Annotated in this window: 97 protein-coding genes, 1 rRNA gene and 2 riboswitches (1 of these 100 running past the window's edge); of the genes, 57 read left to right on the plus strand and 41 right to left on the minus strand. The window is 57.4% G+C overall.

Features of this window, described 5'->3' with window-relative positions:
- The 4 genes from G538_RS0111425 to G538_RS0111440 all read left to right on the plus strand — a co-directional run.
- On the plus strand, positions 1–543 hold the 3' portion of the coding sequence (locus G538_RS0111425; RefSeq protein ID WP_157544462.1) for a hypothetical protein. Its footprint begins 222 nt before the window's first position; the window shows 543 of its 765 coding nt (coding positions 223–765); its start codon lies off the left edge, out of view; it ends in the stop codon at positions 541–543.
- Between the two features lie 26 nt (positions 544–569).
- Complete coding sequence (locus G538_RS0111430) at positions 570–1,124, plus strand: hypothetical protein (RefSeq protein WP_029069419.1); 555 nt, start codon at positions 570–572, stop codon at positions 1,122–1,124.
- 118 nt (positions 1,125–1,242) lie between these two features.
- The gene (locus tag G538_RS0111435; RefSeq protein WP_029069420.1) at positions 1,243–1,716 is read left to right on the plus strand and encodes a phage holin family protein; all 474 of its coding nucleotides are present in this window, start codon (positions 1,243–1,245) and stop codon (positions 1,714–1,716) included.
- The gene (locus tag G538_RS0111440; protein WP_029069421.1) at positions 1,713–1,982 is read left to right on the plus strand and encodes a DUF3618 domain-containing protein; all 270 of its coding nucleotides are present in this window, start codon (positions 1,713–1,715) and stop codon (positions 1,980–1,982) included. The genes G538_RS0111435 and G538_RS0111440 overlap by 4 nt, the downstream gene beginning before the upstream one ends.
- Positions 1,983–2,215: 233 nt before the next feature.
- On the opposite strand, the gene G538_RS16475 is transcribed toward G538_RS0111440, so the two are convergent.
- On the minus strand, positions 2,216–2,821 hold the full coding sequence (locus tag G538_RS16475; RefSeq protein ID WP_035834247.1) for a TetR family transcriptional regulator: 606 nt from the start codon (positions 2,819–2,821) through the stop codon (positions 2,216–2,218).
- A 104-nt stretch (positions 2,822–2,925) separates the two neighbouring features.
- Between G538_RS16475 and G538_RS0111450 the strand changes: the two genes are divergently transcribed.
- From G538_RS0111450 to G538_RS17495, 6 genes are all read left to right on the plus strand, one after another.
- Positions 2,926–3,744, plus strand: coding sequence for an SDR family NAD(P)-dependent oxidoreductase (locus G538_RS0111450; RefSeq protein WP_029069422.1), 819 nt, complete (start codon positions 2,926–2,928; stop codon positions 3,742–3,744).
- 4 nt (positions 3,745–3,748) lie between these two features.
- On the plus strand, positions 3,749–4,591 hold the full coding sequence (locus G538_RS0111455; RefSeq protein ID WP_029069423.1) for an SDR family NAD(P)-dependent oxidoreductase: 843 nt from the start codon (positions 3,749–3,751) through the stop codon (positions 4,589–4,591).
- A gap of 2 nt (positions 4,592–4,593) precedes the next feature.
- Positions 4,594–4,950, plus strand: coding sequence for a DoxX family protein (locus G538_RS16480; protein ID WP_035834248.1), 357 nt, complete (start codon positions 4,594–4,596; stop codon positions 4,948–4,950).
- A 353-nt stretch (positions 4,951–5,303) separates the two neighbouring features.
- Positions 5,304–5,810, plus strand: a complete 507-nt coding sequence (locus G538_RS0111465; RefSeq protein WP_245566857.1) for an NfeD family protein — start codon at positions 5,304–5,306, stop codon at positions 5,808–5,810.
- 104 nt (positions 5,811–5,914) lie between these two features.
- Positions 5,915–7,363 carry a flotillin family protein gene (locus tag G538_RS16485; protein ID WP_035834249.1) on the plus strand — a complete coding sequence of 483 codons (1,449 nt, stop codon included), beginning with the start codon at positions 5,915–5,917 and terminating at the stop codon, positions 7,361–7,363.
- A gap of 214 nt (positions 7,364–7,577) precedes the next feature.
- Positions 7,578–7,790: a hypothetical protein gene (locus G538_RS17495; protein ID WP_157544464.1), complete on the plus strand. Its 213-nt coding sequence runs from the start codon at positions 7,578–7,580 to the stop codon at positions 7,788–7,790.
- A gap of 426 nt (positions 7,791–8,216) precedes the next feature.
- Here the strand turns inward: G538_RS17495 and G538_RS16495 are convergent, their stop codons facing one another.
- On the minus strand, positions 8,217–9,545 hold the full coding sequence (locus G538_RS16495; RefSeq protein ID WP_157544466.1) for a phosphotransferase: 1,329 nt from the start codon (positions 9,543–9,545) through the stop codon (positions 8,217–8,219).
- A 114-nt stretch (positions 9,546–9,659) separates the two neighbouring features.
- Positions 9,660–9,896 carry a BldC family transcriptional regulator gene (locus G538_RS0111490; RefSeq protein WP_029069426.1) on the minus strand — a complete coding sequence of 79 codons (237 nt, stop codon included), beginning with the start codon at positions 9,894–9,896 and terminating at the stop codon, positions 9,660–9,662.
- Positions 9,897–10,215: 319 nt separating this feature from the next.
- On the opposite strand from G538_RS0111490, the gene G538_RS0111495 reads away from it, so the two are divergent.
- Positions 10,216–10,413 carry a DUF3073 domain-containing protein gene (locus G538_RS0111495; RefSeq protein ID WP_029069427.1) on the plus strand — a complete coding sequence of 66 codons (198 nt, stop codon included), beginning with the start codon at positions 10,216–10,218 and terminating at the stop codon, positions 10,411–10,413.
- Between the two features lie 230 nt (positions 10,414–10,643).
- On the opposite strand, the gene purM is transcribed toward G538_RS0111495, so the two are convergent.
- The 3 genes from purM to G538_RS17500 all read right to left on the minus strand — a co-directional run bounded on the left by purM (position 10,644) and on the right by G538_RS17500 (position 13,841).
- Complete coding sequence (purM, locus tag G538_RS0111500) at positions 10,644–11,756, minus strand: phosphoribosylformylglycinamidine cyclo-ligase (RefSeq protein ID WP_029069428.1); 1,113 nt, start codon at positions 11,754–11,756, stop codon at positions 10,644–10,646.
- Between the two features lie 17 nt (positions 11,757–11,773).
- A complete protein-coding gene (gene purF / locus G538_RS0111505) occupies positions 11,774–13,315 on the minus strand; it encodes an amidophosphoribosyltransferase (RefSeq protein WP_029069429.1) in 1,542 nt (513 codons plus the stop codon).
- A 73-nt stretch (positions 13,316–13,388) separates the two neighbouring features.
- Complete coding sequence (locus G538_RS17500; protein WP_029069430.1) at positions 13,389–13,841, minus strand: hypothetical protein; 453 nt, start codon at positions 13,839–13,841, stop codon at positions 13,389–13,391.
- A gap of 210 nt (positions 13,842–14,051) precedes the next feature.
- Between G538_RS17500 and G538_RS0111515 the strand changes: the two genes are divergently transcribed.
- From G538_RS0111515 to G538_RS0111535, 5 genes are read left to right on the plus strand one after another with little or no spacing between them, the layout of a single operon-like run.
- Positions 14,052–15,080 carry a sulfate ABC transporter substrate-binding protein gene (locus tag G538_RS0111515; protein WP_029069431.1) on the plus strand — a complete coding sequence of 343 codons (1,029 nt, stop codon included), beginning with the start codon at positions 14,052–14,054 and terminating at the stop codon, positions 15,078–15,080.
- The gene (gene cysT / locus G538_RS0111520; RefSeq protein ID WP_245566858.1) at positions 15,080–15,982 is read left to right on the plus strand and encodes a sulfate ABC transporter permease subunit CysT; all 903 of its coding nucleotides are present in this window, start codon (positions 15,080–15,082) and stop codon (positions 15,980–15,982) included. Before G538_RS0111515 ends, cysT begins: the two co-directional genes overlap by 1 nt.
- Positions 15,975–16,805: a sulfate ABC transporter permease subunit gene (locus tag G538_RS0111525; RefSeq protein ID WP_029069433.1), complete on the plus strand. Its 831-nt coding sequence runs from the start codon at positions 15,975–15,977 to the stop codon at positions 16,803–16,805. The genes cysT and G538_RS0111525 overlap by 8 nt, the downstream gene beginning before the upstream one ends.
- Entirely contained in the window at positions 16,802–17,836 is a 1,035-nt protein-coding gene (locus tag G538_RS16505) for a sulfate/molybdate ABC transporter ATP-binding protein (RefSeq protein ID WP_035834251.1), read from the plus strand. Before G538_RS0111525 ends, G538_RS16505 begins: the two co-directional genes overlap by 4 nt.
- 46 nt (positions 17,837–17,882) lie before the next feature.
- Positions 17,883–18,347, plus strand: a complete 465-nt coding sequence (locus tag G538_RS0111535; RefSeq protein ID WP_029069434.1) for a hypothetical protein — start codon at positions 17,883–17,885, stop codon at positions 18,345–18,347.
- On the opposite strand, the gene G538_RS0111540 is transcribed toward G538_RS0111535, so the two are convergent.
- The 6 genes from G538_RS0111540 to G538_RS0111565 form a co-directional block, all read right to left on the minus strand.
- Positions 18,333–18,854, minus strand: a complete 522-nt coding sequence (locus G538_RS0111540) for a hypothetical protein (protein ID WP_029069435.1) — start codon at positions 18,852–18,854, stop codon at positions 18,333–18,335. The genes G538_RS0111535 and G538_RS0111540 overlap by 15 nt on opposite strands.
- 86 nt (positions 18,855–18,940) lie before the next feature.
- Positions 18,941–19,312, minus strand: coding sequence for a sterol carrier family protein (locus tag G538_RS0111545; protein WP_029069436.1), 372 nt, complete (start codon positions 19,310–19,312; stop codon positions 18,941–18,943).
- A gap of 146 nt (positions 19,313–19,458) precedes the next feature.
- Complete coding sequence (gene gdhA / locus G538_RS0111550; protein WP_029069437.1) at positions 19,459–20,793, minus strand: NADP-specific glutamate dehydrogenase; 1,335 nt, start codon at positions 20,791–20,793, stop codon at positions 19,459–19,461.
- A gap of 350 nt (positions 20,794–21,143) precedes the next feature.
- A complete protein-coding gene (locus G538_RS16510) occupies positions 21,144–22,715 on the minus strand; it encodes an FAD-dependent oxidoreductase (RefSeq protein ID WP_051197053.1) in 1,572 nt (523 codons plus the stop codon).
- Entirely contained in the window at positions 22,712–24,925 is a 2,214-nt protein-coding gene (locus tag G538_RS16515; protein WP_084618358.1) for a molybdopterin oxidoreductase family protein, read from the minus strand. The genes G538_RS16510 and G538_RS16515 overlap by 4 nt, the downstream gene beginning before the upstream one ends.
- Before the next feature lie 6 nt (positions 24,926–24,931).
- On the minus strand, positions 24,932–26,323 hold the full coding sequence (locus G538_RS0111565) for an MFS transporter (RefSeq protein ID WP_029069438.1): 1,392 nt from the start codon (positions 26,321–26,323) through the stop codon (positions 24,932–24,934).
- On the opposite strand from G538_RS0111565, the gene G538_RS18450 reads away from it, so the two are divergent.
- The gene (locus G538_RS18450; protein ID WP_281170267.1) at positions 26,322–26,450 is read left to right on the plus strand and encodes a hypothetical protein; all 129 of its coding nucleotides are present in this window, start codon (positions 26,322–26,324) and stop codon (positions 26,448–26,450) included. The two genes, G538_RS0111565 and G538_RS18450, sit on opposite strands and share 2 nt — an antisense overlap.
- 210 nt (positions 26,451–26,660) lie before the next feature.
- Here G538_RS18450 and G538_RS0111575 read toward each other — a convergent pair whose 3' ends face one another.
- Both G538_RS0111575 and G538_RS0111580 read right to left on the minus strand, forming a co-directional pair.
- The gene (locus tag G538_RS0111575) at positions 26,661–27,770 is read right to left on the minus strand and encodes a DUF262 domain-containing protein (RefSeq protein ID WP_029069439.1); all 1,110 of its coding nucleotides are present in this window, start codon (positions 27,768–27,770) and stop codon (positions 26,661–26,663) included.
- Position 27,771: 1 nt separating this feature from the next.
- Positions 27,772–28,389, minus strand: coding sequence for a hypothetical protein (locus tag G538_RS0111580; RefSeq protein ID WP_029069440.1), 618 nt, complete (start codon positions 28,387–28,389; stop codon positions 27,772–27,774).
- A 407-nt stretch (positions 28,390–28,796) separates the two neighbouring features.
- Here G538_RS0111580 and G538_RS16520 point away from each other — a divergent pair, with 407 nt between their 5' ends.
- Positions 28,797–29,522, plus strand: a complete 726-nt coding sequence (locus G538_RS16520) for a class I SAM-dependent methyltransferase (RefSeq protein ID WP_084618374.1) — start codon at positions 28,797–28,799, stop codon at positions 29,520–29,522.
- 9 nt (positions 29,523–29,531) lie between these two features.
- On the opposite strand, the gene G538_RS0111590 is transcribed toward G538_RS16520, so the two are convergent.
- Together G538_RS0111590 and purL are read right to left on the minus strand one after the other, a co-directional pair.
- Positions 29,532–30,710 (minus strand): FAD-dependent oxidoreductase, encoded by a 1,179-nt coding sequence (locus tag G538_RS0111590; RefSeq protein WP_029069441.1) that lies wholly within the window; start codon positions 30,708–30,710, stop codon positions 29,532–29,534.
- A gap of 7 nt (positions 30,711–30,717) precedes the next feature.
- Positions 30,718–33,042, minus strand: coding sequence for a phosphoribosylformylglycinamidine synthase subunit PurL (gene purL / locus G538_RS0111595; protein ID WP_029069442.1), 2,325 nt, complete (start codon positions 33,040–33,042; stop codon positions 30,718–30,720).
- A 146-nt stretch (positions 33,043–33,188) separates the two neighbouring features.
- Between purL and G538_RS18370 the strand changes: the two genes are divergently transcribed.
- From G538_RS18370 to G538_RS0111620, 5 genes are all read left to right on the plus strand, one after another.
- Positions 33,189–34,055 carry a DUF2599 domain-containing protein gene (locus tag G538_RS18370; protein WP_051197055.1) on the plus strand — a complete coding sequence of 289 codons (867 nt, stop codon included), beginning with the start codon at positions 33,189–33,191 and terminating at the stop codon, positions 34,053–34,055.
- A gap of 240 nt (positions 34,056–34,295) precedes the next feature.
- Positions 34,296–35,246 (plus strand): siderophore ABC transporter substrate-binding protein, encoded by a 951-nt coding sequence (locus G538_RS0111605; RefSeq protein WP_029069443.1) that lies wholly within the window; start codon positions 34,296–34,298, stop codon positions 35,244–35,246.
- Between the two features lie 25 nt (positions 35,247–35,271).
- Positions 35,272–36,315: an ABC transporter permease gene (locus G538_RS0111610; protein WP_084618360.1), complete on the plus strand. Its 1,044-nt coding sequence runs from the start codon at positions 35,272–35,274 to the stop codon at positions 36,313–36,315.
- 117 nt (positions 36,316–36,432) lie between these two features.
- On the plus strand, positions 36,433–37,437 hold the full coding sequence (locus G538_RS0111615) for an iron chelate uptake ABC transporter family permease subunit (protein WP_051197057.1): 1,005 nt from the start codon (positions 36,433–36,435) through the stop codon (positions 37,435–37,437).
- Complete coding sequence (locus G538_RS0111620) at positions 37,434–38,192, plus strand: iron ABC transporter ATP-binding protein (protein ID WP_029069446.1); 759 nt, start codon at positions 37,434–37,436, stop codon at positions 38,190–38,192. The genes G538_RS0111615 and G538_RS0111620 overlap by 4 nt, the downstream gene beginning before the upstream one ends.
- A gap of 69 nt (positions 38,193–38,261) precedes the next feature.
- Here G538_RS0111620 and G538_RS0111625 read toward each other — a convergent pair whose 3' ends face one another.
- Both G538_RS0111625 and G538_RS0111630 read right to left on the minus strand, forming a co-directional pair.
- A complete protein-coding gene (locus G538_RS0111625) occupies positions 38,262–39,329 on the minus strand; it encodes a hemolysin family protein (RefSeq protein ID WP_029069447.1) in 1,068 nt (355 codons plus the stop codon).
- Positions 39,326–40,810: a hemolysin family protein gene (locus tag G538_RS0111630; protein ID WP_029069448.1), complete on the minus strand. Its 1,485-nt coding sequence runs from the start codon at positions 40,808–40,810 to the stop codon at positions 39,326–39,328. The genes G538_RS0111625 and G538_RS0111630 overlap by 4 nt, the downstream gene beginning before the upstream one ends.
- Positions 40,811–41,117: 307 nt before the next feature.
- On the opposite strand from G538_RS0111630, the gene G538_RS0111635 reads away from it, so the two are divergent.
- The 4 genes from G538_RS0111635 to G538_RS0111650 all read left to right on the plus strand — a co-directional run bounded on the left by G538_RS0111635 (position 41,118) and on the right by G538_RS0111650 (position 45,036).
- On the plus strand, positions 41,118–41,996 hold the full coding sequence (locus tag G538_RS0111635; protein ID WP_029069449.1) for a hypothetical protein: 879 nt from the start codon (positions 41,118–41,120) through the stop codon (positions 41,994–41,996).
- 74 nt (positions 41,997–42,070) lie between these two features.
- On the plus strand, positions 42,071–43,006 hold the full coding sequence (locus G538_RS0111640) for a hypothetical protein (protein ID WP_029069450.1): 936 nt from the start codon (positions 42,071–42,073) through the stop codon (positions 43,004–43,006).
- Positions 43,003–43,968, plus strand: a complete 966-nt coding sequence (locus tag G538_RS0111645; RefSeq protein ID WP_157544468.1) for a hypothetical protein — start codon at positions 43,003–43,005, stop codon at positions 43,966–43,968. The genes G538_RS0111640 and G538_RS0111645 overlap by 4 nt, the downstream gene beginning before the upstream one ends.
- 189 nt (positions 43,969–44,157) lie before the next feature.
- Positions 44,158–45,036, plus strand: coding sequence for a hypothetical protein (locus G538_RS0111650; RefSeq protein WP_029069452.1), 879 nt, complete (start codon positions 44,158–44,160; stop codon positions 45,034–45,036).
- 65 nt (positions 45,037–45,101) lie between these two features.
- On the opposite strand, the gene G538_RS0111655 is transcribed toward G538_RS0111650, so the two are convergent.
- On the minus strand, positions 45,102–45,530 hold the full coding sequence (locus G538_RS0111655) for a DoxX family protein (protein ID WP_029069453.1): 429 nt from the start codon (positions 45,528–45,530) through the stop codon (positions 45,102–45,104).
- Positions 45,531–45,724: 194 nt separating this feature from the next.
- Between G538_RS0111655 and G538_RS0111660 the strand changes: the two genes are divergently transcribed.
- On the plus strand, positions 45,725–46,456 hold the full coding sequence (locus tag G538_RS0111660; RefSeq protein WP_157544470.1) for a hypothetical protein: 732 nt from the start codon (positions 45,725–45,727) through the stop codon (positions 46,454–46,456).
- A 17-nt stretch (positions 46,457–46,473) separates the two neighbouring features.
- On the opposite strand, the gene G538_RS0111665 is transcribed toward G538_RS0111660, so the two are convergent.
- Together G538_RS0111665 and G538_RS0111670 are read right to left on the minus strand one after the other, a co-directional pair.
- Positions 46,474–48,546 (minus strand): acyl-CoA dehydrogenase family protein, encoded by a 2,073-nt coding sequence (locus G538_RS0111665; protein WP_029069455.1) that lies wholly within the window; start codon positions 48,544–48,546, stop codon positions 46,474–46,476.
- 100 nt (positions 48,547–48,646) lie between these two features.
- Positions 48,647–49,273, minus strand: a complete 627-nt coding sequence (locus G538_RS0111670; RefSeq protein ID WP_035834252.1) for a TetR/AcrR family transcriptional regulator — start codon at positions 49,271–49,273, stop codon at positions 48,647–48,649.
- A 68-nt stretch (positions 49,274–49,341) separates the two neighbouring features.
- Between G538_RS0111670 and G538_RS0111675 the strand changes: the two genes are divergently transcribed.
- From G538_RS0111675 to G538_RS0111685, 3 genes are all read left to right on the plus strand, one after another.
- Positions 49,342–50,664 (plus strand): acetyl-CoA C-acetyltransferase, encoded by a 1,323-nt coding sequence (locus G538_RS0111675; protein WP_029069457.1) that lies wholly within the window; start codon positions 49,342–49,344, stop codon positions 50,662–50,664.
- A 64-nt stretch (positions 50,665–50,728) separates the two neighbouring features.
- Complete coding sequence (locus G538_RS0111680) at positions 50,729–52,135, plus strand: 3-oxoacyl-ACP reductase (protein WP_035834253.1); 1,407 nt, start codon at positions 50,729–50,731, stop codon at positions 52,133–52,135.
- Complete coding sequence (locus G538_RS0111685) at positions 52,135–53,091, plus strand: MaoC family dehydratase (RefSeq protein ID WP_035834254.1); 957 nt, start codon at positions 52,135–52,137, stop codon at positions 53,089–53,091. Before G538_RS0111680 ends, G538_RS0111685 begins: the two co-directional genes overlap by 1 nt.
- A 468-nt stretch (positions 53,092–53,559) precedes the next feature.
- On the opposite strand, the gene G538_RS18060 is transcribed toward G538_RS0111685, so the two are convergent.
- Positions 53,560–53,715 (minus strand): hypothetical protein, encoded by a 156-nt coding sequence (locus G538_RS18060; RefSeq protein ID WP_157544472.1) that lies wholly within the window; start codon positions 53,713–53,715, stop codon positions 53,560–53,562.
- A gap of 357 nt (positions 53,716–54,072) precedes the next feature.
- Between G538_RS18060 and G538_RS0111695 the strand changes: the two genes are divergently transcribed.
- On the plus strand, positions 54,073–54,639 hold the full coding sequence (locus tag G538_RS0111695) for a YbaK/EbsC family protein (protein WP_029069460.1): 567 nt from the start codon (positions 54,073–54,075) through the stop codon (positions 54,637–54,639).
- Positions 54,640–54,649: 10 nt separating this feature from the next.
- On the opposite strand, the gene G538_RS0111700 is transcribed toward G538_RS0111695, so the two are convergent.
- The 3 genes from G538_RS0111700 to G538_RS16535 all read right to left on the minus strand — a co-directional run bounded on the left by G538_RS0111700 (position 54,650) and on the right by G538_RS16535 (position 57,327).
- Positions 54,650–55,783 carry an FAD-dependent oxidoreductase gene (locus G538_RS0111700; RefSeq protein WP_035834255.1) on the minus strand — a complete coding sequence of 378 codons (1,134 nt, stop codon included), beginning with the start codon at positions 55,781–55,783 and terminating at the stop codon, positions 54,650–54,652.
- Positions 55,784–56,003: 220 nt separating this feature from the next.
- The gene (locus G538_RS0111705; RefSeq protein ID WP_029069462.1) at positions 56,004–56,495 is read right to left on the minus strand and encodes a VanZ family protein; all 492 of its coding nucleotides are present in this window, start codon (positions 56,493–56,495) and stop codon (positions 56,004–56,006) included.
- Positions 56,496–56,715: 220 nt separating this feature from the next.
- Positions 56,716–57,327, minus strand: coding sequence for a GNAT family N-acetyltransferase (locus tag G538_RS16535; protein ID WP_051197059.1), 612 nt, complete (start codon positions 57,325–57,327; stop codon positions 56,716–56,718).
- A gap of 269 nt (positions 57,328–57,596) precedes the next feature.
- On the opposite strand from G538_RS16535, the gene G538_RS16540 reads away from it, so the two are divergent.
- Positions 57,597–58,196, plus strand: coding sequence for a pentapeptide repeat-containing protein (locus G538_RS16540; RefSeq protein ID WP_051197061.1), 600 nt, complete (start codon positions 57,597–57,599; stop codon positions 58,194–58,196).
- An 8-nt stretch (positions 58,197–58,204) separates the two neighbouring features.
- Here the strand turns inward: G538_RS16540 and G538_RS0111725 are convergent, their stop codons facing one another.
- Positions 58,205–60,328: an acyltransferase family protein gene (locus G538_RS0111725; protein ID WP_029069464.1), complete on the minus strand. Its 2,124-nt coding sequence runs from the start codon at positions 60,326–60,328 to the stop codon at positions 58,205–58,207.
- Between the two features lie 190 nt (positions 60,329–60,518).
- On the opposite strand from G538_RS0111725, the gene G538_RS0111730 reads away from it, so the two are divergent.
- A complete protein-coding gene (locus G538_RS0111730; protein ID WP_029069465.1) occupies positions 60,519–60,986 on the plus strand; it encodes a hypothetical protein in 468 nt (155 codons plus the stop codon).
- Here G538_RS0111730 and rlmC read toward each other — a convergent pair.
- Positions 60,970–62,112 carry a 23S rRNA (uracil(747)-C(5))-methyltransferase RlmC gene (gene rlmC / locus G538_RS0111735; protein ID WP_029069466.1) on the minus strand — a complete coding sequence of 381 codons (1,143 nt, stop codon included), beginning with the start codon at positions 62,110–62,112 and terminating at the stop codon, positions 60,970–60,972. The two genes, G538_RS0111730 and rlmC, sit on opposite strands and share 17 nt — an antisense overlap.
- 105 nt (positions 62,113–62,217) lie before the next feature.
- On the opposite strand from rlmC, the gene G538_RS0111745 reads away from it, so the two are divergent.
- Positions 62,218–62,964, plus strand: coding sequence for a DUF4232 domain-containing protein (locus G538_RS0111745; RefSeq protein ID WP_157544476.1), 747 nt, complete (start codon positions 62,218–62,220; stop codon positions 62,962–62,964).
- A gap of 97 nt (positions 62,965–63,061) precedes the next feature.
- On the opposite strand, the gene G538_RS0111750 is transcribed toward G538_RS0111745, so the two are convergent.
- From G538_RS0111750 to G538_RS0111760, 3 genes are all read right to left on the minus strand, one after another.
- A complete protein-coding gene (locus G538_RS0111750; RefSeq protein ID WP_029069468.1) occupies positions 63,062–66,160 on the minus strand; it encodes a zinc ribbon domain-containing protein in 3,099 nt (1,032 codons plus the stop codon).
- Between the two features lie 406 nt (positions 66,161–66,566).
- On the minus strand, positions 66,567–69,509 hold the full coding sequence (locus G538_RS18230; RefSeq protein ID WP_029069469.1) for a hypothetical protein: 2,943 nt from the start codon (positions 69,507–69,509) through the stop codon (positions 66,567–66,569).
- A gap of 106 nt (positions 69,510–69,615) precedes the next feature.
- Complete coding sequence (locus G538_RS0111760; RefSeq protein ID WP_051197063.1) at positions 69,616–70,239, minus strand: TetR family transcriptional regulator; 624 nt, start codon at positions 70,237–70,239, stop codon at positions 69,616–69,618.
- Positions 70,240–70,456: 217 nt separating this feature from the next.
- On the opposite strand from G538_RS0111760, the gene G538_RS0111765 reads away from it, so the two are divergent.
- On the plus strand, positions 70,457–71,080 hold the full coding sequence (locus G538_RS0111765; RefSeq protein ID WP_035834257.1) for a GNAT family N-acetyltransferase: 624 nt from the start codon (positions 70,457–70,459) through the stop codon (positions 71,078–71,080).
- 69 nt (positions 71,081–71,149) lie between these two features.
- On the opposite strand, the gene G538_RS0111770 is transcribed toward G538_RS0111765, so the two are convergent.
- Positions 71,150–74,575: a bifunctional proline dehydrogenase/L-glutamate gamma-semialdehyde dehydrogenase gene (locus G538_RS0111770; protein WP_245566859.1), complete on the minus strand. Its 3,426-nt coding sequence runs from the start codon at positions 74,573–74,575 to the stop codon at positions 71,150–71,152.
- A gap of 119 nt (positions 74,576–74,694) precedes the next feature.
- On the opposite strand from G538_RS0111770, the gene G538_RS0111775 reads away from it, so the two are divergent.
- From G538_RS0111775 to G538_RS16545, 5 genes are all read left to right on the plus strand, one after another.
- Positions 74,695–75,603 (plus strand): LysR family transcriptional regulator, encoded by a 909-nt coding sequence (locus G538_RS0111775; protein WP_029069473.1) that lies wholly within the window; start codon positions 74,695–74,697, stop codon positions 75,601–75,603.
- A gap of 445 nt (positions 75,604–76,048) precedes the next feature.
- Positions 76,049–76,492, plus strand: coding sequence for a hypothetical protein (locus G538_RS0111780; RefSeq protein ID WP_051197065.1), 444 nt, complete (start codon positions 76,049–76,051; stop codon positions 76,490–76,492).
- Positions 76,493–76,543: 51 nt separating this feature from the next.
- Positions 76,544–77,470, plus strand: a complete 927-nt coding sequence (locus G538_RS0111785; RefSeq protein WP_157544478.1) for a hypothetical protein — start codon at positions 76,544–76,546, stop codon at positions 77,468–77,470.
- A 50-nt stretch (positions 77,471–77,520) separates the two neighbouring features.
- On the plus strand, positions 77,521–78,741 hold the full coding sequence (locus G538_RS0111790; protein WP_157544480.1) for a hypothetical protein: 1,221 nt from the start codon (positions 77,521–77,523) through the stop codon (positions 78,739–78,741).
- A 14-nt stretch (positions 78,742–78,755) separates the two neighbouring features.
- A complete protein-coding gene (locus tag G538_RS16545; RefSeq protein ID WP_051197067.1) occupies positions 78,756–79,442 on the plus strand; it encodes an ABC transporter ATP-binding protein in 687 nt (228 codons plus the stop codon).
- 192 nt (positions 79,443–79,634) lie between these two features.
- Here G538_RS16545 and G538_RS0111800 read toward each other — a convergent pair whose 3' ends face one another.
- Entirely contained in the window at positions 79,635–81,071 is a 1,437-nt protein-coding gene (locus tag G538_RS0111800) for an aminotransferase class V-fold PLP-dependent enzyme (RefSeq protein WP_029069477.1), read from the minus strand.
- A 120-nt stretch (positions 81,072–81,191) separates the two neighbouring features.
- A riboswitch (SAM riboswitch) is annotated at positions 81,192–81,309 on the minus strand.
- Between the two features lie 111 nt (positions 81,310–81,420).
- Positions 81,421–81,513: riboswitch (SAM riboswitch) on the plus strand.
- A 5-nt stretch (positions 81,514–81,518) separates the two neighbouring features.
- Here G538_RS0111800 and G538_RS0111805 point away from each other — a divergent pair.
- From G538_RS0111805 to G538_RS0111815, 3 genes are all read left to right on the plus strand, one after another.
- Positions 81,519–81,944 (plus strand): rhodanese-like domain-containing protein, encoded by a 426-nt coding sequence (locus tag G538_RS0111805; protein WP_029069478.1) that lies wholly within the window; start codon positions 81,519–81,521, stop codon positions 81,942–81,944.
- A 3-nt stretch (positions 81,945–81,947) separates the two neighbouring features.
- Positions 81,948–83,165, plus strand: a complete 1,218-nt coding sequence (locus G538_RS16550) for an O-succinylhomoserine sulfhydrylase (RefSeq protein ID WP_035834258.1) — start codon at positions 81,948–81,950, stop codon at positions 83,163–83,165.
- A gap of 94 nt (positions 83,166–83,259) precedes the next feature.
- Positions 83,260–85,320 (plus strand): alpha-glucuronidase, encoded by a 2,061-nt coding sequence (locus G538_RS0111815; RefSeq protein ID WP_029069479.1) that lies wholly within the window; start codon positions 83,260–83,262, stop codon positions 85,318–85,320.
- A gap of 81 nt (positions 85,321–85,401) precedes the next feature.
- Here G538_RS0111815 and G538_RS16555 read toward each other — a convergent pair whose 3' ends face one another.
- From G538_RS16555 to G538_RS0111845, 6 genes are all read right to left on the minus strand, one after another.
- Entirely contained in the window at positions 85,402–86,076 is a 675-nt protein-coding gene (locus G538_RS16555; RefSeq protein ID WP_051197069.1) for a hypothetical protein, read from the minus strand.
- Positions 86,073–88,148: a beta-galactosidase gene (locus G538_RS0111825; RefSeq protein ID WP_029069480.1), complete on the minus strand. Its 2,076-nt coding sequence runs from the start codon at positions 88,146–88,148 to the stop codon at positions 86,073–86,075. Before G538_RS0111825 ends, G538_RS16555 begins: the two co-directional genes overlap by 4 nt.
- A 53-nt stretch (positions 88,149–88,201) precedes the next feature.
- Entirely contained in the window at positions 88,202–89,761 is a 1,560-nt protein-coding gene (locus G538_RS0111830; RefSeq protein ID WP_029069481.1) for a GH39 family glycosyl hydrolase, read from the minus strand.
- 83 nt (positions 89,762–89,844) lie between these two features.
- Positions 89,845–91,506 (minus strand): ABC transporter substrate-binding protein, encoded by a 1,662-nt coding sequence (locus G538_RS0111835; RefSeq protein ID WP_029069482.1) that lies wholly within the window; start codon positions 91,504–91,506, stop codon positions 89,845–89,847.
- 78 nt (positions 91,507–91,584) lie between these two features.
- Complete coding sequence (locus tag G538_RS0111840; RefSeq protein WP_245566860.1) at positions 91,585–92,526, minus strand: carbohydrate ABC transporter permease; 942 nt, start codon at positions 92,524–92,526, stop codon at positions 91,585–91,587.
- On the minus strand, positions 92,520–93,539 hold the full coding sequence (locus G538_RS0111845; RefSeq protein ID WP_029069484.1) for an ABC transporter permease: 1,020 nt from the start codon (positions 93,537–93,539) through the stop codon (positions 92,520–92,522). The genes G538_RS0111840 and G538_RS0111845 overlap by 7 nt, the downstream gene beginning before the upstream one ends.
- 309 nt (positions 93,540–93,848) lie before the next feature.
- On the opposite strand from G538_RS0111845, the gene G538_RS0111850 reads away from it, so the two are divergent.
- From G538_RS0111850 to G538_RS0111880, 8 genes are all read left to right on the plus strand, one after another.
- Entirely contained in the window at positions 93,849–94,889 is a 1,041-nt protein-coding gene (locus G538_RS0111850; RefSeq protein WP_157544482.1) for a LacI family DNA-binding transcriptional regulator, read from the plus strand.
- A gap of 81 nt (positions 94,890–94,970) precedes the next feature.
- Positions 94,971–95,900 (plus strand): acetylxylan esterase, encoded by a 930-nt coding sequence (locus G538_RS16560; protein WP_051197071.1) that lies wholly within the window; start codon positions 94,971–94,973, stop codon positions 95,898–95,900.
- 39 nt (positions 95,901–95,939) lie between these two features.
- Positions 95,940–96,956, plus strand: a complete 1,017-nt coding sequence (locus tag G538_RS0111860; protein WP_029069486.1) for a LacI family DNA-binding transcriptional regulator — start codon at positions 95,940–95,942, stop codon at positions 96,954–96,956.
- Between the two features lie 93 nt (positions 96,957–97,049).
- Positions 97,050–98,456, plus strand: coding sequence for a glucuronate isomerase (gene uxaC, locus G538_RS0111865; RefSeq protein WP_029069487.1), 1,407 nt, complete (start codon positions 97,050–97,052; stop codon positions 98,454–98,456).
- Positions 98,453–99,304, plus strand: a complete 852-nt coding sequence (locus G538_RS18530; RefSeq protein ID WP_051197073.1) for a mannitol dehydrogenase family protein — start codon at positions 98,453–98,455, stop codon at positions 99,302–99,304. The genes uxaC and G538_RS18530 overlap by 4 nt, the downstream gene beginning before the upstream one ends.
- A 30-nt stretch (positions 99,305–99,334) precedes the next feature.
- Positions 99,335–99,901: a mannitol dehydrogenase family protein gene (locus tag G538_RS18535; RefSeq protein ID WP_051197075.1), complete on the plus strand. Its 567-nt coding sequence runs from the start codon at positions 99,335–99,337 to the stop codon at positions 99,899–99,901.
- Positions 99,902–99,987: 86 nt separating this feature from the next.
- Complete coding sequence (gene manD / locus G538_RS0111875; protein WP_029069488.1) at positions 99,988–101,217, plus strand: D-mannonate dehydratase ManD; 1,230 nt, start codon at positions 99,988–99,990, stop codon at positions 101,215–101,217.
- A 23-nt stretch (positions 101,218–101,240) separates the two neighbouring features.
- The gene (locus G538_RS0111880) at positions 101,241–101,771 is read left to right on the plus strand and encodes a gluconokinase (RefSeq protein ID WP_051197077.1); all 531 of its coding nucleotides are present in this window, start codon (positions 101,241–101,243) and stop codon (positions 101,769–101,771) included.
- Positions 101,772–101,823: 52 nt separating this feature from the next.
- Here G538_RS0111880 and G538_RS18080 read toward each other — a convergent pair whose 3' ends face one another.
- Positions 101,824–102,006, minus strand: a complete 183-nt coding sequence (locus tag G538_RS18080) for a hypothetical protein (protein ID WP_169514121.1) — start codon at positions 102,004–102,006, stop codon at positions 101,824–101,826.
- Positions 102,007–102,125: 119 nt separating this feature from the next.
- On the opposite strand from G538_RS18080, the gene G538_RS0111890 reads away from it, so the two are divergent.
- Positions 102,126–102,902, plus strand: coding sequence for an alpha/beta hydrolase (locus G538_RS0111890; protein WP_029069490.1), 777 nt, complete (start codon positions 102,126–102,128; stop codon positions 102,900–102,902).
- A 16-nt stretch (positions 102,903–102,918) separates the two neighbouring features.
- Here the strand turns inward: G538_RS0111890 and G538_RS18235 are convergent, their stop codons facing one another.
- Entirely contained in the window at positions 102,919–103,635 is a 717-nt protein-coding gene (locus G538_RS18235; RefSeq protein WP_029069491.1) for a helix-turn-helix transcriptional regulator, read from the minus strand.
- Positions 103,636–105,093: 1,458 nt separating this feature from the next.
- On the opposite strand from G538_RS18235, the gene G538_RS0111900 reads away from it, so the two are divergent.
- Genes G538_RS0111900 through G538_RS0111915 form a run of 4 tightly spaced genes read left to right on the plus strand, consistent with a single transcriptional unit; the run spans position 105,094 to position 109,087 of the window.
- The gene (locus G538_RS0111900; protein WP_029069492.1) at positions 105,094–105,810 is read left to right on the plus strand and encodes a hypothetical protein; all 717 of its coding nucleotides are present in this window, start codon (positions 105,094–105,096) and stop codon (positions 105,808–105,810) included.
- Positions 105,811–105,846: 36 nt separating this feature from the next.
- Positions 105,847–106,380, plus strand: a complete 534-nt coding sequence (locus tag G538_RS16575) for a signal peptidase I (RefSeq protein ID WP_084618370.1) — start codon at positions 105,847–105,849, stop codon at positions 106,378–106,380.
- The gene (locus G538_RS0111910; RefSeq protein WP_029069493.1) at positions 106,377–107,267 is read left to right on the plus strand and encodes a hypothetical protein; all 891 of its coding nucleotides are present in this window, start codon (positions 106,377–106,379) and stop codon (positions 107,265–107,267) included. Before G538_RS16575 ends, G538_RS0111910 begins: the two co-directional genes overlap by 4 nt.
- On the plus strand, positions 107,264–109,087 hold the full coding sequence (locus tag G538_RS0111915) for a choice-of-anchor G family protein (protein ID WP_029069494.1): 1,824 nt from the start codon (positions 107,264–107,266) through the stop codon (positions 109,085–109,087). Before G538_RS0111910 ends, G538_RS0111915 begins: the two co-directional genes overlap by 4 nt.
- 157 nt (positions 109,088–109,244) lie before the next feature.
- Here G538_RS0111915 and rrf read toward each other — a convergent pair.
- Positions 109,245–109,361: ribosomal RNA gene (gene rrf / locus G538_RS0111920) — 5S ribosomal RNA — on the minus strand.
- Positions 109,362–109,495 lie beyond the last annotated feature (134 nt).

Consider the following 109,495-nt stretch of genomic DNA (forward strand, 5'->3'; position numbering starts at 1 on the left):
TTCGAACCCGAAGAAGAGGAGTCTTTTTCCACGCTCGCCATTGGACGAGGCTCCGTTTCAGGGAAAGTGGTCGTTACTAGGAGTGCGAGTAACGGGTTGTATGAGAAAGCAAACGTTTCTGGTAATTACAAGTCAATCGCCAGTGTGGCTTTGGGGTTCGTCAAAGGAATTACCGCTACGACAGTAGGCACAGTTTTATCCGTCGTGGGAATCACCGCCTCCGCCACGACCACGGTCAGAGCCAAAACATTCGTGTCATACCGCTATATCTACCGTGACGGGAAAGGTCGATGGTCATCTGACCCCAACAAAGCAGGTTATTGGCACCTCGGCTACAGAACAGGCCAACTTGAGACCTTTAAGCACATTTGGGGCGCTAAACAGAATAAGACGACCAAAAAATGGACGACGAAATCGTATGACTACAAAAATGCATCGAAAGTTGAAAGATCGCCAAATTACAAAAAATCCGATGCTTGGCTAATCAAGAAGGCCGTTAGCAACGTCACAGCCAAAACCTCGTACAACGAGACATCTTGGTAGCCGAAAATAGCACTATGTTACATTCTATGGCAACCAAGGGAATTGCAGCGCTTCTTGTAAGCGTGTTCATACTCAGCAGCTGCGCGAAAAACGAAGAGGTGCAACCTCAACCCTCCTCAGGCTACAATTCCGGCACAGATCTTGCTGTGAGTGAGGTCTTCACAATCACCACCTACCCTGCTGTAGTTGAACAAGATGGTGGTGACCTCCGACTTGTCTATAGGGTTGATGTTGGAAATGCAACAAAGGATGCAATTCCTAATCTCAACGCACAGATAAGCCCCTCTGCGGCTCTCGACCAGTATTTAGCTGCTGGCATACACCCCTCACCAGAAACTGATTTCGATATCGCACCAGACAGCAAGGCGGATGGCGATCTGGGACCTGAGGAGGGGCGGGGAATCGAGATCAATGACTACCGTTTGCTCAGCGATCCTCAGTTCATAGACGATGCCGGATTGGACTACAAGAACATCTTGAATCTGGGCTCTGAACTGACTCTCACGCTAAAGTGGGATGATAAGGAGGAGGAGCACATAGTAGACATTGAAGTCACGGATCCTGATAATTTGCTTCCTTAAAAGTTGTAGGTGGGATACACAAACGTGCGCATCCCACCTACAACTCTCCTGACCAGTTGCGCCGCGGGCGCGTTAACGGTTGAGTTAGACCAGTACCCTCAGACCCCCAGGAGTGAACATGACGGACTGGACATCAGACCGCAGTGACAAGGCAAGCACCGGTAACACCGGTCACGACGCAAGCACCCCCGGGACAGGTCGCGCTAGTTCACGCAAACCATCCATTGGTGCGCTACTTAACCAAATCACGGAACAGTTCTCGCGCCTCGTCCGGGCTGAACTGGAGTCCTTTAAAAAGGAACTCACCACCAAACTGACGCGCTCAGGAATCGGCATTGGGTTGTTCGCCGCAGCCGGAGTGCTCGCACTCTACGGCCTTGGATTCCTGCTGTACTCGATCACCGCCGCCATTAGCCTCGCCCTTCCAATGTGGGCATCGGCGCTGATCGTTGCAGGTAGCTTGTTCCTGATCTGTGGCATTCTGGCATTCGTTGGGAAAAAACAACTGGAGCAAGGCACCCCACCTGCACCAACCGAAACCATCGCCAGCGTCAAGCAAGACATCAAAGCCGTGAAAGAAGGACTCTCATGAGCCGCAACCCCTCAGACGACGCAGCCGAAGCACGCGAAGAACTCGCCTCCCTGGTTGACGAACTCATGACCCGCCTCTCCCCCAGTTCCCTGGCCGCACAAGCCGGTGACACAGCGCGGCAAACCGGTGAAGACATCAAAGAATTCGTCACGACCCGCGACATCTCAGGCGACACCGACGGTTCTCGGGCACGCAACGTCAAGATCGCACTTGGCGCAGGGGCCGCAGCAGTTGGTCTAATCGCACTGAAAATCATTCGAAAGTAGCTTGGGGAGTCTCGCCGCACTCTCGTTTTCATTTCACTAGTGTGATGATTCACCCCTCACGAGGGGCCGCCCCTGAGGTCATTGGCATCACACCCATTGGCGTTTCAACTAGTTTCCACCGCAAGGCTGCCTTAAGACATCGGCCAGCCAGCGGATAGCACGATCATTGGATCCTAACGAGCCCGCAATACAGCCAAAAGTTACATCTGTACCAGCACTGACAGGGGTGCAATCTAAACAACAATGAAGGTCTCCATGGCTTTGTCGAGACATTCAGCGAAGGGTTGCTGTTGGTCGGACTCGAGCCACGCAAGCCGAGCAGCCTGCATACAGGCAAAAGCTGCGCCGACAATGGCTGCGGGCCGTGGATCGATTGGGGACGCTCCGACACTGGGGAGTCTGCTTGCAACACGCCCAACGAGTAGTTCCTGCACACGCTGCATCTTCTCTAAATAACGCGCATTCAACTGGGCGCTGCCACGCACGATAAGTTCCATTGCATCATTGCGCGCCCTCGTGTAGTCATCTTCCACATAATCCACGGTGATATCGAATACTCGCCGCAATGATTCCCATACTGGCTCATCTGCTGGACGTGCATCAAGGGCTTCGGCAAGCCGATCGCCGAAGAGGTCATACTTACCGATAACCAGGTCATCTTTCGAGGAGAAGTAACGAAAGAAGGTGCGCTTAGACATCCCAGCGGCGGCGGCAATCTCATCGACAGTGGTCTTCTCATAACCGCGCTCTAAAAATAAGTCTTGCGCAACAGTGGTGAGCTCAGTCTGTGCAAGACGGCGTGTTCGCTCGCGAATGGACTGCGGAATCTTTTCAGTCATGTCACCATCATACTCCCGACGACACTATTGACACCCGGTGTCATGAATGACATATAGTTACTTCAGTGGCGTCGACTGACACCACCCGACCGAGGAGCAGCACAATGAGCAAAGTTTGGTTCGTCACCGGTTCATCTAAGGGATTCGGCCGAGAGTTCGTCCTGGCCGCACTGGAACGCGGCGACAAGGTCGCAGCGACTGCACGCAACACCGACACGCTTTCAGACCTGGTCGCGAAGTACGGTGATGCTGTACTTCCGATCAGCCTCGATGTGACCAACCGCGACCAAGTGATCGCCGCTGTGAAGTCCGCCCATGAGACCTTCGGGCGTATAGACATCGTGATCAACAACGCGGGCTATGGACTCTTCGGCGCGGTGGAGGAGATCACCGACCAGCAACTGCGCGACCAGCTCGAGGTTAATCTGTTCGGGGTGTTGCATGTCACCCAGGCCGTCCTGCCGATCCTACGCAAGCAAGGCTCTGGCCATATCATTCAGATCTCTTCCATCGGTGGACTCGTCGCATTCCCCAACCTTGGCGGCTACCACGCCTCCAAGTGGGCACTCGAAGCGCTCTCTGATTCCCTCGCCCAGGAAGTCGCCGGGTTCGGCGTCAAGGTCACTCTCGTTGAACCCGGCGGGTTCGACACCGACTGGTCCACAGCGTCCGCCGTTGTCGCTGACGCACAGCCGCAGTATGCCCCGTTACACGAAGGAATGGCCGCTCAGCGGGCAAACACCGTCCAGCCCAAGCCCGTTGGCTTCGGTGCCGCGATTCTCAAGGTTGTCGACGCTGAAACCGCGCCACGTCGCGTATTCTTCGGTGAAATGGCCACTCAGATCGTCCCACACATCCTCAACGAGCGCCTCGCCGAGTTGGCTGAGTGGGCTCCCGTGTCCCTGCTCGCAGAAGGCAAATAGCATCATGGCAACCATTAAGACAGTCCTCATTACAGGCGCATCCGACGGACTCGGCGCCGCATCCGCCCGTCAACTAGCGGCTCGCGGGCACCGTTTACTCATCACCGGACGTTCAAAAGAGAAACTTGACGCGGTCGCACGCGAAACCGGCGCGCGGCCGTTCATCGCCGACTACACCCGGCTCAACGATGTCAGGCGTCTTGCCGACGAGATACAAGCTGAGCTCAACGGCACCGGGCTAGACGTGCTGGCAAACAACGCCGGTGGCCTGTTCGGCGACACGACCAAAACCGTCGATGGTCACGAAAAAACCTTCCAGGTCAACCACCTCGCCCCATTCCTGCTAACCGAACTCCTCCACGACGAACTTAGGAGCAATGGCGGAGGCAGCGTGATCAATACCTCCAGCGTGGGCAACCGGCTGTTCGGGAATATTGACCTCGACGACCTGAACAATGACAAGAAATTCAACGCAAATAAGGCATACGGAGATGCAAAGCTCGCCAACATCCTCCATGCGCGCGGAATCCAAGCCCGCTACCACAACCAAGGCATCTCAGCCGTAGCGTTCCATCCGGGCAACGTCGCGACAAACTTCGCCTCGGACACCACGAGTTTCATGCGTTTCATCTACCAGACGCCACTGAAACGGCTCAACCTCATCAGTGCCGACAAGGGCGGGGCGAACCTGACCTGGTTCATAGAAGGCACCTCCGGAGTTACCTGGGAGCCAGGCGCCTACTACAACCAAAGGAAACCCACAACAAAGGTCAACCCGCAAGCACTCGACGACACCCTCGTTAACGGCCTCTGGCAACGTAGCACCACCCTCGCAGGAATCGCATAGCGATGGAAATAACCCAAACCATTATCACGGTCATCTTAGCGCTACTGCTACTGTCGACCGGATCCGGCAAACTCGCTGGCCTCGCATCATCGCACCAGATCCGTGACGCCCTGCACGTCTCGGCGCCCGTGTGGAAGATGATTGGGGCCTTCGAAATCGTCGTCGTAGTCGGCCTTGTGGCTGGCGCATGGCTACCGCAGGTCGGCCTGTTCGCTGCCGTAGGGGTCATCCTGGTCATGATCGGTGCGATCACGACCAGGATGCGAGCAGGCGGTAGCCAGCGCAATGCTGGGGTCGCCGTCGATATTGTGATCCTTGCTCTCGGAATTACTCTCATGCTCATCGGAATCAACCAGTAATCACACGCACCACAGCCCCCTCACCAGCGGTCAATGAACACGCAGAGATGCACATAAACCTCCGCACAGCAGCTACCTTCCCCATTCCAGGCATGTCAGGCGCCTAGGTAAGGTTTTCAAAGATGACAGGTTGCTGCTGTGCAGAGGTTCGGTCGACCGAAGAATGGGTGACAGGCAGGTTCTCACCCCAAAATCTGTAGCTGCAACTCGATACTCTTGTCTTGGTGGTCTACAGTGTGGTGCGCGAGGCACCACATGCCCGCTGTGTAGTCTGAGGACTTCAACACCGCGGTTTCAAACTTTCCATGTGGAAAAGACCTACGGTTTATCAGCAAGCGTGAGCTAGATTGTTAATGTCACGCTTGTTGAAAGGCTTAACAGTGCTCACGTTCGTTATTGTCGGGACCATCGGTCTCGCACTTCTTATTTTGTCGATGCTCCTCGGAGAGCTCATCGACTTCGCTGATGGTCTCCTGTCAGGGACCACCCTGGGTGCCGGCTTCACTGTCTTTGGTGCCGTTGGTGTCATCTCCACTTCCTTAGGTCACGGTTTAGGGACCACACTCGCTTTTTCAAGCATCGCCGGTATCGCTTTCCTGTTCATCGTTAACCTCTTTGTGAAGCGCCTCCGCGACACAGAAGATGGTGTCCGCACCACAGTGGTGGGAATGCAAGGACTCAGCACCACAGAAATCACCACCGCCCGTGGTGAGGTTGCCCTCGATGACCCCTTGGAACTTGAACGCCGCCTCGCGTGGTCGCTGGAACCTATTCCCGCTGATACGCGCATCGTTGTGGTGGAGCAAAGTGGGTCACGTGTTCGCGTTGAACCTGCCGTATACCCCCAGCCTGACGCGTAAAGCCCCCAGCCTGCACATAGGTTTCCCCACCCCCACATCTAACGTTCATCACTGAACATCACCGCCACCCATCAGAAAGGGCCGCCCTCACAAAGGGCTATCTCATGGACGAAACGTCATCCATGCCGGTCATTATCGCGATCCTCGCGCTAGTAATCGTCTTGTTCTCCCTCGTTGGTTTTATCGCGAAGCGTCTGCGTCGCGTCCCACCAAACGAAGCGCTCATCATCGTGGGGCGTGGCGCTGGCCGCACCGCTTCCGCTGACTCCACCCAGCGCGTCGTTATCGGTGGGCGTGTCTTTGTGTGGCCTGTTCTGCAACAGGGCTTCGCTATGTCGCTGGAACAGCGCCAAATTGGTATCACCGTTGAAGGTGTGGACAAAAACCGCATCAAGATTGCCATCAAGGCGTCCATCAACTTCAAGGTTCGTGGAGACGAAGAGGGCGTGCGACGTGCCGCTCAACGCTTCTTGTCCCAGCAGGAACTCCTCACCGAGATCATCAAAGAGTCACTCGAAGGGTCACTGCGTTCCATCGTTGGTGACATGAACATCGAGCAGATCATCTCTGACCGTAAGGGTCTATCCGACCGCGTGGTGGATTCCACCAAACTTGACCTTGCTGAGCAGGGTTTGCAGGTTGACCTTCTCAACATCTCTGACATCTCCACCCCAGGTTCGGACTACCTGACCAACCTTGGGCGTGCAGAATCAGCACGTGCCCGCCAGGTCGCTGAGGTTTCTGAAGCGGAAGCCAAGCGCGCATCCGAGTTCGCTGTCATTGAGGCCGCTGAGCAGATCGCTGAACGTCAAAAGGCACTTGACCTGCGTAAAGCCTCCATCAAGGCTGAAACTGACCGGGCTAACGCTGAAGCTGAAGCATCTGGTCAACTAGCTCGCGCTGAGCAGGACCGTCTCGTGGCAACACAGCAACGTGAAGCTCTTTCCGAGCAAGCGAAGGTTACAGAAGAAGAGCTCGACATTTCGGTGCGTAAGCCAGCTGAAGCTGACGCTTACGCCAAGGTGCAAGCAGCAAACGCTAGCCGTGACGCAGCAAACGCCAACACAGAAGCTGAGGCATTCAAGCGCACCACTATCGCTGAAGCGAATAAGACTGCTGCGATCCAAGACGCTGAGGCTGCCGCTGAATCAGTGCGTCGCCAAGGTGAAGCTGAGCGTGACCGTCAGGTTGCTCTTGCTGTAGGTATTAAAGCTGAGGGTGAAGCACGCGCGTTCGCGATCGAAGCGGAAGGTCGCGCTGAGGCTATCGCAACCGACGCTAAGGCTGAGGCACTGCAAAAGTACGGCGAAGCTGCACTGGTCCAGGAACTCATCGAGCGTTTGCCGGAGATTGTCCGCGCCGCTGCCGAGCCAGTTGGCAACATCCAGGGCATGACGGTCATCTCCACCGACGGCGCAACAGCCGTGACCAAGAACGTGACCAGCGTGTTGGCCGAGGGTCAGCAGGTCATCAAGCAACTCACCGGTGTTGACATCGCTGATTTGCTCTCAAAGGCTGCGCACCGCACTGACGAGGTCACCCCTGGGAAGTAAAGCTCCCTGGGTGCCTTAGGAGCTTCATTGCTCTCAGTGCTTTCAACGGGTGAGGGCTTCACTGCTTTGATGCAGTGAAGCCCTCACCCGTTTGTGCGTTGTTCACGCTGAAAAACAGCCAGATGCCGTACTCACGCACGCATCGGCGTCACATTGCGCAGTAAGGCTATTTAGGCTGCGCTGGAGGCTGAGGGGGCACTCTGTGGTGACACTGGTGAAACTGCCGTCACCGCGGATGCAGGTGATGGTGGCGACGCAGGTGATGCAGGTGATGGAGGTGATGCTGGCGACGGTGCTGACTGAGGTGATGCTGGCGACGGGGCTGACTGAGGTGATGCTGGCGACGGGGCTGACTGAGGTGATGCTGGCGACGGGGCTGACTGAGGTGATGGAGGTGACACTGGCGATGGCGCTGACACCGGTGTAGGCGTTGACGTCGCACTCGCGGTCGACGGAGCTGTTGCGGTGCTCACCGTTGACTGTGTGCTTTGCACGGTGACTGTTGTGATGGTTGAAGCAGGGGCCGTGAGCGCAGGTGAGACGCTGCCGTTTGCAGTGGTAGCGATAGCAGTTGGCGTGGAACGAGCCGATTCCTCAATGGAATCCTGAACAGTGGTTTCCTCAGGCTGGAGGGAGAGCCCACCGCTTGCCATCGCCACGCTGCCGGTTACCGTAGCCACACCCAATGCGCCGGTCAATGAGTACAGGGTACGTGCCTTCATGATTACCACCTCTGTTTCGTTGAGCATGCCTTACTTAGTAGATCGTCTGAATGGCAACGTTTCTTAAGGCATCGAGGAGAGGAACATGCGGGTCTACTCACTTACTCACGCATCGGGTCGCGGCGAGAGACTTATTGGGCTAATAGCGACCTTTTGATGGGTTGAGTTCCACCGATGAGGCCCTCAGCAACGGCGAGACGCTGCCGTGCCGCGAACTTCCAGTGTGGGTCCTCTTCATCCCTAGCGCCTGCAATTAACGACAGCACAACGGATGCTGAGCGCGCATACAGCCCTTGCGGGTCGATGGAACGGGCTGCGAGTTCGGAGGAGAATTCTGTCAGGTAGTAGCGCACAAACTCTGGAACGTGGGAGTACCGTTGGTCCAGGGTTGGCAGCACTGCTAGGTGGCCGATGAAACAGGCGAGGTCGTCGATCAGGTAGCCCGGACCGGCTGAGTCGATGTCGATGATTCCGGTGATTTTGCCGTCGCGGACAAAAATGTTCGCTTCATAGAAGTCGCCATGGTTGGCCACAAGCGGGCCGCGGTGAGCAGTTTCGAGCACGGCGTTAATTTTTGCCATGAGCCCTTGGATGCGCCCTGTTTCTTCTGGCAGAGCGGTCTCAGCTGCGTGGGCATACCATTCGAGGCGGTCTGTCCACGCTGGGCGGGCTGGCGCTTCCATGAGTTCGGTGGGGAACCCGGAGAGCACTGCGACAATGTCCGCGCCTGTGACAGGCGGGGTGCGTCCGTCCATGATGGCCTGAGCCATGGGCATTCCAGCTACTCGCTTAATGGCAAGGACGTCGCGAACGGGGTCGCCAATGAGTTCTGGAACAGGTGTTCCTGCTTCTGCGAGCACTTTATGTTTTTGGGCGAGGAGGTCCGCGTCTTTGCGGAGTACCTTGAGGAACACCTCGCCAAGTGGGTCATCAAAGGTTGCTTTGAGGACGGCTCGTCGCAGTGGCCGGTAAGCCAGTGTTTCAAGGTTCAGTAGGTCATAACGGCCACCCCAGGTGGCTTGGACGGACTCTGGGACCGATGCGAGGGGCAGGCCGGGCAGGCCTGGGTCGTTGGGGTGTTCCCAGAGGTGGAGTACACCGATGGGGCTCTCTGTGCGTAGAACCCGGGGAGTTCCGGGGTCAACACTTTCGGTGGTGCAAATGAGGTATGCAGGTTTTGTGACCGTGATGATTTCAAAAAGACCTGATACCCCAGCTCCTGGCCGGTGGTGGAGTTCGATCAGTGATGCCTGACCGATGTAGCCTGCTTCGGCAGCCACGGAAGCAACAAGCTCGGCGATCTGCAAGGACGAGAAGTACGCGACTTGGTCTCGTTCACTTGCTTGGGCGGTTGACGGATCCATGGTTCCCTTTTCTCTGTGGAGTTCCATTCCAGCGAAGATCTTCATCACACGCAACGCGAAGCGCCCGCCGTGACCGGATAGTGATGCGGCGCTCACCACATTTAGGTCTGCATGGGAGGTTTCACTTCGGTTGTTCACAAGAAAAGTGGGGCCGCCGATTAATCGGCGGCCCCACTTTTTCGACGAAGTTCTACACAGTAGCTGTGTAAATTACTCCGACTCACCCTTGTAGAACGGAAGGTCCTCTTCGGGGATCATCATTCCTGAGTTTTCGAGCAACTTCTCAACTTCGGACTGCTTGTAGCGGCGGTGTCCTCCGAGTGTGCGGATGGAGGAAAGCTTTCCGCCCTTTGCCCACCGGGTAACCGTCTTTGGGTCTACACGGAACATGCTGGCAACTTCAGCCGGGGTGAGGAGCGCTTCTGGTTCGCCTCTGTTTACTGTCATGGTTGTACCTTTCCACGCATTGATCCGGCTCTGTCGATTTAGAGCTGCGCGATCAGACCAGTGCGATTTTTCCATTATTCCAGCGCCTTGCGCGCAAGGTTCTGCCAAGAGGGGTGAAATATCTCACACACCGCTACTGATCCTATCAAATCTGGACACATAGAACAGGGTTTGGGGTTCAGCCGGCAGAAAAACCCAAGAATCAAAGTGGTAAGTTGAGGCCGTTTCCATGTACCGTTATCACACGAACAGATTTATTTGACTCACGGGGCCGCACCTCTGGCTGCCGCCCCGATTCTACGTTGAGGGGGTCGGAGCCATGGGCCGCGGCCGTCAGAAGGCTAAGCAAACTAAGGTTGCCCGGCAACTGAAGTACTTCAGCCCTGATACCAACTACAGGGCACTGGAGCAAGAGCTCCGGGGTGAAGTCGCCACAGAGCCACGGATAATCAGCAACGACGACTACTCAGAAGAGTATGACGACGATCCGTACGTTGGCTGGAAAGACGAACGCTAACCACAGCCAATAGTGGTCCTCCCCCGCGGGGTCCTCTCTTGGTGTGCGAGAGTCACCCGTAGTATTGAGTGAGAGTTGGACGAGGTCTCTCGATGGCATGCCATCGAGAGACCTCGTCCTGTAATAAGGGTGTCAACGTTGCGGCGTTGATTCGTGAACCGACATAGTTAAAAGGGGCTGGTGACCACTCAGACGAGTGGTCACCAGCCCCTTTTGCGTTGCGTGGTTTCTTAGCTCTGGTACTCACCGTTGAGCGCCACTCGCCCACCGGTGACACCCTTTGCACCTGAGAGCACCGTAGCGGCGCTTGGAATGGCCACTGCGTCATCGTGAGCCACGGTTCCTAGTATCCACCCGGCGGTGCCTGCTTCAGCGAGCAGTGCCAGGGTTTTGTCCACGGCATCGGCGGAGACGATCGCAACCATACCCACACCAAGGTTCAAGGTGTTCTCCAGGTCACCCCAGGGCACAGATCCCAAGGACTGCATCACCTGAAACACGGGGGGCACGGTCCAGCTGGAACGGTCCACAGTTGCGGTTAACCCAGCAGGAATGACGCGCGCCAGGTTTTGGCCGAGCCCACCACCAGTGACGTGCGAGAACGCTTTAATGTCCGCGCCCAATGCGTCTGCGATCTCGAGGCACTGGCGGGTGTATAGACGAGTTGGTTCGAGTAGCTCTTCACCCAAGGTCCGCCCAAAGTCATCTACGTGTCGGGACAGTTCCCACCCTGCGTGGCGGACAACTGCACGCACGAGGGAGTACCCGTTGGAGTGCAACCCCGATGAGGCCATACCAATGACAACATCGCCACTCGCTACCCGGTCAGGGCCAAGTAGCCGAGAAGCCTCAACGACACCTACGGCAGCACCGGCGACATCGTATTCATTTTCTGCAAGCAGCCCTGGGTGTTCAGCGGTTTCGCCGCCAACCAGTGCGGTTCCGGTTTCCTCACAGGCCAATGCGATTCCGCGCACAATGTCCGCGATGCGTTCAGGAACTACCTTGCCCGTCGCGATGTAGTCAGTCATGACGAGTGGACGTGCACCACACACCACAATGTCATCAACAACCATGCCCACCAGGTCAAACCCGATGGTGTCGTGCTTGTCGAGTTGCTGAGCGATAGCGACCTTGGTGCCCACCCCATCGGTGGACGATGCGAGCAGTGGGCGCTCGTAATCCTTCAACGCTGACACGTCAAAAAGTCCGGCAAACCCGCCAACCCCGCCAACTACCTGGGGCCCGTGGGTCCGTGCCACAGCGCTTTTCATCAGTTCAACGGCACGATCTCCTGCCGCTGTGTCGACTCCTGCGCCTGCATAGGTGATGCTCTCCGACACGGTGTTCTCTCCAGTGGTTATGGGTGGTCTAGGGCCGTGCTGGCGCCCTGAGAAACGTTGACGGACTGTAATCCATCCTCAGGTGCGCCGAGCGTTGAGGATTCCAGCAGGTGCTTACCCAGCGCTGATTCCTCGGGGAGGGGGATGGGGTAGGTGCCGTCAAAGCACGCCGTGCAGAGACTTTCGCGTGGCTGTTCCGTGGCCTTAATCATGCCTTCTTGGGAGATGTACCCCAAAGAATCGGCGCCCATTGACTTCGCGATTTCTTCGCTGTTGAGTCCGTTAGCAATAAGTTCAGCCCGGGAGGCGAAGTCAATGCCGTAAAAGCATGGCCATTTCACAGGTGGCGCGGAGATCCGCACATGAACTTCCGCAGCGCCAGATTCGCGCAGCATTCGAATCAACGCTCGCTGAGTGTTCCCTCGCACGATGGAGTCATCAACAACAACAAGCCGTTTGCCTTTGATGACGTCGCGCAATGGGTTGAGTTTGAGCCGGATACCTAGTTGACGCAGGGTGTCAGAAGGTTGGATGAATGTTCGCCCCACGTAGGCGTTTTTTGTGAGTCCTTGCCCGAAGGGAATCCCTGATTCTTGGGCGTATCCCACCGCTGCGGGGGTGCCTGATTCTGGCACTGGTATGACCAGGTCAGCGTCGACGGGGTGTTCTTTAGCCAGTTCGCGCCCCATTTTGACGCGGGCGGCGTGGACGGAACGCCCGGCAATGGTGGCGTCTGGACGTGCCAGGTAGACGTACTCAAAGACGCAACCGGCGCGGTCAACGGGGGCGAAACGCACGGAGCGCAGCCCAGATTCGTTGATGATGATCATTTCGCCCGGTTCAACTTCACGGACGTAAGAAGCACCCACGATGTCTAGTGCTGGGTTTTCTGAGGCGACTACCCACCCGCGCTCTAGGCGGCCAAGGACCAGGGGGCGAACACCTTGCGGGTCACGTGCTGCGTACAGGGTGCTTTCGTCCATGAAGACCAGGGAAAATGCGCCACGTAACCGGGGCAGAACTTCCAAAGCCGTGTCTTCGAGGGTTTGGCCTTCTGAGCCGTGAAGGAGCGCTGTGACGAGGGCGGTGTCAGTGGTGTTCCCGCGGGCAAGTTCACCGCGGCGTTGTGCGCCGTAGCGTTCTTCAACGAGTTCAACAAGTTCTGCTGAGTTCACCAAGTTACCGTTGTGGCCAAGTGCCACGGTGCCACGCGCTGTTGCCCCGAGAGTCGGTTGCGCGTTTTCCCAGGTCACTCCACCTGTGGTGGAGTACCGGCAGTGCCCAACGGCTAGGTGTCCGGTCAGCGCATTAAGCGCTGTTTCATCGAAGACTTGGGATACCAGGCCCATGTCTTTGTACACCAAGATTTGCTGACCGTTACTGGTCGCAATTCCGGCTGACTCTTGGCCACGGTGCTGGAGCGCATAGAGTCCGAAGTAGGCCAATTTGGCCACTTCTTCTCCAGGCGCCCAGACTCCGAAGACACCGCAGGCGTCTTGGGGTCCTTTTTCGCCGGGCATGAGGTCATGGTTGAGCTGTCCATCTCCGCGTCTCGCCACAACGCCATTGTTTCACATGGGCTCTTGGTCCCGGTGAGCAGACCACCTGAGGGACCTCCCTCAGCAGGCATACTTACTTGTCGTTTTGTGCACGTTTAACGCTTCGAGCATCGAGAACTGTCGCTAACCAGCCGCTGGAAAGAACAAATACTGTGGTGATCGCCACTGTTGTGATGACGATGGAGACCCACCGGTTGGTCGCCTCCGGCTTGGACAGGGAAAACCCGGCAATGAACCCCAGCACTACGCCGAGCACTGCACCTACTGTAAAAAATGCACTGAGTCGAGGCGCTCGACGGACTCGCGCATCCACGGCGTTCGCTTGGATGTACTGCTCATCAACCAAACCAGTGTCATCTAACCCCGGCTGCACTGGGGAATCGGGCTGAAGCAGGCCAGGCGCCGCCAACGGAGTGTCATGAAACGCTGGCTCATTCCGTGGGTCCAGGGTCTCTTCTGGGGGCACATCGTGAGTTGGGTGTGCCGCTGGGTCTGGGGTCTGAGCGCTGCTGCTTTTGTCGTCCACCCTGCCAGTTTATCGACCCGCGCTGCCGATGCTCGCGCTAGGCGTATCGCGCTTGTCACGTTGGCAATGTGACGCAGTGTTAAGCCGCCTGCGTTACCTTGTCTCGCTCACCAGATCCCTCTTCGTCATGGCGTTCGGGGCGCCTAGCCTTGTGCTTCACAGGGGTCACTATGCCCACCGTCAGCCACCACCACACAGGGAGGGAAGCACATGCGCACATTCGCCCGCTCACTGGCTCTGGCAGCAGTAATCGCCACGGCAGTGGCTGGTTGCGCCCCTTCCCCTGTTACAGGAGCAACCGCCGCCGGAACCCCCGCCACGGAGCTCACCCTGGTTGGTTTCGCGGTACCCAAAGCAGCTCACGATGCCGCCCAAGCCGCCTTTGCGCTCACCCCCGATGGTGCAGGGGCCGCGTGGGGCACGTCCTATGGGGCATCGGGAGATCAAAGCAGAGCAATTGCTAGCGGTTTACCAGCCGACATTGTTCACGTGAGCCTCGACGATGACGTCACTCGTCTTGTTGACTCCGGTGATGTTTCTGCCACCTGGGCTGATGCCCCACACGGCGGGATTCTGTCACATTCCGTGGTGGTGCTGGTCGTGCGGGAGGGAAACCCGAAAAGTATCACCGGGTGGGATGATTTGTTGCGTGATGACGTCAGCATCATCACCCCCAACCCTGGGTCTTCTGGGTCAGCGCGGTGGAACATTCTGGCTGCTTACGGCTCGGTTCTGGCCAACGGTGGCACCCGAGAAGACGGGCAAGACTACCTCCGCGGTTTCTTCGCGAACGTGGCCTCACTCCCAGGATCAGGGCGTGATGCCACTACCGCATTCACCGCAGGCACCGGCGATGTTCTTATCTCCTATGAGAACGAAGCTATTTTGGCTCGTCAACACGGTGAACCACTCGAATACGTAGTCCCTGCCACCACGTTGCTCATCGAAAACCCTGGGGTTGTCACCACAAACGCACCGCAACAAGCTCAGGACTACCTCGACTTTGTTCGCTCCCCTGACGGCCAACGCATCTTCGCAGCATCAGGTTTCCGCCCCCTCGACGACGCACTGAGTGTCGAGAACATCCCTGGCGCAATGAACCCAACCGATCCCTTCCCCCAACCAACAACATTGCAAACCATCACCGGTGATTTTGGCGGGTGGGAACAGGTGAACGCCACGTTCTTCGGTGACGACGGCTTGGTCACCGCCATTCAAAACGAGGCGGGAAAAAACTGATGCCCACCATGACCTCAACCCCACCCAATACGCCGCCAGCACCTAACAACCACGCATCACAACGGTCACAGCGCCAAACACAACGGCGCATCCGGCGTGCCGCCCGTGCCACTGGGCGCCCTCTCACCAGGTCCTCCAGTGTGGGGTTAGGCATCGCGATGATCTGGTTTTCCGCGCTTGCCCTACTCCCCCTGTCAGCCATTGTGTTAACAACCGTTGAAAACGGGTGGGAAAAGTTTTGGGGCACCATTACCGCACCTCAAACACTTGCAGCACTAACCCTGACAACCTCCACAGCCCTGTTGGTTACTGCCTTTAACGTGGTGATGGGCACAGCGATCGCCTGGGTGCTGGTGCGAGATAAGTTCTTTGGGAAACGCCTCCTTGAAGTTGTCATAGACATTCCCTTCGCTTTGCCAACAATCGTGGCAGGGCTGGTTTTGTTGTCGCTGTACGGGCCAGGTTCACCACTTGGGGTGAACATCGCGAACACGCGCATCGCCGTTGGGTTGGCTTTCCTTTTTGTCACGTTGCCGTTTGTGGTGCGCACCGTGCAACCGGTTCTCGCCGATCTCGACAAAGATGTTGAAGAGGCAGCCGCGTCATTAGGTGCCAGCCGGGCAACAATATTTCGCCGCATTATTCTGCCGTCACTTGCACCAGCCATGACTGCTGGTGCCGCGCTGTCATTCGCTCGAGGTATCAGCGAATACGGCGCGCTGGTGTTGCTATCAGGGAACCTCCCCATGAACACCGAAGTTGGTTCCGTGCGCATTCTCAGCTACCTAGAAAACGGTGACAACGCAGCTGCGGCTGCTGTTGCGACGATGCTTTTGATGGTTTCTCTCGCTGTGATCGTCGCGTTGGACCTCGTGCAAAGAAGGGTTGCTCGCCGTGGGTAGTAACCGTGCCGTGAAGATCACCGTGCGCGTGATCGTTATTGCGTACCTGTTTTTTCTGGTCGGCTGGCCGGTTTCTTTGGTTGTGCAGAACACGTTCGCCGATGGGTTCACGGCGTTACGCATCGCGCTTGCCGACCCCTCTGTGGTGTTTTCCTTGCAACTCACGGTTGCTGTTGCCTTGCAGGCTGTCCTGATTAATACCGTGTTTGGGGTGGGGATTTCCCTGATTTTGGTGCGCTACGACTTCCCCGGCAAACGCCTCCTCAGTTCCCTGCTTGACCTTCCGTTGTCGGTGTCTCCCGTGGTTGTTGGGCTTGCGTTGATTCTGGTGTACGGGCCGCGTGATTCTTGGTTTGGGCAATGGTTGACGGAGCACGGCATTGACGTAATTTTTTCTCCGTTGGGAATCATCATGGCGACCGCCTTCATTTCACTGCCTCTTGTTATTCGTGAGGTTGTGCCTGTTTTGACGGAGCGCGGCACTGATGAGGAACTTGCTGCGGCAAGTTTGGGTGCTGGCCCGGTTCAAACGTTTTGGCGCATCACCTTGCCGGCCATTAAGTGGGCTGTGGTGTACGGGGTTGTGTTAACGCTTGCCCGGTCTTTGGGGGAATTTGGGGCCGTGAAAATCGTGTCTGGGAACCTTGAGGGCCGCACTCAAACTGCGACGCTCCTGGTTGAGCAGACCTACCAAGACTTTGAACAATCCACCGCGTACGCTACGGCGTTTTTGCTTGCTGCTGTGTCGGTGGCGTGCATCGTTGTGGTGACGTTTTTACAGAAAGATCACGCGTCAGCTGGACGAGGAAAAGGCACATCATGAGTATTGAAGCACGCAACGTTTCCAAACGATTCGGCGACTTTGTTGCCCTTGATGACGTGTCTGTGTCCATTCCTACGGGCAGGCTCACCGCCTTGCTTGGCCCCTCAGGTGGCGGCAAGTCGACGCTACTGCGGATTATTGCCGGGCTGGAAACAGCGGATAGCGGTTCGGTGCATATTGCTGGGGACGATGCCACGAGCCTGCCGCCACAGCGCCGTAACGTGGGGTTTGTGTTTCAGCACTATGCGGCGTTTAAGCATTTGAGTGTGGCCCGTAACGTGGCGTTTGGTTTAGAAATCAGGAAAACCTCCAAAGAGGAAACCGCCGAGCGCGTCAATGAGCTTCTTGATCTGGTGCATCTGCGCCAGTTCGCTGACCGTTTGCCGTCTCAGTTATCTGGTGGGCAACGCCAACGTATGGCGTTGGCGCGGGCGTTGGCTGTCCAACCCCGGGTGCTTCTGCTTGATGAACCTTTCGGTGCACTCGATGCGAAAGTTCGTAAAGAACTGCGCGACTGGTTACGCCGCCTTCACGACGAAATCCCCGTGACCACAGTGTTTGTCACCCACGACCAGGAAGAAGCCCTCGAAGTTGCCGATGACATTGTGGTGATTAATGAGGGGCGGGTTGAACAAATTGGTTCTCCTAGCGCCCTGTATGACCAGCCTGCTAACGAGTTTGTGATGGGCTTCCTTGGCCCAGCGACTCGTCTTGGTTCGGAACTGGTGCGCCCGCATGACATTCACATTGTTTCTGACCTGCCACCAGAAGAAGGTTTCTACCCTGGTGTGGTGGCTCGCGCCGCACGGGTGGGTTATGAGGTCCGGGTGGATGTCATTCTTGATGACTCCCTACAGTCCTCCCCCGTACATGTCACGATGTCCCGGGCTGAAGCCCACCCGTTGAAGTTGGATGTGGGGTCACGGGTGTGGTTGCGCAAACCAGCAGGAGCAACGGCACTGCCGCTGGGTGTGGACGCCGCTAACGCCCCACACCCTGGTGCGGGACCCATCGCGCATTACACGATCTAAAGCGAACGACTCTCCACAAGAGTGTCAGTAGTGCTTGGATTAAGAGATGAATAGTTCACTTGCGGATCTTGTGTACGAGGGGCGTCACGATGAGGCGATCGAGGTGGCTCAAGACCTCCACCCTCGAGCGGTACACCGTCTTCTGTTTCTCGACGATCATCGTCACCTTGACGATGAAAGCTCGGCTGGGATTTTTGTTCGTCAGTGGTACGCGACGTTGACGAGCCCTTACCTGCGTGCTGAAGCCGCATACAACTTTGCGGACACATTCATGACTGAACTGGCTCCTTACCCAGATGCCGAGTTCATCGGTGCGCGCATGAAAACTGATGCGCTGAGGGATCTGCTTGGTGCAGTCTCGAAAGCGTGCAGCGGCTCTGAGGTTCAAGGGTGGGCGGCCTCCCCCGAGGAACCGTTGACACCAGAGGCAGCTGCACAGTGGAAAGAGATCGGACGGCTACTTGCGGCGTTGGATTTCCCTCCGTCAGTTGCTTTGTCAGACGCGCCCTAGTTGAGCGGCAACCTGAATCCATGTGGGAGCCTCATCCGTGACCAGTGGAACGGTCTCCCAGTAACCTTCAACGAACTGCCGCGCGTCTTCGCCCAGGTGTTCATCAACTTCGGACGCCTCCGGGGGTATTAGGGAGACGACCCTGACTTCAAGCCCCGCAACGTTCTCTTGCCTTAATAGTTTTCCCTGCGTGCATGAGGTGTCTACGTCTGCCGGACCCGCGCACACCAGCACGAGGAAGTCTTGGTGTTGTACTCGCAGTTCGCGCACGTCATCATCTGCCTGAACATACTGAAACGTGGTGAGGTACGGAGGGGCTGTAGCAGGTAACACTGTGCTACTGACATCGGTAGCTGCTGCCTTTGCTTGGGCAGCGGTCAAAGACTCGATCGGAGTGAGTTCTACGCCTTCACCGTTGGTGAAGAGGGTGGCTCCTACCCAACCCAACACGATGCTCGCAAGACTGCAAAAAACCACCAGGGTTCCCTTGAGTACTCGGCCTGACATGGTAGTTCCCATTTCTCGATAGATAAAGCGCACTGCATGTTGACCCTGGGTGGTGTGGTGCACAGCATGGGGTGTTGGGGGTCAGGCTATCGTTCGCGGGTGGCTTGAAGGGGAAGGTAGTCAGCGAGATCAGCGCGCTGCCCTGACGCTGACACTAACCCTTCCGCTAGGACCGTTTCCCACGCTAACGTGCCGGTGACAAGACCCAACCAGGTGGCGGGTTTCATTTCAATGGTGTTAGGCGGGGTGCCGCGTGTGTGGCGTGGCCCTTCAATGCACTGGGTGGCGCCCGCTGGCGGGACACGCACTTCCACAGAGTTACCCGGTGCGATAGCGGCTAACTCTTCAAGGGTGAAACGCACCGCCGTGTTGATTGTTGGGCGGTCGGTGGCGCCGGCCCGCCACGCACGCACAGCTTCACGGCCTGCAACAGGATCAATTTTCCGACGTGGTGGCATCGCAGTCCTTTCGGTCACCGCCCCGCAGCAACGGGTTGTGTGCGGGTGTTTTCGCTCCTCAATGGTCTTGACCTATCATGCCTGACAACTGTGGCGGCCACCCACAAGGGTGGCCGCCACACTTCATCATGATGTTCAGCGAACGGTCAGATGACACCTAGTGCAAGAATCGCATCGGCGACTTTGGTGAACCCGGCGATGTTTGCGCCAGCCACGTAGTTGGAGGGCTGGTCGTACTCGTCAGCGGTGGTTGCACAATTGTTGTGGATGTTCGCCATGATGGCGTGCAACCGGTCCTCGGTGTGCGCGAAAGTCCACGAGTCACGGGACGCGTTCTGTTGCATTTCAAGTGCTGAGGTTGCTACCCCACCGGCGTTCGCTGCCTTACCTGGGGCGAACAGGACACCGGCTTCTTGGAACGCAAGAACAGCATCGGGCGTGCATGGCATGTTTGCGCCTTCGGCAACGGCTTTCACACCTGATTCAATGAGTTTTTGCGCCGATGCCCGGTCCAACTCATTTTGTGTTGCGCACGGCAACGCGATGTCTGCGCTGACGTCCCAGATGTTTCCTTTTTCAACGAACGTGGCACCGCTGCGGGTGGCGTAATCAGAGATGCGCCCACGCTCGACCTCTTTGACCTGCTGAATGAGGTCAATGTCGATTCCCTTTTCATCGACTACGTAACCAGAGGAATCAGACAGGGCAACAACGTTGGCACCAAGCTGTTGGGCTTTCTGCGCGGCGTAAATTGCCACGTTTCCTGACCCAGAAATGACAACGCGCTTTCCGTCAAAGCTGTTGTTGCGGGTTTTCAACATTTCGTTGGCGAAAATCACTGTGCCGTACCCGGTCGCTTCAGTGCGCACCAGGGACCCACCCCAGGTCAGCCCCTTGCCGGTGAGGACACCTGACTCGTAACGGTTAGTGATGCGCTTGTACTGACCAAAGAGGTAACCAATTTCGCGCCCACCAACACCAATGTCACCTGCAGGAACGTCTGTGTATTCGCCGATGTGCCGGTACAGCTCAGTCATGAACGACTGGCAGAACCGCATCACCTCAGCGTCGGATTTACCGCGCGGGTCAAAGTCAGAGCCACCTTTACCGCCACCGATGGGCATACCGGTGAGGGAGTTTTTGAAGATTTGCTCAAACCCAAGGAACTTGATGATGCCCAAGTACACGGACGGGTGGAACCGCAAACCACCCTTGTATGGGCCAAGCGCAGAGTTGAACTCCACTCGGAAACCACGGTTGATTTGTACCCGGCCATGGTCATCCACCCAGGGCACACGGAAGATAATTTGACGCTCAGGCTCACAGATTCGTTCGAGAACTGCGGCATCGGTGTACTCGGGGCGCTTGACCAGAACTGGGGCAAGAGAGTCGAATACTTCACGCACTGCCTGGTGGAATTCGGCTTCACCGGGGTTGCGTCGCAGCACCTGCTCGAAAACTGGAGCGAGCTGACCTTCCATCACGTGCTCTCCTTCGCTGTGGACGCGCAATAGCGTCTGTGTGGCACGCGGTGTCGTGTCGTCGTTGCGGCAACTCCTGCGTGCTTGTCGTATTACAGCGAGCCTACATCTTGCACTGGCGTACCAGATAGGCACTGAGGCCTTAGAGTGAGAGTTTTCGTTGATATTTCAAGGTTTTGAGGGGATTCTCAGTGAGGGGTATTTAACACCGCTGTAACACGGCGTCCCAGTCACTGACCATGTTTCCGTCAGCCACCAACGACGCGACGGTGAGACCCTTCGGATCACTTTATGAGATGAACTGATGCAAGGTACAAACCCAACACCTGATGAGATTGCCTCTCACATGGTCACACGGAGACCGTGGCCTCCTTGCGTTGTCCCTGTGCAGCAGCCTCCCCTTCGCCAGGGGTGTCTTGTGAGGCCGACGCGCGCAACCAGTCGGCAATCCCGCACACAGCTTCCGTGCACCCACCACACCCCGTTGTTGCCCGGGTGCGTTGCGCGAAATCCGCAGTACTGCGAGCGCCACTGTTCCACGCGCTGATGAGGTCGCCTTTGGTGACGCCGTTGCAGCGGCAGATGGTGGCGCGGTCGGGGATGCGCACTGGGGAGTCGGTGGTTGTGGTGGCCGCGGGTCCGAGTGGGCGCAGGAGCAGTTGGGCGGGGTCGCGGGGTAGGGGTGTGTGGTTGGTGTAGGTGGTGGTGAGGTCTGCTGCGATGGGTCCTGCGCCGATGCAGGTTGCGCCGATGAGCCGCCCGTTTTCGATGATGATGCTGAGGTGGCGGCCGGCGTCGGGGTCGCTGAGTTGGATGGTGCGGCGGGGGTGGGTGTCGCAGGGTGGTGGTTGGCGGGTTCCGCTGATGCCCATGGTGACGATGTCGATTCCTGCGCCTTTGACGGTGACGATGTCGTGCGGGTCGTGGCGTGGGGTGGGGGTGTTGATGGTGGTGTGGTGGTGGAGGGTTGCGGCGAGGTGGCGTGCTTGGTCCCACCCTGGGGCGATGAGTCCGGTGCAGCCTTCTGGGGGTTGGGCGCAGTCACCGATGGCGTAGATGTGTGGGTCGGTGGTGGTGTTGAGGTTGTTGGTGACCAGGATTCCGTGGTCGGTGGGGAGGTTCGCGGTGTGGGCGAGGGTGGTGTTGGGGGTGGTTCCGGCGGTGATGATGAGTAGTGGTGCAGTGATGGTGGTGTTGTCGGCGAGTTGAAGGCCGGTGATGCGCCCGGTGGGGTGTGTGGTGGCGGCGGTGGCGGCTGTTCCGGTGCGGACGGTGATGCCGCGGCGGTTGAGCATGGTGGTGGCGACGGCGCTTGCGGGTGCGTCGAGTTGTGCGTTCATGAGTGCGCGTGGGTGGACGAGGTCCACGGCAAGGCCGCGCCCGGCGAGGCCGACTGCTACTTCAATGCCGAGGACTCCCCCACCAAGGACGATGGCGGCGGGTGCGTTGAGGGTTGCGGCAACGATTTCGCGGGCGTCATCAATGGTGCGTAGTACGTGGACCCCGGGGATCAGTGATGGTTCAGGTGGTGTGTCCCCTGGCTCGCCCGTACCTGGTGGGGTGTGGGTGATGCCTGGGAGGGTGGGGATGCGGGCTGTGGCGCCGGTTGCGAGGACAAGCGCATCGTAGGGGTGGTGGTTCCCGTTGCTGTCAGTGACTGTGCGCTGGTCACGGTTGATGCGTGTGGCGGTGACCCCTTGACGGATGTGGACGCGCGGGTCGCGGATGGTGGGCATCGTGATGGCGGCGACGTCGTATGCCCCAGCGACAACTTCGGACAGGAGCACCCTGTTATACGGGTCGCAGTGTTCCGCACCTAAAACAGTGATGTGCAGTGTTTGCGACTCTGGTGAAGTGATGGCGCAGAGCTCTTCAACGAACCGCGAACCGACCATGCCGTAACCAACAACAACGATGTTCATGGCAGGACCTCCGAGGTGGTTTGCTCGCTCGCAAGGGATGGCGTGGTGCTGGTTGTGTCACCGGTGAGCCCGGTGGGCTGCCCACCAGCAAGGTGCACGGCAGCAACTTTGAACTCTGGCATCCCCGAAATTGGGTCAGTAACAGCAGTGGTTAACCTGTTGACGGCGCCCAGCCCTGGCCAGTGAAACGGCATAAACACGGTGTCGTGGCGAATATTATTCGTGATGCGCACGGTAGCGCGGGCTGTGGAACGCCTAGTCGTGAGGTGAACATCGTCGCCCTCATCAATGCCATACACGTCCGCAAGCAACGGATGCATCTCAACAAAAACCTCAGGAACCGCACGGTGAAGAACCTCAACCCGTCGCGTTTGCGCCCCCGACTGGTAATGCTGCAACACCCGCCCAGTCACCAAATACACCGGGAAATCTGGGGACAACGCATCAGAGGGCCCAACATGCTGCACCGGGACCAACGCTGCCCGCCCACTCACGGTAGGAAACGCATCGGCGAAAGGACGCGGCGTACCCGGGTGCGCAGGTGAGGGAACAGGCCAATACAAACCAGAACCGTCCGCCCCACCAGTGGCAGCCTCATGCTCATCCAACCGGGCATGACTCAACCCCGAATAATCGGCCTTCCCACCAGCACTAGCCCGCGCAAGCTCATCAAACACCTCCCCCGCATCAACCGACCACACCCCCGGCGCATTCAACCGCCCCGCCAACTGCTGCCACACCCACAACTCCGAACGAGCATCACCAGGAGCGTCACAATTTTTCCGGCGACGCAACACCCGCCCCTCCAAACTGGTCATGGTGCCCTCCTCCTCCGCCCACTGCAACACCGGCAACACAACATCCGCGAGCATCGCCGTTTCCGAGGGCACCACATCACACACAACCAACAGATCCAACGCCTTCAACCGGTCCTGAACCTGCGTCGCATGCGGCGCAGAAACCACCACATTAGAACCATGAACGAGGAGCGCTCGCGGCCCACCTGGTTGCCCCAAAGAGTTCAGTAATTCGACCGCTGGTTTGCCTTTGCCGGGGAGGTCGTCGGGGTGGACACCCCATACTGCTGCCACATGTGAGCGGGCAGCTGGGTCGGTGATCATCCGGTACCCCGGGAGTTGGTCCGCTTTTTGCCCGTGTTCACGCCCGCCCTGACCGTTGCCCTGCCCTGTTAAGGTGCCAAACCCTGAGCCTTGGCGGCCCACCAACCCCAACAACAAGGCCAGGTTGATCGCTGCGGTGACCCCGTCGGTGCCTTGCCGTGATTGTTCTAACCCTCGCCCTGTGATGATGAATGCACCGCGACCCCCGCGGTGTGGGCTGGCATGCGCTAATTGGCGGGCGACTTGGCGTATTTGTGGGGCTGGGACACCCGCTACTTGCGCGACCCGTTCGGGCCACCATGAGGCGAGTGACGCCGCCAGTTCATCAAAACCTTGGGTTCGCTGCGCCACATACTCGGTGTCTAGTAGCCCTTCCATCACCACCACGTGGGCGATCCCTAACAGCACGGCCAAGTCAGTCCCCGGTAGCGGTTGGATGTGCATGCCCCCGGTTGATGACACCCCATCTGGTGCTACTGGTCCGGTGAGTTCAGCAGTTGCTGAGCGGCGCGGGTCTAGGACAACCAGCCCGCCGCTTTCTCTTGCCCCGTTAAGGTGGGCGACGAAGGGAGGCATCGTTTCAGACGGGTTTGATCCCACTAGAACCACCATTGCGGCGTCGTCGAGGTCAGTAACCGGGAACGATAACCCGCGGTCTAACCCCAACGACCGGTTCGCTGCTGCGGCGGCACTGGACATACAAAAGCGCCCGTTGTAGTCAATGTTCGCGGTCCGCAGCGCGATGCGCGCGAACTTCCCCAACTGGTAGGCCTTCTCGTTGGTGAGCCCGCCCCCACCAAATACTGCGACAGCGTCACGGCCATGCTCCGCCTGGATGCCGGTGATTTTACTGGCGATCAGGTCAAGGGCAACATCCCACGATGCGGGTTGTAGGTTCCCTTCGCTGTCCCGTATCAGCGGGGTGGTGAGCCGGTCGCTGACGGTCAATACCTCCGGGGAAGTCCACCCTTTTTGGCACATGCCTCCCCTGTTCGTGGGGAACTGGCGCGGTTGAGCGGTGGTCGGTGATGCCACGGTCAGGCGCATCGCGCACTGAAGCGCACAGTACGGGCAGTGCGTGTCTGTCATGGCGGGTTAAACCCCTTCGCGGGCGAACGCTGACGTGGAACGGACGTACAGCACCCAGGTGAGTACTGCCATGAACAGGTACACCCCAATGAACACCAGCAGTGCGGGGATCAGTGAACCAGCCATCGACGTTGACATCGCAAATCCTCGTGGAATGAGGAACCCACCAATCGCACCCACTGCACCCGCAATCCCGATGCATCCTGCAGCTGCTTGCCTCACTGTCAGGAGGTGCTCTGGCGCAACACCGGTGCGGAACACTGCGGGGATCATGCGGTACGTTGAGCCATTGCCAATACCTGATGCCGCGAACAACACAAGGAACGATGCGAAAAACAGGGCAAACGAGCCGGTTCGTAAACCGAAAATCGCCCCAAGTGCGCCCGCTGCGAGAGCGATGAAACACACCACCGTCAGGCGCGCGCCCCCAACACGGTCAGCAATGATTCCACCGAGGGGGCGGGTTAACGCGCCGACGAGTGCACCAAGGAATGCGATGGATAAGGTGACTTCTGGGAATTCGTTTTTCAGCAATGTGGGGAACGCACCGGAGTATCCGATGAACGACCCAAACGTTCCGATGTACAGGAATGAAATCAACCAAGTGTGTGGGTGACGGCCAGCTTGAGCGAAACTTTTTGGGTCTGAGGCAACATCACGCAGGTTGTCCATGGAGCGCCACGCAACGATCGCTGCAATGAGGACTAGGGGAATGAACATCAACCCGGCACGGTTCAACGCAAGACCAGCACCGGCAGTGACAACAATGGGCACAACCATTTGAACGAGCCCGGTACCAAGGTTCCCACCAGCAGCGTTCAACCCTAGTGCTTTACCTTTTTCACGCTCAGGGTAGAAGAACGAAATGTTCGTCATGGAGGAGGCAAAGTTTCCTCCACCAAAGCCTGCAAGCCCTGCGATGATCAGCAGCGTGGTGAAACTGATTTGCGGGTTAGACACCGCCCACGCCAACCCAATCGCTGGAATGAGGAGCAACAGCGCGGAGATGATGGTCCAGTTACGGCCACCAAACACTGGAACAGTGAAGGTGTACGGGATACGCATCGCCGCACCAACCAGACTCGGAACCGCAATGAGCCAAAACTGTTGGTCCACTGTCAGGGAGAAACCCGCTTCAGGGAGCATCGGCACAGCAACACTCCACAACGCCCACACGCAAAACCCCAGGAACTCGGCGTAAATGGACCCGTTGAGGTTTCGCCGCGCTATTTTGCGGCCTTGAGTTTCCCATTGGTGGGTGTTCTCTGGGTCCCACCCCGAAATCCAACGGCCCTTTTCCATCGTGAGCGGCGCTGGTGGTGAGGTGGGTGCATCTGCAGTGACATCAACAGGTGCTGGGTTCGGTAACTCGCCGGGCGGTGTGATCGAAGTGGTCATGTCTGGTCCCCTCACAGGCGTATTGGACAAGACCGAATCTATCGACGCGATGTTTCCGCCGATCACCAACGGTGGTGAAGGTGCGGTAACAATGACCGCACAGAGCCTCTCCACGGATGAGAGGTGACGAGAAGGCCCTCAGCGCGACCAGTTGTTGCGGTTGCAGTGTGACTCGGATTGCCAATATGACTGTTAAGGCGAGTAGATCAATAGAATCAGCATTGCCTAAACCAACCGTTCGAAGACAGATCGCAAAAACTATTAGTGAGATACTGATGGAAGAAGGCTTTGAGAATATCGTCTTTTGAAGTTCAGTCGAATTAGCTGTGAAACGCCCTTAGTTCGACTTTTTATTGAACTCGAGAGCCTTGCTCAAAAACTCCCTTAGCGCGTTTGAACGGTTCCTTCTGGCACTTAGGTCTGAAGAATTTCGAACTCCTGAAATGTACTTATCAAACAGCGAAATAGCATCTTCTTCAGAGAATCCCAAAACACTAAACACCATAGCTCGAGCATCATTATCGCTCCAGACATTCTCCCCTCGCTTTCGCTTAGAAATGGAGTCTTGAAAATCATCAAAAACCTGGCCATAAAAACTCGGATTTGGTGACCCGCCGAGCAGGTCTAGTCGGAACTCCCAACAAACGTATATGAGCGTGAAGAGATCAACTATATTCGACCAGCGAGGACGACCTCCCCATCTAATATTTTCGGTAAGGAAATCGAGCAAAGCCAGAAAATCTCGAGAATCTTCCTCGTATTTTTCAAAATTAGCCGAAAAGCGATCGTAGCGTTCATCTAGTTCAGTCTTTTTATTTGAAAGACCAAAGATACACGAACCGAAGACTTCAGCAAAAAATTCAAGATCACCTCCACGATTCCTTCTGTTATGGCTAAAAATATCGGAAGATACGGTGATCGAGTGGTTGGCGCAGTCTTTTAGAAAATCATAAAAAGGACCTGGGAGCATGGCATTTCGTAGCTCCTGATCGGTGAGAACCACATTGACCTTATTCACTCTTGTGAACACCTCTCGAATAAAGCCCTCCTCCATGTTTGACAGCCTGCGAATAGGGAATCGATACTGGAAAAATTCTCTCCGAACACCGTCGGGGAGATCTTGGAAATATTTTTCATTGAACTCAGCCAGGGATGAGGAATCTAAGTTCTTTAGTGGATATTTACCGTTTAGGAAATCGAGCAAAGAGGACAATCTCTGTTGCCCATCAACAACTGAAGCCGTCTCATCGCCGTCTGCAGTTGTCTCATATGCAAGATAGACTTCCGGGATAGGAAAACCTAGCAAAATCGTTTCCATGAGAGCCACTTTTGCTGACTCTGACCAAACCACTTTCCTTTGGTACTCTGGACGAAGCACCAAAGCACCTTGATTATTCAGCTTATTAAATTCTGCAACAGTCTTGGATTCTATTTCGAATTTTAACATACTACTCTCCCTGCAATCTAAGGTTTTCAACCTCGGTCTGTATGGCTCGAACCCCTGATAGTTGATAACTACGAAGCGCTGAACTATTCCTGTAAATCCTAAAGTTTAACTCTAGTCCTTGAAATCTCTCACCTAAAGGTCGGACAATTGAGTCACGACTCTTGCCCCATAACTCACCGAATGGCAAGTGGGGAATTAAGCGATCAACGGGAATACACTGTTGGAATACTGTTCTCCGACCATACCCCCGGTCTGCTTTTGTGAACGTGTTCTCAATTTCTCTCATTACTTTCCAGCACTCTTCAAAGTGCAATTCGGACACAATCGCCACATCCAAATCCGACACATTTTGATCAGAAGCTTTTTCATTGAAAACCTTTAGTTTCTTTTCGGGGTTTAGTGAATAGCCAAGTTTAGCGCTACCAATTATATACACCGACGAAGCGTCCATACCTAGACTCACAGATACTTGATGTCGCCATTTTATGTAGTCGATTTCGCTCTGCCATGTGCGTGGCGTTCCTGCTAGTATCTTTGAAGTGACGAAGTAGTCAGTGTCGTTTTCAACTGCTGCCATATCCTCAGCAAATAATGCCAATCCTTCACGATCATAATTCATGTTTGCGAACACCTTATTCAATCGTCGCACCGTTATCTATAAGATATGAAAGTATCAACTCTTCTATCCGTAGTCAATGGATGTTATTCCTTCCTTGAAATGACCTTTCCTTAAGTTCCTTGTCGCATTCAGATCGGCGGTTTTGTCCTGCGCTAAACCTTCCCTCTCTATGCCACATCACGAATCTCACTCGAGAATACTCTGTTTACTTACGGTAGGACGTGTTTTACAGTGGGTGAATTCGCGATTTATTTCCATAAGTTTTACCAGGGCTCTCGTACGGGATCAATAACCGCACAGAGCCTCTCCACGGATGAGAGGTGACGAGAAGACTCTCAGCGCGACCAGTTGTTGCGGTTTCCGCAAAGAGTATTGTCGCTGTGACCTGGGCCGTTCACACTGACAACATGCACACTGACACCCACTCCACAGCGCACAGCAACAGCTCGCCTCACAGCCACGGCACGTCGCAGAGTCACAGCACCCCGCAAAACGCCTCAGACCTCGCCCCCATCGACTTTTGGGAAGACCGCTACGGCGGAGCACCACAAGTATGGTCAGGCAAAGTCAACACCGTGTTGGCAGATGTCGCCTCAACCCTCACCCCAGGTACCGCCCTTGACCTTGGGTGCGGTGAAGGTGGTGACGTCATCTGGCTTGCCCGCAACGGGTGGCAAGCCACGGGAATCGACATTTCCACCACGGCAATAACCAGGGCTGTTCAAGCAGCGGCGGATGCTGGGGTGGCACAGCGCGCAATGTTTTTTGCCGCCGACCTTGCGACCGTTCCCGCCGGTCTCTACGACCTGGTCACTGCCAGTTTCTTTCACTCGCCCGTGGAACTACCCCGTGTTGAGATTTTGCGCCAAGCCGCGGCTCGTGTTGCACCCGGTGGGCACTTACTCATCACGTCGCACTCAGATTTCCCACCGTATTCGCAAAGCTCTGATCAGCATGAACATCACTTTCTCAGCCCGGAAGAAGAGCTCTCACAACTTGGCCTCAACCCTGACGTGTGGGAAGCGATCATCACCGAGAAGCGCAGCCGCATGACGACCGACCGCAACGGTGACCCTGCCCCCATTGAGGACGTGGTTGTCCTCATCAACCGACACAAACAGCAAACCCGCTGACAACGTGCCTTACGTGAGGTGGCTGCTCAGACGGAACATTTCTTGGGCAGACACACCAGGTGCATCGTCGGGTTCTGTTGCCAGATCAGCAATAATCCCACCCAACGTAGGTGTGAACTTAAAACCATGCCCCGAACACGGTGAAGCGATCACCACACGACCACACCGGTCAAGAACAAAGTCATTGCTTGGTGTTTTGGTGTACGTGCACGACAAAAATTCGCTGCTGTCCGGGTTCAACCCCGGCAACCATTGACGCACATAGTCGCGGTGCAACACCTCATCCTCTGGGGCGTGCGTGAACGTGCGGGTGTCAGCGGTCACGTGGCGGCCATAAGCGTTGAACCCCACCTTGATGCCCTCCCCCGGTGTCGCTAAACCGTACACAATGCCAGGCCAACGGGACGGTTCACCAGTCACAGGGTCCGTAGGTGCGTGGTCGTGGGTAAAAGAGGGCCAAGTGTCCTCAACCATCGGGTTTAGTTCCCCTGACGGTAAAAACTCCGCAAGTGAGAAGTGCGCTGGCGCAACCTCAATGACATCAAGTGGCAACGGGCCAGCCAACCCGGCAGCACGCGGAGCCAAAGAGTTCATCCACCCGCCCGTCGCCAACACAACGCGACCAGCCGTGAACGTTTCGCCCTCAGTGACCACCTCAACGTGCCCAGGATGATGCACCACGTCCACCACTTTGGTGTCGTGGCGTACCTGCGCGCCGTGACGTGTCGCCTCCTGCTGCAGTGCAACCAACGCAAGGTCCGCGTTCACGCGGCCCGCCGTGCTGTGCTCAAAAAGGACCTTGCCTTCGAAGCGCATACCCGGCCACCGCTCAGCGGCATCGCTAGGTGACAGCACCTCTAACGGGACCCCGGCGGCGCGCATCGGCCCCTCAAAATCCATGGGCGGGAACCCATGAGACACCAACCCCACCCGGCTCAACAGGTTGATACCCGACTCGGCCTCCAGCAGCTCCCACTCCACCAACGCGTCACGCATCAACGCCAAATACTCAGGTTGAGCGTATGTTGCCCGGTAGATGCGCGACCCACCGTGGGAAGAACCACGCGTATGGCCAGCAGAGAACTGCTCACACACCAGCACGCTGCGGCCACGCCGAGCGAGCTGCCATGCGGCGGCGGAACCCATGGCCCCGCCGCCGATGACAATGACATCAAACTGTGGTGACATGCGCTAATCAGCCAAACAGTTGCGGCAGCGTCGCGGTGAATACAGTGCGTGCTTCAGCCACAGGAATCGTGAACAGACCCTCAACCTCAAGGGCCGCTTCACCATCAACCTCATGGCCAACCACACCGATCTTCAGGTACGGCACACCACGTCCCACCAGCGAATCAACAAACCGCACCTCTTCATCACGCGGCACAGCAACAACCGCGCGAGCTGTGGACTCAGAGAACAACACTGCAAACTCACTAATGCCATCGCGCTGCGCAACGGCCTTAATGTCGATGGTTGCCCCCACCCCATACCGCATGCTTGATTCCAGCAACGCCTGAATCAAACCACCATCAGACAGGTCATGCGCCGCAGAAACCAGCGAATCCCGTGCACCATTAACCAGCACAGCGCCCAGTGCGCGCTCTGCTGGCAGGTTCACAATAGGAGGAACCCCACCAAGGTGAGAGTGGATAACATCAGCCCACGCGGAACCGTCCAACTCATCACGGGTAGTGCCCAGCAAGTAAATAGCGTCACCCTCGGTGCGCCACCCTGACGTCACCGCATGGCGAACATCGTCAATGACACCCAAAACGCCCACAACAGGGGTGGGGTGAATGGAGGAGTCAATTTTCCCAGGCTCACCCGTGCCGTTGTACAACGACACGTTTCCACCGGTCACAGGAACGCTGAGTTCCATGCAGGCATCTGCGAGACCTTCGATGGCCTCCACCAGTTGCCACATGGAATCGGGGTCTTCTGGTGAACCAAAGTTCAAGCAGTCCGTGACCGCCATAGGGCGGGCACCAGACGCGGCGACATTGCGGTACGCCTCAGCCAAAGCCAGTTGCGCACCCGTGCGTGGGTCCAACTTCGCGTAGCGGCCATTAGCGTCAGTAGCGATAGAAACACCCAGGTTGGTGGACTCATCCACCCGGATCACACCGGCATCGTCAGGTTGAGCCAGCGCAGTATTACCCTGAACAAACCGGTCATACTGGTTGGTGACCCACTCTTTAGAGCTGTGGTTCGGGGAACCAAGAATCCGCAACGCAGCCGCCCGGTACCCATCACCCGTGGCGGGGCGCGCCAAACCAGAAACCACCGTGGTGTCCCGGTTCAACGCATCCTGCCAGGCAGGGCGCGCATACGGGCGGTGATACACAGGGCCCTCATGGGCGACAGTGCGCGGGTCAACATCAACAATGCGTTGCCCATGGTGATCAATAGTCAAACGCCCCGAGTTGTTCACTTCACCAACAACAGAGGACTCTACGTCCCATTTGCTGGTGATCGCGAGGAACGCATCCAACTTGTCCGGGTGCACCACAGCCATCATGCGCTCTTGAGATTCCGACATGAGGATCTCACCAGCATTCAGTGATGGGTCACGCAGCAGCACGTCATCCAACCACACGTGCATTCCGCCGTCACCGTTAGACGCTAGTTCTGAGGTGGCACACGAGATCCCGGCAGCGCCGAGGTCTTGAATACCCTCAACAACACCTGCGTGGAACAGTTCAAGGCAGCACTCAATGAGGACCTTCTCCATGAAGGGGTCACCCACCTGCACGGATGGGCGCTTCGTGGGGACACCATCTTCGAAGGTTTCCGAGGCGAGAATCGACGCCCCACCAATTCCGTCACCACCAGTGCGCGCACCAAACAACACAACCTTGTTACCCACACCTGTGGCGTTGGCCAAGTGGATGTCCTCATGACGCAACACACCCACTGCGAGCGCGTTGACGAGCGGGTTGCCTTGGTAGCAGGAGTCGAAGACGAGTTCTCCACCAATGTTGGGGAGTCCTAGGGAGTTTCCGTAGCCGCCAACACCGGCGACCACGCCGTGGACGACGCGGGCGGTGTCTGGGTGGTTGACGTCGCCGAAGCGCAGTTGGTCCATGACGGCGACGGGGCGCGCGCCCATGGAGATGATGTCGCGGACGATTCCGCCTACCCCGGTTGCGGCGCCCTGGTAGGGCTCAACGAAGCTGGGGTGGTTGTGGGATTCGACTTTGAAGGTGACGGCCCAGCCTTCGCCGATGTCGACCACACCTGCGTTTTCGCCGATGCCGACGAGGAGGTTTTTGGTCATCTCGGTGGTGGTTTTGTCCCCGAATTTGCGCAGGTGCACTTTGGAGGATTTGTAGGAGCAGTGCTCCGACCACATGACCGAGTACATGGCGAGCTCGGCTGCGGTGGGCCGGCGGTCAAGGATGTCACGGATACGTTGGTATTCGTCGTCCTTGAGGCCAAGGGAAGCGTAGGGCTGTTCCTCGTCTGGGGTGCTCGCGGCGTGCTCGACGGTGTCTAGGGTGGGCTTGCTGGAGGCAGTCATTCGTTCCCTCATGAGTGGTGTGCTCGGCGCGTTCAGCGCATCGGCAAGACCCTACGATTCTAGCCCGTCCCAGTGGTGGGGCTTGTTGGTGTCTCAACTCGCTGGGGCAAAGCGCTTAACGTGATGGGGTGTGTCATGGTGGTGGGATGAAGGGGATGGCAGTTTTTGTTGTGGCGGCGGTGGCGCTGGTGTGTGGTCTTGGCGGGTGCACGCCCACAGGTGAGACACCGGGGCGGGATGGGGCGAGCATCGGGCCGCAGGAGAGTGCTGGGCCGACTCCGGGTGACGGTGATGTTCATGGCGATGGGGCCAGCAGTGATGGCTTGAGTGGTGGTAGTTCAGGCGATGGTGACGCGCAGACGGTGTGGCCGGTTGCGTTGATTGCGGTGGACGGCGGAGCTACGGGCGAGGCTGCGGTGTCAGCGCCTGGTGCTGGAGCGGTTTCTGGCGATGTGCGCTCTGGTGCTGAGGTGGATTTTCCGGTGGGTGGCGAGACGCTGACTGTGGTGAGTGTTCCGTGGTCTTCTTCGGGAGGGGATCTCAGTGTTGATGTCCAGCTTGATGGGTCGCTTGCCGTGTTAGTTGGGGATGATTTTGCGGTGGGGGCTTCGCGGCCGGTGGCTGCTGATGGGGCTGCGTTGTCATGGTTGGCGGCTGTGGGTGATGACGGCGTGACGTTGAGCGTTGAAACGCCTGATGGAGCGGACCTCTCTGGCGGTGTGGGTGCGGTGGTGGGTGTTGGGGCGGTGGATTCTGTGTCGTGGTTTCAGCGCGAAGGTGGGGAGTCGTTGGCTGTGGTGCCTAGTGCGTGGGGGCGTGCGGGCGGGTTGACGGTCGCGGCTTATGGGTGGGGGGATGTGTTGGCTCAGGATGCTGGGGCAGATGTTCCGGGGATGGAGAAGCAGTTTGCGTGCCATGCGATGGGTGCGCCGGGTAAGGATTCGTGGAATTTAGAGCCGTGGCGGCCTGATGTGTCGCTTGCTGAGTTTGTTATTGCGCGGTGTAACCCGTGACCTGCCTGGCGGAAGGTGACTAGTGGATATCCAGTCGCCGGTGAGGGGCGACAAACGCGCGGCGGGTGAAGTCGTCCCATCTTTGGTAACGATTTCGACACTTTCGACCGTGGAACGAGACAGCGGGTTGCGGTAAGGCAAGCCTCACCTATACGGTTACAGTCACCTGGTCCATTACGCAACAACATTGTTGTGTAAATGCGCCGCACATGACCGTCCACTGGCAAGGAAGTACACCCCGTGAAGACCTCTCTCCGCACCACCCTTGGAACAGGCGCAGTTGTCGCCGCGCTGCTCGCCACCGCAGCGTGCAGCTCCACCGCCTCAGGCGAAACTACTGTCGACCAAGCAGATGCCGCGACTGTGTCTATCACCCACGCACAAGGCACCACTGACGTCCCCGTCAACCCTGAAAAGGTGTACACCTTCGACCTAGGTGTCCTTGACTCACTCACCTCTCTTGGCGTCGACGTCACCGGTGTCCCTGAAGCGGTCTACCCTGCGTCACTGACCCAATACTCTGGTGAGGAATACACCAAAATCGGGTCCATGAAAGAACCAGACTTCGAAGCCATTGCCGCCGGAGACCCAGACCTCATCATCATCTCCGCACGTGCCTCTGAAGCCTATGGAGAGCTCAGCGAAATCGCCCCCACCATTGACCTCACAGTCGACGCCGCTGACCCACTGCCCTCCTTCAAAGAGCACACCGAAACACTCGGCAAAATCTTTGACAAAGAAGAAGAAGTAACCGCGAAACTCACCGGCATCGACGAGCAAATCGCCGCCGTCGCCGCAGAAGCACCAAACGCTGGTAGCGCACTGATCCTCATGACCTCAGCCACCGAAGTCACCGCTTACGGTGCCGGCTCACGCTTTGGACTCATCCACGACGTCCTCGGCTTCCCCACCGCTGCTGATGTGAAATCCGAAGGCCCACACGGTGAAGCCGTCTCCTTCGAGTTCATCAAAGAAGCCAACCCCGCAAACATCTTCGCGATCGACCGTGACGCCGCATTCGGAGAATCCACAGACGCCTCCGCAGCAGTCCTCGACAACGAACTCGTCGACTCAACCGACGCAGCGAAGAACGACAAAATCATCAGCTTGGACGCAGGGTCCTGGTACCTCGTGGGCTACGGCCTGAACAACCTGCCCACCATGATTGACCAGGTCGCCTCAGCCCTGTAATCCAGACAACACAAGGCAACACACCATGGCCACTTCGCTCGTGACCACAACCGCTACGGCCGTGCCCGGTACACCAGTACCGAGCACGGCCGCTGGCCGTTCTCGCACCGCGCTACCCCTGACCCTTGGAATCATCGGTGTGCTCCTGCTCGCCGCAGCATCCATGTTCGTCGGAGTATCAGACGTCACCTTGCCGAAACTCATCGCAGGCGACACCAACGCATGGGACATCCTGCTGATCTCCCGCGTTCCGCGCACCATCGCGGTCATCCTCGCAGGCATGGCCCTGGCTGTCGCCGGGCTCATCATGCAACAAATGGCCCGTAACAGGTTTGTTGAGCCCTCCATGGTCGGCACCGTGGAATCAGCCATGCTAGGCATCCTCGCGGTCACAATATTCCTGCCCGCAACTCCCGTGCTAGGAAAAATGGGGGTCGCCGCCGTTGCCGCACTTGTTGGCACCTGGATATTTTTGACCATCATCTCGCGCCTTCCCACCCGCAACACGTTGCTTGTGCCACTCGTAGGCATCATGCTCGGCGGGGTCATCAGCGCCATCACCACATTCTTTGCTTACCGGTACGACCTCCTTCAAACACTCAACACCTGGATGATCGGGGACTTCTCCGGAGTGCTCCGCGGGCGCTACGAACTGCTCTGGATCGTCGCGGCCCTCACCCTCATTGGTTACCTCGCCGCAGACCGATTCACCGTCGCTGGCATGGGCGCAGACTTCACCACCAACCTGGGCCTGAACTACCGCACCATCATGCGCCTGGGCATGAGCATCGTGGCGCTCATTACCGCAGTCGTTGTCGTTACAGTCGGGGCAATCCCCTTCCTCGGGTTGGTCGTACCCAACCTGGTATCACTGATCTTTGGTGACAACCTGCGTAAAGCAGTGCCCTGGACCGCAGTATTCGGGGCGGGGATTGTCCTGGTGTGCGACATTATTAGCCGCACCATCCGCTACCCCTACGAGGTTCCCGTCTCCATGGTGATGGGCGTCATCGGGGCATCATTCTTCCTCGTCATGCTCATCCGGCAACGCGCCAAAAACCGGTTGTAACTACACCAGCCAGGCCGCGCATCGTCCGCTACACGCACGCCGCAGCACACCTCGCACCCACGCCCTGCACGCAACACCGCACATAAGCTTCCGCCCCACTCACCACAGGACCCGCCGATGCCCAACCCAGCACGCGCCCTCGACTCACCCACCAGCATCATCAGCCGCCGCGGGCTTTCACCAGTCGCCGTGACTGCGATACTTGGGGTCCTCGCCGTCACCGCAGTCACCGTTTTCCTCACTCTGGGCTTAGAGGGAAACATCAGCTACATCCTGCCGCGACGCATCACCCGAGTCAGCGCCATGGTGCTCGTCGCCATCGCAGTCGCGGTATCCACCATCCTGTTCCAAACAGTAACCGCCAACCGGATCCTTACCCCCTCCATCATGGGATTCGACGCGCTCTACATCCTGCTGCAAACCGTTGTGGTGTTCCTCTTCGGGGCATCAACCTGGCTCACCACTGACCCATCCCTGCGGTTTGTGCTCGAAATTGTGCTCATGGTGACCTTCTCCGTCGCGCTCTACCGGTGGATGTTCACCGGCGCCACCGCGTCCCTGCACCTCATGCTGCTTGTCGGTATCGTGCTCGGCACGCTCTTCCGCGGGTTCGCGTCCCTGCTGCAACGACTCATGGACCCCAGCGAATACATCGTGCTGCAAGACCTCTTCTTCGCATCATTCAACCTCGTTGACCCGATGCTCGTATGGATTTCCGCCGGAATCGTAGCGCTGTGCTGCGCAATAGCGTGGCGCATGCGCCACACCCTCGATGTCATGGCACTAGGCCGCTCCCACGCCATCAACCTCGGCATAAACCACCACCGTGTTGTGATGGGGGTGCTGGTCCTGTGCTCACTGCTCGTGTCAGTGTCCACCGCGCTCGTTGGACCAGTGACGTTCTTCGGGTTGCTCGTCGCATCCCTCGCCTACCAAATGTGCCGCACATTCAGCCACACCTGGCTCCTGATCATCACGTCCCTACTCGGTGTCATCACACTGGTTGGTGGGCAACTCGTGCTAGAACACGTCTTCGGGTTCAGCACCGCACTATCCATTGTTATCGAATTTGTGGGCGGGATCTTGTTCCTGACCTTGCTGTTGAAAGGCTCCCTGAGATGATCCGCGTTGACCAAGCCCGCAAAAGTTTCGGCACCCTCGTTGCTGTCAACGACGTCACCGTTGACATCCCCGCAGGTGGAGTGACCTCCATCATTGGCCCCAACGGCAGCGGCAAAACCACCCTACTCTCCCTCATCTCACGCCTCGCCCCCATGGATTCCGGAACCATCAGTGTCAGCGGTTTAGATGTCACCGCCACCGCAAGCCGTGACCTAGCGAAAAAAATGGCGATCCTCCGGCAAGAAAACCACCTCACGATGCGCCTCTCCGTCCGCGACCTTGTCGGTTTTGGGCGGTTCCCCCACTCTCAAGGGCGCCTCACAAGCGTTGACCGGGAACACATCGACCGGGCGTTAGAGCAGCTTGACTTAACCCCAATGGCGGAGAAATTCGTTGACGAACTCTCCGGGGGGCAACGGCAACGCGCCTTCATCGCCATGGTGCTCGCACAAGACACCGACTACCTTCTGCTCGACGAACCACTCAACAACCTCGACATGAAACACTCCGTCGAAACCATGAAACTGATCCGCCGCATGGCAGACGAATTCGGGAAAACCGTGGTGGTCGTTGTGCACGACATCAACTTCGCGTCCTGCTACTCCGACCGCATCCTGGCGATGCGTGACGGTGAACTCATGTGCCAAGGAACCCCAGCGGACATCATGACACCTGACGTTTTACGGACCATCTACGACATTGACATCCGCATTGAGACAATCGGTGACCAGCGCATCGGGGTGTATTTCACCTAAGCACGATGCGCTGCTGGGGCATGCCGGTAGACGCAACCAGCATCCGACAAACCTGCCAACACCAGAACGTCACCGCACGGCGCGAGCCACCCGGGAGTCATCACGGATTTGGCCAACGAGCTCCTCCAGCACGTCCTCCAACGTTGCCACGCCCAGCAACTCACCCTGCGCATCGTTCACCAAGGCAAGGTGAGCACCGGCACGCTGCATGGTGGACAGCACCTTTTGCAACGAGTCGCTGCTTGACACCAGTGGCATTGTGCGGATCACGTCACGAGAAACAGGTTGGTCCCGTTGACCATCAGGGATGACAAGGAAGTCTTTGACGTGAACGTACCCAACAGGCCGCCCCGTGTCACCATCAATATCAACCGGCCCAAGGACGGGGAATCGCGAGAACCCGGCCAGGGCGACTTCCTCCGCTTGAGCGGCTGTGAAACTGTATGGCAGGCAACGCATAGTGGGCATCGGCAAAACAATATTTTCCACCGAACGTGACTGGAAAGTCAGGGCGTTGAGGAGAAGTTGTTCGTCCTCTGCGGTGATGAGGCCGCCGTCGCGAGATTCTTCAACGAGCCCAGAAACTTCATCACGGGTAAACACTGAGGTGACTTCGTCTTTGGGTTCAACTTTCATCAAACGCAGCACACCATTTCCGATGCCGTTGAACATTTTTAGCACCGGCGAAAATACCGTGTACACCACCACAAGCACTGGACCTAGGAGGAACGCCATGCGTTCCGGCCCTGCGAGCGCAATGTTTTTGGGGACCATTTCACCAAATACCACGTGGAGGTAGGTGATGAGTGATAGTGCGATGGCGAATGCGATGGGGTGGACGAGGACGTCTGGTACCCCGGCTGCGTGGAACGGTTCTTCCAGGAGGTGGGCGATTGCGGGTTCGGCGACGTATCCCAATGCGAGGGAGCACACGGTGATGCCTAGTTGTGCGGTGGCCATCATGAGGGAGACGTGTTCGATGCCCCACAGTGTCATGCGGGCGGCGCGCCCGCCCTGTTGGGCGCGTGGTTCGATGATGCTGCGGCGTGCGGAGATGAGCGCAAACTCTGCGCCAACGAAGAATGCGTTAGCGGCGAGTAGCGCGATGGTGATCAGGATTCCGGTGAGGGGGCTCATGCTCGGCTCTCCTGAGTGCTGGTGCGGGTGGTTCGGGTTCCGGTTGGGCTTGATGCGCTGGTTGCGCTTGCTGGGCTAGCTCCGGATGTTGCGCTGTGCCCGTGGTGTTCGTTGTGGTGTTTGTGCATTCCGTGCGTGGTGATAAGGATGCGGTCTACCCGGTGTCCGTCAACTTCTGTGACCATGAGGCGGGCGCGTGGCCCGTTTTTGATGGCGTTTGCGTTGTCGGTGTCGTCGTCTTCGAGCACGGTTCCGTCTGCGCTGATGAGCAGGACGTCGCCGACGCTTGCGATGCGTCCGAGGTTGAGGTTCATGAGCCCGGCGAGGGTTTCGTAGTCTTCGTGTTCGGGGATCGGGAACCCGATGGCGTTGATGACTTCGTCGGGGCGCATGGAGGCGTCGATGTTCCATGAGTGGTCGGAGATCACTTCGATGGACCCGTCTTGTGGGTCGTGTTCGTCGCGTACTTCACCGACGAGTTCTTCAACGAGGTCTTCGAGGGTAATGAGGCCTGCGATGTCTCCGGTTTCGGAGATGAGCATCGCCATTTGGAGGTGCCCGGATCGCAGGGTGTCCATCAGGTCATCGAGTTCGAGGGTGTCGGGTACGAGTGTTGCTTCACCCATCACGGTGTGAGCTTGTGTGGTGGTTCGTTGCCCATGGGGGACAGATAGTGCACCGCGGACGTGCACGATTCCGGCGACATGGTCGCTACCTGGTTCCATGACGGGGAACCGGGAGTATCCGGTTTGTTGTGCGGTGATAAGTACGTGTTGAGCGCTGTCTTGTGGGGCGATGGTGATCATGCGGGATCGCGGTGTCATGGCATCGTGCGCCCGGCGTTCACCGAAGGCAAAGGAGCGTTCCACGAGTTGCGCTGTTTCGATGGGCAGTGCGCCTTGGTCAGCGGAGTGGCGGACAAGGTATGCGAGTTCCTCGGCTGACCGTGCTGAGGCAAGTTCTTCTTGGGGTTCGATGCCCATGGTGCCGATGACTTTGTTGGCGGTGCCGTTGAAGAACCGGATGAGAGGTTTTGTTGCGGTAACGAATCCGCGTTGGAATCCGGCAACTGCACGGGCTGTTTCCCAGGGTTTAGCGATGGCTAGGTTTTTTGGGACTAGTTCACCGAAAATCATGGTGGCGCCGGTTGCTAGAACGAGGGCGATGACCACGGACACTGATCGTGATTGTCCGTCGCTGAGTCCCCAACCTGCGAGTGTGGGTTGAACGAGTTGCGCGATGGCGGGCTCTGCGACGAAACCGATACCCAAGTTCGTCACCGTGATTCCCAGTTGTGCGCCAGAAAGTTGAGTGGACAGGGTTGTTATCGACTGAAGAACACCTGCTGCTTTGCGGTCGCCAGCTTCGGCGTGCGCTTTGACGGTGTTTTTGTTGACGGTGATGAGTGAGAATTCGGCGGCAACGAACATGCCACATCCAGCGATAAGAACGATCGCTGCGATGATCGAGATCACTTCCACTGGTCCACCTCCCCGATGCGTTCAGATGGGGGGAGGTGGCTGGGACTATGACCAGGGTTGTCCACGATGGCCTTTCTCTTGTGGCGTGTTTGAGGGGCGCTCGTGCGCCAATACATCTAACTGTAAAGGGCAGTGTGCTGTTCCCGGTAGATGTACTGAGTTTTTCGCAGTGCGCTTCACACCTAGATGGGGACCATGCCCCGTGTGAGACATCTTCCTGTGGATAACCCACTTGTGGAACGTTCCACCCCTTGTGTTGCTTGGTAGCGTCTCAGGGCTACACGGCTTTTAACTTACCGAGGGAACGATGACTAAGACACACGCAGCATGGGCGCTTGCACTCACTGCCGCACTACTCACCGGGTGCGCCACAAGCACACCAACCGATGAACCCAGCGCTGAGAACACGGAAACAGCTGAACCCGCGCCAGGCCCAGACAACCCCGAACTTGAGGAGGCAATCTCCCAGTGGCAGCCGCTCAGTGACTTCAACCCTGAGCGGTACTCGGAAAAAGTTGGGGATTTCTCTGCCGCCGAATTACGGGTCATGAGTGATGAAATCCTTAATTACGCCCGGGTTTCCACTGCGGAAGAAAGCACAATCCTTGCAGACAGTTTGAAAGAAAGCCGCGACGCTGTCATCCCGTGGCTGCCGCAGGACGTGGAGAAGTTGGAGGAGTTCTCCACCCAAGATGACGGCTCCCGAGACTCCGGTTGGCCCTACTATGCAACCCGGCTCCCCAAAGGCTCCACTCTTCTTGACTCCTCGGTGTACACCTCCGCATGGCAGGCAGAGGAATATGAATATGAGGGCGGCGAAAAAGGGGTGGAACTGACCCTGTTTTGGCGTATCTTGTACCGTTTTGAAGACCCTGATGGTGTGGTTCGCGCGGTCCCGTTTATCCGCTGGTACAGCGTGACAACTGATGATCCAATTTTGTCATCCAATACTGCATGGTGGTCCAAAGACACTGCCGTGGCAGGGGCGTATGACAGATGTTCGGTGCTGTTTGACGGGGAAATCTCAACCCCACTCCAGCCCAGTGAAATGGAGACCTCTTGGGAGTTCTTCACCGTTGCCCCTGATGAGTTTCTGTCCTACGACGACTACGCTGCGGAGCGCCCTGAACCCACTGAAGAACAGGACGCGGAAGAAAAAGCCGCTTGTGCAGGTGATTCAGCATGATCCGTCGCTTCTTTTCGTCCCATTCATGGGGCGTTCAATCAGGTTTTCAGTCATCTTCACGCGCAAGGACAAACATGCACGCACCCACAACCGTGTTGGCTCTTCTGATCACAGGGGCACTGCTCACTGGTTGCGCAACGCAACCACAGGAACCTTCTGCTGAGGAGGTTACTGCTGACACAAGTGCACAAACTGACGCTCCTGAAGAGCCCGCTGTTGAAGAACCAGATCCCCTCGCGCTTCCACAACCAGTTGCCGATGCGGTAGCCGAGTGGACACCGCTATCCCAGTTACGCATCGAACCGTATGGAGTGGCGCAGGAACAACTCAGCGCACGAGAAATGCGAACTGCAAGCAACTGGATCATCAATTACGTCAATAACATGATGCTTGATGATCAGGCTTTGCTCGCAGAGGATCTCAAAGATCTGAATAAGGTTTACAAAAAATGGGCCTCACCTTTGATGACAGATAAAGAGTTTGACCCAAATAACTATTTCGCGAAACCAAAAAATAATAATTTCGGACTGATTTGGGCTCACCTTGCCACCCGGATTCCCCCCGGCTCCACTCTGCTCGACACGTCTGTCGCGACCTACGCGTGGGATGCAAGTACTACGGAATATTCAAATGCAAAGCCCGGCGCAACGCTGCGCCTCATGTTGCGCGTGCTTTACCACTTTGAAGACCCTGATGGGGTTGTGCGAGCAGTACCCGTAACCCGGTGGATCACTGTCGAAACCTCGGAAAGTGTGAAGTTCCGTGACATCACCACACTAGGCGCCTGGAGCCTCGGCACGTATGGCGCGTTCGAGATGGATCATTGCGCACGGCTTAATGACGGTGTCTTCACAACACAGGACACTCCAGAGGACCTCGACGTTGAATCCCACCTCTTCTTCACAACACCCGCTGATGAATACATCTCCGCTGTGGACTACAACGAAGAACACCCCGCCCCCACTGAAAAACAATGGAAGAAAATCTTCAAAGAATGCGCCGCATCATGACAAACACCCGAACAGCCACACAAGCCTCCACGCCCACGATGCGGAACTCACGTTCAGCCCTTGCCCTCTTGGTGGCAGTAAGCCTTCTCGCCGGATGCGCTAGTAACAGCGACGCAGCGTCACCCGACGACCCCAGCGGTGCCACGCATAGCGCAGATGGGGGCGAGGGAACCACCGGTGACGATCAAGAACAACAACCCGCTCCAGACAACCCGGCGCTTGATGAAGCGGTCAAGGACTGGCAGCCGCTCTCTGATTTCAACATTCCCGCCTATGACAAACCATTCGGCGATTTCACAGCCGATGAGATGCAAGTAATGAGTCGTAGCATCAACCGCTTCGCGTGGGGAATGACGGCTTATGAACGGTCACTTCTCGCAGAGGACACCCAAAAACTGAAAAAAGATGCAATCCGATGGCTCCCAGCTAATGTGCAAGACCTTGTAGAAGACGCATTCACTCGCACTGCGGATGGCATCTATCCTGAGGATATTCGGTTGTTCACAAATCGCCTTCCTAGCGGATCGGTCATACTTGATAGCTCGGTGTTTACCCATTCCTGGCATGCCGAGAAATTTACCTATGAGGATGGCACGCCAGGTGTCGAACTCACGTTGTTTTGGCGAATTGTGTATCGCTACGAAGATGCCGATGGTGTCATAAGAGCTTTACCTGTCGCCCGATGGCTCGCTCTCGGCACCGATAGCGTCCAAAGTTCGTCGCAGAGTTCGAGGTGGAATTTCCACGCAGCGGTTGCCTCTCCTTTTGACCGCTGCGTAATGCACCTAGATGGCGTGATAACGGGGCAAGAACTCAATGATGTCGATGTTGAAGAATACAAAACCCTGACAACTCCTCATGACGCGTTTGAAACCTTTGATGACTGGGGCGGCGCTCCCGAACCACTAACAAAGGGCGAACTCAAAGAGGTCGCATCAGCATGCCAACCCACAACAACGTGACCAGCACGGAAACACCGTAACCGGCATCGTCCGAGCGTGTGATCAACCGTATCGCGGTCATTGAGTGTGGCGGGGAGGTGAGTACTCCCCGCCACACAAAACGCATGCATGGAGCGAAGAGGACGGCACCTGATTCGCTCTGCTGCTAACCTCACGATGCCACATGGCATTAACCTCCTGAGGAACACGATGACTAAGAAACTCACACCATTTTTCGCTGTACTATTCACAGCTACACTCCTGACAGGCTGTTCCGTGCTGTCACCCTCCGACGCTGGAAACTCCTCCCAAGAATCACCTGCCGCACCAGAGCATGGGCCAGACAACGCAGCTCTCGATGAGGCACTCTCCGAATGGGAACCGCTTTCTGAGTTCGCACCACAGCCCTTTGACAAGAGCACGGGCGATTTTTCTGCCGCGGACATGAAGTTCATGAGCAAAGAGATCAGCAACTTTGCGAAGGTCGCAACGACTGAAGAGCGTGTCCTGCTCACGGAAGATCTTGACGCCACGGCAGACAGCATCTCCCGAGTTTTGCCCTACCGGATAGTGGGCATGATGAACGAGCACCTCACGCCCACCGAAGCGGGCACATACCCAACCCAAGGAATGGCATGGGCTACCCGGCTTCCCACAGGTTCAACCCTGCTTGACACCTCTGCCTACACCTACGCTTGGCACGCAAAGGAAAAAGAGTACGAGGACGGTGTACCCGGTGTAACGCTCACTCTTGCATGGCGTGTCGTCTACCGATACGTCGACCCTGAGGGCATTGAACGTGCCCTTCCGGTGTACCGCTGGTACTCGCTCAACTCCCCCGACGTTGAATGGTCCGATCGGGAATCAAGTTGGAACTTCTCATCAAACGTGGTCACCACCAATGACACGTGCGCGTGGGCCAAAGATGGCGCGCTGACGGCTGACTTCCAACCAAGCCAGATCAACCTCGAAGAATGGCCTATGCTCACGACCGAAGTCGGCGAATACCAGTCATTTACTCAGTACACCAAGGAAAACCCTACTCCCACACCTGAGGACATCGCTGATGAAGTAGCAGCCTGCGCCTAGGGCCATCGTCACCACCCCACATGACCGCTCTCAGTGCGCGTTCCACGCTGCGCCGCCGTGAAGGATCAGTCTTTGCGGCGGCGTTCCCGCGGTCCCGTTGACCACCATGCCCACACCACAAGAAGCGGTTGGAAGAATAACCGCACAAAGCGTTTTGTGTCCGTGTCCAACCCGAAAGCATCACGCTGATCCATCCACTGCGCAATGTTGCCCGGGAAAATCGCGATAAAGAACAACGCCGTCACCACGCCAACCAGACCACGGCGCTTTCGGGCAGCAATAAGCATCGCCCCAAGGGTGATCTCCACTCCCCCAGAAATCAGGACCACAGTGTCACGGTCCATGGGCACCCAACTAGGTACCTGCGCGTCGAACTCCTCGCGCGCAAAAGTAAGGTGGCTGGTTCCAGCGAAGATCAGCGCAAGGCCAAGCAAAACCCGGGCGATCGTACGCGCTGGGCTGCGACGTTGCACTGCAGTGTTGTGAGAGCTCATAGCCTCACGCTACCGCCCAGTAACCATTCGTGCCTCCCACACAGCAGCAACCCGCCTGTCCGGCACTGCCCGCTGATAGGTCATAACAGAACGATCACTTTTACCTTTTACGAGTAATCGGCGGAGTAGTCGTGACATGAACTGACTGAGAGAGCCAACCACTATGTCAGCTCAGCAATCACGGGGAGTTCATTGTGACAAAACGATATGGCCGGATGCTCTTGGCAGGTTCATTACTCGTTGTGGCCCCACTCTCACCAGCTCATGCCACTGACCCGCCAGAGACTCTTGATACTCCTCATGTTGTGCAAGAGGCTTTCCAGCCAGGCAGCGATCTCTTTAACCAGGCCCTCGACCTCTTGGAGTACGACGGAAATGTCACAGCAGAGCAGGCTAGGTCCGCAACTTCGGCGGCCACAAGCGCCGTCACCTACAGTGAACCGTTGCGCACCGCGTACATTGAACTGGACGAAAAAGCCTCAGGGCCTCTCACGGACAGCGATTTCGCGCACCTGCCGGATCGGTATATAGCTGTTCAATATGTTGACGGCAAACCTCAAGGTGCTTACACCGTCGATGTCAACGGTGAATTTATCCAAATGGGCGGCGAAAAAGAAGAAATTCTTGCCGCCTTCGAGGAGTGGCCCGAAGGCGCGATTTATGGCACAGACATTGGCGTTTCAGCAGAAATAAGCGCAGATGGCAGCACAGTGCGTGCACTCGATGACAACACACGTGAAACTTTCGGACAAGAAACACTCAGCGCCGATGAATTCCGAACACTCACCGCTCAGGCCAATGCGGCCCGCGCCCTTGAGGACGACTACTCACCTGGTGTGTCACCCTTTGTGATCATCGGTGTAGCAGCCGCCCTCTCGGTTGGAGTTGCGCTAGTCCTTCAACGCCGCCAGGCGCACTACGCTTAACCGCAGCGCCGCCCCAGTTATCGTTGCGACTTTTTCAGTGCTTTCTCGGCAACTGGCGTGTTCCCTGATGCGCGTTGTTTACGGTAGTAGGCGCGCGCTTCGTCTTGGCGTCGTTGTTCCACTCCGGTGGCGATTGTTGCCCGCACCAAACCGTCGTCTAACCCGAACGCGTCAATAAGGTCTTGTGCGTGGGGCCGTAAACGCAACAGCAGACGGTCAATGTAGGACGTCACAGTTTGTGCTCGTTGCCCCGAAAGGCGCCCGTGAATGAGATACCACGCGAGGTTTTTTTCCACCGTGTGCAGGCCGTAGAGGTCACGCACCCAGGTGAGGATGGTGCGGGTGTCGTCGTCTTCGACGTCGAGGAGCGCTTTGGTGAAAGCTTCCCATTGGAGGAGGTCTGCGTGTGCTTTCGCTGCGTCAATGAGTTCGGCCTGGTGGGAGTTGAAAAGTGCCGCAGCTTTTTCTTGGCTCATTTTTGATGCTGGCCTCAGCGCTTGCGCGAGGGTTTCCACCATGGTTTCCACACGGTCGGTGAGGAGTTCCCGTTGGGTTTCTTCATCGCGTAGTTCAGTGGCGGAGCGGCGGCGAAGCCCAGAATCACGGATTGATTGGACGGTGCGGTTCAATGGCGTTTTGTAGAGCACGGTGTCAGCGGTGCGTTCAACAACAAACCGGGCCATACCAATACCGTCAATGCCTTTGAACTGTTTGGCGTAGTCAGACAGCAGCCGCTTGCCCACCAGTTGCAGCAGAACAGTGTTGTCCCCTTCGAAGGTGACATAAATGTCGAGGTCTTGGCGTAACCCAACAAGCCGGTTCTCGGCCATGAAACCTGCACCGCCGCACGCTTCACGCGCGGTTTGGAGGGTGTGTAGTGCCCGCCACGTGGAGGTGGGCTTGAGGGCCGCTGCCATGGTTTCGAGGTCTTCACGGGTTTCGGGGGTGTCCATGCCCTCTTCGGAGAACACTGCGTGGAATAGGTCAAGAAGGCGGTCGTGCGCAAAGTGCCCTGCGTACACTTCCGCTAGCAGTGGCAGGAGGCGCCGTTGGTGGGTTTGGTAGTCCATGATCACTGTTTCATCGTGTTCTGATGCGCCAGTGAATTGGCGGCGTTGATTGCCGTAGGTGATCGCTGTGGATAGTGCGATTTTTGAGGCTACTCCTGCTGCGCCGTCAAGTGACACGCGCCCTTGGACGAGTGAGCCGAGCATCGTGAAGAAGCGCCGCCCGGGGCTGTCGATGGGGGAACTGTAGTTGCCACCTTCAGTGACGCTGCCGTAGCGGGCGAGGAGGTTTTCGCGCGGGACACGCACGTGGTCAAATGCGAGCCGGCCGTTGTCGATCCCGTTGAGTCCGCCTTTAAGTCCGTCGTCTTCGGATTGGATGCCGGGTAGGCAGTCTCCAGCTGAACCGTCGTCGAGGGTTTCGCGGATGGGTACGTAGAAGGCGTGGACGCCGTGGTTGACACCGTTGGTGATGAGTTGGGCGAAGACGACTGCTGTGGTTCCGTGGCGGGCGGCGTTTCCGAGGTAGTCCTTCCAAGCGGCGCGGAACGGGGTGTTGAGGACAAAGTCACCAGTTGTGGTGTCGAATGTTGCTGTGGTGCCTATGGAGGCTACGTCTGATCCGTGGCCGATTTCTGTCATGGCGAATGCGCCGGGCACAACGAGTCGCATGGCGTTTTCGAGGAGCCGGTCTTGTTGTTCTTCGGTGCCGAGGTGGTGGATCGCGGCGCAGAAAAGCCCCCATTGGACGCCTGATTTGATTTGTAGCGAGGGGTCCGCGGCAACGAGTTCTTCAAATCCGGCGATGCCGCCACCGGCGTCGTCTTTCCCGCCCATGCGGGTGGGGAATGCGCGGAGTACTTGGGCTTCGTTGACCAAGATTTTCAGTTGTTCGAGGACGCGTTCGCGGTGTTCGTCCATGGGTAGGTGTGGGTCACGGATGAGCCGTTCGTCGCGGGCGAGGTTGCGTGCGACTTTTCGCAGGTCAGCCCACCGCCCGAGCAGGTGTTCTGCCAGGTAGTCGTGGTTGATTGTTGGGGCGTGGGTGCCCGCCTGGGTGGGGCGGTCCGAAACGGCAGTCATGTCGCTCACTCCTTTGTGTCGATGCGCCTGGTGCGGTTGTGCCAGTTTGTTCGGTTAGTTCAGGGGTTACCTTGCGTTGTTTTGTCCGGTGGGGTGGTTGTTAGGAGGTTGTTCGCTGGCGAACGAGGGTCGAGATGGGGCCGCTCCACAACCATGTGGTGATGCGGTCGGTGAGTTCGGGGCGGGTGGGGATGTCGTTGCCGCCAAGGTGGTGCAGCCACCATTCGCCGGTTCCCCGCACGAAGCCGACTGCACCTGCACCCCATGCCCGGGCATCGGCGTCCGGTGCGTTCATTTCTTGCGCGAAGGGAGTGGCAAGCAGGTCGATCATGAGGTCGAGGAAGGGGAGCCCGGATGCGTCACGGGTCACGAAGTAGTAGACGTTAGGTGAGTGCTCGATCATTTCGAGGTAGGCGGACACCATGTTGCGTAGTGCTTCACGTGGGGTGGTAGCGGTGTGCGCGGCGGTTTCGAGGGCGTCACGTATTTGCTGCATAACTTCTTCACTGACTGCCTGTTGTAGGCCGGTTTTATCGGTGAAGTAGCGGTACATGATGGATTTGGAGGTGCCTGCGTGGGCGGCGATCTCGTCCATGGAAATGTCTGTTCCGTGGAGGTGCACCGCTTTGCGGGCAGCGCGCGCTAGGTCGCGCCGCCGGGTAGCTCGATGCTCGTCCCAGCGGGTGGATCGCCCGTCATCGGGGGTTTTCTCTGTGATTGCACTCACGATACTCAGAGTATCAGGTACTGTGAGTTCTATAAAAGTCTCATTCAGCAACGACGCGAGGAGAAACCGTGCCCGACACCACCACATCGGCCCCCAACCTGCAGGATGCCGTCATCGTTGGCGGCAATCGTATCCCGTTCGCCCGCGCAGGGTCACGCTACCTCGGCGCCTCCAACCAGGACATGTTCACCGCCGCACTCGACGGTTTGGTGGCACGCTATGGCCTGCAAGGCGAGCAACTTGGTGAGGTAGTCGCTGGCGCGGTGTTGAAACATTCACGCGACTTCAACCTCGTGCGCGAAAGCGTGCTGGGTTCCGCACTATCCCCCACCACTCCAGCATTTGACCTGCAACAAGCCTGCGCCACAGGCCTCGAAGCATTCATTACAGTGGCGAACAAGATTCGCCTCGGCCAAATTGATTCCGCCATCGCAGGTGGTGTTGACACCGTGTCCGATGCGCCCATCGCCATCTCAGACCGTCTGCGGTCCGCCCTCCTCCAGGCCTCCTACGCAAAAACCCTCGGACAGCGCGCCAAAGCGCTCGCCACGGTGCGACCAAAAGACTTAGCGCCCGCGAACCCTCGCACCGATGAGCCACGCACCGGACTGTCCATGGGCGAGCATCAGGCAATCACCACCGCAAAGTGGGAGATTTCCCGTGAAGACCAAGACCTTATTGCCTACAACTCGCACCACAATTTAGCCCGGGCATACAACAACGGATTCTTTGATGATTTAGTGACCCCATTCCGGGGGCTGAGCCGTGACCAAAACCTCCGCGAGGACACCTCACTGGAGAAACTCGCCTCGCTATCGCCAGCTTTTGGAAAGTCACTCTCTACACCAGCCACAATGACGGCAGGGAACTCCACTGCCCTCACCGATGGCGCATCGACTGTGTTGGTCGCTAACCGCGAGTGGGCCAAGAAGCGCAACCTCACACCTCTTGCCCGTTTTGTGGATGCCCAAACGGCTGCCGTTGACTACGTACACGGTCGTGAAGGGTTACTCATGGCACCAGTTCACGCGGTGCCTCGCCTGCTCGAACGCAACGGCCTAACCCTCCAAGACTTCGACTTTTACGAAATCCATGAAGCGTTCGCCGCGACCGTGCTCACCACCCTAGCTGCATGGGAAGACGACGAATACTGCCGCACCGAACTAAACCTCCCCCAGGCTCTAGGAGCTATCGACCGCGAGCGCTTGAATGTCACGGGGTCTTCTCTTGCTGCTGGTCACCCGTTTGCGGCTACTGGTGCTCGGATTCTTGCTGGGGTTGCGAAGTTGTTGCATGAGCGTGCTGCGAGCACGGGTAAGCCGGCGCGGGCGTTGGTGTCTGTGTGTGCTGCTGGTGGCTTGGGTGCTGTGGCCATTGTGGAATCTGCTTAATTGACCCGCTTTTTGTAGTCCGCACTGTGAGTGTGGGGCTGCGTTCCGATGCGAAAGGACCATCATGCCTCAGGATCGTTATACGTCATTTGTGAAGAGCGGGTTTGGGAAGAAGCTCGCGAAGAAACTTGGTTTACCGCAGCCGGTGCAGTTGCGCCGTCACACCCCGGGTGCGCCTCCGGTCACTGGGCCGGTGTTGGTGCTGTCCGCTGGTGCGGGTAATGCGGCTGGTACTGGTGGCACGGGCAGCGCTGCGAGTGACGCCGACGCTGTTGCCGGGTTGCTGCTTAACGGGTTGGGCAGTGACGAAACCATTGATGTGCGGCGTTCCCCGCACACAGCAGAAGGTACCCGTTGGGGTGCCGTTATTGTGGTGACAACCCAGGCGGAACATCCGCGTGACTTATCCGATGCGATGCTTGCGTTGGGGGGCACGTTGCGTGCGCTGGCGAGTAGTGGCCGGGTGGTGTTTGTTTCCCGTGATGCGGCAGACGCATCGTCCCCTGCTCAGGCTGCAGTGCGCCAAGGCGTAGTGTCAGCGATGCGGTCCGTGGCTAAGGAACTGCGCAATGGCGCAACCGCAAACGCTTTAGTGTTGCGTGATGACGCAACGGTGACTGGTACTCCGGCGTTGGCGGCTTTGCGATTTTTGTTGTCTGCGAAGTCTGCGTTTGTTGATGGTCAACCGGTGACGATTAGTTCTGATACTGGGCACGTACCCCAGGATTGGGAGAAACCGCTGGCGGGTAAGGTCGCTGTTGTTACTGGCGCCGCGCAGGGTATTGGGGCATCTATTGCTGCGACGTTAGCTCGTGATGGGGCGCGCGTGGTGGCTGTTGATGTGCCTGCTGCGGGTGAGTCATTGTCCAAGGTTGCTAACAAGATTTCTGGCACAGCCCTGCAGTTGGATATCACCTCCCCTGATGCCGGGAAGCGCATTATTGACCACGCGGTGGAACGTCATGGCGGGATCGATATTGTGATCCACAATGCCGGGATCACCCGTGACAAACTGCTTGCCAACATGGATAACGCCCGGTGGGATTCCGTCATTGACGTGAACATTAGTGCGCAGCTAGCCATGAATGAACAGTTCTTGGCTTCTGACCGGTTTCGTGACGCGCCGCGCATCGTGTCGTTGGCGTCAACGTCTGGGATTGCGGGCAACCGTGGGCAAACCAACTACGGCGCCTCAAAAGGTGGAGTGATTGGGATGGTTGCAGCGAGCGCTCGTGCTCTCGCTGAGCACGGCGGAACCATTAACGCTGTAGCGCCCGGATTCATTGAAACGGCCATGACCACCAAGATCCCGCTCGCCACCCGAGAAGTAGCACGCCGGCTTAATGCGTTGCAGCAAGGTGGGCAACCCGTCGATGTTGCGGAAACTATCGCTTTCCTTGCCTCCCCCGCAACGGGTGGAATCAATGGTGAAGTGGTGCGCGTGTGCGGGCAAAACATGGTGGGTGCCTAATGACTTTGCCTCCTATTGACCGCCCTGGGACTGTGCGTGAACTTGACCGCGTCCCGTCGTTAATGGCGCTCTACGCGAAAGCTCTGACGCCTGACCCGGCGGATGTGGCCCGGTTGGGTGCCCGGATTCTTCCCGATGCGCTGCGCCCGAAGCAGCGCACCGCCACTATCGATGACAGGCATCGGTCCCTCCCCGATGTTGCCCTAAAAGTGCGCGGTGTTACCGCGAACCCTCAAGGGCTCCGCGAATACCAAAACCTCCTAGGTTTCCCCCGCACAGAGGACTTGCCAGCAGGATATGTGCACGTGTTGGCGTTTCCGGTGGCGATGGCGGTCATGGCTGCACCTGACTTCCCTTTGCCGTTGGCTGGGATGGTGCACCTAGAGAATCGTGTTGACGTGGACCGGACCCTCACCGTTGGGGAAACCTTCACTGTCACCGCGTGGGCGAGCAATCTCAGCGGCCACCTCAAGGGCACGCGCGTTGACCTTATTGTTGAGGTGAGTGACCCCGAAGGTGTTGTGTGGCGGGGAGTTTCCACGTACCTTGCCAAAGGCACTTACACCCACGGGCGTGGCAATGATACTGGCGCTGCACGGGAGTTCACCCCACCCCTACCCACCGGATCCTGGTCACTCGGGGCAGGCATCGGGCGTGAATATGCGGCGGTCTCCGGGGACCGTAACCCCATCCACTTGTCAGCGCTCACCGCTAAAGCATTTGGGTTTCCACGCGCTATCGCCCATGGCATGTACACCGCGGCACGCGCCCTGGCCGATGCCCGCCCCCTCCACGGGGAGCGGTACAGCTGGACGGTGGAGTTCGCCAAACCGGTGCTCCTCCCTGAGAAGGTTGCCGTAGCAATCACGCCACACAATGCTGGTGGCGCATCGTATGTGGGATGGAACTCTAAAACCGGGAAGCTGCACTTTTCCGGGGAGATCTCGCCGCTGTAGTACCGCGCTTGAGCGCGTGGTGAACTGATTGACGCACAAAGGCCCGCCCCCTGCAGTGGGGCGGGCCTTCGTCGCCTTATGGCGAGCGCGTCGCGAGTTGGTTCAGGCGGTTACCCCGTCGGGTGACAGCGGCACTGAACACTTCGATGAGAACGCTGCATTGTCTGTTCCGATTATGCGAAACGCACCTCGGAGACGCGCTGCGGTTCGATTGTGCGAACCAATTCGGCACCTCCTTTCTTTGATCTGTGGCTAACCAGCTACCCCACTGTTGGGGATTCACTAGGTCGCCCTGACAAGATGAGCGTAAAACGGTGGTGTTCGGCTCGTCCAGTCTTTTATTGCATGTTTTTTGTTGGATTGTTTTTTGCCTGATGACGGCTTTATTAACATGCACGGATGCCCGGGTGCTGACTCTTTAAGCCAGCCCTCCCGGGCATCCGTATGGTGCAACGGCTTTCGCGTTCACTACACGCGGCCGATGCCTCCCATCACAGCGTAGGACCAAGCAGCTTGGTGCGCTTCGCGGTCTTTGATGGCTGAGTCGATGGGTGAGTTGTCTACAGTTTGTGATTGACGTTTTCGCTGTTCATCGGGCACTTTTGTGCCGCGGTTGTAGATCATGTTGGCTCCTGGGTGGCTGCGTAAATGTGCTGGGTGAACAAGTGCCGCTGATGCCACTGGCCACTCGAGGGGTGTTACCGGTTGCCTCGGGTGTTGGTTCGCCTGCGCAGTGGCACGACGGTGCGGGGCGTTGTCCCGCGGCGCGGGTCAATGTGCTTAGCCATGAATGCGCCTTTCTCTCGTCGTGATGGGTGTGTTGTGCGCGCAGTTTCACTGTAGGCAGAAGATAGAGCGATGCTCTACTTATTTATTGCAGGAATGTAAACGTTCACCCAGAAGTTGTTTCGTTGTATTTTCGTAGTCCCGCTCGCGCATACCAACATGCGTGACGTTGCACAGGGCATTTATGGTGGTGTGATGTCACCTTCACCAGCATTGTCATTGGGTTCCGTCGAGTGGGTACCTGCGTTGGAGCACACCAACCTGCTCGGTGTTCCGGTTGCCCGTCAATTAACCGAGTGGGCTCGTGAGTTTCCCGAGCTTGTTGCGCACGTGTGGGTGGGTGCCATTGATCCTGACCTGTCTGACACCGCCACCATGTCGCAGCGGTACGGCATTGATCTCCACGCATCGGTGAACTGTGTTTTAGTGGCTGGTAAACGCGAAGGCGTGGAACGTCATGCGGCTGTTGGGGTGCGCGCAACAACGCGCGCTGACATTAACGGAACTGTTCGCACCATGCTGAACGTACGCAAAGCATCGTTTGTGCCTGTAGAACGGGCTGTCACAGAATCAGAGATGGAATACGGCGGCATCACCCCCATTGGTCTACCCACACAGTGGCGTTTTGTTGTGGATGAGTCAGTGAACTTAAGTGACTTCGTGGTCATTGGGTCAGGGATCCGCGCCTCAAAAATCGCGCTGCCTGGGAATGTGCTGGTAGAACTCACCGGCGCACAAACCATCCCCGGCCTTGGCGCATAACCTCACGCCACTAGCCTGCCCGTACGCCCACCCTTTGCTCGCTGACGTAACGCCAGGCGGCAACTGCCGCGTGGCGGCCGGTACGGGTCGCACCAATCGTTGACGCACCGGCACCATACCCCGCCAAAAAGACCCGAGCATCGTCAAACACAATGGCACCGTCCGTGCGAATACCACCATGTTCGGTGCGTAACCCAAGGGGAGCAAGGTGGCGGATCGCTGGGCGGAACCCTGTTGCCCACAACACAACATCCACGTCCACTGCTCCGCCTTCCCAGGCCGGCATGAGTTCGCCAGCGTACTGAGGGGTTACCCCCGCGAACACGACACCTTTGTCGGTGAGTCGCGCCAGCGGACCTTTCGACACAAGAATCCCCTCATCAATGCCCTGCTGGTAGGCGGGAGTCAACGGCAACCCTGTGGTCGCCACCACCGGCAGAGTCGGTAAACCCGCCTCCGTGCGGGTGCGCACCGCTCGTTCAACATCCCGGCCCCACTCACGGTCAAAGTCACGTTCCCCAAAAACTGGGGCACGCCGGGTAGACCACATCGTGTGTGCACCAGCCTGCGCAAGCGGCAACAAAAACTGCACAGCGCTTGCCCCGCCACCCACAACCACGACGCGCTGACCAGAGAAATCTGACGCATCGGTGTACTCGCGGGTGTGGAGTTGCCGCCCCTTAAACGATGCGCCGCCAGGGTAGTACGGCCAATACGGCTGATCCCAGGTGCCCGTCGCGTTGATGATGGTGCGCGTCTGATCGGTGCGTTGCTCACCGGTTTCCCGGTGCCGCGAGGTGACGTTAAGGTGCGGGCCATCGTGGGGGTCAGTTACAGCGGTGACTTCCCACGGCCGGTGCACAGACAGCGCGAACTGGTCCTCATAGGCGCCGTAGTAACGGCTCACCACAGACGATGCTGGTTCAGTTGGGTCCGCAGGTTCCTGCGGGAAACCCGGCAGATCATGGATACCGTGGGCAGTACCCAACGTCAGCGACGGCCAACGGTGGCGCCATGCCCCACCTGGCCCCGGGTTCGCATCGAGAACGATGAACTGCTGACCGGCAATCAACCCTTTGCGTTGCAGATGCCACGCGGCAGCAAGACCAGCCTGCCCCGCACCAATCACGATGACGTCCAACATGCGCCGAGCCCCTGTTCTGATGAGTGAACCACTACTGGGAGAAGCACTCAACCCGACGGGACTATTCCCGCTGGACCGCTACCGGCCCACCCACATCATTCCCCGCATGCGCCGAGATCCTAGATCTCGGCGTGAGATCCGCGCACACGGCAAGGATCTCGAACCGAAAGCTAGGATCTCGGATGCGTATAGGGAGGGGAGGACGCTCAAAGGCCGGTAACTAGGCGGCGATAGGTATGTCCACGCGTCTGAATGCCAAACGAGTAAAGACCACATACAGTCCGACCCCGCCAGCCGCATTAAAGATCAGATCATCAATATCAGACACCCTGCCTGTATTGAGAAGCGCTTGAAGGACCTCTATCACAAGAGAGACAGAGGTAATTACTATCGCACTGAGAAATATTCTCGGCTTGTTCATCCAGCTCAAAATAAGAATCAAAGCAACTGGCGCAAGTAAAAAGAAGTTAGCGATGATTACTGGTAGTTGTTGACCAGGCGCAACAGTGAGCGTTTCGAAGGTACGAACAAGCGGAATGAGGTTCACCCTATACCGTTCCTCCGTGTGGTTCACACCATCCAAACATGCAAGATAGAGGAACGCAGCGGTGAGCAAAAACAGCAACACCAGAAGACTAATTCTTAGAATAGCCGGGCGAGAATCCCAGGCAAAAACAATTTTTGGGTGTCGTTTGTAAATACGATCTGTCATTCCAATAACTTAAACCATCGACCACCTCCACCTATGCCCCCGCATGCGCCGAGATCCTAGATCTCGGCGTGAGATCCGCGCACACGGCAAGGATCTCGAACCGAAAGCTAGGATCTCGGATGCGAATGAGGGTAGGAGGTCGGCTAAAACGTAGGTGGTAGTGAAAAGTGGGCGGGCAGGAGCGCCGAGTCGTGAAAAACGGCTAGCGCAGATGCTGGGATTAAAGCCCGTACGCGTTATTACGCAGATGCACGGTCCGCAACGGGTCGATCCGTTCAAGCAGCCCAGCTTTTACGCCGCTCCACTCCGGGCGGAGCACCGAGAAACTCAGCGAATCACAGCGCGTCCCATCGGGCGCTAACCGGAATCCGCGCAGCGTCCCTTCGAACTGGGCACCAAGACGGGTGATCGCTGAGATGGAACGGGCGTTGCGTGAATCAGCGCGCATCGCGATGCGGTACAGCCCCCACGTTTCGAAGGCGTACTGCATCAGCAAGTATTTACATGCTGGGTTCACGACTCGTCCCCACAGTGACCGGGCGTAGAACGTTCGGCCAATCTCGGCTCGGTCCTGTTCACTGGCGATACCGGTGAATGCGGTGGACCCGACAACCTCGCCATTGACCGTGTCTATCACGGCGAATGGCAGCACATCGGAGGCGCTCAGGGCATCTTCGATGTAGTTCGCCATGCCCACCTCACCGATGGGCGTAGGCGTGCTCATCCCGGCCCACATGTGTGGGTCGATGATGGCAGCAAGCGCACCGACGTGCGCTTGGGATAGGGGTTCCAATCGGAAGCCGAATCCCTCGAGGACAATGTCATGTTGCACAGCGCAATTTGATCACAGGTTTGGTGGGTGTGAAAGTCCCAAATTCATGGCATGACCTCGCTTTTTTGTGATGTCACGAACAGTGGTGTCACGTGCGTGAAACAGTGGGCTGCGTGGGGGTGTCCACGAGGTTACGACGTGCAGTTTTCCTGCGACTTTGCGGCTGTTTTTGTTCACAACTTCACCGTTTTTCACACCCGGGTGAAAGAGAGAATCACCACATGGTTCGCTCCCGGTGTGCGCGGCGCATACAGGCGTAGGATCGGCCCATGATCAGTGGTGACATTTTTGTTGATGATGGCGGCTACATTGAGGGGCAGCATGTTGTTGATGCTGACTTCTCGGACGTTGATGGGGATGCGTTGCGTGTTCTGGATTCCACGTTCACGGGGTGTTCGTTTTCTGGTGCCACGTGGAACCGCGCCCACCTGTCTGATGCCACGTTCACTCGCTGCACCATGTTGGGTTGGACTTTGCATGATTCTGGGATGCAGGACGTCACCTTTGAGGAGTGCCGCATCGGCGGGTTGACTGCGGCAGGGGCGGCGGTGCAGCGGGTGCGCATCATTGGCGGGAAGATTGACTTTTTGAACTTGCGGGACGCAAAGTTACGTAATGTCACCTTTGATGGGTGTGTCATTGGTGAGCTTGATTGCACGGGTGCACAGCTGCGGGATGTCACGTTCACTGACACACGTATTGGTTCGTTGGTGATGAAGGACGCCAAGTGCACAGCGGTCGATGTGCGTGGTGCGCAACTTGCTGCGGTCACCAACTATGAGGGGTTGCGTGGGGCGACGATGCGCCTTGACCAGTTCATTGACCTTGCGCCGGAACTTGCTCGTGTTTTAGGTATTACCTTGGCGTAGCGCAGCATCTATTCCAGCGCCGTATCAATGTGTTTCCACAGGTCTTGGGCGGTGGTCTGCGCGAACAGCACACTGATGTGCTGTTCGTCGCGGTAGACCACGACGTTACCGATAACTGCAGGGCAGCGTGTGTCGTCGCAGAACCAGTTGAGGGTGTCAACGAACGTGACTCCATCAACGTGGGTGGCGGGTTCTCGTTGGTAATCCACTGGAGCCGCGTCCACGCGGGGTCTGGCGCAAAGGTGTGGGGCATCGGGGTGGGTAATGAGGCATTCCGTGGTGCCTTCGCTGGGCAACATGAGAGGGTTGTCTCCAATGACAACAACAGGTAGCCCCGCGGCGGTGAGTTGTGTCCACACGTCAACGAATCCTTGCTCAGGGGTTGGCAGGTCTGTGCCTTCTACCCAGGGCACGGCGGTGCGGTTTGATGTGACCACGAGGTCGTAATCACCTGACGTCAACGCGTCGAGGGTTTTCGCGTTTGCCGTGAGGCAAGGGCCGCCACGGTCAGCATCTGACATGCGTTGCGCCGTGGACAACGGGCAACTCGAATGGAAGAACGTGTCAATGCGCACGCCCTGGGTGGCTGCGATCTCCTCAAAGGCGGGCAGGTACTGCTCGGAGTGGGAGTCGCCAGCTAACGCAATCACCACATCGGCATTTGGGTCACCAAAGGTGCAGGTTGGGGTGAATGGGTCGGCCATGTTCGATTTGCACCGCCCCTCCGCGCCTGTGGGCAGGTCGTTTCGCACCACAGCTGGTTGGGGCACCAACATAGTGGAATCAACAGCGTATTCAGCGACCCCGCTGGTGGCATAAGCATGGTGACCAATCTCGCCGATGTGTTCCGTGAGCAGGGCGTTAATTTCCGCATCGTGCCGGGTACTTTCCTGCTCGGCAAGGTAGGCAGGCAGCCATGCGCACCCCGCAACGAGCACCGATGCGCCCAGCCCGAGCAGCAGAATACGCCGGGCGTTGCTCACGGTAACTCTGATGCGGGCAAGTGGCTGATCAACCAGGTGATACAGCAGTACAGCCCCCACAACCGCAGCAATAAGCCCCACAATGCGTGTCACCCACGTGACGTTGCTGGTGAGCAGCGGCAGCAGCACAAGAATTGGCCAGTGCGTGAGGTACAGGGTGTAAGAGATGTTGCCGGTGTGTTGAACGGGGCGGGCACCAAGTGCCCGGTCAAGCCATCCGCCCGGCAGCCACGGGCCAGCGTAAATGACCAATGCGGTCGCTATCACGGGCAGGAGCGCACCGGTTCCGGGGAAGTTGTGAACATCGGTGACCACCACGGCAACGCCGATGCCCACCCACCCTGCGGCGGCAAGTACTGGTCGCAGCCGACTGGCGGGTGGCATCGGCGGTAGAAGAACGATGAGCGCACCAACACACAGCTCCCAAAACCGGGAGGTCAGGGTGAAGTATGCGCTGGGGTCTCCCGCACCAACGTGGGTTTGTGAATGCCACAGGGATGCGATTGCCCCGGTAGTGAGGACACAGGCAATGAGTGTGGTGCGGTTCCATCGGGTTACTCGCGCTATCAGCGCGAGGAGGATCAACACTAGTGGAGTGACAATGTAGAACTGTTCTTCAACGGACAGCGACCAAAAGTGTCGGAACAATGATTCTGGTGAGTCTTGCGCAAGGTAGTCCACAGAGTCGCGGGCTAGTAGCAGGTTTTGCAGGTAAATGATGGAGGCAATGCCTTCACGGGCTGCCCCTGGCCAACGGTTCACTGGCACCACTACGAAAAGTGCAGCCACAACGGCGAGGATCACCAGGTAGGCGGATGGCAGGATTCGTTTCACGCGGCGCGCGTAAAACTGTGTCAGCCCGATGCTTTGACCTGCGGCTACGCGGCGAATCAGGTGTCCGCCAACTAAGAAGCCTGAGATGACGAAAAAGATGTCAACTCCAACAAAACCCGCCGGAACCACTGACGGCCAAAAGTGGTACACCACAACGGCTGTAACGGCGATGGCGCGTAGGGCTTGAATGTCGCGGCGCATCGGAGTGCTTGTAGCAGGGGCTCGTGTTGGAGCGGACGGTTCGTGTGCGAGGTCTTGCACTGGGTTGAGCGGCGAGGGGGCATCGCCGGGTACACGGGGTTGACTTATCACCACATGGAAACGATATCGGCACTGTGGTGCGATTTCTTGTGTTTCACATTTTTGGAGGATATCTTCACTGATTCATCAGAGAGTGTCCCAGTTGAGAAACCGCATATTATTCGCGGATATTATTGTGTGAACCCAGTTCGTAACCCGCTGCAGCCAATTCATACGTGCGTGATCACTCAGGAAAAGAGCACCCATGAGCATTCTCCCCCGCCTTGCTATTTCCGGCGCGGTAACACTTGGTGCCACCCTCACGCTCAGCGCATGCAGCAGCGGCCCGCACTACAGCGAAACCCTGACCTCAGCAGCGGCGGAACATGTGGCAGCGCAAAGCGAAGGTTCGCAAACCCCATTAACCTTCCCTCACGGTGAAGGGACAGGCGCACCAATTCCTGACTGGACGTCACTCCTCGTTGTGTGCCCCTACGCAGATACCAGCAACGTCGAAGAGCCCTACGCATCGGCATTATCCACCGTTGACACCGCGAGAACAGATGCCTACCAGTGGCTCGTCTTCACCGATGAAACTGACGCTGAACTCATCATTGTGAAACGTGTCGATATAGACCTGTGCGAAAACTCAGACGCCATCCCTATATACACCCCCGACACCACAATGACCGCAGAACACCTGGGCAACATGTGGATTATGCGGCGCGCGTGAGGAGCACAATCACCTCGTAATGCGTGGTGTGAGGGAACATGTCGAGCAGACGCGCCTTCCTCGCCACAAAACCAGGCATGTCCGCGAGGTCTCGCGCCAACGAGCGGGCGTTACAGCTGGAATACACCACTGTGTCCACATCGCTGGCGTCAAGCCATTGGGCAAGTTCCGCACCAATCCCACGGCGCGGAGGGTTCACAATCACTAGATCAGGCCCACCGTCAGCAACACGCGGACTGTTCCCCACTGAAAACGACGTCGCATCAAGAGCATCAAACACCGCATGAGCAATGCCCAACTCCGTAGCGGTGGTGCGCGCCGACTCAATTGCCTCAGCGCTAATCTCCACACCCGTCACCCGCTGCACCGACGGCGCCACGTGTAAGGCGAAACCACCCACCCCACAAAACAAATCCCACACATGGTTGGGGCGAGCATCGGCAACCCACTGGCGGGCCTGCGCATAGAGGTCAGCAGCCACGTGAGTATTGGTTTGGAAAAAACTTTGCGGCCGCAAATGCAAAGGAATGTCCCCTAAACGCATGGTGAGGGTGCGTTGCTCGGTGAGCACGATTTCCTTATCGCCCTCCAAAATCGCCTTGTGCTCAGGCTGCACATTCACACTAACCACCTGCACCTGCGGGTGCGCCGCCAACCAAGCTGGCAAATGCTTCACGATGCGCGACACAGGTTCCTGCGAGCGCGACACCAACCGCACCATGTACTGGCCGTCTGGCGATTCTGTGACCAGCACATATTTGAGTTCACCGCGGCGTTCCCGCACGGAATACGGTTCGATGCGCGCGGTGATGATGAAGTCACGCACAGCATCGAGAATGGCGTGCATGCCTGGGGTGTATAGCGGGCAATCACGCAGGTCAACGCCGTGGAAACTGGTATCAAGGATGCCCAGAATGGGGTCGTGAGCGGTGCCAGATACCGCCATTTTCGCTTTATTGCGGAACGCACCTTCAGGACTTGGGGTGGGTGGCAGCCACTCAATACTTGGGTGATCGGCAAGGAGTGCCTGCACATCCGCGGATTTATCAGCGAGTTGCTGTTCGTAAGGGACCGCCAAGAGGGTGCAGGAACGGCAACGGTCGGCGTCGAAGTGGTGGCACTGCATCTTTCCATTGTCTCCTGCGTCCACTTCTTTTCCCACGAGTTCAGCGCCCCGCATCATCACATAATCCACACCACAGAACTCCTCAACAACCCGTAGACTATTGACGTGTCGTACCGGACAATTGCCGCCATCTTGGCCTGCATCAGTGTCATAGCGGGATGCTCATCTCCTGCCCCAGCGCCAACAACTGCAGAACCCACCAGCGTCCCAGAACCCCACGAAAGCGAGTTCCCCTCTCACTGGGACGAGGAACCAGATATGCCGATCACTGCGGACAGCGATCTCACCCCACAGGAACTCACCGCCGCACTCCGGGTCCAGGCAACAGCACAACAACACCCCGAACACTGCACACCCGAGGAAGTCTCCATTGAATTGCAGGCAATCGATGCCGCCTTGGGGCACCGATTCGGTTCATTAACTGTCACCAACACCTCGACTACGCCCTGCACAGTTCAGGGGTATCCAGGGTTTGGTGCGAGAGGCGAATGGGGCAACACATTCCTGCTCGTAGCAGAGCAGGAGAACATCAACGGCAGCCCCACTGATGGACCACCACCTGCTGCGGGTCCAGATAACGCGGCTGACCAGCCACTCATTACCCTGTCACCGGGGGACTCAGCCTACGCCGATGTCGAATGGTCTGGTGAACTAGGTGGTGCAGCAAGTGAGCCAATCTCCTTATTCATCATTCAGTTAGTTGATGGCGAGACCCCGTATGCCCTACCAGTTATTTCGCAATATTCGGAGCGCGCCGCGGAACACCCTTCTGTGAACGGTGTCATGGAACCCAACACTGGGCTAGACATTTCTTTCTCGACAACTGTGAGCATTGGTCGTTTTCAGCAATAACTGTGGCGGTCTGCTGAGCAGGCACGAAAAAGGTGATGGGGCCACGTCATCCGTAACCCCACCACCTCGGTGTTGCACTCATACTGCTACAAGCAGATTACCTAACCCACCCGGAGTGTTGTTTGTTCAGCTTCGACGTATCAACGGTGAGGGTGTCACCGTCAATGGTGATGGGAAGCCCCAGAAGATCTGAATACTGGTTCCCGTCATGCTCAAAGAACGGCGTGATTCGCCTGTCCCCGTAGTCATACCATTTGTCGTACCCCTTGAGAGTCACCGAGTAATCCATCCTGATGACACCATCAGCGAAGTACACCGACAGCGGGCCGGAAAGACCTGCAGGGTCGGGCTGCGTCTTTGCCCACAGGTTCTCTTGATTGTCATTGCTCACAATGAGTACTGGCTCAGTTTCCCAGCGGCGCTTTATACCCTTCATCCCATCCCAGTACCTGTCTTCCCAACTAACAATCTCGCATCCCTCAACCACAATGGTTTTAGGTGCGACACAGGCACTGAGAAGTGGCTCAACCTGAGCGATAGCTTCCTCAACTACCGCTTGCGTGTAACCACGGCTGAAAGTAACAACAGGAGCATCTGGGATCATGTTCACTCTAGTGTTAACCGCTTTTGGGGTCACAGTAATAGTGACGTCTTCCCCGTAGCTGATGTACTTCGACCCCTCTGGGGCACTGAACGTGTAAGTACCAGGAAGAACACCGAGGTAGCCCTCAGACTTTTCCATCTCCTGCGGTGTAATCCAGTTCGGGTCAACATTGAGCGGTAGTTGTTCATCAGATGAATACAACGACGGAATGGTGACGTCAACTCCGTTGACGGCTAGTGACTCTGGCGCTTGGAACACAAAGAGGTGCTGATCCATGCCTTGGGAGATACGCCAGTCGTCAAAGATCACTGCTTGACGGCCATCTTTAACCATCGTGAAAACAATGGTGTGGTTCTTTCCATTTTGTTTGAGTTTCGCAGTTACTTCCGCTGACTTGCCGATAGTTTTAACGGAGTCGATGCTGTACTCCGTTGGGCGGTCTTCAGCAGCTGCGTAAACCTCATCAATGAGCAAAGCTCTGCCATCATTTGTGACGTTGGCGTCTAGCAATTCCAACGCTGCTGAGGCTTTGCCCTCAACAATGGCATCCAAGTACGCTTCAACCTTTTTTTGAGGGCCGTACTGGTTTTCCGCCAAATAGTTGCGAGCAAAAACACCGGAAACAATCAACACAGTTAACGCTGCGGTAGTGATTCCAACAATCGCCCACACCTTTTTAGCCTGCGGACTCATTGGTGTACCAGCAGGCACGCCCCCATATAGCTGCACACCTGAAGGTGTTTGCGCCGGTCCCCCTGCCATTGGTGCACCAACTGGCATTGCTTGGGTTTGCGATGGAACTGGTTGGGTATACGCCGCCGGTGCTGGTGGGGCGGGTGGTGCAGGCGGCGCATTCACCGTGTGCGGTTCTGGCTGCGTTGTTTGCACAGCTGAGTCTTGCGGCACCACTTCAGCCGGTTGCGCCGGTGCTTCTACAGACGCCACTGCCTGCGTTTGCGGCGCGGGCGCCGATGCTGGTGTCGGTGCTGGCGCGGGTGCAGCGCCGGACATTGCTAATGCAACGGTTTGAGGGCTGTTCACCCGCCACAACAAGACGCGTGCAAGCCCCGCTGGTAGGACCCGCAACACTTGTGGCGCCACGAAACGCGCGCACAACTCAACAATCAAACCGAGAACTGCTAGAACCAAAAATGTCCACGGCGCTGGCGCAAAGCCACCGGATTGTTCACCCATGCCAGTTGTTGCAGACGAGTTAGAAACCGTTCCGATAGCAAGCAGCCCTAATCCGCCGATTGCGTACACGGCTGGCAAAATAGCCCACTGCCCGTTGGGTGCAGTTCCAAAGCCCCACGTTGCACGCCACCGCACACCGGCTATGAACAATGCAGCCAGAACCACAATCGGCAATACGATACGCACCACCAGTGGCAGTTCGGACGAAAACATCATCAACGAAGAAGCGCCGCTTGAGTCCCCAAATGTGGAGCTGTACACACCGGAGATTTCAACCGCTGACAGCGATCCCACAGCCAATGCGTTTGCTGCAACTAACGGCAGAGCAAGAGGGAAGCCCAGTAACAATGCCACTCGTGCATCGTCAGCTTCGACGAGCATCGTTATGTATGTCACTGTCCCCAACAACAAGGCCAGTCCCCCCAAGTGCGCCACGGCAACGCGGCTTCCTTGGCGCCACATCAGCGGGATATTCGGGACTCCCGGGTAGCCGAGACTGCGGTAGGTGGCAGCGAAAATGACAATCGCTGACAGCAAGACGCCCCACACGGACAATGCCCGCATGGAGAACCCGCCACTATCAGGATCGCCCACATAGAAGGGGACAACTGCAGTCAGAAGAGTAACAATCACGGCAAATCCACCACCAGCAACGGATGCCACGATCGCTCGGGTGGCACCGTGTGGGAGCGCTAGACCGCCTGTGATTTTCCGCCCAAACAGCATTAATGCGGCAATGGCCGCGATGGGTATCACAACAGGGAAAAAGAAAATCGAGGCAGAAACCTCGTAACTGCTGGAGTCGAACGCCGATTTAATCTCCCCTCCCCCGCTGAGCGGGCTGAGGAATCCCATTCCAACCAAGTGAATAATGGCGGCATACCATGAACCGGAAACGCTCTCGCCCATGGTCAAGGCATTGTTATCGGCGGAAAGTCCCATGAGGAGGAGCAGAACAGCGACAATCGATGCCGCGAAGGCGCCCGCCAAAGCAAGCGCTCCGTACAGACCCCCTGCTATCCAGTGTGCTGGTGGCATCGTTTGCGCGTATTGTGCCGCCGATGCTTGTGGCTGAGGAGCAGGGCCAGCTGGCGTTGGTGCTGCGGCCTGGACCGGGGCAGGTGCAGGTGCAGGTGTCGGAGCAGGTGGGGCAGGAGCCTCCGCAACAGGTGGCGCAGGGGGTGCCGGTGGGGCAGGTGGAGCCGGGGCATCCGCGACGGGTGGTGCTGGCGGTGCTGGCGCATCGGCGGATGGAGCAGCGGGTGCCGCAGGAGACGCAACGCTTTCTTGACCTGCAGTGACAGGTGGAGCGGGTGGGGGTGGCGGCGCCTGCTGGTGCCCAGCGGCGTCGCTCTCCTGTGGCTGTGACGCCTCAGGAGAGTCGCTTTGGTTTGTCATTATGTGAGTCCTTGTTCAGTGATTAATGTTCGCTGTGAACTCACTGAAGGTAGCAATCAGCCCGGAAACACGCCAAAGCTTTAGGCTTGCATGTGGAGAACTCCCCACTCATTTCTTACTCCCGCCCACCCCACTTTTTCCGTCCCCCACGCCGTTGGCATCGTGCAAAATTGACACGAGTTCGTGGTTCCACCAGCGAGTTCGTGGTTGGGAACCACGAACCCACGACCTTCAGGACGATCTCGCTGCGAAACCACGAAGTCACCGCGAGATCACCTCCATCTCGGAGGGACTTCGCGGTGACTCCATGGTGACTTCTCAGCGGCACAATGGTTCAGCGCCTCGTCGGTGTCGACGTTGCTTCGGCGGCGAACCATGAGCGCCTGGGCGCGGACTTACCGGCGCACTACTTCACCCAACTGTCGTGTTGTTTGTTGAGCTTCGAGGTATCAACGGTGAGCGTGTCACCATCGATGGTGATGGGCAGGGCAAGGGGGTCAGAGAACAATGAGCCTCCACTTTCAACGAAGGGACGAATGTTGTGGGTTCGCCCCTCATTCCAGTCATCGTCTCCCTCATTACGTGCGGAGTAGACCAGGTCGATCCTGCCCTCGACAAGAAACACTGACAGATCCCCTGTCACGGTTGATGGATCTGGCTGCTCATACTCCCACATTCCGTTGAGCTCATTGGCAACAAGGAGCTGCGGCTCTTCGCCCCACGTCCGCTCAATGTCGGTCATCGCGTCCCAGTACTTGTTTTCCCAGCTCGCGATTTCACAACCTTCCGGGACAATCACATTGCGCGTAAGGCACGCATCGAGCAGCGGTTCGACTTGCGCTAACGCGTCATCAACAACAGCTTGGGTGTAGCCGCGTTGGAATGCCACTGTCGGCGTTTTTGGCCCCTCTTCGCCCCAGCCAAAACCTGTGTCATCGCTTTGGCGTTCGCCTGGAGTGATGGTCACTGTTACATCTGGTCCGTAGCTGACGTATTTTGTTCCCGCTGGCGCCTTGAACGTGTAGGTTCCTGGGAGGACTGGGAGGTAACCCTCAGCTTCTTCCATGGCGTATTGGGCCATGGTTTCCGCTGACGCGCCTTGCGGGAGCGGCTCATCCGCAGAGTGCATGCGAGGAACACTGAGGTCTAGTCCATTGACGTTGAGGGTGTCAGTTGCCTGGAACACAAACAGGTTTTGTTCCATACCTGAGGTGATTCGCCAGTCGTCGAAGAACATACTTTGGCGCCCGTCAGCGACCAGAGTGAAGATGATGGGGTAGTTTTTCCCCTCTTGTTTCACCTGAGCAGTGACCTGAACTGCCTCTTCCCCGTATTCCACATCGTCGATGCGGAACTCTGTTGGCCGGTTCTCAGCAGCCGCGTACACGTCATCTGCGAGCATCACCCGGTCGGTGCTGGTGACGTTGACGTCCAGCAGCGACAGGGCGTCGCTTGCTCTGCCGTCGACGAGTGCTGTGAGGTACTCTTCCACTTTTTGTTGCGGACCAAACTGGTTGTTAGCGAGGTAGTTGCGTGTTGCGTTGCCGGCGATGAGCAACACTGTCAGCGCTACGACACTGATTCCGGCTATTGCCCATGCTTTTTTCGCTTGTGGGCTTAGTGGTTTCGCCGTTGGCAGTGGGTCACCATCCGGTGAGCCGGTTGAGTGGGAGGCCGGGTTTGCTTGAGCAGGTGATCCCGATGCGCTATCCGGGGAACCAGCAGCATCTGCTGGTTCTGCACCGACAGGCGCGGGTTGCTCTTGTGCGCCTAACCCAGTGGTCCCTGCGGTCCCAGCAACCCCTGCGGCAGCCGGTGCAGTCACCACGGTTGCGTGTGGATTGTTCACTCGGAATGTTAAGACACTCACGAGCCCTGGGGGCAAAACGCGTAGGAGCTGTGGTGCAACGTACCGAGCGCTTGCTTCAACAGCGACACCGATGATCGCCAACACGAGGAAGGTCCACGGAGCAGGGGCAATCCCTGTGGTGTCTTGGCCAACCATGGGCGCGCGTATGGCAAAGTGCATTGTTCCGATGGCGAGAAGTACCAGCCCGACTCCACCGTAAACGGCGGGTAATATTGCCCACTGGCTATTGCGTGCCGTCGTAAATCCTGCGGTTGACCGCCATCGCAAACCTGCGATAAGTAGCGCTGCCACGGCAACGATTGGTAGCAGAATACGCACCCATACGGGTAGTTCACTGGAGAACATTGTCAGCGTGTCGTTGACGGCGCCGTTGTCAGCGGTTATTGCAATGTCACCGGTAAACATGACCGTTGACATTGAGCCAATGGCTACGGCGTTGGCTGCAAGTATGGGCAGCAGCAGAGGAAACCCTGCAATCACCATGGAACGCGCATCGTCGGCTTGACTGACGACAACGACAAAAGCGATGACGCCTAAGAGCAACGCCACACCGCCGAGGTGCGCTACGGCGACCCGAATACCTTGACCCCAGATGCGCGCGATGACAGATCCGGTTGTTGGGCTTGAGGAACCGGACTGCTTGGAATGACCAAGAGTACGGTAACTAACGGCGAAAATAACGAGGGCCGACAGCAGCATGCCCCACACCGTCAATGCGCGCAGGGTGAACTCGCCCTCATCAGGGGAACCAAACTTTATTGGAATCAGCGCAGTCAACAGCGCGAGCGCGACGGCAAATCCAAGACCAGCGGTTGAGGCGATGACTGCTCTTGTAGGTCCATGCGGCAGTGTCATACCGCCGGTGACGCGTCGACCATATAGCGCTACGGCGCAGATCGCGGCAACGGGAACGATCACTGGGACAAAGAACGCGGACATATTGACGTCCACGGCAACCAAGCCGAACCCAGCTTCCACCTGGGCAGTTCCCGTTAAGGGGCTGAGGAATCCCATGCTCATGAACTGGATGATGGCCGCAAACCAAGCACCACCGAGGTTTTCTGGTCCATCTATGTCACTGGAGCCGGCAGTAAGGCCAGTAAGAAGAAGCATCACAGTCAGCAACGAGGCAGCAAATGCGCCGGCTAACGCGAGTGCGCCGTAGAGCCCTGCTGTCTTCCAGTGTGCGGGTGTTAAAGCCCGCAGTACCTGGGGTATGACTGATGGAGGGTTTTGTGCTGATGTTTCGTGTGTCTGCGGCGCGGGTGCAGGTGCTGGCACTGTTGCGGCGGCAGACAGTGGCGCTGGGGGCGCCGTTGGTGCTGGCGCTGGGGGTTCTGGCGGCGGAACCTGTTGCGCGTCTGGATTATGGGGTGGAGCGGGAACCGCTCCGGGCGGGGTGGCGCTGGTCTGCTGTTGGGCAGACGAGTCGCTCTCCTTCGGCATGGAAGCCTCAGAAGAGTCGCTTGGGCTGGTCATGGTGCAGATCCTCAATCAGTGATAAGTGTTCGCTGTGAACTCACTGAAGGTAGCAAGGCGCTGAAGAACTCACCAAACCCCGGGGTGTCGAACTGTGGACAACTGTCTACATGCGCGCCGTGCCCGTAGCGGCTTGTGCTAAGGCGCTAGCGAGCAACCGGGCCGATGCCCGACTTTTTTCTGTGTCTCTGGTTGCCAACCAGGTAGCCCCCAACCCGGATGCGCACGTTGTTAGCACCTCGGCAAGGCTCCGCAGTGGCATCACCAACGTGTTGCCGGTACTTGCCCGCCAGGCTTTGAGTAGTTCGCTCACGTGGTTGACGTATTGTTCATGTTCCCATGCGGGTATGCCGGCGAGCTCTGGTGTGCGTGACGCTGTTGCGGTGAGTTCAGCGATGAGGATGTGGTGTTCAGGGTCCTGTTGCACACGGTCAAGATAGGCCATCAATGCTGCCAGCAATGCGTCAAAGAAGCTGGTAGGCTGACCGCTAACAGCATCCCACGCCTCTTTGAGTGAGGCGTCGAGTTCCCGATGGAGCAATGCTGAGAACAGCTCCTCTTTTGATGAGAAGCAGTAATGGAACGCCCCATGTGGCATTCCTGCATGGGCGGTGATGGCTCGTGTTGTTGCCGCCGCTATCCCTGATTCCTTCATGATGTGCTGGGCTGCGTCCATGAGCAGTTCGCGGCGTTGCGCCGCTGGCATGCGAGGTCGGTTTTTCTCAGCCATGCACCTTCTCCTGTCATGTGTAGCGCACTGAGGGCATGACGTGGCATATTTTTTGCTGCACACCCTAGTTGGCCATGTGGCCAACTTTAAAATATACAGCGGACAGGGGCTTTTATGCTAGGCCTTACGTGCTCCGCGTAAAGTTGGCCAAATGACTTGGCCACTTGGCCAACTTTGTTTAGGCTGGGAATCCACCCGCATCGGCCGAGGAGTCCACATGACAACCCTGCTCCATCCCGCAACATACGCAGACGTCAATGACGTAGCCGAGGTCATGGCCCACGCATTCCGCAATGACCCGCCCATGTCAGCCGTTTTAGGCCCATCTGACGACCTGCCCGCCCGCGCACACCACCTTTTCAGCTACTTCATGCATGCTGGCCCGCTGCAGCACGGAACAGTTGATGTGGTGCGTGACGTAGGCAGCGGAAAGATTCTTGGGGCCGCCATTTGGCACGCCCCACACAGTGGTCACTCCACATTTCAAGACATTCTCAACGCACAACACATCGTCAAAGCGTTCGGTATTCGCGGTATCCGGCGCGCTTTAGCTGCCTCACGTGCCACCCAACGCCACCACCCAACCGCACCGCACTGGTACTTGCAAGCCATTGGCGTGACCCCACAAGCACGGGGGCGCGGCATTGCGTCGCAACTCATCAAACATCGCCTCGGCCAAGCGGACGCTGCAGGTATGCCCGCGTATTTGGAGTCATCCACCGAAGCGACATCGGTGCTGTACCGTCGCCACGGATTCATTGAGTTGCCGCCGATGCGCGGGTACCCTGGCCCAGCCCCTCGCCCGATGTGGCGGCCAGTACCCGAAAATCCCACAGCGTAGTGCTCTGGTTAGGTGCACATAACGCTGAGGAACGGGCGAAGCCTCAGGCAACCACGCCGCCAATGCCCGTTAGGTCAGGTTCACGGGCGACTGAACCGTTCCAAACCGGTGCGCAGTCATGGAAATGGCTTGTTCCCGAAGGAATGGCAGCAACTCGATGCGTCCCGCTTCAGTCACAGGTTGTGCGTACAACGCGAGGTCTGCTCGCCCGCCGCTTGCTAACGCCAGGGCATCCCGTGCCCCACCAATGAGGCGGATGCGGGCATCGTGAAGCTGCGCAACATACGCTTCCCACGCATCGGAATCCTGAACAAGCACGGTCACTCCGCACTCCCCCAGCAACGATGCAACCGTGGCCGGGAGGCGCACGGCGGACACGGTCATCGTGCTGCCTGCCCGCACACCTGCCAGCACAACACGTAACAGGTGGGCGATGCTCGCATCGGCTTCACAACGCACAAGAACATCCGTTGGCAGATACCGGAACTCGTTGCGTTCCACCCCCAGCTGGGACACATCACGCATATGGCTGTACTCCTGCGCCCACGCGTGCGCATCGGAACTCGCTGCCCGGCGCAGCATTGCCAGCTCGTTGGATCCAATTTCCAACTCGGTGGCGTTGTCCCCTATCGCAGACAGAAGGTCACGGGCTGCGCCCGCTGGCGGAACAACAGCGGACGCTTGGGCGGCTTCCCAATCCACCAAACCGAACAGATAGTTAGGGCCACCGGCTTTGGTACCTGCCCCCACAGCTGATCGTTTCCACCCACCAAACGGTTGGCGGCGCACAATTGCCCCGGTGATTCCACGGTTGACGTACAGGTTTCCGGCCTCAACACTGTTCACCCAGGTGCGGATTTCTTCTGGGTTGAGTGAGTGCAACCCGGCTGTCAGGCCGAAGTCTGTGGCATTTTGCGCCGCGATTGCCTCCGCGAGCGTGCCAACGGTCATGATCCCCAGCACCGGCCCAAAATATTCGGTGAGGTGGAACTCCGACCCAGGGGTGACACCGGTTTTTACGCCGGGCGACCACAGGCGCCCCGTGTCATCGAGTTGCTGTGGTTCGATAGCCCACGTTTCCCCAACGCCAAGCGTCGTTAGCGCGTGGTGAAGTTTCCCTGCGGCCGGTTCGATAATGGGCCCCATCTGCGATGTTGGGTCCTGCGGGTACCCGACCCGCAACCCAGAAACGGCATCGAGAAGCTGATTACGTAACCGTTGTGAGGTCCCAGCAGAACCCACCAAAATCAGCAGTGACGCCGCTGAGCATTTCTGCCCAGCGTGCCCAAAAGCAGAGGTGACAATGTCTTTAACGGCGAGGTCATAGTCGGCGTGCGGGGTGACAACAATCGCGTTTTTTCCCGATGTTTCCGCCAATAATTGCAGCGACGGATTGAAACTGGTGAACAATTCCGCGGTGTCAAAAGCGCCCGTCAAAATAAGCCGCCCCACCCGAGGGTCGCTGATCAGCGCGCGCCCAAGGTCACCCTCGTCAACGTGCACCAGGTGCAGAACATCTCGCGGCACACCCGCCGCCCACAACGCATCGACCACGATGGAACCGCAACGCCTCGCTTGCGTGGCAGGTTTCATCACCACCGTGGACCCAGCTGCGAGCGCGGCGAGGACAGACCCGGCGGGGATCGCGATGGGGAAGTTCCACGGTGGGGTGACCAGGGTGATGGCGACGGGTTGGGGTGTTGCGCCGTCGATGGTGTCGAGTTGTTCGGCGAGGTGGGCGTAGTAGTTCGCGAAGTCGATGGCTTCGGAGATTTCTGGGTCGGCTTGGTCGATGGTTTTTCCGCATTCGGCGGCGGCAACTTCGATGAGTTGTGCGCGGCGTTTTTCGAGTTCGACGGCAGCGTCGCGCAGGATGCTTGCTCGTTGTTGTCCGGTGAGGGCCGCCCAGGTGGGGGCGGCGTTTTCGGCTGCGGTGTATACCGCGTCGATCCCAGCGCGGGTGGTGATGGTGTGTTGGGTGACAAGCTTTTCACCGAGTGTGGTGGTGGGGAGTGCCGCACGGATATTTGCAGCCCAGTCACGGTTACCGGGGAGGGCCGGGTCGGTGTCTGGGGTGTTGGTGAACTCTTCGCGGCGGGTGGGTGTGTCGGTTGCGCGGTGTTGTGTGCGGTTTGGTGGTGGCACGGTGTCGTCGGTGTCGTTGAGGGATGCCAGGAAGCGTTGCTGTTCGCGGGTGAAGAGTGTTTCGCTGCGGGAGAGGTCGAACACGGCGGACATGAAGTTGTCTGGTGATGCGCCTTCTTCGAGGCGGCGAATGAGGTAGGCGATTGCGACGTCGAACTCGGTTGGGTGCACCACGGGTGTGTAGAGCAGGAGCCCGCCAACTGTGCGGCTGACTGCTTCTGCTTGTGTTTCTGCCATGCCCAGGAGCATTTCGAATTCGATGCCGTCGCGCACTGAGCGTTCTCCGGCGAGGAGCCACGCGTAGGCGATGTCGAACAGGTTGTGCCCGGCAACACCGAGGCGCACATTGTCGATGCGTTCGCGGGTGAGCGCGTAGTGCAGCACTCGTTTGTAGTTCGTGTCGGCTGCTTGTTTTGAGTCCACCACTGCAAGTGGCCAGTCGTGGGTCGCGGCTTCGACGCGTTCCATGGGGAGGTTCGCGCCTTTCACGAGGCGCACCTTCACGGGTGCGCCGCCGCGCTTGCGGCGTGCTGCCGCCCACTGTTGGATGCGCTGCATCGCTGCCATGGCATCGGGCAGGTATGCCTGCAGGACGATGCCTGCCTCCAGTTCCAGCAGATCCTCGCGGTCTAGCAGGCGTGTGAACACCTCGATGGTGAGGTCTAGGTCGCGGTATTCTTCCATGTCCAGGTTGATGAATTTGCGCCCCTGGTGGCTTGCCGCGTACTGGTACAGGGGAAGAAGTTGTTCCGTCACGTGGGTGACGGCCTCGTCGAAGGCCCACGGTGAATGGGGCGCAACTGTTGAGGACACTTTGATGGATACGTAGTCCACGTCGTCGCGTTGGAGGAGTTTGCGGGTGCCGTCGAGGCGCCGTTGCGCCTCGCGTGGACCAAGAACAGCCTCACCGAGGAGGTTAATGTTCAAAGCCCGGCCGCTACGTTTCAGTGCGGCAATGGATTGACCAAGGCGGGCATCGGACGCATCAACAATGAGGTGCCCTACGAGGGAGCGCAGCACGTGCTGCGCGACGGTCACAACAATTCCCGGGACGATGTGCGATGCCGCGGCGCCGACCTGCAACCCTGCTCGGAGGTACCAGGGTAGGAAAGTGGGGGCGTTGCGGGCAAGGTTACGCAGGTTCCCTGCCGCGATGCGGGTGTCCTCTGGGCGGATGACTCCGTCAACAAATCCGACGGTGAACTCCAATCCGCCGTCATCACTCAGGACCCCGGCAAGCAATGTTGCTGCCCGTGAGGGGGTGAGTTGGTCAGCGGTGGTCAACCATTCACGGACCAGGCGGGTAGCTTGGTCGGCGATGGTTTGAGCGTCTACGGTCTGATGCGACACGAGCACTCCTTCTGTCAAAGTGTCATCTACCGTCTCAGTGTGAGACCGCCAAGCACTTCAGGTAAAGTGACGTTTTCTACACTAGAACGTTAAGTTCTCCTTCAGGGTTGGGGCTGCTTATGCTCGACGTCAGACGCCTGCGCGTCCTCCTAGAACTACAACGCCGCGGCACCCTCGCCGACGTCGCCACCGCACTCCACCAAACCCCCTCCGCGATCTCCCAACAACTCACCCACCTCGAACGCGAAGCCGGCACCCCACTCCTACGAAAAGTAGGCCGCCGCGTCCAACTCACACCCGCAGCCCACACCCTCGCAACCTACGCGGCGCACATCATCGACCTCCTCGACCAAGCCCACGCCGACGTCACCCAAGCCGACGCAGCCCTCACCGGCACCGTCAACGTTGCAGCATTCCAATCCGCAGTGCTCGCCTTCATGCCCGAGGCGCTCCGTATCCTGGCAACGCAACACCCAAACTTGCGCGTCACCATGTCCCAACGCGAACCCGAAACAGCACTCCGCGGAGCGTGGACACGCGACTTTGACCTCGTCATCGCCGAACAATACCCAGGCCACGCCGCACCCTGGCACCCCGAACTCGATCGTATGGAACTCACCACCGACGCCATCCGATTAGCGGTGCCAGAAGTATTTGCACAAGAAGGCCACCGCCCCGTGACCTCCCTCGCTGACGCCAACGACGTCCCCTGGGTGATGGAACCACGCGGAGCCGCATCACGGCACTGGGCGGAACAAGCCTGCCGGCAAGCAGGTTTTGAACCCGATGTCCGCTTCGAAACAGCAGACCTCCAAGCGCACCTCGCACTCATCGCATCAGGGAACGCCGTAGCGCTACTACCTGGCCTGATGACCCTCAACCCGCCCGCCGGGGTGCAGCTCATTGACCTACCCGGGCGCCCCCGCCGCACAGTATTCACAGCCGTGCGCACAGCAATCACAGGGCGCGGAAGCATCATCGAACTACGCCGCACACTCGCCCAAGTCACCCAAGACCTCACCGCGTAACGCCCCGCCACGCCAGTCTGCTGACCTTTCCGCAGCCCTTTCAGAACACCAGTTCGTGGTTTCGTGGTGAGTTCGTCCTGAACACCACGACTTCGTGGCTAAGAACCACTAACTCACGGCAGAAGGTGGGCGGGCGGGCACATGAACAAGAACTCCGCGGTTATAGGTCGCTACACGCGGTCAAGGATCCAACGGAGTTGCAGCGGTTGCTTTATCTCTTCGCAATCTTCTTTATTAATAGTATTTGTGCTTTTTTCCGTACCATCAGTGCGCAAGTACCACACCACTAAGCAGGAATGCGAACGTCTCGGATCGCCAGCCATCCGGATCCTAGAAATATAAACGCTGATCAGAGACATCTATCGCTGGCATTTGCTGGATAAATGGTGTTAGGATTCCTAACACCATCAAATGACGGTTATACTCGATCGAAGGTAGAGGTGCTATGCGTTTTTCCAGCAAGATAGTGACTACAACGGTTCTAGCGGCTATTATGGCGATAAGTCCGATTAGCGCTTTCGCCTCCACGGACCCTGGCAACCTAGGCGGTTGGAGTGAGGATGACGGCTACTTCGCAAATCAGCAACCGTCAGGTGGCATCTCTCCACTTGCCGCCACTGGAACACCACGGCACACAGGTAAGGCTGAGGGCAAAGTCATCAATGGAACGTCCCACAAACGGGCACATGGATGGACCACCTGGAAAGGCGTAAGGCACTACACACGTGCGCAGCTGACGGGATACTGGCCCAACGCCGACCGCATCATCGCCGATTCTGGCAGAGTATGGGGGCGTGACGGAACAGAAGCTGTAACCAAATGGGTAGCTTTTAACCCCAACGATCCGGACAGCGGAAACGGAAAGGCGAAGACCTTCTACGGCAAATAAATCGCTATGTGTGGGTTCACCATGTGAGCCCACACCTCAGCAGGAAGTAACGTGATGAAGTTTCTTCATGCCATTGCCCTGATAATTCTCTCAGCGCTACTCTGTTCACTTATTTTCTCCCTCACTACCTTCCAGCGTGAACAGACGTTCATCGCGCTTGAAGGGAACTCCCTCTACACGGAGAACAGTCACTACTTCCACGGCGACTTCTCTGACATTGAACCTGCTCTAGACGCCTCCTCGCACCATTACGTTGCCTACCAATCACTCGACAACGCAGACCTCTCCCGCGCTATCTACAGCTCGAACATCGAGGACGTGAAGTTTCCCCTCTACTCCGGGCGTGCCATTGAACAGAATGACCAACACGTGGCACTCGCTGGCGCTTCAGTACACACTCTCCACCGTGATGGTCGAGACGTCATCGACATTGACGGCGTTGAGTTCACAGTCATTGGACGACTAGGCCGCTCCGCAGACAGTCGGCTCTCCCCCATTGCACTGTTGTACGACCAGTCATTCTTTATGGCCGAAGGTTCATCACCCATCATCATCGATGGCCCCGCAATACAAGACCTCCCCAACGATCAAGCGGCGGCACTAGAACCAAGGCAAGACACTCGACTAGAACGACGAACACATGCAGACCTCATCACACCAGCAGTTACCGCGCTCACCCTGGTGAGCCTCTGCCTCGGATCAGCCATCTGTGGTGTGCTCACCGCCAGTGCCATCCGTCAACGAAACAAGATTGGACGCCTTGTCGGGGACAGTATGTGGACAACACTTACACGATCCGTTCTGAGCGTCACCGCCATCTACGCCGCTGGATGCGCCTTGTCATCCATCCCGAGGGTTCCCAGTTTCATACGCCACGACATCGACCCGGATTCTTTTCTGCTCCTCGGTGGCTCCTACATACTCGCCATGACTGTGACAATCTCGCAGTCTGCAATGAGTCTCAAACATAAGGCCTAGCTCCCATCATGTTTTCCACGATCCATTCGCTAGCGCAGACGCTCCTCAAAGTGGCAGCAACAGCCCTTTTCATCATCACCACTTATACGGTCATCTCTTTCACTGGTGATATCTCAACTGGGCTTGACCAGGGTTTTTCACAGGAACGCCAGGTCGACATGTATCACCTGACTGACACCTTGGTTGACCCTGAAGAGTTTTGGAATTTCAGGCAGTCACAGGAGCAGATGGAAACCATTGCATCTTTTTACCAAGAACTCACAAGCAGTGAAACATTCACTTTTCTTTCGATTTTCAATCAACCTCTTTTCGCCCACGACTTCATGGGCGGCGAAACGTTTGATGCGTCCTTTGGGACCGAATCCGGAGGTCAAGGTGAATACATTGATGACATATCCGGCCGGAAAACACGCGCCGTCAAGTCCATTCAATTGAACCAACAGGCATTTCAGTTCTATGGACTCACACTGAGCAGCGGTTCAGTGCCACAATGGAACTCAATTACACCTCAAAGCATTGAAATCCCGGTTGTTCTTGGCCATGATTATCAGGAGATTTACTCGGTCGGCGACATCATTGATGTAGAGTACTACTTTCGTGAAACTACACTCCGAGTCTCAGGTTTCCTCGAAGAAGGATCTTCTATCTACCTTCAAGGCACATTCAACACCTATTTGGACGATCAAATAGTGATCCCGTATCCACAGAGTTTGTCGCTCTCGGACTCATCTGCTTTTGAACATGAGGGGATACTTTTTTTCGCGATGATCGGGGGGAACATTGTGGCCCCTCAAGGCACGAGTGAGGAGATGATTCTCAGCAGCCTGTCAGAGACCGCAACAGCAAGCCACTTTCACGACTACACACTCCTCAACGTCCCTACCTACCTCATCGAATTTACCTTGATGAGGAATCTTGTGCGCGACAACCTCGCTACCCTCATCGCCCTTGGGGTTGTCATCACTATTACCCTCGGAGCGTCATTAAGCTTCCTGTCTCGCGCACTTCTCACACAGCGATCACACCGGTATCGAATACTCTGGACCTCCGGCGCATCATTACATGGCCTGGTAAAGAAGAATACGCTCTATCTTGTTGGCGAATATGCAGCCTGCGCAGGGGTGGTTTTAATGGCCCGCCTAGTCCTATTACCCAATATTCAAAACATAACCGCTCTGACCGTCGCTTCTTTGATGCTTTCGACGATATTCATCACTGAAGCCTTTTCACATAGAGTCATCATCCACCGCAAACTTGTTAAGCCTACATAGAAACAATACATCTTATGCTTCAGCTCACTCACCTTCACAAGTCATTCCACGAATCCAATGGATCAACAAGGCAGGTATTTGATGACGCAGACTTCCGCCTGTTGCCACACGAAAAATCATTAGCGGTTGTCGGGAGGAGCGGGGCAGGGAAGAGCACGCTACTGCGCATACTGTCAGGCCTAGACCAACAGTTTGAAGGGCTTTACAGTTTCAAGGGCGCACCTCTAGCACAAAACGAGAGTGAGATGGCAGCCTTTCGGCGTGACCACGTGGGAATCGTGACTCAACGCTATGAACTGCTCCCTCACCGAAGCCTGTTGAACAACGTCATGTTAGGTGCTGTATCACCTCGTACGACCCGCGAGGATGCGGAACATTACCTAGACCTTGTTGGGCTTTCGGATAGCAAGCGGAAGAAAGTACGAGAACTATCCGGTGGAGAAGCTCAACGGGTAGCAATCGCACGTGCCCTAGTAAAGAACCCCGACTTCGTTTTTGCAGACGAACCAACGGGGGCACTGGACGAAGCAACGGAAGACGCCGTGTTGGGCATTTTTCAGCGGCTGCAGGGCGAAGGCGTTCGATTCGTGATCGCGACTCATAGCAACAAGGTGAAGTCAGTTTGCGAACGGGTTGTCCGCGTTCACAACTACAAACTCGTAGACGATCCCATTGGGAAGCAACATCACCACAACCAATAAGCGCCGCGCGCCATAGCAGGCGTTCTGTTGGCTCTCCCCTCCCGTCTCCCTGTTCCATCCGTGAGTTCGTGGTTGAGAACCACGAACTCACCGTGCAAACCACGAAGTCGCGAAGAAAGGACGAACTCGCAGCAATAGTGGGCGGATGGGGCGGTGCGGGGAGCACAAACGCGGAGGCGCGCATCTCAGTCGTCACACCACAGGGACTGGCACCCCTGCACCGTCACGCGCATCGGCTGATGCGACGCCCTGCCGCGGAGTTGGCCCACACCCAGCGGCTACGTTTGCGACTGCTGCCGCGGCTGTGGCGATGAGCCCGTCAAGTCCGGACCCGGCGGGGGTGGGGCGTGGGTCGTTGTGCACGGCCCAGCACCCGTCGATGATGTCGTAGTTGTCGCTGCTGCCTTCAGTCACCCACAGCGCAACGGCGGCAATGAGGCGTTCCACGTCATCCAGGGTGCTGCCAACACCGACCGATGCGCGGATCGCACCGTTGTCCACACCGAGGCGGGTGAGGAGTGGGTGCGCGCAAAACCGGCCGTCTCTCACGCCGATGCCGTGTTCCGCTGATAGGTAGGCGGCAACGAGACCTGGGTCGCAATCAGCGACGGTGAAGGACACCACCCCTACTGGGTCGGTGGAGTCTTCCCACAACCGCAGTATCCGCACGCCGTCGATCGCCGATAGCCCGTCAACTAGTCGGGTGCGCAGTACAGCTTCGTGGCGTTCGAGTTCTCCTGCGGGCAACCCGCCCAGCGCTTCGCAGGCTGCTGCGAGTGCTACGGCGCCGATGACGTTGGGGGAACCTGCTTCGTGGCGGGCAGGTGCTGGCGCCCAGGTGACGTCGGTGAGGGTGACGTTTTTGACGGCTCCTCCCCCGGCGAGATAGGGGTGTCCGGTGTCGAGCCAGTCGCGGCGCCCAATGAGCGCCCCGGCACCGTAGGGGGCGTAGGTTTTGTGCCCGGAGAACGCAACGTAGTCGACGCCGCTGTTGGCGAGGGAGAATCCGCGGTGTGGGATGAGTTGTGCACCGTCTAGGGCGATGCGCGCCCCAGCAGCGTGGGCGATGTCGACAACGTCGGTGATGGGTAGGGATTCGCCGGTGACGTTGGATGCGCCGGTGAGTGCTACGAGTGCGTAGCGTTCGCGCGCGAGTTCTGCGCGGAGTTGGTCGAGTGTTTCGGCAATGGTTGTCGCTGTGACCAGTGTTGTTGCCCCGCCTGGGGCAGCATGCCAGGGCAGGAGGTTCGCGTGATGTTCGATGTCGAGCACCAGGACTTTCCCGGGGGTCCCGTCTGCGTGGTTGGGGATGCACCCGGCGAGCAGGTTGAGGGAGTCGGTGGTGTTGCGCGTGATGATGGTGACGTCGTTGTCACGGGCGGCAACGTGTTTCCCGATGCTGGTGCGCGCTGCTTCGTATAGTGCGGTGGATACCTGGGAGAGGTATCCGGCTCCGCGGTGGACGGAGGCGTAGAGCGGGAGGACTTGGTTGACGCGGTTTTGGACGGCGACGAGCGCGGGGGCGCTGGCTGCGCAGTCGAGGTTGGCGTAGGTGGTGGAGGTTCCGTTGATGAGGGGAACTCGGGTGTGCGCTCCGACGACGGGGAGGCAAGGGGTGTGGTCGTTCATGGTGGTGTCTCCATGGTGGATGGGGACCTCCCTGCCTGCCTGTTCACCCAGCTGCGCCACGGGTGTGGCGTGTTGTGCGCGGCGCTTGTGGCGCTCGTGGGTGGGGTTGTCAGGTGACAGGTCCCGCGCTTGCCCCCGGAGCTGGTTCGCTCGGGGCCTGGTCTTCACCCGGGGCACCCCACCGCAGGTGGAGGGTTGCCGGCCAGCAAACCGGGGTTTAACGCTGGCACTCGTGACCTGTTTCTAGGGTGTGGGACGTTGGTCTGGGTGTCAACGCCCCCAACCGTGCGTCTCACACTGTGAGCGTTGCGTCTCACGTTTTTGGGGTTCGGTGGATTATCATGGAGAACGACCATCCAGAGCGGTTGAGTGACTTGGCACGGTGACACCGCAGCAACCCCCCGGTTTTCGGGTGAGGGTGCTAACGCCAGAACGATGGAGGACAGCATGACTTACGCAGGTGACCTTACCCCTCAGCAGGCTTACGACCTGGTGAAAGACAACCCGGACGCCATTTTTGTGGACGTCCGCACCGTGGGTGAATGGCAACAAATTGGTGTCCCAGACTTAACCAGCATCAATAAAGATGTTCACTTCATTGAGTGGGTTACCGCTTTTGGCCCCAACACCCAGTTCCTCTCACAACTCGCAGAGACCGGCGTGAAACCGGGTGACAATCGGCCGATCGTGTTCATCTGTCGGGCAGGTAACCGTTCAATCGGTGCGGCAACCATCGCCACCGAAGAAGGGTACGGACCGGCGTATAACGTGCTCGAAGGTTTTGAAGGCGACACCGACGAGTACGGTCAGCGCACCGTTAACGGGTGGAAACTTCGCGGCCTGCCATCCACCTCGTTCACCTCCGGCGAGTAATCGATGGCTCGCACCTTACGCCCCGCCACACTTGCTGTGCGGGGCGGACAGTCACGCACTTCTTTTGACGAAACCTCCGAACCGTTATTCCTCACCCAGGGGTACGTGTACTCCACTGCGGCGGAGGCTGAGGCTGCTTTTAATGGCGACATTGACCGGTTCATTTATTCTCGGTACGGCAACCCAACAGTCCACACCTTTGAGGAAAGGTTGCGCCTCCTCGAAGGGGCGGAGGCCTGCTACGCCACTGCGACAGGCATGTCAGCCGTGTTCACGGCGCTGGCCGCTGTGGTGGGTGCCGGGTCGCGCATCGTCGCCGCGCGGGCTTTGTTTGGCTCATCATTGGTTATTTTTGATGAGATTTTCGCCCGGTGGGGTGTGCACACTGATTACGTTGACGGGCACGTCCTCAGCCAGTGGGAAGAGGCCCTAGCCACCCCCGCCGATGTCGTGTTTTTTGAAACACCATCTAACCCGATGCAAGACATCATTGATGTCGCAGCCGTCGCGCAACTCGCCCATGACGCAGGCGCTCTGGTGATGGTGGATAACGTTTTTGCCACACCAGTGATGCAGCGCCCATTAGAGCTGGGCGCTGACATTGTGGTGTATTCCGCTACGAAACACATCGATGGTCAGGGCCGGGTGCTAGGCGGCGCGATCCTGGGGTCCGCCGAGTACATCAGCGGCCCTGTGCAAACCATGATCCGTAATACTGGACCGTCGCTGTCGCCGTTTAATGCGTGGGTTCTCCTCAAAGGCTTGGAGACGATGCCCGTGCGGGTTGCCGCACAAAACGCCAGCGCCCAGCGCATCGCAGAAACGTTGGAAACCACCCCTGGGGTGACTAAAGTGCGTTACCCGTACTTGCCCAGTCACCCGCAATACGATTTGGCGCGCCGCCAACAAACCGGTGGGGGCACAGTAGTGACCTTCGATTTGGTGACCCCTGAGGGTGCGACCGCACAGGAACAAAAGCAGCACGCTTTCGCTTTTCTGGACGCGCTTGAAGTAGTGGATATTTCTAACAACCTCGGCGATGCGAAGTCTCTAGCAACTCACCCCGCAACGACAACGCACCGCAAGTTGGGTGTTGAAGGTCGAGCACGAGTGGGAATGTCGGAAACAACAATCCGTTTGTCTGTTGGGCTCGAAGATGTCGCTGACATCCTCGAGGACGTCACTGAGGCGCTTCACGCAGCCGGTGAGGTGTTGCGCTAGTTCCGGCGGGTTCTTTGAGGCCGCTTACCCCGCACATAATTTGTCTAACTGATAAACTATTACGGGTAAGCAACGACGCTTAAGGACCCAAACCATGTCACTGGACACCTCAACGCCAACCACAACCGCCCTCCACCCGGCCTGGCTCCCCTTGGCAGTTCGAGCCCACCTCAGCGGAATCTCCACAATCGTGGACGTGCCACCCCACCTGGCTGAACACCCCGTCATCACGACGTTGCACACCGAGCTCAACGACGCTCACAACAGCCCTGGCCAGTCCACAACACACAGCAGTAGCACACCCACTGCCATTCGATCGATCACCTTCCACATACCTGCAGCAGACCATGCGTCAGACGCGGCGGATGCCGCGGGCGCACTGGCCAAAAGCCCTCTCGGCGACCCCCGCACCGACGCTTTTACGATCACAAGCACAGCCGATCACATCACCGTGTCAGGGCCTTCCCCCAACGCATTGCTGTACGGGTACTTTGAGTTGCTGCGCACCGGCATCGACAACCTACAACCGCACACCACACACACCCCAGCAGTTGCCATCAGAATGCTGAACCACTGGGACAACCTCAGCGTTCACCCCGTGATGGGACAGATCGAACGCGGCTACGCAGGTGGGTCGATCTTCTACGACAGCGGAACAGTCCGCCGCGACCTCTCCCGAGTTCACGACTACGCCCGCCTCCTCGCATCGGTAGGTATCAACCACGTCGCAATTAACAACGTGAACGTGGAACGTGACGCAGCCCGTCTGCTCACCGACAACATTCACGATGTCGAGCGGATAGCAGAAATTTTCCGGGCCTGGGGCATTCGCACACACCTGTGTGTCAGTTTTGGTTCTCCAAAAACGCTTGGCGGACTGTCAAGCAATGACCCCCTCGACCAAGAAGTCCGTGACTGGTGGGCCCGCACATTCACTGCCCTGTACCAGGTGATCCCTGACTTTGGTGGGGTTGTCATCAAAGCAGATTCAGAAGGGCAACCCGGGCCTTTCGCTTACGGCCGCGACCATGCAGATGGCGCAAACATGCTGTCCGAGGCTCTCGCCCCACACGGCGGGATAGTGCACTGGCGCGCGTTCGTGTACAACCACAAACAAGACTGGCGCGACCGCACAACCGACCGGGCCCGCGCCGCATACGACAACTTCGCGAAGCTCAACGGGCACTTCGCGGACAACGCAATCGTTCAGATCAAGTTTGGCCCCATCGACTTCCAAACTCGTGAACCCATCTCCCCCACCTTCGCAGCGATGCCTGACACCCACCTTTCACTGGAATTTCAGGTGACGCAGGAGTACACCGGGCACCAAAAACACATCTGCTACTTAGGCAGCCAATGGTCTGAGATCATGCAGTTTTCGTTCTGGCCCGCGACGAACCCTCACAAGAAACTAGCTGACCTGCCAGTGTCAGTCACTGCTGTTTCCAACGTCGGCACCAGCGAATTTTGGACCGGCCACCCTCTGGCTCAAGCCAACCTGTACGCCTATGGGCGCCTCACGTGGGCACCACTGTCAGACCCCGACGACCTCCTCACCGAGTGGCTGACCCTCACCTTCCCGCAAGTGGACGCCCACGCGCTCACTACGATTCACGACATCATGTTGTCTTCGTGGGGAACCTACGAAAACTACACGGCCCCGCTCGGCGTGGGTTTTATGGTGTCACCAGGGGCTGGTCACTACGGTCCTCACATTGATGGGTATGAGTACTCCCAGTGGGGCACCTACCACTTCGCTGATCGGGACGGTGTGGGAGTAGACAGAACCCGGGCCGGAACAGGGTTTGTTGATCAGTACCCACAGGAACTCGCTGACCTGTACAACGACCTCACCACATGCCCTGACGAGTTGTTGCTGTTCTTCCATCACGTCCCGTACAGTCATGTTCTCCATTCCGGGAAAACCGTCATTCAACACATCTACGACACCCATTTTGAGGGCGTAGAAACGGTCCGCCAGTACCAAGAAACATGGCACAGCCTGCGGGAAAGCATCCCCACTGACGTTTTCGCTGAAGTGGAGATCAGACTCGTTGAACAACTCCGATGCGCCATCGAGTGGCGAGACCAGATGTGCACCTACTTCTACCGCAAATCTGGTGTCCCTGACGCCCACGGACGCACCATTTACTAGGGCATAACAAAAGCCCCGTGTGGCCCATTCGCCAATGGACCACACGGGGCTTACCACTCCCCTGCTGCTCAAACAGTGGTGTTAGACAACAAACCGCTGTTGCACATCGGCAAGCAAGGGAAGAGCATTGCGCCACAACAGGAACGCCACCACACCGCCAAGCAACAGCAGCACCCCGTCTGAAGTGAGGTACACAATCCCGAGGCTAAACACCCACAAGGACAACGCTCCCAATGACACCAGTGGGGCAGCGGTCACGTAGTACATTCCGAGGCGGGCAACGTCTCGCCACCGGAACGTAAATTGCGAGTGGATGTGCAAGGCGTGACTGAGCCATACGAGCGCAACAATGGTGATGCCCACCCCGGCCCACATGAATCCTGAAGGAACCCCAGCGGCAGCTCCATACGCCGCGTTAAATGCAGTCAAACCACCTAACCCCACAACTGGCACGGACAAAGCCAACGACCCTACCGTGTTGCGCCGCAGCCCGTAAAAGAACGCTGCAAACGGGCTGTCATCGAGGTCACGGGTGCGTTGCTGGCAGGTGAAAAAAGCGGCTGACACCCCTGGCACACACGCCCACACCACCAGCGCAAACAACGGGATGTTCGACGCATCGCGGTCCAGAAAAATCGACACCCCAAACGGCACTGCCACCGCGAGCGCGAGGCAGGCGGTGAGGGCCAGCATCCAGTAGGTCTGTTTGGTGACGCGGGCGAGGATTCCGGTGCCGAACTCTTGCTGGGTTGTCATGAGGGGGTGTCCTCTGGGGTGTGGTTGTGGTGCCGGGCGATGACGGCGACCTCGGTGGGGTTCAGGGTGATGCTATCGCCTTCGGTGAGGGTGTCGCCGGTGAGGAGGTTGGTTCCGCTGAAGGGCAGGGTGAGTGTGTGGGCGGTGTGGTGGTGGTTGAGGAGGAAGTCGATGTGTCCGCGGCTGGTGTGTTCCATGCCGGGGGTCGCGGCGAACGGTGAAGTGATGTGGTGGCGGGCGATGGCGTTGTGGACGATGGTGGCCATGGTTGTTTCATCGAGGATGGTGCCGATGTACCAGGCGTCACCTGCTCCTACGTTGTGGCGGGTTGCTGCTGGGGTGCCGGTGAACCAGTCGCCGGTGTAGGTGGCGACGGGTTCGGCGCCGTCGAGTTGGATGATGTCGTACACCAGGTGCCCTGTCCCTGCTGCGGGCGTGCTGGCAGGGTGTGGGGTGAGCGGGTTGGTCAGGTGGGTGGTGAGGGTGATGGGGTCGTTGGGGTGGCGGGCGTCGGTTTCGTCGATGCGGATCCCGAACAGTGGCGCGAGGGGCCCTGGGGTGATGTCGAGGAAGGCGTGGTCGTTGGTGTCGACGCGCCCTGACATGACGGTGGTGATGACGGTGCCGCCGCGGTGGGCGACGTCGGTGAGGCGTTGGGTGATGTCGGTGGTGAGCATGTGAAGGGCGGGGGCAACGACCACGTCGTAGGTGTCGAGAGGCGCGGTGATGGGGATGACGTCGAGGGGTACGCCGGCTTCCCACAATGGAGTGTACAAACGGAGCACGGTGTCGATATAGGACAGGTGTCGGTTGGGCCCATCTGACATTTCTAGTGCCCACCACGAGTCCCAGTCGAGGATGATGGCGGCGCGGGCGGGGGTTCGCAACCCCAGTGTGTAGTCGCCAAGAGTGGCGAGGTCGTGGCCGAGGGTTGCGGCTTCGGTGAAAACGCGGGTGTCGAGCCGCCCGGAGTGGTTGAGGACAGCTCCGTGGTATTTTTCGCAGGCTCCCCGGTTTTGGCGCATCTGGAAGTACAGGACCGCATCAGCGCCGTGGGCGATGGCTTGCCAGGACCACAGGCTTAGGATCCCGGGTTTTTTCACGGGGTTGACGTCACGGCTGGCGGTGGTGGAGGGCGTTTGTTCCATGACCCAGAAGGGTTGCCCGTCTTTGAGCCCGCGCATGGTGTCGTGGGCGAGTGCCATCCGGTTGGCGCTATGTTCGTCGGGTGGGTAGTTATCCCAGGAAGCGAAGTCGAGGTGGGGTGCCCACCGGTGGTAGTCGAGTGGTTTGTACAGGCCCATGAAGTTTGTGGTGATGGGCAGGTCGGAGTGGGCTCGGATGGCGTCTTTTTCTTCGGTGAAGGTGCGGATCATGTTGTCGGTGGTGAACCGGTAGTAGTCGAGTGTGATCCCTTGGAAGGCGGTGTGGTTGGGGGATTTCCAGTGTTCGCTGAGGATGTTGGGGGGCACAATTTGGTCCCAGCTCGTGTACCGGTGGGACCAGAAGGTTGTGTACCAGGCGTCGTTGAGGGCGTCGAGTGTGCCGTATGTGTGGGTGAGCCAGGTGCGGAATTCTTGGGCACAGGTGTCGCAGTAGCAGGCTCCGCCGTACCCGCCGTATTCGTTGTTGATGTGCCAGGCGATCACTGCGGGGTGGTTGGCGTAACGCTGGGCGATGCGCCCGGCAAGTTTGGTGGCTAGGCGCCGGTAGTTGGGTGAGGAGTGGCAGGCGTTGTGGCGTTGCCCGTAGTTGTGGTGGCGTCCTTCGAAGTCGACGCGGTTGACGTCGGGGTAGGTGGTGGCTAGCCATGGTGGGACGGCTGCGGTGGCTGTGGCGAGGACAACCTGGCGGCCTTCAGTGTGTGCCCGGTTAACGATGGTGTCGAGGGCGTCGAAGTCGTAGGTGGTTTCGTCTGGTTGGATGAGTGACCACATGAACACTCCGATGGTGAGGGTGTTGATGTGTGCTGCGTTGAACGCGGCGTAGTCGTCGTCCCAGGTTTCGGTGGGCCATTGTTCGGGGTTGTAGTCGCCGCCGTAGCGGATTGACGATGCGGGTGGCAGTGTCATGGTCGTGTCCGTTCGTGGGCTGGCGGGCAGGAGCAGGTGGTGTGGTGGTCGGGTTAGGCGGTGGCGTGGCCGGGGATGCGGGTGTCGTCGGTCCACGGTTCGGTGGCGTTGGTGGTGGCGGTCAGTTCCACGAGGGTGATTTCGTGGCGGTCCAGGGTGAGGGTGAGGTCGACGCGACTATTGGTGATGTCGTGGGTGGTCACAGTGTGGTGAGGGGTGGCTGCGAGGTGGAGGTGGCGCATTTGCTGGCGGGTGGGTGCTGGTGGGCGACCCATGGTTTGCCAGGCGGTGAACGCGTTGCCGAGGGTGTCGTTGACGCGTTGGCGGCTCACATAGGCTGCCGATGCGGGGGCAGGTTGCCCGGGTGTGTGTGCCCCGGCGGTGGGTGCGGTGGTGGGGTCCAGTGGAATGGACAAGTTCACGGTGTGTCCACTGGTGGGGGTAGCGGATTGCCCGGTGACGGGGTGCCAGGCAAGGAGAGCAATGTGGCCGTCTGGGTGTCGGGTGACTAGGTGGTCGTCCCCGGTGGAGAGGATGTCGGTGCCCATGGCTGCCATGAACGCGAACAGGTGGTAGGTGGGTTTGGGGATGTTGCCGTGGGTCAGAAGCCCGAAGCCGCCGTGGAACAACGCCCGCGGTACACCTTCTTCTTCAAAGACGTCGCTGACGGTCCAGTAGGAGAAGGACGCAACCCCGGTTGAACCGCCGCATGCAAGCACAGGGGCGAGGTAGGCGGCGTTGTAGGCGGTGTCGTGGACAGGGTTGTCGGGCCGGTAGGACGTGTTGTATTCGGAGACGTGGACTGGCAGCCCTTCGAGGGCGGTACCCTTCAGTTCCGCGCTGGGGATCGCGAACTGGTCAATGAGGTGCTGTGGTTCCCTGAGGGTTTGGTACACCCCAAAGGGCACGTGTTCTGCGGGGCCGGAGGTGTAGGCGTGGCGGGACACGAAATCGATGGGCGCACCGGTGCGTTCAATGAATGCAATGAACGGCGCCCACCAGTGGTCTGACCCTGGCGACAGGACGGGCCCACCCACCTGAAATCGCGCATCGACAGCTTTAATGGCTCGGGCGGTGCGCTCATACAGCCGGAAGTATTCGTCCTGGTTGGCGTCCTTCCAGAAAACGGTGAGGTTTGGTTCGTTCCATACTTCAATCGGCCAACTCACTACCTCATCCGCACCGTACCGGTCGATGAGGTGACGCAGGGTCACCTGAACAAGTTCGCACCACGCGTCGTAGTCGGCTGGTGGGGTGATGTTCCCTTTCCACCAAAAAACGGTGTCGTCACCTGACGCCAACACTTCCGGCATGAATCCCAACTCTAGGAGCGGAGTCACCCCCGCCTGAAGGTAGGAATCGATGACTTGGTCAAGGTAGAGGAACGAGTAGCGCACAACCCGTTCACCGCTCACCTCACTGACCTTGATGATTCCCATGTCTTCGTGGAACATGCCGTGCCCGCGAATCGACTGGAACCCAATGTCTGCGACCGCTTTCTTCACCGCATCGATGTGTCCTTGGCGCAGGGACAGCCCCATCCTGCCGGTCCCCACACATGCACGCCACGCATCGGCGAGTTGGGCGATGGGTTCTGATGGAACAACAGGCATGGCGGGAACTCCTCAAATATGTGCTGTGTGTGGGATCGGCCCGGCCATCACGCACATGGCCGGGCCGGAAACAACGGGGAACGTTAGCCGTTGTTCTCTTGGTAACGTTTGTGCGCGCCGTTAATGATGTCCATGTAGGCGGACAGGTTTTGGCCTTCAAGTTCAGAGACGTACGCATCCCATTCGGAGAGGTCACGTTGACCAAGAATGAAGGCAAGAGTGTTCTGTTTGACGTAGTCAGTCAGGGCAGTCTGGTAGAGACCGACCTGTTCTTGTTCGCCTTCATCTAGAGGGTAGGGAGGGTTAGCGGGCAGGAGAGTTTTGTTCGCCATGCCTTCAGCCCAAGCTTTTTCTTCATCGGAGACGTGTGTCAGCACGAGCTCCTCGGTGGAACCGTGTGCCAGGGAGAACGCCCCGTTGAAGAACCCATAGTCAGCTTGAAAGTGCTTGTCAGCGCCCACATTGGTGTCCATGAATTCGATGCCGTCATCAAGAATTCGGTTACCGTCAGTGTCTTTGGCGAAGGTTTCCCCTTCCACACCCCAGCGCACAAATTCGAGTCCTTCATCGGAGTAGTACAACCAGTCAAGGAACTGAAGCATCGCCACAAAGTTGTCGTTGTCCTTCGCGTCGTTGGAGATCATGAACCCGTTTTCTAGGCGTGCCCCACGCATGTTGTCTCCTGCGGGGCCAGAGGGGACACGGATTTTGTCGAGTGTGAAGTCGTCGCCTTTGGTGGCTTCGAGGACAGTGCGTTCCCGAAGCAATTCTTGGCCGTTGGTGGTGATAGCAAAGGACTGTTCGTTGGCGAGTTTTTGGTCCGCTTGGTCGTCTTCTTGGGTGAAGGACTCTGGGTCGAGCAGCCCATCTTGGACGAGGCCAGCGAAGTATTCAACCATCGTCTTGTAGTCATCAGAGGAACCTGCGAAGTAAAACTCGTCTTTAGATTCGTCGTAGAGTGTTCCACCACCAAAGCCCCATCCGGCAACCGTGTTGAAGGATGCTGCTGCCACATTGAGTAGCGCTTCACCTTTCCACCGGTCGGAGAACACATACTTAGTATTTTTCTCTTTTTTGATAGCTTCGAGGACGCTGCGGAACTCGTCCCAGGTGGCGGGTTCTTCTAGGCCAAGGTCTTCGAGAATGTCGGTGCGTAACCCGATCGAGTAGTCGTAGCGCATCTGCTCATAGATACCTGGCAGCATGTAGTACTTTCCGTCTGCTTGACGGATAGTGTCGAGGTCGCTATTCAGGTCCCAGTCTTTGATTTTCTGCTGGAAGTTCGGCATGAGGTGGACGTAGTCAGAGATTGGCAGGATCGCCCCGGACGCCACGAATGGCGCTTCTTGACCGGGGTAGGTCACTGTGATGACATCAGGGGCATCTCCGGCCCCGATGAGTAGTGAACGGCGTTGTTCATAGTCGCTGAGTGGCGCGGAGGTGATGTCCAAGCTGACCTTGTTCTGATCTTCGATGTGCGTGAAGAGCAACCAGTCATCTTTGATGGGATAGTTCGGGTGATCGCGATACAGCATGGAGAACTCAACGGGTTCAGTGGCAACGAATGTTTGCCCGGCCGCATAGTTTTCCATGGCACCGACTTTGTTGTCTTCAAGTTCTGCTTCAAGAGCTTCAGGGTCTGCTGGCCCTGTTGCACTATTTCCGCTGTCTGAGCAGGCAACAAGGGAGAGAGCTAGGAGGGAAACGGCGACAGTGCCGACTACCCGAGTCGATGATCTCCTCATGGTCGTACCTTTCTACGTGGGTCGTAAACTGCCCTGTCATCAATGACTGAGCATCTGGGGTTGAGACAATTTGGTGCGTCAGCCTTTCACGGCGCCGAGCATGACACCGGACACGAAGTACTTTTGGATGAACGGGTAAAGCATGATGATCGGGAGCACAGTGAGCACCATCGTCACGGATTGGATGTTCGCTGCGACTGCGGACACTTCAGCGCCTGCCCCACCGACGGATGTCGCGGTTTCTGCGCCTTTGATGAGGTTTCGCAGGTAGACCGTTACGGGGTACAGTTCGCGTTTATCCATGTAGAGGAAGGCTGCGAACCAGGAATTCCAAAAAGACACCGCATAAAACAATGTCATGGTGGCGATCACTGCTTTAGAGAGCGGCAGTACGATACGGAATAGTGTTCCGTAGGTGCTGAGCCCGTCGATAGCTGCTGCTTCTTCCAGCTCTTCTGGCATATTTTCGAAGAAAGCTTTCATAACCAACAGGTTGAAGATGCTTATCGCGTTGGGAACGACAATGGCCCACAACGTGTTTTTGAACCCTAGGGCGTTAATGAGCACATAGTTGGGGATCAAGCCACCGTTGAAAAACATCGTGAATACGGCGATGAGAATAAAAGCGTTGCGCCCTTTGAGGTGTTTCTTGGACAGTGCGTACGCGAACATCGTGGTCATCACTAGGGCAATAACTGTTCCTACCACTGTGTAGAGAACAGTGTTGCGGTAGTTGACCCAAAACATGGAGTCAGCCATCACCGTTTTATAGGTTTCAACGTTGAAACCTCTGGGGAACAAGTTCACCTGGCCGGAGTTGATGAACCCTTCGGAGGAAAACGACTGCGCCACAATATTGATAAACGGGTACAGCGTCACAAACATAATGAGGTACAGCACGGTGATGTTGACGACTCGAAAGATCCGGTAACCGCGCGAGTCTTTGAGTAGCGCGTTTTTGCGGATCGGATATGGTTCGGTGATCTTGTCAGCCAGTTCACTGGCTTGTGTCGTTACCACAGGCTTGTCCCTACAAGTCGACGTGAAATTGCGTTGGCGGACAGAATAAGTGTGAGACCGATAATCGATTCAAAAAGCCCGATTGCGGTGGCGTAGCTGAAGTTCGACGAGACAATACCTATGCGATACAGGTAGGTCGAGATCACGTCTGCCGTGGGGTAGGTCAGCGGGTTGTATAGCAGAAGCACTTTTTCAAACCCAACTGCCATAAATGAGCCAATGTTGAGGATGAGCAGAGTGATCATGGTGGGTCGGATGCCGGGCAGCGTGACATGCCAGGTTTGTTTCCACCGGTTTGCCCCGTCGATACGCGCCGCTTCGTAGAGGGTGTTGTCGATTTGGGTGAGCGCTGCGAGGTAGAGGATTGTTCCCCACCCCACGGTTTGCCACGCCTCAGAGGTGATGTAGATCGTTCTGAACCAGTCGGGGCGTTGCATAAAGGAGACAGGGTCTCCCCCGATGGCTTCGACGATTTGATTGACCGTTCCTTGCATGGAGAACAGTTGAAACACGATGCCCGCAACGATCACGATCGACATGAAGTGCGGCAGGTAGGAAATTGTTTGAACAACGCGTTTAAATTTCGCTGACCGTAGTTCGTTGAGGAGGAGCGCAAGAATGATCGGGAGCGGAAAGATGATCAGCAGCGACAACCCGCCAAGGATCACGGTGTTTTGAAATACCTGCCAGAACTTAGCGTCGTTGATGAACATCTCGAAGTAGCGCAGCCCCACCCACTCTTCACCGAAGATCGACCCGCCGGGGCGGAACCGCCGAAACGCAATGACGTTCCCCGCCATCGGCAAGTACCGAAAAACTGCGAGAAAAACTAGTGGGAGCACCAGTAGTGAATACACCTGCCAGTCTCGGCGCAGTGCTTTACGCCAAGTGATCTTGGCGCGCGGGTCAGTCGTGCGCTTTCGTCGTCGTCGGCGGGTTGCGGGTGGTTCATCCCCCGGGGTCACCTCGGTGATTGGCGGCTCGAGGGCCGCTACGCCTGGGTGCGCACTCATGCGTCACTCGCTTTCGCTCAGGTCCGGTCACTCCTGTGTGGCCGGGATGTGTCACGTGTTGCCGAACTTTCAACATCGAAAGTTTCGTTAATGTCTCCGTAACTCACTGTGCGTTACACTCTAGAAGTTCGCAACCGAATAAGTCAACGGCTACACAAAACTGTAACTTTCCCCGCTTCCGCGTCACGATTTATCGAACCGATCCAATAAAAGTCGTTAAACTTCCAAAAAATAGTGCCGAAACTTACGTAAGAGCGAGTACGATGATCAGAGCTCTTGCACACTGCAGATTGGCTGGATTTCATGTCGATGGACACGACTACCACGACCCCCAACGCTGGCCCACCGGAAAAAGCCGTCACCATCGCCTCCATAGCGCGTGAAGCTGGCGTGTCCGTTGCCACGGTCTCCAAAGTCCTCAATGGGAAAGCTGACGTCTCCCCCACCACAAAAGCGCATGTGGAATCCATCATCACAGCGCGCAACTACCGCAGGCGCGCGCCCAAAACCAACAGGTCATCACTCATCGAACTGGTCTTCCACGAGTTCGACACAGCGTGGTCAATGGAATTGGTCGCCGCAGTTGAACGGCGCGCGGCGGCGGACAACATCAACGTTGTCATCTCTCGCCTCGACACTGACGGACGGCCGGCAAGCCAACTCATCGACGCTATCTTGGAACGCAGCCCTCTTGGGGTTCTCCTCGTCATGACATCAGTGGACGACGCCCAAGTCGCTCAGTTCGAATCCCGTTCCATCCCCGTTGTCGCCATCGATGCTTTCGGCGACCAACCCGACCGCATACCAACCGTCGGGTCAAATAACTGGAGCGGCGCATTTGCTGCCACAAAACACCTCATTGATTTAGGGCACCGCCGCATCGCGATGATCTCCGGCCCCATCCGTTATCTGAACTCACGGGCACGAGTGGACGGCTACCGGTCAGCACTCGAATCATCAGGGATCGACATGGACCGCAGCCTCATCCGGTACGGTGACTTCTTCTTCACAGGTGGAGCGCTCCACGCCCGTGACCTCCTCACCCGCGAGAACCCACCCACAGCAATCTTTGCGGGCTCTGATCTTCAAGCGATTGGTGTCTACCGCACCGCGCAAGAACTCGGTATCCGCATCCCAGAAGACCTCTCGGTGGTGGGCTACGACGGTGTGCAACTCACCGAATGGATGTCACCGCCCTTAACCACCATTGACCAATCTCTCGACCTCATGGGAGAAACGGCAACAGAAATGCTCATCACCATGTCTGAAGGTGGGACAGTACGCGTCCCTCATTTGGATTTATCAACAGAACTCATCATTCGCGGCTCAACCGCACCCCCCGCCTCATAAACAGCCCCTGCCTGTCACACGCCTTATCGACGTCGTCCCACCCGCGCATCGTTCACTCATGCGCCTAGCTGAGGAGATTGCATGCCCACCACTGCCGCCGTCCGTTCCTTTTGGGATGAACAGCTCAACCACCTCCCCACCCCAACCGTGTCATCGACGCCAGTTGAAGGACTAACTGACACTGTCAGCATCGACGACGTCACTTTCACCGGCGCTCACGGCGACCCGATTCGCGCCTGGTTCACCCGCCCCACCAACTCCCCCACCAGAGGCGTGGTAGTCGAATACTTGGGGTATGGACGCGGTCGCGGCAAACCCTTTGAACGACTGTGGTGGGCTGCAGCCGGGTTCGCCCACCTCCTCATGGATACCCGTGGGCAAGGCAGCCAATACGGGACCGGTGGAGAAACCCCTGACCCGCACGGCTCTGGTCCGCACGTGCCTGGTTTCCTCACCAAAGGCATCAACAGTCCGCACGACTTGTACTATGTGCGGCTCATTCTCGACGGCGTTGCCGCCGTCAGTGCTGCTGAGAAACTCAGCGGCCACCAACGCGACCGGGTATTCCTATCTGGCAATTCTCAAGGTGGTGGCATCGCCCTAGCTGTGGCTGGCCTCCTCCCTGGCCTTGGCGGTGTCACCGCCAACGTCCCACTGTTGTGCGACATCGAACGTTCCGTCGAAACCGCATCGGATGGCCCATACCTTGAAGCCCGCACCTATGCTGCTACTCACCGCGAGCGCGTAGACGCGCTGTTTGACTGTCTTGCTCACGTTGATGTGGTGAATATTGTGCCGCGATCGACTACCCCCGCTTTGGTGTCGTATGGGTTGGCGGACACGTTGTGTCCGGTTGGTGGGGTGCGGCGAATGCTCGATGCGTATGGTTCTGATTCTTCGCACAGGGTGCCTGTTGAGGTTGTGGAGTACCGGTTTAATGGACACGACGGCGGTGATGCGACGCAGTTGGATAGGCAGTTGCGTTGGGTGCGTGACCGGGCAGTGTTGTAGGCATTGTTTGAGGGTGCTGGCCATGCGGATAATGGCGGGGTGACAGCTCCTGGTCCTGCCCTTCGCCGCGCCACTATTTATGATGTGGCCCGTGTGGCTGGGGTGTCGGCGGCAACGGTGTCGCGGGCTTTTTCGCGTCCCGGTAAAGTGTCGGCGGCAACTGCTGAACGGATCCGGGAGGCCGCAGAGTTTGTGGGGTATCAGGCCGCTCCTGGCCGGAAGCCGCTTACGGGTCGTGTTCAACGCCGTGGAATGATTTCACTGATTGTTTCTGACATTACGAACCCGGTGTTTTTTGAATTGATTCGGGGCGCGGAGGAAGAGGCTGCCCTCAACGGGTACACCTTGTTGTTGGCACACAGCCGTGAGTCTGGTGAGGTGGAGCGCGAGGCGGTTGAGCGGTCTCTGGATATTGTTGACGGTGTGATTCTCACGTCGACGCGAATGTCTGGAACAGCGATTCGCGCCATGGCGCGGCAAACTCCTACTCTTGCCATTAATCGCATTATTAGTGGTGTACCCAATATTTTTGTGGACCATGTGAACGGAACACGTCAGGTTCTTGATCATCTTGCTGAGCTCAACCATAGTGACGTGTTGTATCTTGGTGGCCCTGAGGCTTCGTGGGCTAATGGTGTGCGCTGGCAAACGTTGAAAGAGCACGGTGCATCACATGGCATGCGGGCCAGCCTGCTCGCAGCAAGTTCCCCCACGATGGATGGCGGGGCAGCGCTTGCCGATGCTGTTCTTGCTTCTCGCGCTACGGCTGTTATTGGTTTCAATGACATGCTCGCGTTGGGTGCCATGAAGGCGTTGCAACAGCGGGGGGTGAGGATTCCTCAGGATCGTTCTTTTGTGGGATTTGATAATTCGACGGGCTCGGATTTGGTGGAGCCTGGGCTGACCTCGGTTGCGTCCCCGCAGCACACGGTGGGTGCAACTGCCGTGCGCACCCTCCTGGCGATGCTTCGCGACCACGGGCCTACTCTTGGCCATTCCGTACGTCTTCCAACCCGTCTTGTTGTGCGTGGTTCCACGGGGCCAACAGCACGTTAAGTATGTTTCGTCGTTGCGCATCGTGGGGTTTCGGTGGATGCAACTTTGTGCAACAAATTGCCCCCATAGGGTGACCTGGCTCACGATCATGGCATGTCAATGTCGATTCAGTTCCACCCCGATCGGCTCTTCCCCGCGGACACTGCAGTCCGTGACATTGCCCGTCGGCTCCACAAAGCTGTGGAAGACCTTCCTATCCTTTCGCCGCACGGGCACGTCGACGCCGCTATGCTCGCGGACGACACCCCGTTCCCTGATCCCACTGCACTGCTCATCAGCCCTGACCACTACGTCACCCGGCTTTTGCACGCCAACCGCATCCCTCTCGACCACCTCAGAGTCGGCGGCACCACAACCGTCACTCCCCAAGCAGCCTGGCGCACCCTCTGCGACAACTGGCACCTCTTTGACGGCACCGCATCCGGATACTGGCTCACTCATGAACTTGTCACCGTCTTCGGCATCACCGACACCCCCAACGCCGCCAACGCCGCCGACATTTACGCTGCTATCGCCGATGTTATTGCCACACCGCAGTTTCGCCCACGGGCACTCATGGAAACGTTCAACATTGAGGTACTTGCCACAACAGATGATCCTCTTGACCCTTTGGATGCCCATGTCACGTTAGCTAGAGACCCTCGTTTCACACCCCGGGTTATCCCAACGTTTCGCCCCGATGTGTATACAAAGTTCTGGAACCCCATATTTCCTGAGCTGGCAGCCAGACTCATCGCAGAGGCTGGCGACAACCACACGGGTTACGACGGTTACCTCACTGCCATCGCAAATCGGCGCAGCTACTTTCGGGAACACGGCGCAGTGTCATCAGACCACGGCACCCACTCCCCCGCGACCCTCCACCTTGACCATGATGAGGCGGCGCGCCTCTTCGATAAAGGCATCAATCGCACCGCGACCCGTGAAGAAGCCCTCGCCTTCGAAGCGCACATGCTTTACCAGCAGGCCCTCATGTCCCTCGATGACAACCTTGTCATGACCCTGCACCCAGGGGTGCACCGCAACACCCACACCGCCACCCTAGAAACATACGGGCCAGACACCGGACATGACATCCCCTTCGCCGTCGATTACGCAACCAACCTGGGCCCGCTCCTGAACGCGGTAGGAACACACCCAGATTTCCGACTCGTCCTGTTCACCATCGACGAAACAACGTACTCCCGGGAAATCGCCCCCCTCGCAGGGTTCTTTCCCAGCGTGTACATTGGCGCCCCCTGGTGGTTCTTGGACGCCCCAGACGCCATGACTCGGTTTCGCGCTGCAACCACCGAAACGGCCGGTTTCTCAAAGTCCGCCGGGTTCATCGACGACACCCGCGCGTTCTGCTCCATCCCAGCACGACACGACGCAGCGCGCCGAACCGACGCAGCCTACCTTGCACGGCTCGTCGCCGAACACCGGATCACAGAAAACCGCGCCCACGAGATCATCGTTGACCTCGTTGACGCCGCACCACGACGGGCATTCACATTATGATTCACACACTTTCACGCACACCGCTCGACCGGCGCTCCGCTGGCCTAACAACCACACGCGACCCACGCATCGTGCATATTGGTGTTGGCGCTTTTCACCGAGCCCACCAAGCGTGGTACACCCAACACGCCGACGATAACTGGGGCATCGTCGCTTTCACTGGGCGCAGCCCACACGCCGCAACACCGCTGGCACAACAAGACGGGGTTTACACCCTTATCACCCGGTCAGCGCACGGCGACACCTACGAAGTCATTGACACCATCGTGAGTGCCCACGACGGCAACGACCTCACCACACTGACCGCCCACATCGCAGCGGCAACCACCGCCATCATTACCCTGACCATCACTGAAGCTGGCTACCACTGCATCTTGGGCGCCAACCCGCCGCACCTCAACCTCAACGACCCACTCCTCCAACAAGACCTTGCCACGCTCAAAGCGTTTATCGGGAAGGGGAACGGTGCATTGACACAGCAGGATCGGCGCACCCTCACCCTCAACACGGCGCCCGCCCGGATCGTGCTCGGACTCGCAGCACGAAAAGACGCCGATGCGTGGCCATTAGCGATTCTTTCCTGCGATAACGTCCCAAACAACGGAGCAGTCACTCAAGCCGCTATCACCGGCATCGCACAGCACGTGGACGCCACCCTCGCAGAATGGATCATCAAACACGTGTCATTTGTGGGCTCCTCCATTGACCGCATCACCCCACGCATCACAGAAACCGACAAACACACTGTCGCCCACGCAACGGGTTATCTCGACACCGCACCTGTCGTGACCGAACCGTTCTCTTCCTGGGTGATCAGCGGAGAATTTCCGGCAGGCCGCCCTGCGTGAGAAGAAGCTGGCGCACAGTTCGTTTCCGACGTGGCCCCCTACGAACGCCGCAAACTGTGGCTCCTCAACGGCGCGCACACACTCATGGCATACGCAGGGCAACTCCGTGGCCACACCACCGTCTCGGACGCCATGCTCGACCCTGAAGTCACCACCTGGATCAGCGAGTTTTGGGACGAAGCCTCCCACCACCTCACCGAACCCGAACTAGATATCCCCACCTACCGGGCCGCACTCACTCAACGCTTCACCAACCAGCGCATCGCCCATCCGCTTAAACACATCGCCCACGACGGCTCACTGAAACTCGCCGCCCGAGCGATCCCCGTTTACCGGGCCGAATGCAAAGCGGGGCGCCCGGGAACAGCTTCGTTGCGCATCCTGGCAGCGTGGTGTGACTACGTGATGATCCAACAGCGCAACACCACACCCATTCACGACCCACACGCCGCCGTCATCACCGAAATCCTCGAACGGCACGCTCATTGCCCCCGCGACATTGCCACAACCCGGGCACTGCTGTCTGTTATTGACCTCGAGCTCACGGACAACACCACAGCACTGCACGCCATCCACGCAATGCGCGGCTCCTTCTAAGCACGCCCAGTACCAAAACCAGCACGCGGTAGCGCAGCTACCACTACCTCCGCCTACCCAAAAAGTCACTCTTGAAAGGACTGACGATGCGCATCGTCACCGCAGAAGTACTCGTCACCAGCCCCTCACGCAACTTTGTGACCTTGCGACTCACCACCGACGACGGTATCACCGGGCTCGGAGATGCCACCCTCAACGGCCGTGAACTAGCCGTGGCCTCCTACCTCAACGAGCACGTCACACCGTTGCTCCTCGACCGTGACCCGCACCGCATCGAAGACACCTGGCAGTTCCTTTACCGTTCCGCCTACTGGCGGCGGGGCCCAGTAACAATGGCCTCGATAGCCGCAGTAGATATGGCCCTGTGGGACATCAAAGGGAAGATAGCGGGGCTTCCTGTATATCAACTGCTCGGTGGCGCCTCGCGCACTGGGCTGCGCGCCTACGGTCACGCATCAGGCACCGATATGCCCTCACTTTTTGATTCAATCCGCCACCACTTGGATGCGGGCTACCAATCGATCCGTGTCCAAACAGCGATCCCCGGCATCAAAGCTGTGTACGGGGTTGCTTCACAAAAACAATCCTCAGGTCAACGCTACGACTACGAACCAGCAGGTCGGGGCGCTTTCCCCCAAGAAGAAGATTGGGACACCCGCGCTTACCTTCGGCACCTTCCCAAGGTGTTCGACGCTGTTCGCAACGAATTTGGGCCAGAGCTCCCGCTCTTGCACGACGGACACCACAGGATGACCCCCATCCAAGCAGCTAAGCTCGGCAAAGCCCTCGAACCTTACGACCTGTATTGGCTGGAGGACTGCACCCCCGCCGAAAACCAAGAAGCCTTGCGCCTCGTGCGCCAACACACCACCACCCCCCTAGCGATTGGTGAAGTGTTCAACACGGTGTACGACTTCCAAGCACTCATTAAAGAGCAACTTATCGACTATGTGCGGGCTGCCTCTACCCACTTTGGTGGTATTTCTCCACTCAAAAAAATCATGGATTATGCCGCCCAATACCAGATCAAATCTGGTTTCCACGGACCGACGGACATCTCGCCCGTGGGTTTCGCCGCGCAACTGCATGTTGGTTTAGCGATCCACAACTACGGGATCCAAGAGTTCATGCCTCAGTCGCAAGCGACGAACACAGTTTTTGAGCAAAACATGTCGTTCGTTGACGGTTATCTTCACCCCGGAGATGCCCCTGGCATCGGTGTGGAATACAACGACGACGCAGCCAAAGCGCACCCTTACCAACGGGCATATCTTCCGTTCAACCGCCTCGCTGACGGAACGGTCCACGACTGGTGAGCACAGCGATAGAATCGGACAATATGGCACCTACACCACTCACCACGCGCCCTTTTTATGTCGTAGTCATGGGGGTGTCTGGTTGCGGAAAAACATCAGTCGGTTTGGCCTTGGCAGAACGTATGGCCTGTGAGTTCCTGGACGGCGATGTCCTTCATTCACCGGAAAACGTGGCGAAAATGGCTGCAGGCACACCGCTCACAGACAGTGACCGTTTCCCCTGGTTGCAGGACGTAGGTCAACGCCTCGCTGCAGCACAAAAGGCGGGAAAGTCTTTTGTGATTGGGTGCAGTGCACTACGGCGAGCGTACCGTGACCTTATCCGGGATCAGGCCCCAGGTACCGTATTCATTCACCTTGATGGAGACAAAGAAACTCTGTTGCAAAGGGTTAGCGTGCGAGCAGGGCACTTCATGCCTGCAACACTTCTGAACTCTCAGCTCGACACGTTGGAGCCACTGCAGGACGACGAAACTGGATCTGTCGTTGATGTTGCCCTCAGCATCGACGAAATCATTGATACCGCCGAAGAATGGCTATCCAGCATCACGTGATAACAACAACCAAGCGGCAATGACAGCCGTATACCGCATGTCCCACTAACCCTCAGCGCGTGGGTGTGTCACTGGCTTCGCTGTGGTGCTCTTGCTTCACATGCTCGCAGTGTTGGCACTGTTGTTTCTGGCGTGGTGTGGTCAGGTATTTAACAACCACAGCGACAAGCACCGCCATGAGCGCAAGGAAAAGAATCGACGTCACAATGTCGTAAAGCATGTGGTGATCTTTCACGATAGAGGGTGCCGGGTCATACGGTCTTAATGTCCACAATACCCGACTCGAGCTTGCTACCGGCACCTAGATAAAACACAGCCCAAACAGGCGCCACGCACCAGGCGTAAGATTCTTGTGTGTCACGTTCACGGGGTAAGCGCATCGCGCTATGGGGTTTCGGTATTGTTTTTGGGCTCATTGCCGTGATTGCGGTCGGGCTGGTGGTGTGGAGCCAAACGGGTGTCATGACTGCTGAGCCTGATGCTCTCGCCGCAGTACGCGAGGACCCTCGCATCGAACTTACAGACACATCAACCGCGATTATCATGAGCCCGACGGGTGACACTCAACGAACAACAACCGCCGATGAGGGTGTGGGGTTAGTTTTTGTTCCTGGCGCGAAAGTTCAGGCGCTTGCTTACGCCAAAACGCTGTCAGGTGTGGTTGCTGAAGATGGAGTGACCGTGGTGATCACGAAACCGTGGTTGAACCTGGCTTTTTTTGATCTGCGTTCCCTTGACCATTTCACAGGCCTTGTTCCCGAGGTTGAGACCTGGTTGGTGGGTGGGCACTCATTAGGTGGGGTGAAAGCGTGCCAGTTTGCACCTGACACAGATGGGCTTATTTTGTTTGCCTCTTACTGCGCTAATGATCTTTCCGACAGTGACATTCCTGTGTTGAGCCTCGCTGGTAGTGAGGATGGTTTATCAACCCAGGAAAAGGTCGCTGACTCCCGAGGGCTACTTCCAACTGACGCACAGTTGGTGGAAATCGAGGGTGCAAACCACGCCAGCTTTGGCGCATACGGGCCACAATCCGGTGATGGGGAAGCGTCCATCGATGAATACGCCATGCTCATCCGTATCACTGACGAGATCAGCAACTACTTAGACGACACCCAGATATCAAAGTAATACCCTTTGGGGCTGTTTACAGTCCAATTGCACCGATTTCCCGTGCGATTCGTGCCAGGTCTCGACGCTTACGGACCTCTAGTTTCCGGCGGATACGTAGAACATGCGCTTCCACTGTTCGTACGGACAGAAAAAGCTCTTGGGCTATTTCGCGATTCGTCAGGTCACGGCTGAGCTGTTCCATCACTTGACACTCACGGTGAGAAAGAGTCCGGTGCCAGTCTTGGACATTGTCACACTTTTGTTTATCGATAGTTCGAGCATCGGCAACCCGTTGCACCATTGTCACGAGCCACGGCGGGCTGTCGCCATCTGTAACGAATCCTCGCGTATCGATTGCTTGCCGATGCCCACCCTTTTCGCAACCAGAAATGGCGTTGTGCATCCCGTGACGTCCTTGAACCTTTTCAATTGCTTGCCATAGCGCAGCCACCACAGTGACCCACTCGGTCTCCATGGTGAAAACGTAGTGTCTAGCTACGCTTAGTTCTCGTGCAGCCTCAGCGTCTCGGCCTGCAGCGAACAGTTCAACACACCACAGGATGTGAACAACTTGGACCAAGACCCCATCGTTACTCACGATTCCTCTGGCTAGAAGTTCCTCAGCGCTGAAACCTTGTCCACATTCGTTAAGTACGGCTTCATCATCTGCGCCAATATGGCTCGAGGCTTGCGCGAGACTTTGGCAGACCTGCCCCGCATACAATGCAACAGACAATTCAAGGGCAGGCATGTCTTTGCTCCTCAGCATCATGCTGGTACTTCTGAATGTGTCTCCCTGGTCATGTCGAGCATCACCCACACGCTGATGGACGCAAGCCCTAACCGATGCACCTAAGGCAGCCAGGATGTGTGCGTCACTGTCATGGCGTGTTGGCGCACATCCTCGAGGTTTGGGGGGTTGCTCCAAAAAACTTTCGGCAAAGAACTCTAAAACATGTTGTCGTAGGTCAGCGTTAAATTCCTCACTTTCGATCGATAACGAGCTAGGTTCCCTGGTGCGACACAATGGATGTACGAAATAGCCCGTTGGTGAACCGAGCGTATAGACTGCTCGGCACACTCGGAGCGCACGTAGTGCTTCACGTGGGTAGATAGTTTCAGCCCGCACCGCACGAACACCTCGAGCACCCGATAACTCGTGGAGAACTGCATGATATTTTTCGGGAATTTTTTCCATAATTTTCTGGACCTGCGCCATGAGACGAGGCCTAGCAAATAGATCGTCAATAAGCCCGTCAATACCTCTCCCATGCGGGTTATTTAGCGACTCTCGCAATGATTCACACACCAGCTGCACCATGCTTGGATAGTCCCCTGAGAGAAGATGAACCATACGAACGAATAATTCAGAGCATTGAATTTCTGGTAAGTCCCGCTTGATGACTGTACGGATCATTGATTCGGTGAGGAATCCCATGTCAAACTCCACGCATTCGTATAAGCGCATAGCTTGAAAGATTCGACTTAGCGCACCGCCCTGGTGCCCCCAGTGGGTGCGAGCCAAGTGACCTGAGGATCCACCGCACGTTTCAGGCGAATCGACGACCCGGGTGGCTATCACTACACGTAATGTGTCCGCTGCGACGCGATTCGCTATGGCGTCAGCAACAGCTACAGGTAGTAGCGTCGCCTTCTCTATGACTACAGTCTGCACCCACAGAAGCGATTCATCTAGTGATTGCCTCCACTCTGATGGGTGATGAGAAGGCAAAACCCATCCTTCACTTGCTGAATGATCTACCACCCGTACGGTTTGTCCAGAGCCCCCATTGTTTCGCGCTCCTTCTAAGCGCAAGAACCGGACACCGCCACTCCGCAGCACATCGGTCACTGAATCGATGTAGAACGAACTGTCCAACTCGCCCCATCCCACGAGTGATAGATGCGCGGAACCCTCCTGAACCGTTCTCAGAACCTCATCTAACCGATCAGTCATTTTCTCGCCTATTTAGAAACAATTGCTGATTCGATAAAGCTCTATCTCTGCAAAGAAGAATGCACCCTACAACAATACAAATATTCGAATACCCCATCAACAGCCTATTGGGTTTGGGTAGTTTTTTCACCCGAAGAAGAGCAGATACTACGCCATTTTTGCTTTTTCCATCCGCACTGTCGCTCCAAATACTTTTCGTTGCTACTTTCGAAATACAAGAGAGTTTTCACCACAACTTTCCTAGGAGGATTCGTGAGCTCACTATCTCGTAACCACACCGCAACTGCTCGAAAGAACCGTCGCCGCAAGGTACTCGCCATAGCATCGGGAGGTTCGGTCTTGGGCATCGGGCTGAGTTTCACACTCGCCGCCTGGACGGACACTGAGTGGGTATTCGGTGCAAATAGTGCCGGAGACGGGCCGGGCATCGGAACCAGCACATTTGAGGTTCAACAGAGTACAGAATCGCCATTCGACACGTTTGTCGATGCTGAGACGGCGCCTGGCGGAGCAGTATCTTTCTCACCAAACGCACTGGCTCTATCTCCAGGAGTGTCCACGTTCGCTCAGGTCGCACTTCGGACAACATCTGACTCTGCTGCTGGAACTCTTGAACTACAAACCGCACTTGCGGCAACCGCGGCGCAAGTACCTGGAGTTGATGACACAGCGGACGCGCTCTTCAATGTTCTCGATGTCCGTGTCGCTACTTCAACAGACACCCAGATTACTTGCGACGCCACAGCATTCAATGCATCTCAACCTGGGGTAACAACAATTGCTGATGGCTCTCTTTCAGGTGCAGCCGCTACGGCTACACAATCGTTAGCCGCAGCCAGTGGATCAGTGCAGTTCTACTGTTTCGAAATCAGATTGGCAGATCCGTTTACGCCGGGCGCAGGTCTTGAAGTTGATGACTACATGGGTCGTGCGGTCGCCCCGATGTGGCAGTTCGAAGCAACATCGTAGTCATGCCACTTTTTGAGAAAAGACCTGTGAACTGTCATGAGCACTCATGAAATGTCAACGGCGTGGCCGCGTCAGCTCTGGCGCGGCCTGACCGCTGCTTTCCTCTATTTAGCTGCAATATGTGGCGTCGCTGTAGCGGCGTGGATGGTTGCGGCCCATGTTTTAAATCTTCACCTTGTCGTTGTTCTCACCGGTTCGATGGAGCCAACCATTCCAGCGGGGTCAGTTGTAATGTCTCAGACGGTTTCAGCATCAAAACTCGAAGTGGGTGACATTATTACTGCTCCGCGGCCTGGCTACACCTTGCCTGTGACTCACAGAATCGTAGATATAGCTGCGTTGTCCCCAAACGGCGGTGAACTACGGACGCTCACCCTCCGGGGGGATGCTAACCCCATTAATGACCCAGACCCGTACACACTTGATTCCGCTGACAAAACTATGGCCGTGGTTCCTCACGTTGGTGGTTTGCTCACAAGATGGGTAACACCGGTCGTTGGACTTGCCTTGATTGTCTTCATTTCGGCTCTTGTGACGTGGGCTTTCTGGCCACGGAGGCAGATCATATGAGAGCCAAAACCGCGTTGGGGGTCATCCTCATCGCCCTTGGATTACTGATCACTGGCCCTACAGCAGCAGCTGTCTTGACTGCCGTACCTGAGACAGGGAATTCTGGTCAGTTGGTTTTATGGGCGAACCCCTATCCCGCGAACTTCACACTTAGTGCAACTGAACCAACAACATGGCGTGTGAGCGCTGAAGTTACTGGTGACAGCGACGCAACGCTCTCCATGAAAGTCAGCCGGTGGGGGGCCTTAGCGGACCATCGCGATGGGTTGCATATTCGAGTGGAGTATTGCACAGCCCCCTGGGGCAACTTTCAACAGGGGGCCGGTTCTTCCACCCCTTCGTGTCCCGCGAAAAGCGGTGAAATTGTTACTATCGAACCATCTGATACCACACCGTTAACAAATGATAATGTTTACCAACTAGGCTCCATTAAAGCTAGCGGTTACCTGCACTTTTTAGTGACACTGTGGTTGGGTTCAGACCCAACAGACGCAGAGGATTCGACTGCCAACCTTACTGCTGTTGTGGGCATTGGCATCACTGCCAAAGCAACTGAAGAAGCCGTTGGCGGCGTAACTGCCCCACCACAGATACCCCCCTCATCAATACCTCCGGGAAACACATCACCTGACAACGACGGGGGCAATCAGTTGACATCTCACCCAAAACCATTTGGTACAGGCAACCGCTCATTAGCGGAAACCGGTCTATCTACTTGGAACTCTCTTGCGTTTGCCATTGGATGCATCACCGTGATGAGCGGAATCGCACTCATTGTTCTTCATCGCAGAGGGAACCGCATCCGCGAGTCACATTCATCGCTGATGGCCCCTCATATGACTTTCGTTTCTCATGAAGCTGCTGGCAACACGCAGGAGTGGCAATGACCGTTCACCCGCCTTCAACTACACAGGGACAGCGACAATCTCGCTTCAGTCCCCGTTTCGCATTTTTTGCTGCCGGCTTCACGACCACGTGCGTTGCTCTTATAGCAACCCCTGTACTTTCCGTTGCCGCCTGGGTCACACCGGAACATGTTCATGGCACAGTAGGCACTTCCAGTTATCAGTGCGAATCTGAAGAAACATACTCGACTACTGCAACGGCCAAGTTCATCGAGGCTACGGTGCTTAGTGGCACCCCTTTGGCTTCTCTTGCTGATGTCGAAGGTGTTACCACTGAGTTCACGGAAGAGGGTAGTTTCTTTGTTTCTCCGTCAGGAAGTACTGACCTTCATCCGACGCCTCCACGCCGTACATTTGCGAACCCGCTTTCTGTTCAAGTAGTCGAGGGGCTCGTTGCATTGGATCTCTCGCAGCTACTGAACATTCCCGTTGACGGCGCTGCGGTGGGCGGGTTAAACCAGTGGAGCAGCGTTGATCCACGGGGCGTAGCTTCCGCAGCAGCTGGCCTTGTGAGTGATAGTGGCGGGGTTTTAGTTTCCGATGCCCCTCCCCCTGACTCGTTACCTTCTTCTGCTTCCCTATCGCTCACGGACACATTGCCTACGCTTTCTGGAATCGCGGGAATCGACGATGTGTCATTAGAGATTGGTGCCGTTTCCGCATCTTCAAGCATCGACTGGTGCGAAATGTTGCGCTCTCGAATTTGGGGAGGTGACAACAGTCTCTTAGTCGAACGAGACTATCGCATAGCGGGGCTTGGTTTGAATGTTGATAGCACCTTAGTAGCTTCTTTAGGGAGTGCTGTCACCCAAGATGTTGTGCCTGCGGTAGAAGCTGAAATGTCAAACCTCGTTGGAGTGGATGGGCTGGTTAGCCAAGTCATAGTCAATGAGATTGCTGGGGTGCTAGCCTCTGGTCTTGGTATTGGTGATGTATCTGGAACAGTGAGTTTGACGCAACTGGATCTAGCATCGGCGGTTTCCGAACTTACCGATGACAGATTGTCTGATGGCGTAGTGACAATAGATCTATCTAGTGGTTTACTCACTGCGGACCTTGAGGCGCTTTTGGGTTACGACCAAACATCATTGAATAATCTTGCCCCTAACACTGAATTGCTTATCAACTCAACGGTGATCAATGCGTTATCTTCTCGCGTGTCAGCGCTTTTGGATCAGTGGGTTGAAGATGTTGAATCTACTGTTCTTGCAGCTTTGCGTAACGCCCGGTTAACGATCGATCTCAATGTCATGGTGCGCATTCTTGGCGGCATTGACATTGTGGACGTTAATGTCACAGCTGATCAAACAATCGGCAACATTATGGATGGTGATCTAGAAGTAGCCGTGACGTTAACTAATCAGAAGGACACCGCCGTTTTGAACACTGCACTGAGTCTATTAGGTTTGTCTCTCAATGACGTGCTGAGCTCTTTGAGCGGGTTAACGAACTCGTTAGTTGGGCCCGTAGTCAACACTGTTTCCTCTACAGTGAACTCCGCCCTCGCAGAGGTAGCGTCGACACTTAATCCGCTGGTGTCTGGTGCTGTTACGTCTTTGGATAGTGTTTGGTCAGCACTAGCCGCACCAGGGGTACTGTCGATTATGGCAAATGTGCAGCCGGATTCTCCTGGAGGCCCTCAAGATTTCACCTACGCAATTGACGAGGGAAACGTTTCAAGCGGTGAGTTCGTCCAGGCTGCTCTTCGGGTTGGAGTGGGAGATCAACTCATTCCAGATAGTGTTGCGGTGGTTTATCTGGCTGTTGCTCGGGTTGGTCCGGTGGTGGATGTGCGGGGTTAGTACGCATGTGACCTTTGCGTACCGGGGGTGCCCCCGTGTGGTCTGTGCCCTATGTCGCGTACCGTGTGCCCGTGCGTGTCTGTGGTGTGTGGGGGTTATATGTGGAGGGCCCCCAACGCGAACAGTGTTCGTGTTGGGGGCCCTGCATGATGTGTGGTTGCGGCTGTGTCCTACTCTCCCACACCCTGTCGGGTGCAGTACCATCGGCGCTGGCAGGCTTAGCTTCCGGGTTCGGGATGGGACCGGGCGTTTCCCTGCCGCTGTGACAGCCGCAAAATCGTCGAAACCTTAAGCACGTGTGTCTGGAAGAGTGTGGTGTGGTTTGGGGTTGTGGTTTGTGGACCGGGTAGTGGACGTGTTTATGAGCAGGGTTCTTGCGTGTTTTGTGTGTGTGTTAGTGGTTGGCGT

Source organism: Jonesia quinghaiensis DSM 15701 (assembly GCF_000423205.1).
GTDB classification, from domain to species: Bacteria; Actinomycetota; Actinomycetes; order Actinomycetales; family Cellulomonadaceae; genus Jonesia; species Jonesia quinghaiensis.

Excerpts from the sequence above, each read along its gene's own strand:
- G538_RS0111910 (WP_029069493.1), top strand. The coding sequence starts at position 106,377 with ATGAGAGCCAAAACCGCGTTGGGGGTCATCCTCATCGCCCTTGGATTA.
- rlmC (WP_029069466.1), bottom strand. The coding sequence starts at position 62,112 with ATGCAGTGCCACCACTTCGACGCCGACCGTTGCCGTTCCTGCACCCTC.
- G538_RS0111545 (WP_029069436.1), bottom strand. The coding sequence starts at position 19,312 with ATGCCACCACGTCGGAAAATTGATCCTGTTGCAGGCCGTGAAGCTGTG.
- G538_RS0111685 (WP_035834254.1), top strand. The coding sequence starts at position 52,135 with ATGACTTTGCCTCCTATTGACCGCCCTGGGACTGTGCGTGAACTTGAC.
- G538_RS18530 (WP_051197073.1), top strand. The coding sequence starts at position 98,453 with ATGATTCACACACTTTCACGCACACCGCTCGACCGGCGCTCCGCTGGC.
- G538_RS0111700 (WP_035834255.1), bottom strand. The coding sequence starts at position 55,783 with ATGTTGGACGTCATCGTGATTGGTGCGGGGCAGGCTGGTCTTGCTGCC.
- G538_RS16575 (WP_084618370.1), top strand. The coding sequence starts at position 105,847 with ATGAGCACTCATGAAATGTCAACGGCGTGGCCGCGTCAGCTCTGGCGC.
- G538_RS0111750 (WP_029069468.1), bottom strand. The coding sequence starts at position 66,160 with ATGACAAACCAAAGCGACTCTCCTGAGGCGTCACAGCCACAGGAGAGC.
- G538_RS0111465 (WP_245566857.1), top strand. The coding sequence starts at position 5,304 with ATGTCACGCTTGTTGAAAGGCTTAACAGTGCTCACGTTCGTTATTGTC.
- G538_RS0111615 (WP_051197057.1), top strand. The coding sequence starts at position 36,433 with ATGCCCAACCCAGCACGCGCCCTCGACTCACCCACCAGCATCATCAGC.
- G538_RS16540 (WP_051197061.1), top strand. The coding sequence starts at position 57,597 with ATGATCAGTGGTGACATTTTTGTTGATGATGGCGGCTACATTGAGGGG.
- G538_RS0111815 (WP_029069479.1), top strand. The coding sequence starts at position 83,260 with ATGTCACTGGACACCTCAACGCCAACCACAACCGCCCTCCACCCGGCC.
- gdhA (WP_029069437.1), bottom strand. The coding sequence starts at position 20,793 with ATGGAAGGTCAGCTCGCTCCAGTTTTCGAGCAGGTGCTGCGACGCAAC.
- G538_RS0111825 (WP_029069480.1), bottom strand. The coding sequence starts at position 88,148 with ATGACACTGCCACCCGCATCGTCAATCCGCTACGGCGGCGACTACAAC.
- G538_RS0111625 (WP_029069447.1), bottom strand. The coding sequence starts at position 39,329 with ATGAGCCCCCTCACCGGAATCCTGATCACCATCGCGCTACTCGCCGCT.
- G538_RS16485 (WP_035834249.1), top strand. The coding sequence starts at position 5,915 with ATGGACGAAACGTCATCCATGCCGGTCATTATCGCGATCCTCGCGCTA.
- G538_RS16520 (WP_084618374.1), top strand. The coding sequence starts at position 28,797 with ATGCACACTGACACCCACTCCACAGCGCACAGCAACAGCTCGCCTCAC.
- G538_RS18370 (WP_051197055.1), top strand. The coding sequence starts at position 33,189 with ATGAAGGGGATGGCAGTTTTTGTTGTGGCGGCGGTGGCGCTGGTGTGT.
- G538_RS18060 (WP_157544472.1), bottom strand. The coding sequence starts at position 53,715 with ATGATCTACAACCGCGGCACAAAAGTGCCCGATGAACAGCGAAAACGT.
- G538_RS0111455 (WP_029069423.1), top strand. The coding sequence starts at position 3,749 with ATGGCAACCATTAAGACAGTCCTCATTACAGGCGCATCCGACGGACTC.
- G538_RS0111835 (WP_029069482.1), bottom strand. The coding sequence starts at position 91,506 with ATGAGGAGATCATCGACTCGGGTAGTCGGCACTGTCGCCGTTTCCCTC.
- G538_RS0111430 (WP_029069419.1), top strand. The coding sequence starts at position 570 with ATGGCAACCAAGGGAATTGCAGCGCTTCTTGTAAGCGTGTTCATACTC.
- G538_RS16505 (WP_035834251.1), top strand. The coding sequence starts at position 16,802 with ATGAGTATTGAAGCACGCAACGTTTCCAAACGATTCGGCGACTTTGTT.
- G538_RS0111665 (WP_029069455.1), bottom strand. The coding sequence starts at position 48,546 with ATGACTGCCGTTTCGGACCGCCCCACCCAGGCGGGCACCCACGCCCCA.
- purL (WP_029069442.1), bottom strand. The coding sequence starts at position 33,042 with ATGACTGCCTCCAGCAAGCCCACCCTAGACACCGTCGAGCACGCCGCG.
- G538_RS16510 (WP_051197053.1), bottom strand. The coding sequence starts at position 22,715 with ATGAACATCGTTGTTGTTGGTTACGGCATGGTCGGTTCGCGGTTCGTT.
- G538_RS18450 (WP_281170267.1), top strand. The coding sequence starts at position 26,322 with ATGTCTGGTCCCCTCACAGGCGTATTGGACAAGACCGAATCTATCGAC.
- G538_RS18230 (WP_029069469.1), bottom strand. The coding sequence starts at position 69,509 with ATGACCAGCCCAAGCGACTCTTCTGAGGCTTCCATGCCGAAGGAGAGC.
- G538_RS16555 (WP_051197069.1), bottom strand. The coding sequence starts at position 86,076 with ATGACAACCCAGCAAGAGTTCGGCACCGGAATCCTCGCCCGCGTCACC.
- G538_RS0111620 (WP_029069446.1), top strand. The coding sequence starts at position 37,434 with ATGATCCGCGTTGACCAAGCCCGCAAAAGTTTCGGCACCCTCGTTGCT.
- G538_RS0111780 (WP_051197065.1), top strand. The coding sequence starts at position 76,049 with ATGCGTTTTTCCAGCAAGATAGTGACTACAACGGTTCTAGCGGCTATT.
- G538_RS0111575 (WP_029069439.1), bottom strand. The coding sequence starts at position 27,770 with ATGTTAAAATTCGAAATAGAATCCAAGACTGTTGCAGAATTTAATAAG.
- G538_RS0111645 (WP_157544468.1), top strand. The coding sequence starts at position 43,003 with ATGACAAACACCCGAACAGCCACACAAGCCTCCACGCCCACGATGCGG.
- G538_RS0111440 (WP_029069421.1), top strand. The coding sequence starts at position 1,713 with ATGAGCCGCAACCCCTCAGACGACGCAGCCGAAGCACGCGAAGAACTC.
- G538_RS0111850 (WP_157544482.1), top strand. The coding sequence starts at position 93,849 with ATGGACACGACTACCACGACCCCCAACGCTGGCCCACCGGAAAAAGCC.
- G538_RS0111730 (WP_029069465.1), top strand. The coding sequence starts at position 60,519 with ATGAGCATTCTCCCCCGCCTTGCTATTTCCGGCGCGGTAACACTTGGT.
- G538_RS16475 (WP_035834247.1), bottom strand. The coding sequence starts at position 2,821 with ATGACTGAAAAGATTCCGCAGTCCATTCGCGAGCGAACACGCCGTCTT.
- G538_RS0111680 (WP_035834253.1), top strand. The coding sequence starts at position 50,729 with ATGCCTCAGGATCGTTATACGTCATTTGTGAAGAGCGGGTTTGGGAAG.
- G538_RS18235 (WP_029069491.1), bottom strand. The coding sequence starts at position 103,635 with ATGCCTGCCCTTGAATTGTCTGTTGCATTGTATGCGGGGCAGGTCTGC.
- G538_RS0111450 (WP_029069422.1), top strand. The coding sequence starts at position 2,926 with ATGAGCAAAGTTTGGTTCGTCACCGGTTCATCTAAGGGATTCGGCCGA.
- G538_RS0111830 (WP_029069481.1), bottom strand. The coding sequence starts at position 89,761 with ATGCCTGTTGTTCCATCAGAACCCATCGCCCAACTCGCCGATGCGTGG.
- G538_RS16560 (WP_051197071.1), top strand. The coding sequence starts at position 94,971 with ATGCCCACCACTGCCGCCGTCCGTTCCTTTTGGGATGAACAGCTCAAC.
- G538_RS16545 (WP_051197067.1), top strand. The coding sequence starts at position 78,756 with ATGCTTCAGCTCACTCACCTTCACAAGTCATTCCACGAATCCAATGGA.
- G538_RS0111805 (WP_029069478.1), top strand. The coding sequence starts at position 81,519 with ATGACTTACGCAGGTGACCTTACCCCTCAGCAGGCTTACGACCTGGTG.
- G538_RS0111610 (WP_084618360.1), top strand. The coding sequence starts at position 35,272 with ATGGCCACTTCGCTCGTGACCACAACCGCTACGGCCGTGCCCGGTACA.
- uxaC (WP_029069487.1), top strand. The coding sequence starts at position 97,050 with ATGTCAATGTCGATTCAGTTCCACCCCGATCGGCTCTTCCCCGCGGAC.
- cysT (WP_245566858.1), top strand. The coding sequence starts at position 15,080 with ATGCCCACCATGACCTCAACCCCACCCAATACGCCGCCAGCACCTAAC.
- G538_RS0111650 (WP_029069452.1), top strand. The coding sequence starts at position 44,158 with ATGACTAAGAAACTCACACCATTTTTCGCTGTACTATTCACAGCTACA.
- G538_RS0111535 (WP_029069434.1), top strand. The coding sequence starts at position 17,883 with ATGAATAGTTCACTTGCGGATCTTGTGTACGAGGGGCGTCACGATGAG.
- G538_RS0111775 (WP_029069473.1), top strand. The coding sequence starts at position 74,695 with ATGCTCGACGTCAGACGCCTGCGCGTCCTCCTAGAACTACAACGCCGC.
- G538_RS0111705 (WP_029069462.1), bottom strand. The coding sequence starts at position 56,495 with ATGACAGATCGTATTTACAAACGACACCCAAAAATTGTTTTTGCCTGG.
- G538_RS0111640 (WP_029069450.1), top strand. The coding sequence starts at position 42,071 with ATGCACGCACCCACAACCGTGTTGGCTCTTCTGATCACAGGGGCACTG.
- G538_RS0111880 (WP_051197077.1), top strand. The coding sequence starts at position 101,241 with ATGGCACCTACACCACTCACCACGCGCCCTTTTTATGTCGTAGTCATG.
- G538_RS0111590 (WP_029069441.1), bottom strand. The coding sequence starts at position 30,710 with ATGTCACCACAGTTTGATGTCATTGTCATCGGCGGCGGGGCCATGGGT.
- G538_RS0111435 (WP_029069420.1), top strand. The coding sequence starts at position 1,243 with ATGACGGACTGGACATCAGACCGCAGTGACAAGGCAAGCACCGGTAAC.
- G538_RS0111915 (WP_029069494.1), top strand. The coding sequence starts at position 107,264 with ATGACCGTTCACCCGCCTTCAACTACACAGGGACAGCGACAATCTCGC.
- G538_RS0111490 (WP_029069426.1), bottom strand. The coding sequence starts at position 9,896 with ATGACAGTAAACAGAGGCGAACCAGAAGCGCTCCTCACCCCGGCTGAA.
- G538_RS16515 (WP_084618358.1), bottom strand. The coding sequence starts at position 24,925 with ATGACAGACACGCACTGCCCGTACTGTGCGCTTCAGTGCGCGATGCGC.
- G538_RS0111695 (WP_029069460.1), top strand. The coding sequence starts at position 54,073 with ATGTCACCTTCACCAGCATTGTCATTGGGTTCCGTCGAGTGGGTACCT.
- G538_RS16480 (WP_035834248.1), top strand. The coding sequence starts at position 4,594 with ATGGAAATAACCCAAACCATTATCACGGTCATCTTAGCGCTACTGCTA.
- G538_RS0111540 (WP_029069435.1), bottom strand. The coding sequence starts at position 18,854 with ATGTCAGGCCGAGTACTCAAGGGAACCCTGGTGGTTTTTTGCAGTCTT.
- G538_RS0111655 (WP_029069453.1), bottom strand. The coding sequence starts at position 45,530 with ATGAGCTCTCACAACACTGCAGTGCAACGTCGCAGCCCAGCGCGTACG.
- G538_RS0111845 (WP_029069484.1), bottom strand. The coding sequence starts at position 93,539 with ATGAGTGCGCACCCAGGCGTAGCGGCCCTCGAGCCGCCAATCACCGAG.
- G538_RS0111765 (WP_035834257.1), top strand. The coding sequence starts at position 70,457 with ATGACAACCCTGCTCCATCCCGCAACATACGCAGACGTCAATGACGTA.
- G538_RS0111635 (WP_029069449.1), top strand. The coding sequence starts at position 41,118 with ATGACTAAGACACACGCAGCATGGGCGCTTGCACTCACTGCCGCACTA.
- G538_RS0111760 (WP_051197063.1), bottom strand. The coding sequence starts at position 70,239 with ATGGCTGAGAAAAACCGACCTCGCATGCCAGCGGCGCAACGCCGCGAA.
- G538_RS0111580 (WP_029069440.1), bottom strand. The coding sequence starts at position 28,389 with ATGAATTATGATCGTGAAGGATTGGCATTATTTGCTGAGGATATGGCA.
- G538_RS0111800 (WP_029069477.1), bottom strand. The coding sequence starts at position 81,071 with ATGAACGACCACACCCCTTGCCTCCCCGTCGTCGGAGCGCACACCCGA.
- manD (WP_029069488.1), top strand. The coding sequence starts at position 99,988 with ATGCGCATCGTCACCGCAGAAGTACTCGTCACCAGCCCCTCACGCAAC.
- G538_RS16550 (WP_035834258.1), top strand. The coding sequence starts at position 81,948 with ATGGCTCGCACCTTACGCCCCGCCACACTTGCTGTGCGGGGCGGACAG.
- G538_RS0111565 (WP_029069438.1), bottom strand. The coding sequence starts at position 26,323 with ATGACCACTTCGATCACACCGCCCGGCGAGTTACCGAACCCAGCACCT.
- G538_RS0111495 (WP_029069427.1), top strand. The coding sequence starts at position 10,216 with ATGGGCCGCGGCCGTCAGAAGGCTAAGCAAACTAAGGTTGCCCGGCAA.
- G538_RS0111515 (WP_029069431.1), top strand. The coding sequence starts at position 14,052 with ATGCGCACATTCGCCCGCTCACTGGCTCTGGCAGCAGTAATCGCCACG.